This is a genomic window from Streptomyces sp. NPDC017448 (assembly GCF_044330565.1).
Classification (GTDB): Bacteria; Actinomycetota; Actinomycetes; order Streptomycetales; family Streptomycetaceae; genus Streptomyces.
On the sequence record NZ_JBIRLM010000013.1, the window covers coordinates 57,551 to 172,893 of the forward strand.

Annotated in this window: 91 protein-coding genes, 2 pseudogenes and 1 riboswitch (2 of these 94 running past the window's edge); of the genes and pseudogenes, 42 read left to right on the forward strand and 51 right to left on the reverse strand. The window is 72.1% G+C overall.

Annotated elements, in window-relative coordinates:
* On the forward strand, positions 1–59 hold the final stretch of the coding sequence (locus ACH4K1_RS21580; RefSeq protein WP_398090887.1) for an exonuclease SbcCD subunit D. 1,111 nt of this gene lie to the left of the window's left edge; 59 of the gene's 1,170 nt are visible here — the last part of the coding sequence; the start codon falls outside the window, past its left edge; the stop codon is at positions 57–59.
* The gene (locus ACH4K1_RS21585) at positions 56–3,094 is read left to right on the forward strand and encodes an AAA family ATPase (RefSeq protein WP_398090888.1); all 3,039 of its coding nucleotides are present in this window, start codon (positions 56–58) and stop codon (positions 3,092–3,094) included. Before ACH4K1_RS21580 ends, ACH4K1_RS21585 begins: the two co-directional genes overlap by 4 nt.
* Positions 3,095–3,317: 223 nt before the next feature.
* Here ACH4K1_RS21585 and ACH4K1_RS21590 read toward each other — a convergent pair whose 3' ends face one another.
* The 3 genes from ACH4K1_RS21590 to ACH4K1_RS21600 all read right to left on the reverse strand — a co-directional run bounded on the left by ACH4K1_RS21590 (position 3,318) and on the right by ACH4K1_RS21600 (position 6,577).
* Positions 3,318–4,199, reverse strand: coding sequence for an ATP-grasp domain-containing protein (locus tag ACH4K1_RS21590; protein WP_398090889.1), 882 nt, complete (start codon positions 4,197–4,199; stop codon positions 3,318–3,320).
* A gap of 72 nt (positions 4,200–4,271) precedes the next feature.
* The gene (locus tag ACH4K1_RS21595) at positions 4,272–5,960 is read right to left on the reverse strand and encodes a DUF885 domain-containing protein (protein ID WP_398090890.1); all 1,689 of its coding nucleotides are present in this window, start codon (positions 5,958–5,960) and stop codon (positions 4,272–4,274) included.
* Positions 5,961–6,097: 137 nt separating this feature from the next.
* The gene (locus ACH4K1_RS21600) at positions 6,098–6,577 is read right to left on the reverse strand and encodes an Lrp/AsnC family transcriptional regulator (RefSeq protein WP_398090891.1); all 480 of its coding nucleotides are present in this window, start codon (positions 6,575–6,577) and stop codon (positions 6,098–6,100) included.
* Between the two features lie 59 nt (positions 6,578–6,636).
* Between ACH4K1_RS21600 and ACH4K1_RS21605 the strand changes: the two genes are divergently transcribed.
* Positions 6,637–7,851, forward strand: a complete 1,215-nt coding sequence (locus ACH4K1_RS21605; protein ID WP_398090892.1) for a trans-sulfuration enzyme family protein — start codon at positions 6,637–6,639, stop codon at positions 7,849–7,851.
* Here ACH4K1_RS21605 and ACH4K1_RS21610 read toward each other — a convergent pair.
* From ACH4K1_RS21610 to ACH4K1_RS21620, 3 genes are all read right to left on the reverse strand, one after another.
* A complete protein-coding gene (locus tag ACH4K1_RS21610) occupies positions 7,784–9,202 on the reverse strand; it encodes a GNAT family N-acetyltransferase (RefSeq protein WP_398090992.1) in 1,419 nt (472 codons plus the stop codon). The genes ACH4K1_RS21605 and ACH4K1_RS21610 overlap by 68 nt on opposite strands.
* A gap of 148 nt (positions 9,203–9,350) precedes the next feature.
* Positions 9,351–10,952 carry an alkaline phosphatase D family protein gene (locus ACH4K1_RS21615; protein WP_398090893.1) on the reverse strand — a complete coding sequence of 534 codons (1,602 nt, stop codon included), beginning with the start codon at positions 10,950–10,952 and terminating at the stop codon, positions 9,351–9,353.
* Between the two features lie 145 nt (positions 10,953–11,097).
* A complete protein-coding gene (locus ACH4K1_RS21620; RefSeq protein ID WP_398090894.1) occupies positions 11,098–12,555 on the reverse strand; it encodes a PLP-dependent aminotransferase family protein in 1,458 nt (485 codons plus the stop codon).
* A gap of 47 nt (positions 12,556–12,602) precedes the next feature.
* On the opposite strand from ACH4K1_RS21620, the pseudogene ACH4K1_RS21625 reads away from it, so the two are divergent.
* Positions 12,603–13,445: pseudogene (locus ACH4K1_RS21625) on the forward strand (EamA family transporter); the annotation flags it as partial.
* Between the two features lie 108 nt (positions 13,446–13,553).
* Here the strand turns inward: ACH4K1_RS21625 and ACH4K1_RS21630 are convergent.
* Positions 13,554–14,384 (reverse strand): alpha/beta fold hydrolase, encoded by an 831-nt coding sequence (locus tag ACH4K1_RS21630; RefSeq protein ID WP_398090895.1) that lies wholly within the window; start codon positions 14,382–14,384, stop codon positions 13,554–13,556.
* 123 nt (positions 14,385–14,507) lie between these two features.
* On the opposite strand from ACH4K1_RS21630, the gene sigJ reads away from it, so the two are divergent.
* Positions 14,508–15,392 carry an RNA polymerase sigma factor SigJ gene (gene sigJ / locus ACH4K1_RS21635; protein ID WP_398090896.1) on the forward strand — a complete coding sequence of 295 codons (885 nt, stop codon included), beginning with the start codon at positions 14,508–14,510 and terminating at the stop codon, positions 15,390–15,392.
* Between the two features lie 276 nt (positions 15,393–15,668).
* On the forward strand, positions 15,669–16,439 hold the full coding sequence (locus tag ACH4K1_RS21640) for a GntR family transcriptional regulator (RefSeq protein ID WP_398090897.1): 771 nt from the start codon (positions 15,669–15,671) through the stop codon (positions 16,437–16,439).
* Positions 16,440–16,563: 124 nt separating this feature from the next.
* On the opposite strand, the gene ACH4K1_RS21645 is transcribed toward ACH4K1_RS21640, so the two are convergent.
* The 8 genes from ACH4K1_RS21645 to ACH4K1_RS21680 form a co-directional block, all read right to left on the reverse strand.
* Entirely contained in the window at positions 16,564–17,721 is a 1,158-nt protein-coding gene (locus ACH4K1_RS21645) for an ROK family protein (RefSeq protein ID WP_398090898.1), read from the reverse strand.
* Positions 17,722–17,876: 155 nt separating this feature from the next.
* Positions 17,877–18,473, reverse strand: coding sequence for a G/U mismatch-specific DNA glycosylase (gene mug, locus ACH4K1_RS21650; protein ID WP_398090899.1), 597 nt, complete (start codon positions 18,471–18,473; stop codon positions 17,877–17,879).
* Positions 18,474–18,509: 36 nt separating this feature from the next.
* Positions 18,510–19,952, reverse strand: a complete 1,443-nt coding sequence (gene purB / locus ACH4K1_RS21655; protein ID WP_398090900.1) for an adenylosuccinate lyase — start codon at positions 19,950–19,952, stop codon at positions 18,510–18,512.
* 120 nt (positions 19,953–20,072) lie between these two features.
* Positions 20,073–20,942: an SGNH/GDSL hydrolase family protein gene (locus ACH4K1_RS21660; RefSeq protein ID WP_398090901.1), complete on the reverse strand. Its 870-nt coding sequence runs from the start codon at positions 20,940–20,942 to the stop codon at positions 20,073–20,075.
* A gap of 78 nt (positions 20,943–21,020) precedes the next feature.
* Positions 21,021–22,040 carry a hemolysin family protein gene (locus ACH4K1_RS21665; protein WP_398090902.1) on the reverse strand — a complete coding sequence of 340 codons (1,020 nt, stop codon included), beginning with the start codon at positions 22,038–22,040 and terminating at the stop codon, positions 21,021–21,023.
* A complete protein-coding gene (locus ACH4K1_RS21670) occupies positions 22,037–23,380 on the reverse strand; it encodes a hemolysin family protein (RefSeq protein WP_398090903.1) in 1,344 nt (447 codons plus the stop codon). Before ACH4K1_RS21670 ends, ACH4K1_RS21665 begins: the two co-directional genes overlap by 4 nt.
* Before the next feature lie 230 nt (positions 23,381–23,610).
* Positions 23,611–24,081 (reverse strand): GNAT family N-acetyltransferase, encoded by a 471-nt coding sequence (locus tag ACH4K1_RS21675; RefSeq protein ID WP_398090904.1) that lies wholly within the window; start codon positions 24,079–24,081, stop codon positions 23,611–23,613.
* A gap of 125 nt (positions 24,082–24,206) precedes the next feature.
* On the reverse strand, positions 24,207–25,088 hold the full coding sequence (locus ACH4K1_RS21680; RefSeq protein WP_398090905.1) for an LLM class F420-dependent oxidoreductase: 882 nt from the start codon (positions 25,086–25,088) through the stop codon (positions 24,207–24,209).
* Between the two features lie 142 nt (positions 25,089–25,230).
* Between ACH4K1_RS21680 and ACH4K1_RS21685 the strand changes: the two genes are divergently transcribed.
* Positions 25,231–25,458: an antitoxin gene (locus tag ACH4K1_RS21685; RefSeq protein ID WP_398090906.1), complete on the forward strand. Its 228-nt coding sequence runs from the start codon at positions 25,231–25,233 to the stop codon at positions 25,456–25,458.
* Positions 25,455–25,826: a fic family toxin-antitoxin system, toxin component gene (locus ACH4K1_RS21690; RefSeq protein WP_398090907.1), complete on the forward strand. Its 372-nt coding sequence runs from the start codon at positions 25,455–25,457 to the stop codon at positions 25,824–25,826. Before ACH4K1_RS21685 ends, ACH4K1_RS21690 begins: the two co-directional genes overlap by 4 nt.
* A 69-nt stretch (positions 25,827–25,895) precedes the next feature.
* On the opposite strand, the gene ACH4K1_RS21695 is transcribed toward ACH4K1_RS21690, so the two are convergent.
* The 4 genes from ACH4K1_RS21695 to bioB all read right to left on the reverse strand — a co-directional run bounded on the left by ACH4K1_RS21695 (position 25,896) and on the right by bioB (position 30,054).
* The gene (locus ACH4K1_RS21695) at positions 25,896–26,573 is read right to left on the reverse strand and encodes a class I SAM-dependent methyltransferase (RefSeq protein ID WP_398090908.1); all 678 of its coding nucleotides are present in this window, start codon (positions 26,571–26,573) and stop codon (positions 25,896–25,898) included.
* 159 nt (positions 26,574–26,732) lie between these two features.
* Complete coding sequence (bioD, locus tag ACH4K1_RS21700) at positions 26,733–27,431, reverse strand: dethiobiotin synthase (protein ID WP_398090909.1); 699 nt, start codon at positions 27,429–27,431, stop codon at positions 26,733–26,735.
* Between the two features lie 6 nt (positions 27,432–27,437).
* Positions 27,438–28,781 carry an adenosylmethionine--8-amino-7-oxononanoate transaminase gene (locus ACH4K1_RS21705; protein ID WP_398090910.1) on the reverse strand — a complete coding sequence of 448 codons (1,344 nt, stop codon included), beginning with the start codon at positions 28,779–28,781 and terminating at the stop codon, positions 27,438–27,440.
* Positions 28,774–30,054 (reverse strand): biotin synthase BioB, encoded by a 1,281-nt coding sequence (gene bioB, locus ACH4K1_RS21710; RefSeq protein ID WP_398090911.1) that lies wholly within the window; start codon positions 30,052–30,054, stop codon positions 28,774–28,776. The genes ACH4K1_RS21705 and bioB overlap by 8 nt, the downstream gene beginning before the upstream one ends.
* Before the next feature lie 313 nt (positions 30,055–30,367).
* On the opposite strand from bioB, the gene ACH4K1_RS21715 reads away from it, so the two are divergent.
* Positions 30,368–31,528, forward strand: coding sequence for an 8-amino-7-oxononanoate synthase (locus ACH4K1_RS21715; RefSeq protein ID WP_398090912.1), 1,161 nt, complete (start codon positions 30,368–30,370; stop codon positions 31,526–31,528).
* On the opposite strand, the gene ACH4K1_RS21720 is transcribed toward ACH4K1_RS21715, so the two are convergent.
* The gene (locus tag ACH4K1_RS21720; RefSeq protein WP_398090913.1) at positions 31,521–31,778 is read right to left on the reverse strand and encodes a DUF397 domain-containing protein; all 258 of its coding nucleotides are present in this window, start codon (positions 31,776–31,778) and stop codon (positions 31,521–31,523) included. The two genes, ACH4K1_RS21715 and ACH4K1_RS21720, sit on opposite strands and share 8 nt — an antisense overlap.
* Before the next feature lie 9 nt (positions 31,779–31,787).
* Complete coding sequence (locus ACH4K1_RS21725; RefSeq protein ID WP_398090914.1) at positions 31,788–32,642, reverse strand: helix-turn-helix domain-containing protein; 855 nt, start codon at positions 32,640–32,642, stop codon at positions 31,788–31,790.
* Positions 32,643–32,876: 234 nt separating this feature from the next.
* On the opposite strand from ACH4K1_RS21725, the gene ACH4K1_RS21730 reads away from it, so the two are divergent.
* Positions 32,877–33,317 (forward strand): ATP-binding protein, encoded by a 441-nt coding sequence (locus tag ACH4K1_RS21730; protein WP_398090915.1) that lies wholly within the window; start codon positions 32,877–32,879, stop codon positions 33,315–33,317.
* A gap of 3 nt (positions 33,318–33,320) precedes the next feature.
* On the opposite strand, the gene ACH4K1_RS21735 is transcribed toward ACH4K1_RS21730, so the two are convergent.
* Positions 33,321–34,244: a LysR family transcriptional regulator gene (locus tag ACH4K1_RS21735; protein ID WP_398090916.1), complete on the reverse strand. Its 924-nt coding sequence runs from the start codon at positions 34,242–34,244 to the stop codon at positions 33,321–33,323.
* Between the two features lie 73 nt (positions 34,245–34,317).
* Here ACH4K1_RS21735 and ACH4K1_RS21740 point away from each other — a divergent pair, with 73 nt between their 5' ends.
* A complete protein-coding gene (locus tag ACH4K1_RS21740) occupies positions 34,318–34,962 on the forward strand; it encodes a LysE family translocator (protein ID WP_398090917.1) in 645 nt (214 codons plus the stop codon).
* 121 nt (positions 34,963–35,083) lie between these two features.
* Here the strand turns inward: ACH4K1_RS21740 and ACH4K1_RS21745 are convergent, their stop codons facing one another.
* The 3 genes from ACH4K1_RS21745 to ACH4K1_RS21755 form a co-directional block, all read right to left on the reverse strand.
* A complete protein-coding gene (locus ACH4K1_RS21745; protein ID WP_398090918.1) occupies positions 35,084–35,554 on the reverse strand; it encodes a C40 family peptidase in 471 nt (156 codons plus the stop codon).
* 3 nt (positions 35,555–35,557) lie between these two features.
* Positions 35,558–35,724, reverse strand: a riboswitch (cyclic di-AMP (ydaO/yuaA leader).
* 441 nt (positions 35,725–36,165) lie between these two features.
* On the reverse strand, positions 36,166–36,471 hold the full coding sequence (locus ACH4K1_RS21750) for a hypothetical protein (protein WP_228992334.1): 306 nt from the start codon (positions 36,469–36,471) through the stop codon (positions 36,166–36,168).
* A gap of 37 nt (positions 36,472–36,508) precedes the next feature.
* The gene (locus tag ACH4K1_RS21755; RefSeq protein WP_398090919.1) at positions 36,509–37,132 is read right to left on the reverse strand and encodes an ATP-dependent Clp protease proteolytic subunit; all 624 of its coding nucleotides are present in this window, start codon (positions 37,130–37,132) and stop codon (positions 36,509–36,511) included.
* A gap of 112 nt (positions 37,133–37,244) precedes the next feature.
* Between ACH4K1_RS21755 and ACH4K1_RS21760 the strand changes: the two genes are divergently transcribed.
* A complete protein-coding gene (locus ACH4K1_RS21760) occupies positions 37,245–37,532 on the forward strand; it encodes a type II toxin-antitoxin system Phd/YefM family antitoxin (RefSeq protein ID WP_398090920.1) in 288 nt (95 codons plus the stop codon).
* A gap of 101 nt (positions 37,533–37,633) precedes the next feature.
* Here the strand turns inward: ACH4K1_RS21760 and ACH4K1_RS21765 are convergent, their stop codons facing one another.
* Positions 37,634–38,632, reverse strand: a complete 999-nt coding sequence (locus tag ACH4K1_RS21765) for an ABC transporter permease (RefSeq protein WP_398090921.1) — start codon at positions 38,630–38,632, stop codon at positions 37,634–37,636.
* Positions 38,633–38,840: 208 nt separating this feature from the next.
* Here ACH4K1_RS21765 and ACH4K1_RS21770 point away from each other — a divergent pair, with 208 nt between their 5' ends.
* The 8 genes from ACH4K1_RS21770 to ACH4K1_RS21805 all read left to right on the forward strand — a co-directional run bounded on the left by ACH4K1_RS21770 (position 38,841) and on the right by ACH4K1_RS21805 (position 45,873).
* Positions 38,841–39,461 (forward strand): TetR/AcrR family transcriptional regulator, encoded by a 621-nt coding sequence (locus ACH4K1_RS21770; RefSeq protein ID WP_398090922.1) that lies wholly within the window; start codon positions 38,841–38,843, stop codon positions 39,459–39,461.
* Positions 39,462–39,598: 137 nt separating this feature from the next.
* Entirely contained in the window at positions 39,599–39,901 is a 303-nt protein-coding gene (locus ACH4K1_RS21775) for an urease subunit gamma (RefSeq protein ID WP_398090923.1), read from the forward strand.
* Positions 39,902–39,915: 14 nt separating this feature from the next.
* A complete protein-coding gene (locus ACH4K1_RS21780) occupies positions 39,916–40,227 on the forward strand; it encodes an urease subunit beta (RefSeq protein ID WP_398090924.1) in 312 nt (103 codons plus the stop codon).
* Complete coding sequence (locus tag ACH4K1_RS21785) at positions 40,220–41,941, forward strand: urease subunit alpha (RefSeq protein WP_398090925.1); 1,722 nt, start codon at positions 40,220–40,222, stop codon at positions 41,939–41,941. The genes ACH4K1_RS21780 and ACH4K1_RS21785 overlap by 8 nt, the downstream gene beginning before the upstream one ends.
* Positions 41,942–41,953: 12 nt before the next feature.
* Positions 41,954–42,616 (forward strand): urease accessory protein UreF, encoded by a 663-nt coding sequence (locus ACH4K1_RS21790; protein WP_398090926.1) that lies wholly within the window; start codon positions 41,954–41,956, stop codon positions 42,614–42,616.
* Positions 42,617–42,674: 58 nt separating this feature from the next.
* Positions 42,675–43,352: an urease accessory protein UreG gene (gene ureG / locus ACH4K1_RS21795; protein WP_398090927.1), complete on the forward strand. Its 678-nt coding sequence runs from the start codon at positions 42,675–42,677 to the stop codon at positions 43,350–43,352.
* Positions 43,349–44,134, forward strand: a complete 786-nt coding sequence (locus tag ACH4K1_RS21800; protein ID WP_398090928.1) for an urease accessory protein UreD — start codon at positions 43,349–43,351, stop codon at positions 44,132–44,134. Before ureG ends, ACH4K1_RS21800 begins: the two co-directional genes overlap by 4 nt.
* A 155-nt stretch (positions 44,135–44,289) precedes the next feature.
* Entirely contained in the window at positions 44,290–45,873 is a 1,584-nt protein-coding gene (locus ACH4K1_RS21805; protein ID WP_398090929.1) for an alpha/beta hydrolase, read from the forward strand.
* 31 nt (positions 45,874–45,904) lie between these two features.
* Here ACH4K1_RS21805 and ACH4K1_RS21810 read toward each other — a convergent pair whose 3' ends face one another.
* The 7 genes from ACH4K1_RS21810 to ACH4K1_RS21840 form a co-directional block, all read right to left on the reverse strand.
* Positions 45,905–46,936 (reverse strand): NAD-dependent epimerase/dehydratase family protein, encoded by a 1,032-nt coding sequence (locus ACH4K1_RS21810; RefSeq protein ID WP_398090993.1) that lies wholly within the window; start codon positions 46,934–46,936, stop codon positions 45,905–45,907.
* A gap of 85 nt (positions 46,937–47,021) precedes the next feature.
* Positions 47,022–47,738 (reverse strand): lysophospholipid acyltransferase family protein, encoded by a 717-nt coding sequence (locus ACH4K1_RS21815; RefSeq protein ID WP_398090930.1) that lies wholly within the window; start codon positions 47,736–47,738, stop codon positions 47,022–47,024.
* A 175-nt stretch (positions 47,739–47,913) separates the two neighbouring features.
* A complete protein-coding gene (locus tag ACH4K1_RS21820) occupies positions 47,914–48,072 on the reverse strand; it encodes a hypothetical protein (protein ID WP_228992339.1) in 159 nt (52 codons plus the stop codon).
* 66 nt (positions 48,073–48,138) lie between these two features.
* Positions 48,139–49,089 carry a cytochrome c oxidase assembly protein gene (locus ACH4K1_RS21825; protein ID WP_398090931.1) on the reverse strand — a complete coding sequence of 317 codons (951 nt, stop codon included), beginning with the start codon at positions 49,087–49,089 and terminating at the stop codon, positions 48,139–48,141.
* A gap of 137 nt (positions 49,090–49,226) precedes the next feature.
* Positions 49,227–50,252: a 6-phosphofructokinase gene (locus ACH4K1_RS21830; protein WP_398090932.1), complete on the reverse strand. Its 1,026-nt coding sequence runs from the start codon at positions 50,250–50,252 to the stop codon at positions 49,227–49,229.
* Between the two features lie 178 nt (positions 50,253–50,430).
* Positions 50,431–51,159, reverse strand: a complete 729-nt coding sequence (locus ACH4K1_RS21835; RefSeq protein ID WP_398090933.1) for a type 1 glutamine amidotransferase — start codon at positions 51,157–51,159, stop codon at positions 50,431–50,433.
* Positions 51,160–51,193: 34 nt separating this feature from the next.
* Positions 51,194–52,432, reverse strand: coding sequence for a MurT ligase domain-containing protein (locus ACH4K1_RS21840; RefSeq protein WP_228992343.1), 1,239 nt, complete (start codon positions 52,430–52,432; stop codon positions 51,194–51,196).
* A 114-nt stretch (positions 52,433–52,546) separates the two neighbouring features.
* On the opposite strand from ACH4K1_RS21840, the gene def reads away from it, so the two are divergent.
* Positions 52,547–53,092: a peptide deformylase gene (def, locus tag ACH4K1_RS21845; RefSeq protein ID WP_398090934.1), complete on the forward strand. Its 546-nt coding sequence runs from the start codon at positions 52,547–52,549 to the stop codon at positions 53,090–53,092.
* Positions 53,093–53,153: 61 nt separating this feature from the next.
* On the opposite strand, the gene ACH4K1_RS21850 is transcribed toward def, so the two are convergent.
* Positions 53,154–53,822 (reverse strand): TetR family transcriptional regulator, encoded by a 669-nt coding sequence (locus ACH4K1_RS21850; RefSeq protein ID WP_398090935.1) that lies wholly within the window; start codon positions 53,820–53,822, stop codon positions 53,154–53,156.
* A gap of 190 nt (positions 53,823–54,012) precedes the next feature.
* On the opposite strand from ACH4K1_RS21850, the gene ACH4K1_RS21855 reads away from it, so the two are divergent.
* Positions 54,013–55,239 (forward strand): acyl-CoA dehydrogenase family protein, encoded by a 1,227-nt coding sequence (locus ACH4K1_RS21855; protein ID WP_118900888.1) that lies wholly within the window; start codon positions 54,013–54,015, stop codon positions 55,237–55,239.
* A gap of 90 nt (positions 55,240–55,329) precedes the next feature.
* Here ACH4K1_RS21855 and ACH4K1_RS21860 read toward each other — a convergent pair whose 3' ends face one another.
* Genes ACH4K1_RS21860 through ACH4K1_RS21870 form a run of 3 tightly spaced genes read right to left on the reverse strand, consistent with a single transcriptional unit; the run spans position 55,330 to position 57,787 of the window.
* Positions 55,330–55,818, reverse strand: a complete 489-nt coding sequence (locus ACH4K1_RS21860; protein ID WP_398090936.1) for a glutathione peroxidase — start codon at positions 55,816–55,818, stop codon at positions 55,330–55,332.
* Between the two features lie 49 nt (positions 55,819–55,867).
* A complete protein-coding gene (locus tag ACH4K1_RS21865; protein WP_398090937.1) occupies positions 55,868–56,392 on the reverse strand; it encodes a GNAT family N-acetyltransferase in 525 nt (174 codons plus the stop codon).
* Positions 56,393–56,449: 57 nt separating this feature from the next.
* On the reverse strand, positions 56,450–57,787 hold the full coding sequence (locus ACH4K1_RS21870) for a chloride channel protein (RefSeq protein ID WP_398090938.1): 1,338 nt from the start codon (positions 57,785–57,787) through the stop codon (positions 56,450–56,452).
* A gap of 300 nt (positions 57,788–58,087) precedes the next feature.
* Here ACH4K1_RS21870 and ACH4K1_RS21875 point away from each other — a divergent pair, with 300 nt between their 5' ends.
* The 3 genes from ACH4K1_RS21875 (at position 58,088) to ACH4K1_RS21885 (ending at position 59,730) form a co-directional block, all read left to right on the forward strand.
* On the forward strand, positions 58,088–58,339 hold the full coding sequence (locus ACH4K1_RS21875) for a DUF6011 domain-containing protein (protein ID WP_398090939.1): 252 nt from the start codon (positions 58,088–58,090) through the stop codon (positions 58,337–58,339).
* A gap of 318 nt (positions 58,340–58,657) precedes the next feature.
* On the forward strand, positions 58,658–59,176 hold the full coding sequence (locus ACH4K1_RS21880) for a DUF4396 domain-containing protein (RefSeq protein ID WP_398090940.1): 519 nt from the start codon (positions 58,658–58,660) through the stop codon (positions 59,174–59,176).
* 143 nt (positions 59,177–59,319) lie between these two features.
* Entirely contained in the window at positions 59,320–59,730 is a 411-nt protein-coding gene (locus tag ACH4K1_RS21885; protein WP_398090941.1) for a four-helix bundle copper-binding protein, read from the forward strand.
* A 306-nt stretch (positions 59,731–60,036) separates the two neighbouring features.
* On the opposite strand, the gene ACH4K1_RS21890 is transcribed toward ACH4K1_RS21885, so the two are convergent.
* On the reverse strand, positions 60,037–60,912 hold the full coding sequence (locus tag ACH4K1_RS21890) for an acyl-CoA thioesterase (protein ID WP_398090942.1): 876 nt from the start codon (positions 60,910–60,912) through the stop codon (positions 60,037–60,039).
* 47 nt (positions 60,913–60,959) lie between these two features.
* Positions 60,960–63,533, reverse strand: a complete 2,574-nt coding sequence (locus ACH4K1_RS21895; protein ID WP_228992353.1) for an RNA helicase — start codon at positions 63,531–63,533, stop codon at positions 60,960–60,962.
* A gap of 79 nt (positions 63,534–63,612) precedes the next feature.
* Between ACH4K1_RS21895 and ACH4K1_RS21900 the strand changes: the two genes are divergently transcribed.
* A complete protein-coding gene (locus ACH4K1_RS21900; protein WP_398090943.1) occupies positions 63,613–64,404 on the forward strand; it encodes a metal-dependent hydrolase in 792 nt (263 codons plus the stop codon).
* A 155-nt stretch (positions 64,405–64,559) separates the two neighbouring features.
* Positions 64,560–66,095 (forward strand): ATP-dependent DNA ligase, encoded by a 1,536-nt coding sequence (locus ACH4K1_RS21905; protein WP_398090944.1) that lies wholly within the window; start codon positions 64,560–64,562, stop codon positions 66,093–66,095.
* A gap of 45 nt (positions 66,096–66,140) precedes the next feature.
* Here the strand turns inward: ACH4K1_RS21905 and ACH4K1_RS21910 are convergent, their stop codons facing one another.
* Positions 66,141–67,502, reverse strand: a complete 1,362-nt coding sequence (locus ACH4K1_RS21910; protein ID WP_398090945.1) for an NAD(P)/FAD-dependent oxidoreductase — start codon at positions 67,500–67,502, stop codon at positions 66,141–66,143.
* 281 nt (positions 67,503–67,783) lie between these two features.
* On the opposite strand from ACH4K1_RS21910, the gene ACH4K1_RS21915 reads away from it, so the two are divergent.
* Entirely contained in the window at positions 67,784–69,346 is a 1,563-nt protein-coding gene (locus tag ACH4K1_RS21915) for a fused MFS/spermidine synthase (protein WP_398090946.1), read from the forward strand.
* Positions 69,347–69,439: 93 nt separating this feature from the next.
* On the opposite strand, the gene ACH4K1_RS21920 is transcribed toward ACH4K1_RS21915, so the two are convergent.
* The 5 genes from ACH4K1_RS21920 to ACH4K1_RS21940 form a co-directional block, all read right to left on the reverse strand.
* On the reverse strand, positions 69,440–71,221 hold the full coding sequence (locus ACH4K1_RS21920) for an ABC transporter ATP-binding protein (RefSeq protein ID WP_398090947.1): 1,782 nt from the start codon (positions 71,219–71,221) through the stop codon (positions 69,440–69,442).
* Positions 71,218–73,110: an ABC transporter transmembrane domain-containing protein gene (locus ACH4K1_RS21925; protein WP_398090948.1), complete on the reverse strand. Its 1,893-nt coding sequence runs from the start codon at positions 73,108–73,110 to the stop codon at positions 71,218–71,220. The genes ACH4K1_RS21920 and ACH4K1_RS21925 overlap by 4 nt, the downstream gene beginning before the upstream one ends.
* 157 nt (positions 73,111–73,267) lie before the next feature.
* Entirely contained in the window at positions 73,268–74,752 is a 1,485-nt protein-coding gene (locus ACH4K1_RS21930) for a Gfo/Idh/MocA family protein (RefSeq protein ID WP_398090949.1), read from the reverse strand.
* Positions 74,753–75,013: 261 nt separating this feature from the next.
* On the reverse strand, positions 75,014–77,968 hold the full coding sequence (locus ACH4K1_RS21935) for an FAD-binding and (Fe-S)-binding domain-containing protein (protein ID WP_398090950.1): 2,955 nt from the start codon (positions 77,966–77,968) through the stop codon (positions 75,014–75,016).
* 90 nt (positions 77,969–78,058) lie between these two features.
* Positions 78,059–78,589: a MarR family winged helix-turn-helix transcriptional regulator gene (locus ACH4K1_RS21940; protein WP_398090951.1), complete on the reverse strand. Its 531-nt coding sequence runs from the start codon at positions 78,587–78,589 to the stop codon at positions 78,059–78,061.
* Between the two features lie 169 nt (positions 78,590–78,758).
* On the opposite strand from ACH4K1_RS21940, the gene ACH4K1_RS21945 reads away from it, so the two are divergent.
* From ACH4K1_RS21945 to mltG, 3 genes are all read left to right on the forward strand, one after another.
* Positions 78,759–80,576 (forward strand): ABC transporter ATP-binding protein, encoded by a 1,818-nt coding sequence (locus ACH4K1_RS21945; protein WP_398090952.1) that lies wholly within the window; start codon positions 78,759–78,761, stop codon positions 80,574–80,576.
* A gap of 92 nt (positions 80,577–80,668) precedes the next feature.
* Positions 80,669–81,280, forward strand: coding sequence for a hypothetical protein (locus ACH4K1_RS21950; protein WP_398090953.1), 612 nt, complete (start codon positions 80,669–80,671; stop codon positions 81,278–81,280).
* A gap of 443 nt (positions 81,281–81,723) precedes the next feature.
* Positions 81,724–82,581 carry an endolytic transglycosylase MltG gene (gene mltG, locus ACH4K1_RS21955; RefSeq protein ID WP_398090954.1) on the forward strand — a complete coding sequence of 286 codons (858 nt, stop codon included), beginning with the start codon at positions 81,724–81,726 and terminating at the stop codon, positions 82,579–82,581.
* 54 nt (positions 82,582–82,635) lie between these two features.
* Here mltG and ACH4K1_RS21960 read toward each other — a convergent pair whose 3' ends face one another.
* The gene (locus ACH4K1_RS21960) at positions 82,636–83,757 is read right to left on the reverse strand and encodes an NAD(P)-binding domain-containing protein (protein ID WP_398090955.1); all 1,122 of its coding nucleotides are present in this window, start codon (positions 83,755–83,757) and stop codon (positions 82,636–82,638) included.
* A 180-nt stretch (positions 83,758–83,937) separates the two neighbouring features.
* Between ACH4K1_RS21960 and ACH4K1_RS21965 the strand changes: the two genes are divergently transcribed.
* From ACH4K1_RS21965 to ACH4K1_RS21995, 7 genes and pseudogenes are all read left to right on the forward strand, one after another.
* On the forward strand, positions 83,938–84,360 hold the full coding sequence (locus ACH4K1_RS21965) for a secondary thiamine-phosphate synthase enzyme YjbQ (RefSeq protein ID WP_398090956.1): 423 nt from the start codon (positions 83,938–83,940) through the stop codon (positions 84,358–84,360).
* A gap of 68 nt (positions 84,361–84,428) precedes the next feature.
* Positions 84,429–85,973, forward strand: a complete 1,545-nt coding sequence (locus ACH4K1_RS21970) for a recombinase family protein (protein ID WP_398090957.1) — start codon at positions 84,429–84,431, stop codon at positions 85,971–85,973.
* A gap of 43 nt (positions 85,974–86,016) precedes the next feature.
* Positions 86,017–86,790, forward strand: coding sequence for a transposase (locus ACH4K1_RS21975; protein ID WP_398090958.1), 774 nt, complete (start codon positions 86,017–86,019; stop codon positions 86,788–86,790).
* 197 nt (positions 86,791–86,987) lie between these two features.
* Positions 86,988–88,444 (forward strand): annotated as a pseudogene (locus tag ACH4K1_RS21980) (NF041680 family putative transposase).
* A gap of 438 nt (positions 88,445–88,882) precedes the next feature.
* Positions 88,883–90,328 (forward strand): IS66 family transposase, encoded by a 1,446-nt coding sequence (gene tnpC / locus ACH4K1_RS21985; protein WP_398090959.1) that lies wholly within the window; start codon positions 88,883–88,885, stop codon positions 90,326–90,328.
* Between the two features lie 79 nt (positions 90,329–90,407).
* Positions 90,408–91,481, forward strand: coding sequence for an IS701 family transposase (locus ACH4K1_RS21990; RefSeq protein WP_398090960.1), 1,074 nt, complete (start codon positions 90,408–90,410; stop codon positions 91,479–91,481).
* Positions 91,482–91,502: 21 nt separating this feature from the next.
* Positions 91,503–91,769 carry a hypothetical protein gene (locus tag ACH4K1_RS21995; protein WP_398090961.1) on the forward strand — a complete coding sequence of 89 codons (267 nt, stop codon included), beginning with the start codon at positions 91,503–91,505 and terminating at the stop codon, positions 91,767–91,769.
* 98 nt (positions 91,770–91,867) lie between these two features.
* On the opposite strand, the gene ACH4K1_RS22000 is transcribed toward ACH4K1_RS21995, so the two are convergent.
* Positions 91,868–92,455 (reverse strand): hypothetical protein, encoded by a 588-nt coding sequence (locus ACH4K1_RS22000; protein WP_398090962.1) that lies wholly within the window; start codon positions 92,453–92,455, stop codon positions 91,868–91,870.
* A 36-nt stretch (positions 92,456–92,491) separates the two neighbouring features.
* On the reverse strand, positions 92,492–103,072 hold the full coding sequence (locus tag ACH4K1_RS22005; RefSeq protein ID WP_398090963.1) for a LamG-like jellyroll fold domain-containing protein: 10,581 nt from the start codon (positions 103,070–103,072) through the stop codon (positions 92,492–92,494).
* An 864-nt stretch (positions 103,073–103,936) separates the two neighbouring features.
* Here ACH4K1_RS22005 and ACH4K1_RS22010 point away from each other — a divergent pair.
* The 4 genes from ACH4K1_RS22010 to ACH4K1_RS22025 are packed head-to-tail and all read left to right on the forward strand — an operon-like array spanning position 103,937 to position 110,938.
* Complete coding sequence (locus ACH4K1_RS22010; RefSeq protein WP_367509089.1) at positions 103,937–104,341, forward strand: CU044_2847 family protein; 405 nt, start codon at positions 103,937–103,939, stop codon at positions 104,339–104,341.
* Positions 104,342–104,344: 3 nt separating this feature from the next.
* Entirely contained in the window at positions 104,345–106,540 is a 2,196-nt protein-coding gene (locus ACH4K1_RS22015; protein WP_398090964.1) for a hypothetical protein, read from the forward strand.
* Between the two features lie 49 nt (positions 106,541–106,589).
* On the forward strand, positions 106,590–107,627 hold the full coding sequence (locus ACH4K1_RS22020) for an AAA family ATPase (protein WP_398090994.1): 1,038 nt from the start codon (positions 106,590–106,592) through the stop codon (positions 107,625–107,627).
* 23 nt (positions 107,628–107,650) lie between these two features.
* Positions 107,651–110,938, forward strand: coding sequence for an SAV_2336 N-terminal domain-related protein (locus tag ACH4K1_RS22025; RefSeq protein WP_398090965.1), 3,288 nt, complete (start codon positions 107,651–107,653; stop codon positions 110,936–110,938).
* 609 nt (positions 110,939–111,547) lie between these two features.
* On the opposite strand, the gene ACH4K1_RS22030 is transcribed toward ACH4K1_RS22025, so the two are convergent.
* The 3 genes in view from ACH4K1_RS22030 to ACH4K1_RS22040 are tightly spaced (each overlapping or abutting the next) and all read right to left on the reverse strand, a layout consistent with a single transcriptional unit that may run on beyond the window.
* Positions 111,548–112,891 (reverse strand): AAA family ATPase, encoded by a 1,344-nt coding sequence (locus ACH4K1_RS22030; RefSeq protein WP_398090966.1) that lies wholly within the window; start codon positions 112,889–112,891, stop codon positions 111,548–111,550.
* Positions 112,888–114,399 (reverse strand): hypothetical protein, encoded by a 1,512-nt coding sequence (locus ACH4K1_RS22035; protein ID WP_398090967.1) that lies wholly within the window; start codon positions 114,397–114,399, stop codon positions 112,888–112,890. The genes ACH4K1_RS22030 and ACH4K1_RS22035 overlap by 4 nt, the downstream gene beginning before the upstream one ends.
* Positions 114,396–115,343: the 3' portion of a hypothetical protein gene (locus tag ACH4K1_RS22040; protein ID WP_398090968.1), read on the reverse strand. It continues 177 nt past the right edge of the window; 948 of the gene's 1,125 nt are visible here — the last part of the coding sequence; its start codon lies off the right edge, out of view — the gene reads right to left on this strand; it ends in the stop codon at positions 114,396–114,398. The genes ACH4K1_RS22035 and ACH4K1_RS22040 overlap by 4 nt, the downstream gene beginning before the upstream one ends.

A 115,343-nucleotide genomic window follows, 5' to 3' on the forward strand; every position in this document is an offset into this window, starting at 1 on the left:
TGCGCGCCGCGTTCGACGACGTCCGGGTGGACGGGGCCGTGCGCGAGGTGACCCGGTGAGACTGCACCGCCTGAGCATCACCGCCTTCGGCCCGTTCGGCGCCACCCAGGAGGTCGACTTCGACGCCCTCTCCTCCGCCGGCCTCTTCCTCCTCCACGGCCCCACCGGCGCGGGCAAGACCTCCGTGCTGGACGCCGTCTGCTTCGCCCTGTACGGAGCCGTTCCCGGCGCCCGGCAGAGCCCCGGCGCCTCCCTGCGCAGCGACCACGCGCCCGTGGACCTGCCCACCGAGGTCCAGCTGGAGCTGACCGTCGGCGGCCGCCGCCTGGAGGTCACCCGCCGCCCCGCCCAGCCCCGCCCCAAGAAGCGCGGCGAGGGCTTCACCATGGAGAAGGCCCGGAGCCGGCTGCGCGGTCACGCCCCCGACCGCGGCTGGCACGCCCTCAGCACGTCGCACCAGGAGATCGGCGAGGAGCTGACGCGGCTCATCGGTATGAGCCGCGACCAGTTCTGCCAGGTCGTGCTGTTGCCGCAGGGCGACTTCGCCCGCTTCCTGCGCGCGGACGCCGAGGCGCGCGGCAAGCTCCTCGGCCGCCTCTTCGACACCCGCCGCTTCGCCGCCGTCGAGGAGCGCCTCGCCGAACTGCGCCGGACCGCCGAGGCCCAGGTCACCGCCGCCGACGAGCGGATCCTCGCCCTCGCCCAGCGCACCGCCCAGGCGGCCGGGCCCGCCGGGTCCGAGGCCGCCCCGGTCACGGCCCGCCCCGGTGAACCGGGACTCGCCGAAGCCGTGCTGGAGTGGGCCGCGATCGCCCGCTCCACCGCCCGCGAACGGCTCGACATCGCCCACCGCGCCGTCGCCGCCGCCGAGGACCGGCAGCGCGTGGCGCGCCGTGCCCTGGACGCCGAACGCGAACTCGCCCGCCTCCAGGCGAGGTTCGAGGAGACCAGGACGCGGCTCGCGGCGCTGGAGGAGGGGCGGGAGGAGCACGACCGCTGCCGGGAGCGGTTGGAACGCGCCCGGAAGGCCGACCGGGTCGCCCCCGCACTGGAGCTGCGCGACGAGGCCGAGCGGGCCCACCGCCGCGCGTCCGCCGCGCTCGACCGGGCCAGGGCGCAGCTGCCCCCCGACCTCGACGACGCGGGGCCGGACCGGCTCGCCGAGCTGGAACGCCGGTTCCGGCAGGAGCTGGGCGGCCTGGAGTCGGCCCGCCGGGCCGAGGCCCGCAGCCTCGCGATCGACGAGGAACGGGAGGAGCTGGAACGGGAGTCCCGGGCCGACGAGGCGACCGTACGCGACGCCGACGCCTGGCTGGCGGACTGGGACGCCGTCCACGCCGGACTCCGCGAGCGCATCGCGACCGCGCAGGAGGCCGCCACCCGGGCCGAACAGCTCGCCGGGCTCCTCGCACCGGCCCGCCGCCGACTGGAGGCCGCCCGCCGCCGCGACCTCCTGGCCGCCGAGGCCGAGACCGCCCGGCGGGAGCTCGCGGAGGCCCGGGAACGCGCGTTGGACGCCCAGGAGACCTGGCTCGGGCTGCGGGAGCGGCGGCTGCGGGACATCGCCGCGGAGCTGGCCGCCGGACTCGTCGCCGGTACGCCCTGCGCCGTCTGCGGATCCGCCGAGCACCCGGCCCCCGCGAGCGAGGGCGACGGCCACGTCGACCGGGCCGCCGAGGAGGCCGCCCTCGCCGCCCACCGCACCGCCGAGGAGAGCCGCGCCCGCGCGGAACAGGCCCTCGGACTCGTCCGTGAACGCCATGCCGCCGCCCGCGCGGAGGCCCGCGACGCGGACCCGGGGGCGGGCGCCGACGCCGGGGCCGACGAGGACCCCGGCCCGTCCGTCGACGAACTCCGCTCCACCGTCGAACGGCTGACCGCCGAGCACGCCGAGGCCCACCGCACCGCCGCCGGCACGCACGCCGCCCGCGAAGCCCTCGACGCCGCGGAGCGCGAGCACCGCGAACGCCTGGGCCTTCGCCAGGAGGCCGAACGCCGGGCCGCCGCCCGCACCTCCCGGCGTGAGGCCCTCGACCGCGAGCAGACGGTGCTGCGCGGCGACCTCGACGCCGTACGCGGTGAGTTCGGGTCCGTCGCCGCATACGCGGAACGCCTCACCCGCCGGGTGGCGCTGCTTGAAGAGGCCGCCGAGGCCGTACGTGCCGAACAGGACGCGGCCCGGCGGCGCAAGGAGGCCGACGGCCGGCTCTCCGACGCGGCCTTCCGGGCCGGCTTCGACACCCCGGAGGCCGCCGCCTCGGCGCTCCTGGACGCGGCGGCCCAACGCGACCTCCAGCACCGCGTCGACGCCTGGCAGGCCGAGGCCGCCGCGGTCGCCGACCGCCGTGCCGAACGCGACGCCCGCCAGGCCGCCGAACAGCCCCCGGCCCGGCCGTCGGCGGCGCAGGAGGGGTTCGAGGCGGCGGAACGGCTGGTGCGCGAGGCGTCCGCCGTCCGCGCCGCCGCCGAGCAGCGCTGTGCCGAGCTGGCCCGGCTCTCCCGGCAGGCCGCCGACGAGGTGCGCGAACTGGGTCCGGTGCGCCGGCAGTACGAGCGGATCGCCCGGCTCGCGGGCCTGGCGGCGGGCACCTCCGCCGACAACGAACGCAAGATGCGGCTGGAGTCGTACGTCCTGGCCGCCCGCCTGGAGCAGGTGGCCGCCGCCGCCACCGCGCGGCTGCGGCGGATGTCCTCCGGCCGTTACACGCTGGTCCACTCCGACGCCCGCACCGGCGGCCGCCGGGCCGGGCTCGGACTGCATGTGGTCGACGCCTGGACCGGCAGCGAACGCGACACCGCGACGCTCTCCGGCGGAGAGACGTTCTTCGTCTCGCTCGCCCTCGCGCTGGGCCTCGCCGACGTGGTGACCGAGGAGGCCGGCGGCGTACGCCTGGACACCCTCTTCATCGACGAGGGGTTCGGCAGCCTGGACGACCAGACCCTGGACGACGTGCTCGACGTACTGGACTCCCTGCGGGAGCGGGATCGCAGCGTGGGCATCGTCAGCCACGTGGCCGACCTGCGCCGCCGGATCCCCGCCCGGCTCGAAGTGGTGAAGGAGCGGCAGGGGTCGTCCGTACGCCACCGCCTGTGACCGGGCCGCGCGGCCCGTCCACCGCCCGGCCGAAGGCGCGCCCTGCCCGCACTCCGCCGCCGGGGCCCGCCCGACCGGACCGGCGCGGGCGCGCCGGGGCGAGGACCGGCGGGCCCAGCCGTTCGGCGTCGGCCACCGGCGCGGCGGTCTGCTCCGGCAGGTCGCTCGTCTTCCCCGCCGGTCGCCGCCGACCGCGGCTGCCGGGACGGGGGCCCGCCTCCGGTCAGGGCGCTCCGGCGGCGACCAGCGCGGCGAACAGACCCCCGGCGTCCGCTCCGGCGGGGAGCCCGCTGACCTGACCGTCGCCCACCTCCACCACCCGCCACGCGCCGTCCTCGCGCAACGCCAGGTCGGTGGTGATCCAGCGCAGCCCGAGACGGCCCACCGCCTCCCGCACGGCGGGGAGCCCGGGGGCCGGGGCCCGGCCGGGGGTGTCCGGATGGGCGGTGGTGAGCACCGCCCTGCCGTCCACCCACCACACCCGCGCCTCGCCGCCCGCGACGAACGGCTCGAAGGACCGCAGCACCGGGCCGCCCGTGAGGAAATCGCCCTGCAGTTCGACGAAACGGCCCACCACGGCCGCCAACTGCTCCCGGTCGGTCAACTCCGGTACGTAGCACGCCTCGTGCCATTCGTGCTTGCGGGATTTCACGTAGTCCTTCACGATGCCGGGCCCCGGCCCCAGGGGCGCCGCGAGCCCGGCCAGCGCGTCGGCGGAGGGCGGCGGAGCCCCCCGGGCGGTGGGGAGCCAGACGCTGCGCGGGGTGAGGTGGGCGAACTCCTCGTACCACCCGGGGAGTTCGTGGGCGCGCCGGTAGCCGGCGGCGCCGGTGCGCAGGGTGCAGCCCCGCGCGCCGAGCGCCGCCTCCAGCTCCGCGTACCGGTCGGAGGGGATCATCCACCCCCGGTACCAGTACGGTCCGGAGCCCCGCGCGACCCGGGCCACCGCTCCGGCCGCGTCCCCGGCGAGCAGCGCGTCATGGTCGACCAGCGCGGTCCGGCCGCCGGCCGCACGTACCGCCGCGACCTCGTCGGCGAACTGCGGATCGGGGCGTGCCGGCCTCAACGGGTCGGCGCAGAACAGGAATCCGCTCCGTTCGTCCACGACGGTCTTCTTCCCTCGTTTCCCGCGCTCCCCGGGCGGGGGTCGCGGCTCGTGCGCACCGTTCCAACGGGATCAGAGCCGGGACAGCTCGTCCACCAGATCGTCCAGGCCCAGCGAGCCCTGGGAGAGCGCCGCCATGTGCCAGGACTTGAGGTCGAACGCGTCGCCGTGCGCGGCGCGCGCGTTCTCCCGGCCGAGCAGCCAGGCGCGCTCCCCGAGCTTGTAGCCGATGGCCTGGCCCGGCATCGACAGGTAGCGGGTCAGCTCGCTCTCCACGAAATCGGCGGGACGGCCGCTGTGGTTGCCGAAGAACTCCTGCGCCAGCGCGGGCGTCCAGCGCTCGCCCGGGTGGAAGGGGGAGTCCGCCGGGATCTCCAGCTCCAGGTGCATGCCGATGTCGACGATCACCCGGCAGGCGCGCATCATCTGGGCGTCCAGGTAGCCGAGCCGCCGCTCCGGGTCGGGCAGGAAGCCCAACTCGTCCATCAGCCGCTCCGCGTACAGCGCCCAGCCCTCGGCGTTGGCGCTGACCATGCCGATCGACGCCTGGTAGCGGGAGAGGCTGTCGGCCACGTGCGCCCACTGGGCGATCTGCAGGTGGTGGCCGGGCACCCCCTCGTGGTACCAGGTGGAGACCAGGTCGTACACCGGGAAGCGGGTCTCGCCCATGGTGGGCAGCCAGGTGCGGCCGGGGCGGGAGAAGTCCTCGGACGGGCCGGTGTAGTAGGGCGCGGCGGCCCCGCCGGGCGGCGCGATACGGGACTCCACCTTCCGTACCCGCTCGGCCAGGTCGAAGTGCGTGCCGTCCAGCGCCTCGATCGCCTCGTCCATCAGGCCCTGCAGCCACGCGCGGACCTCTTCCACGCCCTCGATGTGCTCACCGTGCACATCGAGGTGGGCGAGCGCCTCCCAGGGCCCGGATCCGGGCAGCACCTTCTCGGCCTCGGTCTTCATCTCGGCCAGCAGCCGGTGGTACTCCGACCAGCCGTACGCGTACGCCTCGTCGAGGTCCAGGTCGGTGCCGTTGTACAGCCGCGACCAGCGGGCGTAGCGCTCCCGGCCGACCGGGTCCGGGGCCCCCTCGACCGCCGGGGCGTACACGTCGCGCATCCAGTCCCGCAGCGCCAGCACCGAGGCCGTCGCCTGCCCGGCGGCCTCGTCCAGCTCGGCCCGCAGGGACGCGGGTCCCGGCGCCACGAACTCGGTGAAGAACCCCGCGCCCCCGCCTTCCCCGCCCCACTCCGTGAGCTGCCCGACGAAGGTGGCGGTCGCGCGCGGACCGCCGTACAGCTTGCGCTCCAGACCGAGCGCGAGCGAGGCGCGGTACCCCTCGTACGCGGCGGGCACCGCGCGAAGGCGCTCCACGACCGCCGCCCAGTCCTCGTCCGTCGCGGTGGGCGTGAGCGTGAAGACCTCGGTGATGCTGTGGGCGGGCGACGACAGGTTGGATACGGCCCGCAGCCCCTCCTCGGCCTCGTGCACGGCGAGTTCCGCCGTCAGCCGCTCCCGCAGGAGACGTCCGCAGCGCCGCTCGGCATCGCTGTCCGCACCGGGGCGCCGCTCGGCGGCGTCCAGCTCGCGCAGCGTGGCACGGATGAGGTCGGCGGTCGCGGCCTGTCCCGCCGGGGAGAAGTCGGGCAGCCGGCGCGAGCTTTCGGGGACACCCAGGTGGGTGCCGGTGATGGGATCGAGTTCGATGATCGCGTCGACGTAGGCGTCGGCGACCTGACGGGGCAGCGCGCTGCTCGAAGTGTCTGACATGCGGACATCCTTCTACGGAGGCGGCCCTCCCGTCACCACCGGGGCCGCCCGGTGTCCGAACTCCGCCGGCCGGCCGGCGTCCGGGGCCGGACGGCCCGCCCGGTACGCGGCCCGCCCCGGTGCGTGGGCCCCGCCGGTCAGTTCGCGGCGGGCGGCAGCAGCGGGCCGCACTCCCACTGCTGGAAGATCAGCCGGGTGTCCACCCGGGCCACCTCCCGGCGCGCGGTGAACTCGTCCAGGACCAGCCGTTGCAGATCGGCCGCGTCCGCCACCGCCACCTGCACCAGGTAGTCGTCGGGGCCGGTGAGGTGGAACAAGGCCCGCGCCTCCGGCAGCGACCTGATCCGTTCGACGAACGGCCCGATCAACTCCCGGCGGTGCGGCCGGACCTGGACCAGGAGCAACGCCTGGAGCCCCCGGCCGAGCTTCGCCGGATCGAGGCGCAGCTGATCGCCGAGGATCACCCCGCTGCGGCGCAGCCGGGCCACCCGGTCCAGACACGTCGAGGCCGCCACGCCGACCTCGGCCGCGAGCTCGCGGTACGTGGTCCGCGCATCGTTCTGCAGCAGCCGCAGGATGTGCAGGTCCACCGGATCGAGAGCGACGGAATCGGACATACGGCGAACGTAGCACGGTGATTCACCCCTACGGTCCGGTAGCTGTTCAGAGTGACGGCATGGACGACGAAGTCTCGACGACGCCCCCTGCCGCCACCCCGCCCAGGGCCCTCGCCACCGAAGCCGTGCACGCCGGACGCGACGACCTCGCCTCCCTCGGCCTGCACGCCCCGCCGATCGACCTGTCCACCACCTACCCCTCCTACGACTCGCGTGCCGAGGCGATGCGGATCGACGCCTTCGCCGCCACCGGGGCCCGTCCGGACGGGCCGCCGGTCTACGCCCGGCTGGACAACCCCACCACGGGCCGCTTCGAGACGGCGCTCGCCCGGCTGGAGGGCGCCGAGAGCGCCGTCGCCTTCGCCAGCGGGATGGCCGCGCTGTCGGCGGTGCTGCTCGCCCGCGCCGGCCAGGGGCTGCGCCATGTCGTCGCGGTCCGGCCGCTCTACGGCTGCAGCGACCACCTGCTCGGCGCCGGACTGCTGGGCACCGAGGTGACCTGGACCGACCCCGCGGGCATCGCCGACGCCATCCGCCCCGACACCGGGCTGGTGATGATCGAGACCCCGGCCAACCCGACGCTGGCCGAGATCGACATCCGGGCCGTCGCCCACGCCTGCGGGACCGTGCCGCTGCTGGTGGACAACACCTTCGCCACCCCCGTCCTGCAGCGGCCCCTGGAGGAGGGGGCCCGGATCGTCCTGCACAGCGCCACCAAGTACCTCGGCGGCCACGGCGACGTCATGGGCGGCGTGGTCGCCTGCGACGAGGAGTTCGCCGCCGTGCTGCGGCAGGTGCGGTTCGCCACCGGCGGAGTGCTGCACCCGCTGGCCGGTTATCTGCTGCTGCGCGGCCTGTCCACGCTTCCGGTACGCGTCCGGGCGGCCTCGGCGAGCGCGGCCGAACTGGTCCGCAGGCTCACCGCCGACCCGCGGGTCGCCCGCGTGCACTACCCGCGGATCGGCGGCGCGATGGTCTCCTTCGAGGTGTACGGAGATCCGCACCGGGTGATCGCCGGGGTACGGCTCATCACCCCCGCGGTCAGCCTCGGCAGCGTCGACTCGCTGATCCAGCACCCGGCCTCCATCAGCCACCGCATCGTGGAGGAGGGGGACCGGCGGGCGTCCGGCGTCGGCGACCGGCTGCTGCGGATGTCGGTCGGTCTGGAGGACGTCGAGGACCTGTGGGCCGATCTGTGCCAGGCGCTCAGTGACGGGCCCGTTCCGCCGGCGCGGAAGGCCGACCAGCCTGTTCGGGCGTCAGCCGGGCGGTGATGACGAGCGTGCCCTCCTCGATCTGGTAGTCGAGGGGCAGCTCCAGTCCCCGCATCGCCGCCACCATGCCGGTGTTGCGGGACTGCGTCACCGCGTACACGCTGTGGCAGCCCGCCTCCCCGGCCATCGCCACCAGCCGGGCGAGCAGCCCGGAGCCGATGCCGCGGCGCTGCCACTCGTCCTCCACGAGGAGGGCGACCTCGGTCTCGTCCCCGTCCCACAGGAGGTGGCCCAGCGCCACCACCTTGCCGGAAGCCGTCCGCACCGCCAGGGTGCGGCCGAAGCGGGGGTTGAGCAGGTGGTCGAGGTAGCGGTCGGCGTCCTTGACGGGGCCGTGGTAGCGCAGCCCCAGGGTGCGCGGCGAGCAGCGGTCGTGCAGGGCGCGGGCGGCGGCGAGATCGCCGCGGTCCGCGCGCCGCACGGTGATCTCCTCGCCCTCGGGCAGCGTGAGGACGTCCGTGCCGCGCGGCACCCGGGGACCGAGCCGGGCGTCCAGCTCGACCAGGGCGCGGGCCCGCGCGAACTCGGTGGGCGTGAACGGCAGGTAGGGCCGCTCGACGGAGATGACACCGCCGGACGGGTCGCGCAGACGCATCACCGTCTCCTCCAGCACGCCCTCGACCGGGGCGCTCTGCCCGGTCTCCCGGCCGGTGACGGAGACGGCGGGCAGCGAGTGGATCGTGCACCGGCCGAGCAACTGGCGAAGGGCCAGCGGAAGTTCGGCCGAGTCCAGCGCCGTCCGGGTGGCCAGGGACAGCACCCGGGCCGGGGTGTCGACCAGGTCGTGGGCGTCCGCCCGCTCGATCCAGGTGGACGTGCCGCCCGCGGCCGCGACCTCCCGGGACAGCTCCTGCGCCGGGAGCGGCGCCGGGGCCCGGAGCAGGAACTCGTCGACGGCCCCCCGCGCCAGCGGGTGCGTCTGGAGGGTGAGGATGTCCACCCGCAGTCCGGCGAGGGCCAGGCACAGGGCGGCCAGACTGCCCGGGGCGTCGTGCACCGTCGTCCGGAGCCGCCACAGCACGGTCTCCTCCGAGCCGGTGAGCCCGTCGGCACGGCCGCTCCCCGCCTCGCTCCGGGCCCCGGTCCCGGCGTCCGCTTCTCCGCCGCCGGGACCGGAGCCCGCCGGATCCGGCGGCGGAGCGTGACCGTGGCGCCGGGCCCACCACGTGTGGAACGCGGCAGTGGCCACCAGCGCCACCGCCGACGCCATGAGCAGGAAAGGCCCGTCCGGCTGGTGCCCGATCAGGTTGGCGATCGCGTCGGCCACGGCCACGGCGGTGAACAGGGCGGCCAGTTCGATCAGGTCCCGCCGCCAGTGGTGCGGACGGCGGGCGCTCTTCGCGGAGGTCACATCAGTCATGTCCTCACTGTGAAGGACCGGTGTTGCCTGATCACGAACGCCTTGTGACCGATGGGTTACGGGTCGATCCGTTCGCCTATCGTCGCTTTCGGCCGGGTTCGGCTGCGGTCAGACCCTGATGCGGTCCCCCCGCCGCCGTTCACTGGCCGACGCGGCCCGGCCGGAGCACCTTGGTGAACAGCACCGAGCCGCCCTCGGCCCGCAGGCGCACGGTCAGCTCCGCGCTTTCGCCGTCGATCTCCACCTCCCCGAAGTACTGCGGCGACTCCATCGGCGAGACGTTCGCCCGCTCGGGGGCCCGCACGAAGACCCGGTCCGGGCCGAAGGTTCCGTCCAGCGCGTTGGCCGGGAACCCGCCCGCCGCCAGCGGGCCCGAGACGAACTCCCAGAACGGGGCGAAGTCCTTGAAGGCCGCCCGCTCCGGCGCGTAGTGCTGCGCCGAGGTGTAGTGCACATCCGCCGTCAGCCACACGGTGCCGGTGATCCTGCGGTGGTTGATGAACCGGAGCAGTTCGGCGATCTGGAGCTCCCGCCCCAGCGGCGCCCCGGGGTCGCCCTGCGCCACCGCCTCGAAGTCGACCGCCCCGTCCGGGACCACGAGCCCGAGCGGCATGTCGGCGGCGATCACCTTCCACTCCGCCCGGGAGGCGGCGAGCGCCCGCTTCAGCCACCGCGCCTGCTCGGCCCCGAGGATGCCCGTCGTGTCGTCGGCCTGCCGCCCGGGGGAGTTGGCGTTGCGGTACGAGCGCATGTCGAGCACGAACACGTCGAGCAGCGGGCCGTGGTGGACCACCCGGTACATGCGCGAGCGCCGCCCGGAACCGTACGAGGGCGCGAGCGGCACGTACTCGTGGAAGGCGCGCACCGAACGCGCCGCGAGGATGTCCACGTTCTTCTCGGTGTAGCGGGCGTCGTCCAGGATCTGGCCCGGGTACCAGTTGTTGCGCACTTCGTGGTCGTCCCACTGCACCACGGAGGGCACCTGGGCGTTGAAGCGGCGGACGTTGTGGTCGAGCAGGTTGTAGCGGAAGTTGCCCCGGTACTCGTCCAGCGTCTCGGCGACCTTGGCCTTCTCCTCGGTCACCACGTTGCGCCAGACCCTGCCGTCCGGCAGCGTGACGCTCTCCTCCAACGGGCCGTCCGCGTAGACGCTGTCGCCGCTGCACAGGAAGAAGTCCGGGTCCAGCCGGCGCATCTCCTCGTACACCCGGTAGCCGCCGGTCTCCGGGTTGATGCCCCAGCCCTGCCCCGCGATATCGCCCGACCACAGGAACCGCACCCCGGAGCGGCGCCGGGCCGGAGCGGTGCGGAACGTCCCGTAGACCGGTTTTCCGGTACGGCGCGGATCGGCCGGATCGACGAGCGTCACGCGGTAGTGCACCTGCTCGCCCGGGGGGAGCCCGTACAGCGGGGTGGTGCCGGTGAAGTCCGTTCCGGGGCCGATCGACGGTCCGTACCACCGGCGCGCCCGCCGGAACGACTCGGTCGCCGAGGTCTCCACCAGCATCCGGGCGGGCCGGTCCGAGCGCACCCACACCAGCGCCGACGACGAGGTGACGCCGCCCACCTGCACACCCCAGGACGCCTCGGGGCGCCCCGCCAGGTGCAGCGCGGGGGCCGCCGAGGAGGCCGCGGGCGTGAGGGCGACCGCCGCCGGGGCGATCAGCGAGCCGCGCAGGACGGCGCGGCGGCCGGGCGAGGGGAGACGGGGGCGGAGCGGACGGAGCGGACGGTAGGACACGAAGCGCCTCCGGGGCGGTGGTCGGGCGGTGCGCCGTTCGCGGGAGGACCGCGGACCGGCGCCGGTCTCGGCCCATGCCTAGCGCCCCGCGGAGGCCGGAGCCCCAACCCCGGATGAACGGCGCCCGTCCTCCGGGGCCGGCCGGTCAGCCGGGGGCGGGCCGGCCGGAACGCACCGCCGCCGCCAACGCCGCGACGCCCCGGGCGATGTCGGCGGGGGCGAGGTGCGCGTACCCCAGGACGAGCGGCAGGGCGCCGTCCCCGGAGCCGGCCGTTCCGCAGTCGCGCAGCGGCCGCAGCGCGATGCCCGCCGAGGCCGCCCGCTCCAGGAAGAGGTCTTCGGGGCCGTACCGGGCGGGCAGCCGGGCGATGACGTGCAGCCCCGCCGCGATGCCGCTGACCGCCGAGCCGGGGAAGTGCTCGTCGAGGGCGGCCACCATCGCGTCCCGCCGCTCCCGGTAGGCCCGTTGGCAGCGCCGCAACTGCCGGTCGTAGCCGCCGCGCACGATGAAGTCGGCCAGGGTCGCCTGGTCGAGCACCGGGTTGCCGAGGTCCATGGTCCGCTTGCGGGCGACGACCCGCTCGGTGAGCGCGGCGGGGGCGACCAGCCAGCCGAGCCGCAGGCCGGGAGCGAGCGACTTGCTCACGGACCCGGTGTAGACGACCCGCTCGGGGTCCAGCCCCTGCAGGGCGCCCACCGGCTCCCGGTCGTAGCGGAAGTCCCCGTCGTAGTCGTCCTCCATGATCACGGCGTCCGCTCTCCGCGCCCAGTCCAGCAACGCGCCGCGGCGCCGCGCGGAGTACCCGATGCCGGTGGGGAACTGGTGCGCGGGGGTGGTCACCACCGCGCGCACGCCGGAGCGCTCCAGGGGCGCGAGGGCGAGGCCGTCGTCGTCGAGGGGGAGCGGGACCGTGTCCAGACCGGTCGCCGCGAACAGCGTCGCGTGCTCCGGGCTGCCCGGGTCCTCCACCCCGACCGAGGCCACGCCCTCGTCCCGGAGCACGAAGCCGAGCAGGGTCGTCGCCTGCGCCACCCCCGAGCAGACCACCAGACGCTCCGGATCGGCCACCACGCCCCGGCGCCGGGCCAGCAGCCCGGCCAGCGCCTCGCGCAGCTCCGGCAGCCCGCGCGGGTCGGGGTAGCCCAGTGCGCGGTGCGGCAGCCGGCCGGACACCGTCCGCTGGGCGGCGCTCCACGCGCTGCGCGGGAAGAGGGACAGGTCGGGGGTGCCGGGCCGGAAGTCGTACCGCGCGCCCGCCGCACGCGGCGCACGGTCGCGCACGGGATGCTCCGCCGCGCGTACGCCGTCGCTCACCCAGGTGCCCGCGCCCCGCCCGCTCCGCAGATACCCCTCGGCGGTGAGCTGCTCGTACGCCTCGGTGACCAGCCCGCGCGACACCCCCAGATCGGCGGCGAGCTCCCGGCTGGCAGGCAGCCGGGTGCCGGCCGCGAGGCGGCCCGAGCGCACCGCCTCACGGAGCGCGGACCGGAGCGCGCGCCCCCGCCCGCGCGCCGGAGCGGCAGCGGCGGGCAGCAGCAACTCCCAGGCCGGAGAGAGGGGTTCCGCCGAGGAGCGGCGCGCATTGGTCCCCGAAGACGTCATGGAAGTGGACCTTAAACCGGACCGGCGGCGACCCTAGCGTCGCCCCCATGAACACAACCTCTCTGCGCGGAGCCCTTCTCGCGGCCTTCGCGTGTGTGCTGGTGGGGGCGTCCTTCACCGCCAACAGCGTGCTCGGCGACTATCCGTTCGCGGGCGGCCAGGCCCTCCGCTACGCGCTCGCCGCGCTCCTGCTCGTCCCCTTCCTGCGGGGCGGCCCCGACTCCGTCACCGAACGGCTCCGGCGCCTGACCCGCCGCCAGTGGGGGCGGATCGCGCTGCTCGCCGCCGTGGGCATGGTCGGGTTCAACCTGGCCGTCCTGGCGGCCGAGCAGTCGGCGGAGCCAGCCGTTCCGGGGGTCCTCGTCGGCTGTGCGCCCATCGTGGTCGGGGTGCTCGTCCCGCTGCTGGAGCGCCGTCGCCCGACCCGCCTCACGCTGTACGCGGCCGGACTCGTCGCCGTCGGGGCGTTCACCGTCCAGGGCTGGGGGCGAACCGACCTGGCGGGCGTGCTGTTCTCGGTCGGCGCGCTCGGCGGAGAGGTCGGCTTCGCGGTCCTCGCCGTCCCCGTGCTGCGGCCGCTCGGCGCGAAGCTGCTCTCCGCGACGGTGTGCGGCGTCGCCGCCGCCGAGGCGGCGCTGCTCGGTGTGCTGATGGACGGCGGTTCGTTCCTGCGGGTTCCGACCGGCGGCGAGGCGGCGGCGCTGCTGTGGCAGGCCGCCGTCGTCACCGTGGTCGGGTTCGTCTGCTGGTACAGCGGGATCCAGCGCATCGGGGCCGAACGGGCCACCCTCTTCTCCGGGTTGATCCCGGTCTCCGCCGCCCTCACCGCACCCCTGGCCGGGGCCGGGACGTACGGCCTCGCCCAGGGCGCGGGGAGCCTCCTGGTCGGGGCCGGTGTGGCGTACGGTTCCGGCGTCCTCGGCCGCCGCCCCGCCGCCGCGAGCCGCCGTCCCGCCGCCGCGACCCGGCGCACCGGCCGACCGGTCCGGCGGCCGGGGTCAGCGGCTGGTGTCCAGGATGACGCGGGACACCAGGGCGGGATCGTCGTTCATCGGGACGTGCCCGCAGCCGGGCAGCCGGACGAGCCGGGCCTCCGGGAGCGCCCGCTTGGCGCGGATCCCCTGCCTGCGCAGCAGTATCCGGTCGCCGGTGCCCCAGGCGACGGTGACGGGGACGCCCTTCACGTTCAGGTCGAAGGGCGCGCCGCGGCCGGCCGCCATCGTGGCGTGAAAGCCGGTCGCCTCGCGCAGGGCGAGCGTCTCGGCGACGACGGCCTGCGGTGAACGCCTGCCGGGCCGGGCGTAGATGGTGCTGGTGAGAGCCGCCCGGCCGGCCGCGCTGCGCGACAGGCGTTCGATCAGCGGCACCGGCATCGCCAGCGCGGCCCGGCGCATCGCCCGCAGCGTGCCGAAGGCGTACCGGCGTTCGGGCTCGTTCCAGAAGCCCGCCGGGGAGAGCGCGGTCACCGACCGCACCAGGCCGGTGCGGCCGAGCTCCAGCGCGAGCAGGCCGCCCAGGGAGTTCCCCGCCACGTGGGGGCGGTCCAGGCCGAGTTCGGCGCAGAACGCCCCGAGCACCGCGCCGACGGTCGGGAGATCGTAGGGGACTCCGTCCGGCAGCGCGGGCGAGGCGCCGAAGCCGGGCAGGTCCACGGCTATCACCTCGCGCTCGGCGGCCAGGATGCGGGACACCGGATCCCATGCCCGCAGGTGGTGCCCGATCCCGTGCAGGAGCAGCACCGGTTCACCCGAGCCGGTCCGTTCGTAGGCGACCGCGACCCGGCGGGGGCCTGCGGTCGTCGCGACGGTGAAGGAGGCCGTGGTCGTCATGGTGCTGCTCCCTGGGGTGGGTAGACATCTCGTCAACAACAATTACCGCCGGGTAGCTTGTAGTTCAAGGGGCAGGGGCGTTTCCCGCTGGACGGCGGCTGGGCCGTGGGCTGGAATGGAGCGATGACCACCGACGCCGCGACCGACCTCTTCGAAGAACACCGACCCGTTCTCATCGGCGTCGCCTACCGCATGCTCGGCCGGGTGGCCGATGCCGAGGACGTGGTCCAGGAGGCGTGGCTGAGGTGGTCGGCGGCGGACCGCGAGGACGTCCGCGAGCCGCGGGCGTACCTGGTGCGGATCACCACCCGGCTGGCCATCGACCGGCTCCGCCACCTCCGCTCCCGTCAGGAGGCGTACCCGGGGCCGTGGCTGCCGGAGCCGCTGGTCACGGACTTCGGCCCCGCCGTGCCCGACACCGCGGAACGCGCCGTCCTCGCCGACTCCGTCTCCCTCGCCGTCCTGGTCGTCCTCGAATCGCTCTCGCCGCTGGAGCGCGCGGTGTTCGTGCTCCGGGAGGCGTTCGGCTTCCCGTACGCCGAGATCGCTCGCGCCCTGGACCGTACCGAGGCGGCCGTCCGGCAGCTCGGCGGCCGGGCCCGGCGGCACGTGGAGGAGCGCAAGCCCCGCTACGACGTGGACCCGGCCGAGCGGCGCGACCTCACCGAACGCTTCCTGGCCGCCGCCTCCGGGGACGGCATCGAACCCCTGCTCGAACTCCTGGCCCCGGGCGTCCGGCTCGTCAGCGACAGCGGCGGCAAGGCGAAGGCTCCGCGGCGGATCATCGAGACCGCCGACAAGGTCGGCCGCTTCCTCTTCGCGGTGGCGGGGGAGTTCGGCCCCGACGGGGAGGTCCGCATCGTGGAGCTCAACGGCGCCCCCGCCGCGGTCTTCTTCGTCGGAGGGAAGCCCGACACCGTCTTTCAGATCGAAGTCGGCCAAGGTGTCATTCAATGCGCCTATATCATTCGCAACCCGGACAAGCTCGCCGGATTGTCCTTCGCGTAGTCGCGGACCCCGCCGCCCCCGCCGGCCGCGCGGATCCGCCGAGCCCCTGGTCGAAGCCCTGCCGCCCCCCGTGGCGGCGGGGCTTCGTGCTGCGCGCACCTCACGGCGGCGCGAACGTCGCGTGAACGCTCTGCGCCAGAGTTCCGTTTCGTTCCGTTACGGAATAAGTATTGGTCTTGACCAAGGGGGTATGCCGTCCTAGGGTCTCCACTTAAGGCAGGAACCTTTAATAAATAACGTCGCGGAACAGACGCTGGGCGATTGCGGAGGATCAGGGTGGGGACCACGCAGCTGGAATCGGTGCAGGAGCCGAAGTACTGGCACCTCAAGACCGTGCTCAGTGAGGCACTCGACTCGGACTTTGCGGTGGGGGAGATCCTGCCGAACGAGCGGGACCTCGCGGCACGGTTCGGTGTCGCCCGCGCCACGCTCCGGCAGGCCCTGGAGCAGCTCGAGCTGGAAGGCCGGCTGCAGCGCCGCCGCGGCGTCGGCACGACCGTCGCCCCGCCGCGCATGGGCGTCGCCGTCTCCACCGCCCAGCGCGAGTGGGCGGGCGACGTGGGCGGCGAGGCGTGGCAGCCGGTCGACAGCACCATGGCCCAGGCCCCCGCACCGGTCGCCGCGATGCTGGGAACGGACCCCGCCGAACCGGTGCACGTGGTGCGCCGCATCCGTGACACCCAGGGCCAGGTGGTGGCGGCGGAGCTGCTCTACATCCCCGCCTCCTCCGTGCCCGACCTCTCCGCCATCGAGGCGCCGTCCGGCCCGGTGCGGGCCCGCGGCGTCCTGCGCGAGCTGCACCGGATCGGCCTGCAGGGCCAGGACCGCTCCGTGGAGCTCGGCTCCGCGCGGGCGGACGACGCCAAGGAGCTGGACCGGCTCCCCGGCGCCCCCGTCCTCGTCGTCACCACCCGCTACCTCACCGCGGACGGGACGGCGGCCGTCTCCGTCGCCACCTACCGCGCGGACACCTGCCGGCTCACCTTCGGGGACTCCGGCGCGCTGGAGATCAGCCACGACGGGCAGCCCGAGCGCCAGGCGTCCTGACGCCCCCGGCCCGCCCGGCCCCCGCCCGCCGCTTCCGACGGTTCCGCCGCCGAGGAGCGGCGGGCGCGCGCGTCGCGCCCCGGAGCCCGTGCTCAGCGGTGGGCGACGAGAGCCCCGCCCGTGCTCAACGCCGGGCGGTCACCGCCCCCTCGACGGCGAACAGCTCCTCCTCGACATGGTCGAGGGCGAGCCGCAGCGCACCCGTCGCGACGGCGGCCTCCCCGAGCAGGGACAGCGTCACCCGGGGCGGGCGCAGGCAGTAGCGGGCCAGCTCCCTGCGGAGGGGCTCCAGCACCCCGTCCAGTCCGGCGGCCCAGCCGCCGACCACGACCAGCTCCGGGTCGAGCGCCAGCACCAGCGCCGCCACATCGTGCACCAGCCGCTGGAGGAACCGGTCGACCGCAGCCCGGGCCCTCGCGTCGCCCTGCCGGGCCTTGGCGAACACCGCGGCCACCGCCTGCTCGTCCAGCGGATCCAGCGGGGTGTCCGTCGTCGACAGCAGGTGCTCCGGAGTCACCTCCCGGCCCAGCAGGTGCAGGGCGCCGATCTCCCCGGCGGCCCCGCCGAACCCCCGGTGCAGCCGCCCCCCGATCAGGGATCCCGCGCCCGGGCTCAGCCCCGCCAGCACGAAGACGACGTCATCGGTCCCCATGGCGGCGCCCTTCCAGTGCTCCGCCACGGCGGCGGCGTTGGCGTCGTTCTCCACGAGCACCGGGCAGCGGAACGAACGGCGCAGCCGCTCCCCGAGCGCGAGGCCGGTCCAGTCCGGCAGCGCCGTGCCCAGCCGTACGGTGCCGTCGGCCTCCACGATGCCGGGGCTGCCCACACCGACCGCGCGCAGAGTGCTCCGGGCCACCCCGGTGCGGCGCAGCACGTCCGCGATGACGGCCCGGACCTGGTCGAGCCGGTCGTCCGCGCCGGCCGTCTCCGACACCGTCCGGGAGCCGGCCCCGACGATCCGCCCGTCGAGCCCCGAGATGAGCGCCGACACCCGGTGCGGGCCGATCTCCACCCCGAGGAGATGCCCCGCCTCCGCCCGGAAGCGGAACCTCCGCGCGGGGCGTCCCTGACGCCGTGCCTCGCTCTCGTCGGGCGCGGCCTCGACCACGAGACCGGCGTCGAACAACCCCTCGACGACCCCTTCGACCGTGGGCCGGGAGAGCCCGGTGAGCTGCGTGAGGTCGGTCAGCGTCAGCGCGCCGGCCCCTCTCAGGGCGTGCAGCACCACCGCTGAATTGATCCGCCGCAACAGGGACGGGTCCCCACCGGTCAGCCGACCCACGGTATGTCCTCCCAGCTCGTGCGCATGTCTGCCGGATCGTACTCGCTGGTCGTGTGCCCTGCGAGCAGCCGGAAAAGCCGGTATCGAGCCGCAACCTGGGGCGGCCCCGAACAGGGGGCTCCGGCGCGCGGGAGCCCGGGGGACCGGCCGGACGCTCAGCCGGGGCGGTGCGGCCCGGCGGCGGGCCGGCCGCCCGGGGACGGGGTGGACGCGGCGTCCTCGGACACGGCGTTCCGGAGGCGGCCGTACTCCTCGGCCATGGTCGCCACCGTCCAGTGGGCGTTGAGGCCGCTGGGGTTGGGGAGCGCCCACACGCGGGCGCCGCCGACCGTGCGGTCCTGGGGGCCGATGCGGGCCCGGGGCTCCCCGAACGCCGTGCGGTAGGCGGTGATGCCCACCACCGCGAGCCACCGCGGCGCGAGCCGTTCGACCTTCGCCTCCAGGGCGGCCCCGCCCCGGCGGAACTCCTCCGCCTCCAGCTCGTCGGCGCGGGCCGTGGCCCGCGCCACCACGTTGGTGATGCCGAGTCCCAGCCCGAGCAACTCGGCCTGCTCCGAGGGGTGCAGCTGCCGGGGCGTGAACCCCGAGCGGTGCAGGACCGGCCAGAACCTGTTCCCCGGGTGGGCGAAGTGGTGGCCCGTCACCGCGGCCGTCAGGCTGGGGTTGATGCCGCAGAAGAGCACGCGCAGACCGTCCGCGACCACATCGGGGACGATGCGGCCGCGGGCGGCGTTCAGCTCTTCGGGGGTCATACGGCCTCGGAGGTCAGGCGACGGGGGCGGTCCCGGTCACAGGATCGAGCCGGGGGTGTACCCCGCGGCCTCGGGGTACCGCTCGGCGATCTCCTCGATCCGGGCGACCACCGAGGCCACCTGGTCGCCGGCCGCGCCCGTGAACGAGAGCTTGTCGGCCATCAGCTCGTCCAACTGCGCCCGGTCCAGTGGAATCCGCTCGTCCGCGGCGAGCTTGTCCAGCAGCTCGTTGCGCTCGGCGCCCTGCTCCCGCATGGCGAGGGCGGAGGCGACCGCGTTCTCCTTGATCGCCTCGTGCGCCACCTCGCGGCCCACCCCGGCCCGTACGGCGCCCATCAGGACCTTGGTGGTCGCGAGGAACGGAAGGTAGCGGTCCAGTTCGCGCGCCACGACCGCGGGGAACGCGCCGAACTCGTCCAGCACCGTCAGGAAGGTCTCCAGCAGGCCGTCGAGGGCGAAGAACGCGTCCGGGAGGGCCACCCGGCGGACGACGGAGCAGGACACGTCGCCCTCGTTCCACTGGTCGCCCGCCAGCTCGCCGGTCATCGAGGCGTAGCCGCGCAGGATCACCATCAGGCCGTTCACCCGCTCGCAGGAGCGCGTGTTCATCTTGTGCGGCATCGCGGACGAGCCGACCTGGCCGGGCTTGAAGCCCTCGGTCACCAGCTCGTGGCCGGCCATCAGCCGGACGGTCTTGGCCACCGAGGAGGGCGCCGCGGCGAGCTGCACCAGGGCGGTGACCACGTCGTAGTCGAGGGAGCGGGGGTAGACCTGGCCGACCGAGGTGAAGGCCTCGGTGAAGCCCAGGTGCGCGGCGATGCGCTGCTCCAGCTCGGCGAGCTTGCCCGCGTCGCCGCCGAGCAGGTCCAGCATGTCCTGCGCCGTGCCGACCGGGCCCTTGATCCCGCGCAGCGGGTAGCGGGAGAGCAGGTCCTCCAAGCGGCCGTGGGCGACCAGCAGCTCGTCGGCCGCGGTCGCGAAGCGCTTGCCCAGCGTCGTCGCCTGGGCGGCGACGTTGTGCGAACGTCCGGCGATCACCAGCTCGCGGTACTCCGCCGCGAGCTTGCCGAGCCGGGCGAGCACGGCGACCGAGCGGTCGCGCACCAGCTCCAGCGAGAGCCGGATCTGCAACTGCTCGACGTTCTCCGTCAGGTCCCGGGAGGTCATGCCCTTGTGGACCTGCTCATGGCCGGCGAGGGCGTTGAACTCCTCGATCCGGGCCTTCACATCGTGCCGGGTGACCTTCTCGCGCTCGGCGATCGAGACGAGGTCCACCTGGTCGAGCACGCGCTCGTAGTCGGCCAGCGCCGCGTCGGGCACCTCGATCCCGAGGTCCTTCTGAGCGCGCAGCACCGCCAGCCACAGCCGGCGTTCCAGCTTCACCTTCTGCTCGGGGGACCAGAGGACGGCCAGCTCCGCGGAGGCGTAGCGGCCGGCCAGGACGTTGGGGATGCGAGGCTTCGCAGAGACGGCGTTCACGTGGACGGATTCTACTGGCGGTTCGTGCAGGCCGACGCCGCGCCCCGGGTTGTGGCTTGCTACGAAGGCGCGGGACGAGGAGCGGTGGGGGCGGCGAGGGGCGGCGGACCGGCGCCCGGCTCAGCCCGCCTCCCCGGCGCCCACCTCGGCGCCGGGGGAGACGGCACGCCGCCATCCCGTCACCGGGCCCGGGTTCTCCGGGTCCGCGGGCGTGATCCAGAAGGCCCGGCCCGTCGCGGCGTCGACCTGCGCGCCCCGGCGCCCGTCGCCGGAGGAGCGGCCGGTGAGCCGCCGCCCGATCCAGGGAGCCAGGTGCTGACGGGCGAAGCGGATGTCCTCGGTGCGCCGGGACGCCCAGCGCGGCGGTGCGCCGGCGGGCATCGGCGTACGCCAGTCCAGCTCGGCCGGCAGCCCCAGGGCCTGCCAGACGGCCTCGGCGACGCGCCGGTGCCCTTCGGCGGTGAGGTGCAGCCGGTCGACGTCCCACATCCGGGGGTCGGCGAGCGAGGGCGCGGAGTAGAGGTCCACCACGACCGCCCCGTGCTGCCCGGCCAGATCGTCGATCAGGGCGAACAACGCCTCCATCCGGGGTCGGAACCGGTCGAACACCGGCCCGCTGCGCCCGGGGCTGCGCATCAGCACCAGCTGCTCGCAGGAGGGCGCGAGCCGCTCCACGGCTTCTTCGAGCCGCCCCCTGACCATGGCCATGTCGCACTTCGGGCGCAGCGTGTCGTTGAGCCCGCCGACGAGCGTGACCACATCGGGCCGGAGCGCGGCCGCCGTCTCCACCTGCTCGTCCACGATCTGGCCGATGAGCTTTCCGCGTACGGCGAGGTTCGCGTACCGGAAACCGGGGGAACGGGCCGCCAGCCGGGAGGCGAGGACGTCGGCCCAGCCCCGGTACGTGCCGTCGGGGAGCAGGTCCGACATGCCCTCGGTGAAGGAGTCGCCGACCGCGACGAAACTGGTGTAGGAGGCATTCGGTTCCATGGCCCGGAGATCCTACCTCTCGCCCCTCCGGCCCGCCCGGCGAGAGCCGGAACGGGCCGGAGGGGCCGGGGGAGGGGGTCAGCGGGAGCCGGGCCGCCCGACGAGTTCGCGCAGCACGTCCTCCATGGTGACCATGCCGGCCAGCCGCCCGTCGTCGTCGAGCACGGCCGCCAGATGGGTCCGGCTGCGGCGCAGCGCGGTCAGTACGTCGTCCAGCGGGGTCGACGCCCGGACGCGGGCGATCGGCCGCAGCGCCGACACCGGGAAGGGGACGTCGCGGGGGGCCGCGTCCAGGGCGTCCTTCACGTGGAGGTAGCCGAGGATGCGCTGCTCGCGGTCCATCACCGGGAAGCGGGAGAACCCGGACTCGGACGACAGCCGCTCCAGCTCCTCCGGAGTGGTGCCGACCTTGGCGTACAGCACCCGGTCGACCGGCATCACCACGTCCCGCACCGGTCGGCGGCCCAGCTCCAGGGCGTGGCGGAGGCGCTGCGCCGAGCGGTCGTCGACCAGCCCGGCGGCCCCGGCGTCCTGCACCATCCTGGCCAGCTCGTCGTCCGAGAAGGTCGCGGACACCTCGTCCTTCGTCTCCACCCGCAACAGCTTGAGCAGGGCGTTGGCGAACGCGTTGATGGTGAAGATCACGGGCCGCAGGGCACGGGCCATCGCCACCAGGGGCGGGCCCAGCAGCAGGGCGCTGCGCGCGGGTTCCGCCAGGGCGATGTTCTTGGGGACCATCTCGCCCAGCAGCATGTGCAGATAGGTCGCCACGCCCAGCGCGATGACGAACGACAGCGGATGCACCAGCCCGTGCGGTACGCCGACCGCGTCGAAGACCGGCTCCAGCAGATGCGCGATGGCCGGCTCTGCGACGATGCCCAGCACCAGGGTGCAGAGCGTGATGCCGAGCTGGGCGGCGGCGAGCAGCGCGGAGACGTGCTCCAGGCCCCAGATGACACTGCGGGCCCGCCGGTCCCCGGCCTCCGCCCCCGGCTCGATCTGGCTGCGGCGCACCGAGATCAGGGCGAACTCCGCCCCGACGAAGAACGCGTTGGCGACCAGCGTGAGCAGGCCGATGAAGAGCTGGAGAGCGATCACCGCCCGTCCTCCGTTCCGTCCTCGGGTCCCGGTCCCGGCACCGGGGCGTGCAGCAGCGCCCGCGCCGCCCGGCGGCCCGAGGCGTCCACCACGTCGATCCGCCACCCCTCCAGCTCGACGCTGTCGTCGGCCGTGGGAATCCGGCCCAGCTCCGCGGCGACCAGCCCCGCGAGGGTCTCGTAGGGCCCGTCCGGCACCCGCAGCCCGATCCGGCGGAGCTGGTCGGTGCGCGCCGCTCCGTCGGCCGACCACAGGGCGCGGCCGTCCGCGTCCTCGCCGGCGGCGGCGAGGTCGGGCGTCTCGTGCGGATCGTGCTCGTCGCGGACCTCGCCGACGACTTCCTCCACGATGTCCTCCAGCGTCACGACCCCGGCCGTACCGCCGTACTCGTCGATCACCACGGCCATGGCGAGCTTGCCGGACAACCGGTCCAGCAGCTTGTCCACGGTCAGCGTCTCCGGCACGAGCAGGGGCTCGCGCAGCAGCTCCGAGACGCGGGTGCGGGGGCGGCGGTCGGCGGGGACCGCCAGGACGTCCTTGATGTGGGCCACCCCGACCACGGTGTCCAGACCGTCCCGGTAGACGGGGAAGCGGGACAGGCCGGTCGCCCGGGTGGCGTTGGCGACGTCCTCGGCCGTGGCGTGCACGTCGAGCGCGGTCACCTGGACGCGCGGTGTCATCACGTTCTCCGCGGTCAGCTCCGAGAGGTTCAGCGTACGGACGAACAGTTCGGCCGTGTCCGCCTCCAGCGCCCCCTCCTTCGCCGAGTGCCGGGCCAGCGCCACCAGCTCCTGCGGGCTGCGGGCGGAGGCCAGCTCCTCGGTCGGCTCCAGGCCGAAGCGGCGCACGATCCGGTTGGCGGTGTTGTTGAGATGGCCGATGAAGGGCCGGAACACCGCGGTGAACACCCGCTGAGGGGTGGCCACCGCCTTGGCCACGGCCAGCGGGGAGGAGATCGCCCAGTTCTTCGGGACCAGCTCGCCGACGACCATCAGGACCACCGTGGACAGCCCCGTGCCGATGACGAGCGCCAGGGTGGACGCCGCGGCGGGAGGCAGCCCCGCCGCCTCGACGGGGCCGCGGATCAGCGCGGCGATGGACGGTTCGGAGAGCATGCCGATCACCAGGTTGGTGACGGTGATGCCGAGCTGGGCCCCGGAGAGCTGGAAGGTGAGGCCGCGGACGGCCTTGAGCGCGCTCGAAGCGCCCCGGTCGCCCTGTTCGACGGCCCGTTCGAGTTCGCTGCGCTCCACCGTGGTCAGCGAGAACTCCGCCGCGACGAACGCGCCGCAGGCGACGCAGAGCAGCAGGGCGATGAGCAGCAGAAGCACTTCGGTCATCGGTTCACCTCCGTCCCATGATCGGGCAGAGGGACGGGGGCCGCGCGGTGTCGGCGGCGCCGGGGGAATCGGCTGCTGGGAGGCTCGCCCATGGGCGGACGGTCACACCTTTCGGCAGGGAAGGGGCGGAGGGGCATGTCATCGTAGGGCGTCTGCCCGGCCAAGCCCCGTCCTACCGCGTCCGCGCGGGGGCAACCGCCGTCACCGCCCCGGCGCGGGCGCGACCGTCGTCACCGCCTCCGCGCCGAGGGCGCCCCTCCCCGGTTCGCCAGGGGCTTCACCCAGCGGCTCCACTGCGGCTCGGGCCCGTAGCCCGCCGCGAGCCAGGCGTGGTGGGCCGACGTGTTGCGGTCGAGGACCATGGCGTCGGCACGCCGCCCGCCCAGCGCGGTGAACCGTTCCTCGGCTGCCGCCAGGAGGGCGCTGCCCACGCCCTTCCGCCGTCGGTCGGGGTGGACGGCGAACCGGTAGAGGTGGCACCGCCAGCCGTCGAAACCCGCGATGACCGTCCCCACCAGCACCCCGTCCCGCTCGGCGAGCAGCAACGCCTCCGGATCCCGTTCCACCAAGCGGGCGATCCCGTCGCCGTCGTCGCTGATGCCGGTGCCTTCGGCGGCCGTCTTCCAGAACGCCAGGACCTCGTCCAGGTCGGCCGCGGTCGCGCATCGTACGGTTATCGAAAGATCGTTCATGGCGGTCATCCCACCACCTGCCCCGGCACGGCATCGACCGCATTCCACGATGCGGTCGCCCCGGAGCCGGGCCGGGCCGGGCAGCCCTGGCCCAGGACCCGGACGGGGTTCCGGGGCGGGCGGGCCCGGTCCCGTCAGGTGCCCGCCAGTTCCTCCAGCACCGGTGCGAAGGCCTCCATCGCCGGTTCCAGGACGGTCAGGTACGAGAACCCGAACCGCTCGCGCTGCTCCCGCAGTTGCTCGGCGATCCGGCGCACGGTGCCGACCGCGACGATCGGCAGCTCCAGCACCTCGTCCTCGCTCAGATGGGGCATCTGCTCCAGGAGCGGCCGGGCGGCCGACCTCCGGTCGGGGGCGACCGCGACCAGCTGGAGCAGCAGGTTCAGCTCCGCCGGGCTCTCCCGCCGTGCGGCGAACCCCCGGTAGGCGTCGACCCGCGCTTCGAGCTGGTCGGCGGTCAGGACCGAGAGGGCCCCGTCCCTGCCGCCCGCCGCGCCCGTGAAGGCCACGGTGTCGGCGTACTCGGCGGCCAGCCGCAGCACCCGGTCCCCGTTGCCGCCGATGACCAGCGGGACGCGGGGCCGCTGCACGGGCGCGGGCAGGTACGCCTCGTCGCGCAGTGCCCGGTCCAGCTCCTCCACCGTGCGCCGCAGGTGGTCCACGCGTCCGCCGGGCGTCAGGAACGGGATGCCCGCCCGCTCGTGTTCCGCGCGGACGTATCCGGCGCCGATGCCCAGCTCCAGACGGCCCGAGGTGAGCGCGTCCGTGCCGGCCGTCTCGCGGGCGAGGAGCGTCGGGTTCCAGAACCCCGCGTTCAGGACGAAGGTGCCGACGCGGGGCCGTTCCGTGGCCTCGGCCGCGGCGACCAGGGAGGGGAAGGGGGCGGGCATGTCCAGGTGGTCCGGGACCAGGATCACGTCGTAGCCGAGTTGCTCCGCCCGGCGGCAGCGGGCTCGCCACCCCGCCCCGTCGGTGGGGGCCATCAGGTTGACGCCGAAGCGGAACGGCCTGGTCATGGGTGCCTCCGTGGGAGAAGAACGGGGTAAGTGCTACCGCCACCCACTCTGCCGAGAAGGTGGTCCGTTGTCCGGCGAACACGTGTCTTGGTCCCCCTCCGCCCCCTTGCCGGTGCTAGCGCGCCCGCGCTAGCGTGGGAGAGTGCCCAAGACTCAGCTGAACGTTCGAGTGGACGAGGCCACCGCCGAGGCGGCGCGCCGGCGCGCGCTGCAGAGGGGGGTGAGCGTGAACCGCTACATAGAGGAGCTCGTCCAGCAGGACGCGGGCGAGGTGGGCCACACGTTCGTCGAGGCCGCGGCCGATTTCATGAAGCAGTACGAGTCGGTGTTCGCCGAGGAGCTCGGCCCGGAGCGCGAAGGCGCCCGTTGAACCTCCGGATCGACCTCTCCTGGCTGCTGATGGTGGCCGAGCACAAGACGCCCGGGGATCCGCAGGTTCTCGACTGGGGCGCGCTCGTCGCCGCCGTGGCCCGGCACGACGCGGAGATCTTCGGCAGCGCCGTCTACGCCGACCCGCACGCGCGGGCGGCCGCCCTGTTGCAGTTGCTGCTGCATGTGCCCGCCCTCGAACACTCCAACGCGATGTTCGCGTCGGCCGTCGCGTACGGCTATCTCGTGGCCTCCGGGCTCAAGGTCGTCACCTCGCCCGAGCAGGTCCGCGATCTGGCGCTGCTGGTCAAGCAGGGCAAGGCCGACGTCCGGGCCATCGCCGACGAGCTGCGGCAGTGGAGCGTCTGAGACGGCGCGCGCCGGTCCGGTGACGGCGGGGGCCCGGGCCGTACCCGGCGCGAAAACCCCGGGCCCGGATCACCTCTCGGTGAACGGCTTCCGGGCCACCCCCAGGACGCACGGCGACGACGGCGTCCGCGGGCCCTTCTCCGGAATCCGCAGCCTGCGGTACGTGCCCGGTTCGAAGCCCGCCGCCTCGATCGCGGCCAGCGGGTCGCGCGCCGTGTGGCAGCCGCCGAAGAGCACCGGCCACAGCGTCCGGTCGGCCGCCCGTTGCACCGTGGCCAACGCCCGGCCGGGGGCCACCCCGTGCTCGAAGAACCGCAGTTCGCCACCGGGCCGCAGGACGCGCCGGATCTCGGCGAGCGCCCGGGGCAGATCCCGCACGGTGCACAGCACCAGGGACGCGACGGCGGCGTCGAAACCCTCGTTCTTCGTCGGGATCGCCTCCGCCGCGCCCGGCACCACGTCCACTGGCACCTCGGCCCGCAGGGCGGCGCGGACGGCGAGCTGCCGCAGCGAGCGTTCCGGCTCCAGCGCCACGACCTCGGAGACGGCGCCGGGGTAGTGGGCGAAGTTCAGCCCGTTCCCCGCGCCGATCTCGATGGCCCGGCCGGAAAGTCCCGACAGCAACTCCTCGCGGTACGCGGCGACGCCGCCCTTCCGGTCGGCGGCCACGCTGAACCGGGCGTAGAACCGGGCGAAGAGCGGATGGTGCACGGCGTCCCGGGGAAGCTTCCCGTTGCGCAGCTGCATGGCGGACCTCCGTGAGGAGTGGACGTGCTGCCCTTCGACGATTCTCCTTCCCCCCGCGGCTTCCCGGTAGCCCTCGCGGGCCCGGTACGGAGGCGTACGCCCGGGTACGGAAGCGCAACCCCTCTACGGAAGCGCGGGGCCGGTACGGGGACCGGGCGCTCAGTACCGGGCCGGCGCCCAGCTCCCGCCCAGCGCCGGAGCGAGCCACCCCGGCGCACGCGCCGCGAACGCGGCGCCCGGCAGCGCGCCCGCCCCCGCCGGCACCGCGCCCAGCAGGGGTGCGCCCGCCGCCACCGGCAGGTCCTCGACGTTGCACCGGGCAGCGAGGTCCGGCTCCGCCGGCATGCTGCCGATGACGACGCCCCGGCACTCCAGCCCCCGGGCCCGCAGCGCCTCGGCCGTCAGCGCGGTGGCGTTCAGCGTGCCCAGGCCGGCGGGGGCCACCACCAGCACCGGCGCGGACAGCAGCCGGGCCGCGTCCGCGAGGGTGCCGCCCTCGTCGTCGAACCGTACGAGCAGCCCGCCCGCGCCCTCCACCAGCACGAGATCGTGCTCGGTGGCCAGCTTCCGGGCCGCCTCGGCCACCTCGACCGGCCGCACCGGCGGCAGCCCCGCCCGGCGGGCGGCCGTGGCCGGGGCCAACGGCTCCGGGAAACGGGCCAGTTCGACCGCCGTCACCCGGCTTCCCGCCAGGCGCGCGACCTCGGCCGCGTCGCCCGGCTCCCCGGGAGCGAGCCCGGTCTGCGCGGGTTTGAGGACCGCGACCCGGCGGCTCCCCGCCGCGGCCGCCACAGCGGCGGTCACCACGGTCTTGCCGATCTCCGTGCCGGTGCCGGAGACCACCAGAATCATCGACATACCGCTTCAGCCCTCCCGTGCCGCGGCGCCCACGGCCCGGCAGATCCGCGCCACGTCCTCGTCGCCCGTGACGTACGGCGGCATCGTGTAGACGAGGTCGCGGAACGGCCGCAGCCACACGCCCTCGCGCACGGCCGCGCGGGTCGCCGCCGCCATGTCCACCTCGTGGTCGAGCTGGACGACCCCGATCGCCCCCAGGACGCGGACGTCCACCACACCGGCGGTCTCCGCGACGGGCGCGAGCCCGGCGCGCAGGCCCGCCCCGATCCGGGCCACCTCGCCCTCCCAGTCCTGCCCGAGCAGCAGGTCCACGGAGGCCGAGGCCACCGAGGCGGCCAGGGGGTTGCCCATGAACGTCGGGCCGTGCGCCAGCACCGGCACCGCGCCGCTGGAGATGCCCTCCGCCACCCGCGTGGTGCACAGGGTCGCCGCCATCGTGAGGTAACCGCCGGTCAGCGCCTTGCCCACACACATGACGTCGGGTGCGATCCCGGCGTGCCCGGAGGCGAACAGCTTGCCGGTACGGCCGAAACCGGTCGCGATCTCGTCGAGCACCAGCAGGACGCCGTGCTCGTCGCACGCCTCGCGCAGCACCCGCAGATAGCCGGGGGAGTGGAACCGCATCCCTCCGGCCCCCTGCACCACCGGCTCCACGACGACCGCCGCCAGCTCATCGGCGTGCGCGGCGACCAACCCCCGCAGATGGGCCGTGTACGCGGGGTCCGGTTCCGCCTCGAAGCCGTCCGGCGGGGCGTCCGCGAAGACCTGCCGGGGCAGGGAGCCCGACCACAGCTCGTGCATCCCGCCCTCCGGGTCGCAGACCGACATCGGCTGCCAGGTGTCCCCGTGGTAGCCCCCGCGCCAGGTCAGCAGCCGCTGCTTGGCCGGACGACCGGCCGAACGCCAGTACTGCAGGCACATCTTGACCGCGACCTCGACGGAGACGGAGCCCGAGTCGGCGAGGAAGACGTGCTGGAGCGGTTCGGGGGTGATCTCCACCAGCCGGGCCGCCAGCCGGACGGCGGGCTCATGGGTGAGCCCGCCGAACATCACATGGCTCATCCGGTCCAGCTGGCCGCGTGCGGCCTCGTTGAGGACCGGGTGGTTGTAACCGTGCACCGCCGACCACCAGGAGGACATGCCGTCCACCAACTCGCGCCGCCCCTCGACGGGTTCGGCGAGCCGGAGCCGTACCCCGGAGGCCGACTCCACGATCAGCGGCTCCTGGCGGCCCGGCATCGGGCCGTACGGGTGCCACACATGGGCGCGGTCCAGCGCCCGCAGCTCGTCGGGGGCGTACGGCTTCGGGGCGGCGGGCCGGGGGAGCGCGGGGGCGTACGGCTCAGGCATTGGGGGCGAGATCCGTCCCCGCACCGCGCCGACGCACCGCCACCAGATCCGTACGCGCCGCGCCGTTGCCCTCGCCGCGCGTCGCGCCGTCCGCACCCGCCCCGGGCGCGGCCTCGGCGGCCTCTGCGGTCACCGGTTCCCGGTCCCCGTGGCCGCCGCAGGGTCCGCAGCCCCCGGCGGCTCCGGAGTCCGCGTGCGAGCCGCAGCCCGCGGGCTCCGTACCGCAGCCGCCCGGCTCCGCCGACGTGCCGCACCCGGCCGGGGCGCCGGTCCGGTGGCGCGGCAGCGTCGTCGTGCCCGCTCCCTCCACCTCGAAACCGGCGTCCGCGATCATGTCCAGGTCGGCCTGGCCGGCCTGGCCCTCGCTCGTGAGGTAGTCGCCCAGGAAGATGGAGTTGACGAGGTGGAGCGCCAGCGGCTGCATCGAGCGCAGGTGCACCTCCCGGCCGCCCGCGAGCCGCACCTCGACATCGGGGCAGACGAAGCGGACCATCGCCAGGATGCGCAGGCAGCGCTGCGGGGTGAGGTTCCACTCCTTGGCGAGCGGGGTGCCCTCGAACGGGATCAGGAAGTTGACCGGCACCGAGTCCGGGTCCAGGTCGCGCAGCGCGTACACGACGTCGACCAGGTCCTCGTCGCTCTCGCCCATCCCGGCGATAAGCCCGGAACACGCCGAGAGCCCGGCGCCCTGGGCCTGCCGCACGGTCTCCACCCGGTCCGCGTAGGTGTGCGTGGTGGTGATCGCCCCGTACGTCCCCTCGGACGTGTTGAGGTTGTGGTTGTACGCGTCGGCGCCCGCCGAACGCAGCCGGTCGGCCTGTCCGTCCGCGAGCAGACCGAGGCAGGCGCACACCTCGACCCCCTCGTTCTCCTCCTTGATCGCCTCGATGGTCCTGGTGACCCGGTCCACGTCCCGGTCGGTGGGGCCGCGCCCGCTCGCCACCAGGCAGACACGCTTCGCACCGCCCGCCACCCCGGCGGCGGCGGCCCTGGACGCCTCCTCCGGCTTCAGCCAGGTGTACTTGAGGATTCCGGCCTTCGAACCGAGCCGCTGCGAGCAGTACGAGCAGTCCTCGGGGCAGAGCCCGGACTTGAGGTTGACCAGGTAGTTGAGTTTGACGCGTCGTCCGAACCACTGACGGCGCACCTTCCCGGCGGCGGCCACCACGTCGAGCAGTTCGTCGTCGGAGGTCGCCAGCACGGCGAGCGCTTCTCCACGGGTCGGCAGTTCGCGCCGCAGTCCCTTGTCCACCAGCGTGTTCAGCAGGTCCATGGAAGCTGATCCTGACGTACGGCACCGCCTCCAGCCAAGGAGGAACCGGACAGGAGAGCCGGGCGAGGGTGTGTGGATGGCCACACCCTGACCTGCTGTGCGCCCGGTTAGGGTCTGTGGGCTGCCTACAAACGGACCGTTCGCACCGGACCCTCCGCACCGGGCCCGGCCCCGCGGGGCCGCCCGTGGCGGGGCCGTGCGCACCGGCCCGTGCGCACGGGCTGCGCACACCGGGCCGCGCGCACGGCCGTGCCCACCGGGCCGACCGCTCGGAGCCGCCCCGCCCAGGCCCGCCTACCCGAGGGACCGCCCCATGTCCTACGCCCCGTTCGACTGGATCGACGCCGAGGCCCGAGGCCGGGCCGCCGCCGGACTCGTCCGCACCCTGCGACCGCGCGGCGCGGAGCCGGAGCTGCTGGACCTCGCGAGCAACGACTACCTGGGCCTCGCCCGGCGCCCGGAGGTCACCGGGGCGGCGGCCGAAGCCGCCCGCCGCTGGGGGGCGGGGGCCACCGGATCCCGGCTGGTCACCGGCTCCACCGCCCTGCACGCCGAACTCGAACACGGACTCGCCGCGTTCTGCGGCTTCGAGGCGGCCCTCGTGCTCTCCTCCGGGTACGCGGCCAACCTCGCCGCGTTGACCGCGCTGGCCGGGCGCGGCTCGCTCATCGTCTCCGACGCGGGCAACCACGCCTCCATCGTGGACGGTTGCCGGCTCTCTCGCGCCGAGACCGCCGTCGTCCCCCACGCCGACCCGGACGCGGTCGCCAAGGCGCTCGGGGCGCACGACGGGCGGGCGCTCGCCGTCACCGACTCGGTCTTCTCCGTCGACGGAGACGCGGCGCCCCTCTCCGCGCTGGCCGAGGTCTGCCGCGCCGCGAACGCCGCCCTGCTGATCGACGACGCCCACGGGCTCGGCGTCCTGGGCGACGGCGGGCGCGGCGCGCCCGCCGCGACCGGACTGGCCGGCGGCGACGGGGTCGTGGCCACGCTCACCCTCTCCAAGTCCCTGGGCAGCCAGGGCGGCGCGGTCCTGGGACCGGCCCGGGTCATCGACCACCTGGTCAACACCGCCCGCCCGTTCATCTTCGACACCGGGCTCGCCCCGGCGGCGGCCGGCGGCGCGCTCGGCGCGCTCGGCGTGCTGCGCCGGGAGCCCGAACGGGCCGGCCGCGCCCGGGCGGTGGCCGCCGCACTGTACTCGCGGCTCGCCGCCGCCGGGCTGCGGGCGGTCCGGCCCGACGCGGCCGTCGTCGCCGTCCGGGCCCCCTCGGCGGAGGCGGCGGTGCGCTGGGCGGCCGACTGCCGCGCGGCCGGGACGGCGGTGGGCTGCTTCCGCCCCCCGTCGGTCCCGGACGGCGTCTCCCGCCTGCGGCTCACCGCCCGCGCCGACCTGACCGAGGAACAGATCACGGCCGCGGTGGCCACGATCGTCGCCACCGCTCCCCGGCAGGCGGACGCTCCGGTCAGCTGAAGCGCCGCGGCCCGGCTCCGTGCGGGCCGAGGCCGTCCACGAACGTGCTCCAGGCCACCGTCGAGAAGCGCAGCGGCGGCCGGTCCACGTCCTTGGAATCGCGCACGGCGAGGGCCGCGCCGCCCAGCAGGGCGGTCTCCACGCAGTTGTTCATCCCGGTCGAGCGGCTGCTGCGCCGCCAGTGCGGGGCGGCCGTCACGGTGGACGGCGGTGACGGTGACGCGGTGGACGGTGCGAGACGGTCTGGCATGGCGGCCCCTTAGCTGCGTCCGATCCCGGTGATGAGGTCCAGCGAGCGTTCCGGCGACAGCGCGTGCGCCTGCAAGGTGCGGAAGGCCGAGCTGTACGCGTCGAGGTCTTCTTTCCGCTCCAGATAGAGGCTACTCGTCAAGTGGTCAAGAACGACCACGTCCAGATCAGAAATGTTCGGAAAGGAGAAGATGACGAAAGGCCCGGTGAGCCCGATGTACCCCCCGGCCGAGAACGGCAGCAACTGCAGGTGGATATGCGGGAGTCGGGAAACGCGGGCGAGGTGCCGCACCTGGTCCCGCATCACCTCCGGCCCTCCCACCTCGCGGTGGAGCACCGCCTCGTCCAGCACCGCGGTGAACCGCAGCGGAGGGTTCGTACGCAACACCCGCTGCCGGGTCAGCCGCACCTCGACCAGGGAGTCGAGGTGCTCCTCCGGTAAACCGCCCACCGAGGCGCGGGTCACCGCCCGCGCGTACCCGGCGGTCTGGAGCAGCCCCGGGACGACCGACGTCTCCAGCGTCCGGACCGTACTGGCCTGCGACTCCAGGCTGATGAAGTCGCGGTACTGCGGCGGGATCAGCCCCCGGTAGGCGTGCCACCAGCCCGAACCCCCGCCCCCCGCCGACCCCGCGAGGACTTCCAGCAGCGAACGCAGCCGGGTGTCGCGCACGGCGTAGGCGTCCAGCAGCCGCGATACGTCGAAGGGCGTCACGCCGCTCGCACCCGTCTCGATGCGGCTCACCTTCGACTGGTGCCAGCCGAGCAGCCGCGCCGCCTCCCGGCTGGTCAGCCCGGCGGCGTGACGCAGACTCCGCAGCTCCTCGCCGAGCTTGCGCCGCCGGACGGCGGGGCCGTGCAGCATGCCGGTCTCCTTCTCTGTCGGAAAGGGCCGGCCCGTCGCCGGACCCTGCCTGCGGAGACGCCAGTGTGCCGCCCGCCACCACCGCACCGGTCCCGAATTCACCGCTTCGAGCGACAGATATATGCATATCTTGGTCGAACGCCGTTACAGGGAGCTTCATCGATGGCAGTCTGACGCGAAGCACCATCCCGGTCGGCCGTCGGTCGCCCGGAGCGGGAAAGGGACGGCGTCGCCATGGCAGACCATCAGGAAGCAACCGTCACGCTGCCGAGCGATCCGGCCTCGGTCTCGTCCGCCCGCAGACATGTGGCCAGGACCTTGACCGAATGGGGCCTGCCGGACGACGCCGAGTTCGCCGACACCGTCCGCCTGATCGTCTCGGAGCTGGCCACCAACGCGGTCCAGCACACCTTCGGCCAGTCACCCACCTTCACCGTGGACCTGCGCCTCGTACGCGACGAGGAGCTGTACGTCGGCGTCACGGACAGTCACCCCCGATGGCCCCAGCGCCTGCCCGCCGCCGTACGGCAGGACAACGGCCGGGGCCTGGCCATCATCCGGTCGCTGGCCAAGGAGTGCGGCGGGCGGCTCCGGGTGACCCCGACCGCCGAGGGCGGCAAGACGGTCTGGCTGGCCCTCCCCTGGGCCGTTCCGCTCCAGGGCGCGCCCCGCTGACGCTCAGCCCGCGGGGGCCGTGCCCCCGCGGCCGAAACCACTGCGCAGCAGCGCGAGCAGCGTGGCCGCCGCGGCACTCGACCTCTCGCCCCGGTGCACGACCGAGATGGTCCGGCGGAACGACGCGGGCTCCAGCCGCCGTACCGACAGCGGGGCCGGAGCCATCGAGGCGACCATCTCCGGCACCACCGCCACCCCGAGCCCCGCGCTGACCAGCGCGCACACCAGGGCGTACCCCGGCGATTCGCAGACCACCGCCGGGGTCGCCCCGGCCTCGGCGAGCGCGTTCTCCACCCCCCGCCGAGGCGGATGCGTGGGCGCGCTGCTGATCAGCGGCCGCCCCGCCAGCTCCGCGACCGGCAGCCGCCCGGCGCCCTCCGCGAGCCGGTGGCCCGCCGAGGTGACCAGCACCAGCTCCTCGACCAGCAGGGGCTCGACGACCACACCCGCCGGGGGAGGGGCGACGCCCCCGGGTTCGTAGGCATGGGTCAGGGCGAGGTCCACGTCGCCCGCGGCCACCGCGGAGATCCCGCCGGGCGGTTCGTGGTCGGCGACCGCCAGCTCCACCTCCGGATGGGCGCGCCGGAACGCGCTCAGGACCGGGGGCAGCAGATGGATGCCGGCCGTCGTGAACGTCCCCACCCGCAGCCGGCCGCCCGAGAGCCCGGCCAGCCGCGCCAGCTCGTGGCGCGCCTGGTCCAGTTCGTCCAGAACCCGCCGGGCCCGGCCCGCCAGCAGTTCGCCCGCGGCCGTCAGCCGGGCGCCGCGGTGGTGGCGTACCAGCAGGGCGGCCCCGGCCTCCCGCTCCAGCTTGGCCAGCTGCTGGGAGAGCGCGGGCGCGGTGTAGCCCAGGCGGGCGGCGGCCCGGGTGATCGATCCGGCCTCCGCGACCGCCACGAGCGCGGCGAGGCGCGTCGGATCGTACATGAAGCGTTCCTTTAGGCAGACCCAGGAGATTGCAAGTACACGCTAAAGGCTTCGCAGGTCCAAGGTGGTCCCCATGGACGCACAACTGATCGCCTTCACGGGGGTCGCCGCCGGTATGGTCGCGCTGCCCGGCGCCGATTTCACCGTGGTCGTACGCAATGCCCTGGCCTCCCGCGCCGCCGGCCTGGCCACCGCGCTCGGCGTCGCCGGCGGGCTGCTGGTGCACACCGCCCTCGCGGTCGCGGGGCTCGCCGCCGTGCTGGTGGCCGTGCCGGCCCTCTTCCGCACCGTCCAACTGCTCGGCGGGGCGTACGTGCTCCACCTCGGGATCAGCGCGTTGTACGCGACGCTCCGGCGGAGCGGTGCGGAGCAGGAGGCGGTGGAGGACGGACCGCGGCGGCCCGCGCCCCGGGGGTTCGGACGCGCGCTGCGCCAGGGGTTCCTGACCAACGCGCTCAACCCGAAGGCCCCGGTCCTCTTCCTCAGCCTGCTGCCCCAGTTCGTGCCCCCCGGGCAGCCGCCGCTGCCCCGGACCCTGCTTCTGGCGGCCGTCGTGGTGGTGCTGGCGCTGATCTGGTTCCCGGCCGTCGCCCTGCTCGTGGACCGGCTGGGCCGATGGCTGCGCCGACCGCGTACCGCCCGCGCCATCGAGGGCGGCAGCGGAGTGGCGCTCACCGGACTGGGGCTGGTCCTGGTGACCGGCCCGCTGCTGCGCTGAGGTGCCGTCCCCGCCCAGGAGGGGGCGGTCCGGGCGGCCCGCGGCCGTGCGGGGGCCGCCCGTGACGTCCGTGAGGGGGCGCTCGTGCGGCCCCGCAAGGAGAGAGCGTCCGGCCGGTGGGTCAGCGGACCCGTCCGTACCAGACGCTCTTGGACCAGATTTTCGCCAGTCGCACCACGTCTCCCGATTTGGGGGAGTGCCAGATCTTGCCGGCTCCGGCGTAGATGCCCACGTGGTAGACGCTGCGCCCCGAATGGAAGAAGACGAGGTCGCCGCGTTTGCGCTGCGACTTCGTGATATGGCGGGTCTTGTTGTACTGCTGCTGTGCCGTGCGGGGAAGCTTCTTCCCCGCCTTCTTGAACGAGTAGACCGTCAGCCCCGAGCAGTCGAAGCGGTGGGGACCGGCCGCGCCGTACTTGTAGGGGGACCCCTTCTTCGACGCGGCGACCTTCAGGGCCTTCGTCGAGTGGGTGGCCGCTTCGGCGTCGCTCACCAGGCCGGGCGCCAGCATCGTGGACGTCACGGCCAGGGTGAGTGCCGAGGCCGTGCCGACCCGGGCGAACAGAGACGGGACATGAACCTGCGCGGGCATGCGCAACCCTTCGTCAGCCGCCTGTGAAGGATGACCTGTCGGGTTCGGGCTGGCGAAGTTGCCCGGCCGCGTCGCGGCTTCACCCCGAGGGCTTCCCGGTCTCCCGGTCGGCCCGTTGTGCTCGGGTCCTCCACTCCTGCCGATCCACTTTCTGTCGACCAGTCATCCGGGCGGCGGCAGGACTCGGCGTCCGCCCGGACCGCCCCGCCGCGGTGGCGGGGGCTTGTCGTCCCAGGGATCTTGACGCACTCCGTGCCGGATTTCCGAGCGGAAACGGTGATTTGTGAGTCTCCTCACCCCTGATCCATTCGAGTGGGCAGGCCGGATTCACCCCCGCCGACGGGCCCCGCGCACACCCGCGCACCAGCGGCGAAAGGGCATATTTCGAGTACAGCCCGCGGGCGGAACGCAAGTTGAGCCATCGCTCACACGAGTGATCGTCTACGCCGAACGAGCGAGGAAAATGGAGTGCCGGATCGGGCGTGTCGTGCGGCGCGCCGACCGGTCCGCTGCCGTAAGGCGCTTCCCCCGTTTCCGTACCGCGCGGCCGGTTCCGCTCCCGTACCGCCCCCCGGCCGCTCGGGTACCCCGAACCCGGCCTGCGGTGCCGGTCAGTTCGCGGGCGGCGGCATCGCGACCCGGCCTGCCCGGCGCTCCCCGTCCAGGACGCGCAGGGCCCGGGCCAGCGTGGCCGCGTGCAGGCGCGACTCGCCGCGCTCGTGCATCAGCGCCAGGGCGTCGCGCAGCGCGGCCGCCCCGGAGGCCAGGGCCTGGGCGGCGCGCAGTGCGCCGTAGGTGTCGCCGCCGTGGGCCGGGTTGATCCGCCCCACCTGGTCCAGCACGGCCAGATAGCAGTCGACGAACTCGCCCTCGGCGCGGGTCAGGGCGGGCAAGGGCGGGAACGCGGGTGGCTCCATCGGCGGTTCACCTCGTGGCGTGGGGCGGGCGGGGGCGTCAGCGGTTCTCCACGACGTGGTCGACCAGCCCGTAGGCGAGGGCGGCCTGTGCGTCGAGGATGGTGTCGCGCTCGATGTCGGCGGTGATCCGCTCCGGAGTCCGGCCCGTGTGCCGGACCAGCATGGCGGCGAACATCTCGCGGGTGCGCATCAGTTCGCGCGCGTGGATCTCCAGGTCGGACGGCTGGCCCCGCATCGGCTCCTCCAGTGCGGGCTGCTGGATGACTACCCGCGCACCGGGCAGCGCATGTCGGCGGCCCGGCGCTCCGGCCGCCAGCAGGGCGGCGGCGTAGGAGCCCGCCTGGCCGAGGCAGAAGGTCTCGACCTCGCAGGCCAGGAACCGCATCGTGTCGTAGACCGCGGCCATGGCGCCGAACGTGCCGCCGGGGGAGTTGATGTAGAGCGAGACGGGCCGGTCCGGATCGGCGTGCTCCAGATACATGAGCTGGGCGATGAGGTCGCTCGCGGCGGTGTCGTCCACCGGGGTTCCGAGGAAGACGATCCGCTCGGACAGCAGCTTGGAGTAGGGGTCCAGCGTGCGGGTCCCGGTCGCGGTGCGCTCGGTGAACTCCGGCAGTACGTAACGGGCCGCGGGGGCGTAACGGGCGGTGGAGCGGATCATGGCGGTGCCTTTCTCCTGAGTGCGCACGAGGGCGTGACGGCCCCGGGCCGGATCACCTGTCGGTCCGTCCGTAAAAAATGTACAGGACGTACAGAAGGTTATGATGGGAACTATGGCCTACGAGATTCCGGTGACGCAAGCACGGGCAGAGCTAGCCGAACTGATCAACCGCGTCGTCTACGGCGGTGAGCGCGTCGTCGTGACGCGGCACGGCAAGCCGCTCGTCGCGCTGGTGTCCGCCGCTGACCTGCAACGACTTGAGGAGGAGGAGGCCGCGGCCGAGGAGCAGGTGATCAGCTCGGTCTCCTCGATCGCTTCCGCGCGCTCTGCTCAGGGCGAACGGCGCAGCTTCGGCATCGCTGCCGAGCACCGCCCCCGGGGCGACGACCGCGACACCTGACGACCCGACTCCGCCTCCGTCCCGACCGCCCCGCGACGGCACGCGGCCGGGCGCCCCTCCTGGAGGAGGGGCGCCCGGCCGCGATGGTGGACGTCCGGGACTCAGCCGGTCAGAGCCGGCTCCCGGGCGGGGGCGACAGGACGGGAATCGTCCGGTCCGGTGGCGCCGGGCGCCCGCCGGACGGCCAGTACGGCCGCCAGCCCGAGGGTCGACCAGAGCGACAGCGTGAGTACGGCGCCGCCCGCCGCGCCGCCGTCGAAGAAGGCGACCGAGCGCAGCAGTGAGCCGCCCGCGCCCGGCGGGAGCCATTGGCCGATCGTCCCCACGGGCTCCGGCAGCAGCTCGGGCGCGCTGGTGACGCCGGAGAAGGAGTTCCCCAGCAGGACCATCAGCAGCGCGCCCACGCCGATGCCGCGCGGCCCGAGCAGGGCGGCGAGCCCGGCCACCGCCGAACCGATGGCCAGCACGGTCAGCGCGACCGCGCCCGCCTCGGCCCACCAGTCGCCCGCGAGCGCCCCGAGCCAGCTGTGCGCCACGCCCGTCACCGCGAGACCCGCCGACGCGGCCGAGCCGATCAGGGCGGCCGCGGCCCGTGCCCCGCGCAGTCCCGTCAGGGTGACCGCGGCGCCGGCCGCCATTCCCGCCAGGGCCAGGGGCAGCATGCTCGCGCCGAGCACGCCCCCGCGGGGGTCGCCGGAGGGCGCGGCCACCACATCGGTGACCCGGACCGCGGCGCCCTCGGGGGCGGAGGCGGTCACGGCCTCGCGCAGCAGCTGGGAGACGGCGGGGCTCGCGGCCGACGCGGTGAGCAGGTGCGGGCCCCGCGGGCCGGCGACGACGGCGCCGTAGACGACCCGGTCCTCCACGGCGGTGCGGGCGGCGGCCTCGTCGGCGAAGCGATGCACCTCGAAGGCGCCCTCCCGCCGATCGAGGCGCTGTTCCCACTGCTCGGCGGCCGGCGCCGGGCCCGCCACCCCGACCGGGAGGTCGCGCGGCGCGATCCGTGCGGCGGGCCAGGCGAACGCCCAGAGGGCGAGGGTCACCACCAGGGGGACCAGCAGGACCACCGCCATCGCGCGGCGGTTGGGTGCGGGGGGCATGCGAGGGCCTCGTTTCGTGGAGGGGAGGGGCTCGGCGGAGCGCCGCAGGGCCCGGGGGCGTCCGAAGGGGCTCGGGGAAGCGCCACAGGGCCCGGGGGAGCGTCCGGAGGGGAAGTCAAAAAGAAGGATCGTTCGTTTTACGTTTGGCCCCACTCTCGGCACTCTTCCTCCGATTGTCAAGAAGGAACGTTCGTTTTAAGTTGAGGGCATGGCTCGCGTATCCCAGGAACACCTCGACGCCCGCCGCCGTCAGATCCTCGACGGTGCGGCGCGCTGCTTCGCCCGCAACGGCTTCCACGGCACGTCCATGCAGGACGTCCTCAAGGAGGCGGGGCTGTCCGCCGGGGCGGTCTACCGCTACTTCCCCGGCAAGGAGGACATCATCGCGGCCATCACCGAGGGGACCTTCGACACCATCCGCGGGGCCTTCGAGGAGGCCGCCCGTACGACTCCGCCGCCCACCCCGGACGCGCTGCTCCGCCAGGTCCTCGGCGGGCTCCTCGCGGGCGGGGTGTGGGGCCTGGAGCGCCGCGCGTTCGCCGCGCTCGTCGTCCAGCTCTGGTCCGAGACGCTGCGTGACGAGCGGCTCGCCGCACTGCTGGACGAGGGGTACACCGCCATGCGCGGACTCTGGGCGGAGCTGGTGGACGCCTACCGGGCCGTCGGAACCCTGGCGGGCGACGTCCCGAGCGACCATGTGGCGCGCACGATGATCGCGACGGCACAGGGGTTCATCCTGCAGGAGGCGCTCTTCGGGGACGTGCGGCCGGATGTGCTGGAGGGCGGGTTGCGCGGGCTGATGGCCATGAAGACGCAAAAGACCGGTTAACACGCCGGAAAAACTTCCGCCCTAACGTGCAATGCCTGGGCCCGGGCGGCCACTTCGCCTTCAACGAATTGTTGAACGGGGGTAGGTTTCCGCTGCGTCCGGAGCCGGTGCCGGACGGAGGACGATGAGGTGGAAGCGTGCAACTGACCCCGCACGAGCAGGAACGCCTGCTCATCCATGTGGCCGCCGACGTGGCCGAGAAGCGCCGCGCACGCGGGCTGCGGCTCAACCACCCCGAGGCCGTCGCGCTCATCACCGCCCATCTGCTGGAAGGCGCCCGGGACGGCCGCACCGTCACCGAACTCATGGTTTCGGGGCGGACGTTGCTCACCCGCGACGACGTCATGGAGGGCATCCCCGAGATGCTCCACGACGTCCAGGTCGAGGCCACCTTCCCGGACGGCACGAAACTCGTCACCGTCCACGACCCGATCGTCTGACGGGGACGGCGCCGATGATTCCCGGAGAGATCCTGTACGGAGAAGGGGAGGTCCCCCTCAACGAGGGGCGCCCCGTCACCCGCCTCACCGTCCTCAACACCGCCGACCGCCCCGTCCAGGTCGGCTCCCACTACCACTTCGCCGAGGCCAACCCCGGGCTGCGCTTCGACCGCGCCGCCGCCCGCGGCCTGCGGCTCGGCATCGCGGCCGGCACCGCCGCCCGCTTCGAACCCGGCGTCCCCGTCGACGTCGAACTCGTCCCCCTCGCCGGCCGCCGCACCGTCCCCGGCCTGCGCGGCGAAACCGGAGGAGCCCTCGATGCCTGATCTCGACAGAGCCGTCTACGCCGACCTGTTCGGGCCCACCACGGGCGACCGCGTCCGGCTCGCCGACACCGACCTCTTCGTCGAGATCGAGGAGGACCGCTCGGGCGGCCCCGGCAACGCGGGCGACGAAGCGGTGTTCGGCGGTGGCAAGGTGATCCGCGAATCGATGGGCCAGGCCCGCACCACCCGGGCCGAGGGCGCGCCCGACACGGTCGTCACCGGGGTCGTCGTCATCGACCACTGGGGCATCGTCAAGGCCGACGTCGGCATCCGGGACGGACGGATCACCGGCATCGGCAAGGCCGGGAACCCCGACACCATGGACGGCGTCCACCCCGACCTGGTGATCGGGCCCGAGACCGAGATCATCGCCGGCAACGGCAAGCTGCTCACCGCCGGAGGGGTCGACGCCCACGTCCACTTCATCTCCCCCACCCTCGTCGACCAGGCGCTCGCCGCCGGCATCACCACCCTCGTCGGGGGCGGCACCGGGCCCGCCGAGGGCAGCAAGGCCACCACCGTCACCCCCGGCCCCTGGCACCTCGCCCGCATGTTCGAGGCGCTGGACGCCCTCCCCGTCAACATCGGGCTGCTCGGCAAGGGCAGCACGATGTCCCACGACGCCCTGTACTCCCAACTGCGCGGCGGAGCGCTGGGATTCAAGATCCACGAGGACTGGGGCGCCACGCCCGCCGTCATCGACGCCTGCCTCACCGTCTGCGAGCGGACGGGTGCGCAGCTCGCCCTCCACACGGACACCCTCAACGAGGCCGGGTTCGTCGCCGACACCCTCGCCGCCGTCGCCGGACGCACGATCCACGCGTACCACACCGAAGGCGCGGGCGGCGGGCACGCGCCCGACATCATCACCGTGGTCTCCGAGCCGTACGTCCTGCCCAGCTCGACCAACCCCACCCGGCCGCACACCGTCAACACCGTCGAGGAGCACCTCGACATGCTGATGGTCTGCCACCACCTCAACCCCGCCGTCCCCGAGGACCTGGCGTTCGCCGAATCCCGGATCCGGCCCTCCACCATCGCGGCCGAGGACATCCTGCACGACCTCGGAGCCATCTCGATCATCTCCTCCGACTCCCAGGCCATGGGGCGCATCGGCGAGGTGATCCTGCGGACCTGGCAGACCGCCCACGTGATGAAGAAGCGGCGCGGAGCGCTGCCCGGCGACGGCCGGGCCGACAACCACCGGGTCCGTCGCTATGTCGCCAAATACACCATCAACCCGGCGGTCGCCCAGGGGATGGGCGGTGAGATCGGTTCCGTGGAGACCGGCAAGCTCGCCGACCTCGTGCTCTGGGAACCGGCGTTCTTCGGCGTCAAGCCGCAGACCGTCATCAAGGGCGGCCAGATCGCGTACGCGCAGATGGGCGACGCCAACGCCTCCATCCCGACACCCCAGCCGGTCCTGCCCCGGCCGATGTTCGGCGCGTTGGGCCGGGCGGCGTCCCGGAGCTCGTTCACCTTCGTCTCCGCCGCCGCGATCGAGGACGGGCTGCCCGAACGGCTCGCCCTGGAGAAGCGGTTCGTGCCGATCGCCAGCACCCGGGGGGTCACCAAGGCGGACATGCGGGAGAACGACGCCGTGCCCCGCGTCGAGGTCGACCCCGACAGCTTCGCCGTCACCATCGACGGCGACCCGGTCGAGCCCGCACCGGTGGCGGAACTGCCCATGGCCCAGCGCTACTTCCTCTTCTGAGAGGCCCGCACCGTGTCCCGCGCCGCACTCCTCGTCCTCTCCGACGGCCGGTTCCCCGCCGGAGGCCACGCCCACTCCGGCGGCGCCGAACCGGCCGTCGCCGAGGGCCGCGTCCACGACGCCGACTCCCTCGCCGACTTCTGCCGGGGCCGGCTGCACACCGCGGGCCTCACCGCCGCCGCGCTCGCTGCGGCGGCGGCCCACGGACTCGACCCGCTCGTCCTCGACGGGGCCGCCGACGCCCGTACGCCCTCACCCGCCCTGCGGGCCACCGCCCGCAAGCTGGGCCGCCAGATGATGCGGGCCGCCCGCGCCACCTGGCCGAGCCCCGAACTGGACGCGCTCGCCCGGGCCCGGCCGCGCGGCGCCCACCAGCCCGTCGTCCTCGGACTCACCGCCCGGTCGGCGGGCCTGGGCCCCGAGGACGCCGCCCACTGGACCGCGTACGACACCGTGAGCGGCCCCGCCACCGCCGTCGTCCGCCTCCTCTCGCTCGACCCCTTCCACGCCACCGCCGTACTGGCCCGGCTCGCCCCCGAGGTGGACCGGGTCGCCGCGCAGGCCGCCGAGGCCGCCCGGCAGGGCATCGAGGCCCTGCCCGCCGCCTCGGCCCCGCTCCTCGACATCACCGCCGAGGCGCACGCCGCCTGGCCGGTCCGCCTCTTCGCCTCGTAGCGGCGGTTCCCGCAACCGCCTTCGCGACCCACGCCCTTCGAACACCACCGGAGCCCCCATGCACCTCGGACACGCCCACGGCGGCCCCGCCGCCGTCAGCGCCGACGCCACCCGCCCCGACGGCGCCCGCCGCGCGTTGCGCATCGGGCTCGGCGGCCCGGTCGGCTCCGGCAAGACCGCCACCGTCGCCGCCCTCTGCCGGGAGCTGCGCGACCGGCTCTCGATCGCCGTCGTGACCAACGACATCTACACCCGCGAGGACGCCGACTTCCTGCTCCGCCAAGCGGTCCTGCCGCCCGAGCGCATCCGGGCCGTCGAGACCGGCGCCTGCCCGCACACCGCGATCCGCGACGACATCTCCGCCAACCTCGAAGCCGTCGAGGAGCTGGAGGAGACGACCGGCCCCCTCGACCTGATCCTCGTGGAGTCCGGCGGGGACAACCTCACCGCCACCTTCTCCAAAGGCCTGGTCGACGCCCAGATCTTCGTCATCGACGTGGCCGGCGGCGACGACATCCCCCGCAAGGGCGGCCCCGGCGTCACCACCGCCGACCTCCTCGTCGTCAACAAGACCGACCTCGCCCCCCACGTCGGCTCCGACCTGGAACGGATGGCCCAGGACGCCGAGAAGCAGCGCGGCGGACTCCCCGTCGCCTTCACCTCGTTGACCTCGGCCGAAGGCGTCGGGCCGGTCGCCGACTGGGTGCGGGCACAGCTCGCCGCCTGGACCGCGTGAGCGTCCACGCGCGGGCCCGGCTCCGCGCCGAGCCGGACGGGCGGGGCGGGAGCGCCCTGCCCGTCCTGGTGAGCGACGGCCCGCTCGCCCTGCGCCGCACCCGCGCCCCGCGGCCCACGTACGCCCGGGTCACCGTCGTCGGCGCCATGAGCGCCCCGCTCAACGGCGACCGGCTGGCGATCGAGGCCGAGATCGCGGACGGCGCACGCCTCACCGTCGACGCGGCCGCGGCCACCATCGCCCTCCCCGGGCCCCGGGCGGAGACGGGGCCGTCCACGTACACGGTGGACCTGCGCGTGGGGGAGGGGGCCGTCCTGCGCTGGCTGCCCGAACAACTCGTCTCCGCCCGAGGCAGCGACCTGCACCAGACCACCCGGGTCGAACTCGCCTCCACCGCCCGCCTGCTGCTGCGCGAGGAGCAGATCCTCGGCCGCCACGACGAACCCGCCGGCGCGCTCACCACCCGCCTCACCGTCCACCGCGCGGGCCACCCCCTCCTCGACCAGCAACTGGCGTACGGCCCCGGCGCGCCCGCCGGCTGGAACGGCCCCGCCGTCCTCGCCGGCCACCGGGCGGCCGGCCAACTCCTCCTCGCCGACCCGGCCTTCGAGGAGGCCCCGCCCCCGGCGCGCCTCCTCGGCCCCACCGCCGCCCTCACCCCGCTGGCCGGCCCCGCCGTCCTGGTGACCGCCCTGGCCCCCGACGCCCGGCTGCTGCGCGGAATCCTGGACGATGCGGTGCGCGGGCTGCTGGACGGGCTGAAGGAGGGCTTTGGCGGCTGAGTCCGCTCAGCGAACGCCCTTCACCGGTTATGGGTTCGGTAAAGAAACAGGTGTACGCCCTGGCCCCGGGCGCCCCGCAGGCGCGAGGATCCCCGCTACGTACCGATGACCTCGCCGTCCCTCGGCGGGGGATCGGATGAAGGGGGAGGTTCCACGTGAGACGTACCACGGTGCTCGGCTCGGCCGGGGCTCTCGTCGCGGGCACGCTCATAGCGGGGGCGATGGCCGCACCCGCCGCGAGCGCCGACGGCCGCCGTCACGGGCGGGGCGACGCGGAGGCGCGCGGGGTCGCGGTCGCGGCGCACCGGGCGGCGCAGACCGGGATCGACTGGAAGGACTGCCCGGCGGACTGGGGGCTGGCCGCCCCCATCCAGTGCGGCTGGGTGACCGTGCCGCTCGACTACGCCGAGCCGTACGGCAAGAAGATCAAGCTCGCCGTCGACCGGCACGTCAGCACCGGCACGGAGCGCGAACGCCAGGGCGCGCTGCTCTACAACCCGGGCGGCCCCGGCGGCTCGGGCATGCGCTTTCCCACCCGGATCACCAACAAGAACCCGCTGTGGGCGAAGACCGCGAAGGCGTACGACTTCGTCGGCTTCGACCCGCGCGGCGTCGGCCGCTCGGCCCCGATCTCCTGCGTGGACCCGCAGGAGTTCGTCAAGGCCCCCAAGGCCGACCCGGTCCCCGACGGCGAGGCCGACAAGCGGGCCCAGCGCAAGCTGGCCCGCGAGTACGCCGAGGGGTGCGGCGAGCGCAGCGGCGCGATGCTGCCGCACATGACCACGCCGAACACGGCACGCGACCTGGACGTCATCCGGGCCGCGCTCGGGGAGGAGAAGCTCAACTTCCTCGGCGTCTCCTACGGCACCTACCTGGGCGCCGTCTACGGCACGCTCTTCCCGGACCACGTGCGGCGCATGGTCGTCGACAGCGTGGTCGACCCGTCGCGGAAGAACATCTGGTACCGGGCGAACCTGAACCAGGACATCGCCTTCCAGACGCGCTGGGACGACTGGAAGGCGTGGGTCGCGCAGCACGACGCCGTCTACGGCATCGGCGACACCCCGCAGAAGGTCGAGCAGGCGTGGCTGGAGCTGCGGGCCGCCGCCAAGAAGAAGCCCATCGGGGGCGTCGTCGGACCCGCCGAGCTCATCGGCTTCTTCCAGAGCGCGCCGTACTACGACTCCGCCTGGGCCCCCACCGCCAAGACCTGGAGCGCCTACCGGGCCGGTGACACCCAGGCGTTGGTCGACGCCGCCGCCCCCGACATGAGCGACCTCGCGGGCAACGCCGCCGCCGAGAACGGCAACGCGGTCTACAGCGCCGTCGAGTGCGCCGACGCCCCGTGGCCCACCGACTGGCGCACCTGGGACCGGGACAACACCCGGCTGCACGAGAAGTACCCGTTCATGACGTGGGCCAACGCCTGGATGAACCTGCCCTGCGCCACCTGGCCGTCCCAGCAGCACACACCGCTGGACGTGAAGACCCGCAAGGGCCTGCCGCCGGTCCTCATCGTGCAGTCCACCCGCGACGCCGCCACCCCGTACGCGGGCGCGGTCGAGCTGCACAAGCGGTTCAAGGGCTCCCGGCTCATCACCGAGAAGGACGCCGGATCCCACGGCGTCACCGGACTGGTCAACCCCTGCGTCAACGAGCGGGTGGACGCCTACCTGCTCACCGGGGAGACCGGTCGGCACGACGTGACGTGCGCCCCGCACGCCACGCCGAAGCCGTAGACCACGCGCAAGGCGTACGACCGGGGACCGCTCAGCGCCGCCCCCGGTCGTACGCCTCCAGCCAGGCGTCCTCCGCCGCGTAGTCGAACAGGGCCTCGCCGTAGTTCCTGTGCATCTTCGGGAACGCCTCGCGCCAGTCGCGCCCCGCCAGCTCCCCGGCGATCCACTCGACCGTCTCCGGCAGCGACTGCGCGTACCCGGTCACCGGCCGGTAGCCGAGCTGTTCCTCGGCGGCCCTCATGTCGTAGACCACCGGGTGGGCACCGCTCCACGGCGTCTCCCCGACCCCTCCCTCGGGCGGCGGGCCGTCGAGCGGCACCGTCTCCGTCTCCCGGCCGAACACCGCGTCGATCGCCGACGCGATCTCCGCGACCGTGGGGGCCTCGGGGTCGCCCGCGTTCAGCAGCCGGGAGGCCGGCCGGGCGGCGGCGAGCCGGACCAGCTCCGCAGCGTTGGACACATGGACCGGGTGGAAGCGGCTCTCGCCCCCGTACGCGAGCACCCGTCGCCTCCGGCCGTCCAGCAGCCGCTTCACGAAGTACAGCTCGCGCGGGGTGCGGCAGTACGGGCCGTGGACCGCGCCCGCCCGCAGCAGCGTCACCGGCAGCGCGTCGCCCGCCGCCAGCAGCTCCCGCTCCAGCAGGACCTTGCGCGTCCCGTACGTGGTCCCACCCGGCGCCACCGTGGCCTGCGTCTCCGCCAGCGGCACCGGGAAGCGGGGGAAGCCGTCCGGTTCGGCCTGGGTGTCGAAGCTGCGGCCCCGATCGTCCTCGTACACCGCGCCGCTGGAGATCACCACGGCGGACCCGACCCGGCCGGCCAGCCCCGTCAGCTGCCGGGCGTGCGCCCCGTCGAACGCCACCATGTCGACCAGGACGTCACAGCCGTCGCCCAGCGCCTTCTCCAGCGCCCCCTCCTCGTCCCGGTCGACCGCCACCGCGCGCACCCCGGCGTCCCACGTCCCGTCCCGGTCCCCGCCGCGCGAGGCCGCGGTGACCTCCCAGCCGTCCGCGGCCAGCGCCCGCACAGCGGCCCGCCCGATCTGACCCGTCGCTCCCAGCACCCATGCGTGTCCTCTGCTCATGGAGGCGACGCTAGGGGAGGGCGCCCGCTCGGGCGAGGCTGCTCTGCCGGTGGCGTATTCGCGCTCAGCGTCGCAGCTTCGGGAACTTCCTCGGCGGTACGGCGTCCTGCTCGGCCGCCTTCACCTTGGCCGCGTACTCGTCCACGTACTCCTGACCGGAGAGTTCGAGGATCGCGTACATGATCTCGTCCGTCACGGCCCGGATCGCGGCCTTCTGGCTCTCCATGCCCGCGTACCGGGAGAAGTCCAACGGCTCGCCGAACCGGATCGCGACCCGCTTGATCTTCGGCACGACCTGGCCGGGCGGCTGGATCTCGAAGGTGCCGACCATGGCGCAGGGGACCACCGGCACGCCCGCGGTGATCGCCATCACCGCGACCCCGACCTTGCCCTTGTAGAGCCGGCCGTCGTGCGAGCGGGTGCCCTCCGGGTAGATCCCCAGCAGCTCGCCCTTGCCCAGCACGCCGAGCCCCTCGCGGATGGCGGCCCGCCCCGCGTCCTTCCCGGACCGGTCCACCGGGATCTGGCCCGCGCTGCGGAAGAAGGCGGCGGTGAGCCGGCCCTTGATCCCGGGGCCCGTGAAGTACTCGGCCTTCGCCAGGAAGGTGATGCGGCGCTTGAGGATCGCCGGCATCAGGAAATGGTCGGAGAAGGAGAGGTGGTTGCCCGCGACGATCGCCGCGCCGTCCTCCGGGATGTTCTCCAGACCCTCGATGCGAGGACGGAACAGCAGCCTCAGCACAGGTCCCAGCACGATGTGTTTCAGGACGTAATAGAACACGTTGAGGGCGCACCTCGCTCTGCCGGGCCGACTCGGGACCGCTCGCTCACCCCGACGCGGTGGTGCCGGGGAGCCACAGCGTAGGCCCCGGCGCCCCGTGCGACCGGGATGAACCGGTTCCTCGACTCGTACCCGCCACGGGGCCCGTCAGGCGTGGTCACCCCGTCCGCGGCGCTCAGGTGTCCTGGGTGGCCAGCATGCCGAGGGCGCACAGCCCCAGCACCACCCAGCCGAACCAGAGCCAGCCGCTGCTTCCCAGCGCCACCGTGTACGCGGTCACCGCGACCAGCGCCCCGACGGTCAGGTATCCCATGGTCTTCGTCGATCCGGACATGCGCGCACGCTCCTCGTCGGCCGCGCGGCCGTTCCCACCATGGTCGCCCCGAACGCGCCCTCCGCGCTACTGTCCGCGCGCCTGCAAAGAGGCGAGATAGGCGTTGTACGCCTCCAGCTCCTTGTCGCCGTCGCGGTCGGCGGCCCGGTCCGTGCGTCGGGCGACGCGCTGCTCGGAGTTGTACCACTGGTAGACCAGCGCGATCAGCACCAGCACGGAGGGGATCTCGCTGAACGCCCAGGCGATGCCCCCCGCCCAGTTCTGGTCGCTCAGGGCGTCGATGCCCAGCGAGGCCGGCGGGTTCCGGTACGTCTCCACCATCGGCGTCGACGCCATCATGAGCGCGATCCCGAAGAAGGCGTGGAACGGCATCCCGGCGAACAGCTCCAGCATCCGCATCAGGTAGCCGGGCCGGTGCGGCCCCGGGTCCACGCCCATGATCGGCCAGAAGAAGACCAGGCCGACCGCGAGGAAGTGCACCATCATCCCGAGGTGGCCCGGCTTGGAACCCATCAGGAAATCGAAGACCGGGGTGAAGTACAGCGCGTAGAGGCTCGCGATGAACAGCGGGATCGTGAACACCGGATGCGTGATGATCTTCATGTATCGGCTGTGCAGCAGCTTCAGCAGCAGCTCGCGCGGTCCGGTCCGCCCCCGGCCGGCCGGCGGCAGCGCGCGCAGCGCCAGCGTCACCGGGGCGCCCAGCAGCAGGAGGATCGGCGACAGCATGCTGATCACCATGTGCTGCACCATGTGCACGCTGAACATGACCATGCCGTAGTCGTTGAGCTTGGTGCACATCACCAGCGCGATGCTCAGCACGCCCACGGTGAAGAACACGATCCGGTTCACCGGCCAGCCGTCCCCGCGCCGACGCAGCCGCACCACGCCGTACCCGTACAGGGCGAGCGCCAGGAGGCAGCCGGTCAGGAAGAACGGCTCGACGGAGAGCTCCAGCCCCCGCCCCAGCGTGAACGGCGGCAGATCCATGTTCATGCCGTGCCCGCTGTGATCCATCAGTTCGCTCCCGATGGGGACGCGTCCCCGTTTCGTGCCGGTTGTCCGGTCCAGAGTAGAACTGCCCCCGGCCGCGGATGCGGCCGGGGGCAGTTCTGGGCGGGTGTGTCCCTCTCTCCGGAGGACGCACTCCCTCCCTAGAGCACGCACTCCGCCTCGGCGTACCGCTCGGCCGGGACCGTCTTCAGCGTCTCGACCGCCTCCGCCAGCGGGACCATCACGATGTCGGTGCCGCGCAGCGCGGTCAGCATCCCGAATTCGCTCCGGTGCGCCGCCTCCACCGCGTGCCAGCCGAACCGGGTCGCCAGGACCCGGTCGTACGCGGTCGGCGTGCCGCCGCGCTGGACGTGGCCGAGTATGACCGGGCGGGCCTCCTTGCCGAGCCGCTGCTCCAGCTCGCCGGAGAGCTGGGTCGCCACCCCGGCGAACCGCTCGTGGCCGTAGACGTCCTTGACGCCCTGCTCGAACTGCATGGAGCCCTCACGGGGCTTGGCGCCTTCGGCGACCACCACGATGGCGAACTTCTTGCCGGCCGAGAAACGCTTGCCGACCAGCTCGGTCAGCTCCTCGATGTCGAAGGGGCGCTCGGGCACCACGATGGCGTGGGCCCCGGCGGCCATCCCGGAGTGCAGCGCGATCCAGCCGGTGTGACGCCCCATGACCTCGACGATCAGCACCCGCTGGTGCGACTCGGCGGTGGTCTTCAGACGGTCCAGCGCCTCGGTGGCGACGCCGACGGCGGTGTCGAAGCCGAAGGTGACGTCGGTGGAGGCGATGTCGTTGTCGATGGTCTTGGGGACGCCGACGATCGGGAGCCCGGCCTCGGAGAGGAGGTGGGCGGCCTTCAGGGTGCCCTCGCCGCCGATCGGGATGACGGCGTCGAGACCGAGGTCCGCGACATGGCCGCGGGCGCGCTCGACCCCGTCACGCAGATGCGCGGGCTGGACACGGGAGGAGCCGAGGATCGTGCCGCCGCGGGCCAGGATGCCGCCCACCGCGTCGAGATCGAGCTTGCGGTAGTCGCACTCCAGCAGGCCCTTCCAGCCGTCGTGGAATCCGATGACCTCGTCGCCGTGGTCCACCACCGCGCGATGGACCACGGAACGGATGACGGCGTTGAGGCCGGGGCAGTCGCCGCCGGAGGTGAGTACACCAATGCGCATGGCCCGAGAACCTTTGCAACGTTTAGTCGACGACCGGACCACGTCGTCCGGTTGGATCCCCGCCACCCTACCGGCGCAGGGTGGCGGGACCGAACCGGCCGTCCGCCTGCTGGACTCCGCTCGATCGAGCGGGAAACCCCTCAGGCGGACGCCGCTCAAGCGAGCGGAAAACGCCTCATCAGGCGGGCTGTGTGGCCGCCGCGATCCGCTCCGCGCGCAGCGCCTCGTACCAGCGGTCGTCGGTGGGCGGCAGCGCGTTCACGTCCAGGGCCAGCTTCAGCAGCAGATCGGCGATCTGCGGGTTGCGCGCCAGCACCGGACCGTGCATGTACGTCCCGAAGACCGTGTCGTTGAACGCGCCCTCCGTGCCGTCCCCGGTGCCGTTGCCGTTGCCGAACCGCACCCGGGCGAACGGCCGCGCCGTGGGTCCCAGGTGGGTGACGCCCTGGTGGTTCTCGAACCCGGTCAGCGGTTCCAGCCCGAGCTGGGGGTCGATGTCCCCCAGGACGTCGCCGACGCACCGCGCGCCCTCGCCGCGGGTGGAGACCACGTCGAGCAGACCGAGGCCCTGCTCGCGCTCGCCGAGGTCGTTGACGAACTCGTGGCCGAGGATCTGGTAGCCCGCGCAGACCGAGAAGATGATCGCGCCGTTGGAGGCGGCCCGGCTGAGCCCCCCGTCCCGCCGAAGCCGCTCGGCCGCGAGCCGCTGCGGCCGGTCCTCGCCGCCGCCGATCAGATAGATGTCGCCGGACGTCGGCACCGGCTGGTCGCTGCGCACGTCCACGCGCTGCACGTCCAGACCGCGCTGCCGGGCCCGCCGCTCCACGACCAGCGCGTTGCCCTGGTCGCCGTAGGTGCTGAGGAGGTCGGGGTAGACCCAGACCAGACGCAGACCGTTGTTGCTCATGCTTCGTCCTCTCCGGAGGTGGCCGGGGCCGGGGTCAGTTGCCGACACGACGGCGCAGATCCTGGAAGGCGGTGTAGTTGGCGATGACCTCGATGCGGCCGGGCGGGGCGTACTGCACGGCCTCGTCGAGCGTCTCGCAGACCCGGAAGTCGAGACCGGCCACTTCGAGGCGGACCGCGAGGTCCAGTTTCCGGTCGCCGAGCACGAAGATCGGGTGGCCCGCCAGCTGGGTGTAGTCCACGTCCCACAGCCAGGAGGTGTCGGTGCCGTCCGCGCCGCGGGCGTTGACCGAGAGGATCACCGGCGTGGGCGGCGGGTCGATCAGTGAGAACGTCTCCAGCCACCCGGCCGGGTTCTTCGCCAGCAGCAGGCGCAGCTCGCGGTTCTGGAAGGTGACGACGTCGTAGCGCCCGGCCACCGCCTGCACCTGGTACATCCGCTCCAGGGCGACCTGCGGGGGCACCCCGAAGACGGCGGCCACGGCGGCCGACGTCGCGGCGTTCGCCTTGTTCGCCCGGCCCGGCAGCTGGAGGTGGATCGGCCATGCCGAACCGTGCGGGTCCAGGACGTAGTCGCCGTTGAGCGCCCAGCTCGGGGCGGGGCGGCGGAAGCCGCACTGCCCGCAGAACCAGTCGTCGCCGGGCCGCTGCATCACACCGCCGCAGGACGGGCAGGACCAGGCGTCGTCCTTCCACGCCTGGCCGGCCGCCACCCACACCACGTTCGGCGAGGAGGAGGCCGCCCAGACGACCAGCGGGTCGTCCGCGTTGGCGATGACCACGGCCTTCGAGCCGGACAGGCCCTCGCGCCAGTGCTCGGCCATCATCCGGGTCTCGGCCGCGCGGTCCAGCTGGTCGCGCGAGAGGTTGAGCAGGGCGATCGCCTTGGGCGTGGTGTCGCGGGCGACCCCCGCCAGGTACTTCTCGTCCACCTCGATCACGCCGAACTTCGCGTCCGAGCCGCCGGCCAGCGCCGAGGTGATGCCCGCGGGCATGTTGGCGCCGAGCGCGTTCGACACGACGGGCCCGGCGGCCCGCAGCGCCTCGGCGATCAGCCGAGTGGTGGTCGTCTTGCCGTTCGTCGCCGACACGAGGATCACGTCCAGGTGCTGCGCCAGCCGCCCCAGCAGGTCGGGGTCGAGCTTGAGCGCCACCCGGCCGCCGATCACCGATCCGCTGCCCCGCCCCGCGGCGCGTGACACCGCCGCCGCGGCCTTGCCCGCCGTCACGGCCAGCTTGGCCCGCGGCGACAACGGCTCCGTGTTGCCTGCCATCGTCCTAGATCCTCCTTGCATCGGTCCGCGCCCAGCCTATCGATGTCCCGCGCCACGGCCGCACCGCGGCACCGGGGGAACGCCCCGGTCCCGGCGGAACGTACGCTTGCCGCCATGCGAAACCGCCCGATCCCCGGCAGTTCCGGACTCGTCCGTGAGATGAGTCTGTTCGGCGACCCGTTGCTCCATCGCGGCTGCGAGGACGTCACGGACTTCGGCCCGTCGCTGGCCCGGCTGGTCGAGGACATGTTCGCCACGATGTACGCCGCACGGGGTGTCGGGCTCGCCGCCAACCAGATCGGCGTCCCGCTCAAGGTGTTCGTCTACGACTGCCCGGACGACGACGATGTCCGCCATCTGGGACACGTGGTCAATCCCGAGCTGGTCGAGGCGGACGGACTCACCGTACGCGGACCGGAGGGCTGTCTGTCACTTCCGGGGCTGGAAGCGGGCACGGAACGCTTCGACCACGCGGTCGTCGAGGGGCTGACGATGACCGGCGAACCGGTCCGGATCGCCGGAACGGGATGGTTCGCCCGGTGCCTCCAGCACGAGTGCGACCACTTGGCGGGCACCGTCTACACCGACCGGCTGACCGGGCTGCGGCGCGCCAGGGCGCTGCGGGCGGCGCGCAGGGCCCCCTGGGCGCGAAGAGGCTGAGTCCCGGTTCGCGAGGCTGAGTCCCGGTCCGGACGGCTGCCGGGGCCGTCCGGAGCTCCGCTCAGAAACCCGGGCCGTCCTGGAGGTCGCCCGCCTCCGCGAGCCTTCCCCACAGCAGATCGGCCAGGGCTCGGACCAGGTGTTCGCGGGAGCAGGGCCGGTCGCCGAGCCACCAGTCGCCCGCCGCGTGCATCATGCCGACGATCCCGTGGCCCCAGATGCGGGCGGTCCGCTCGCTGTCGGGGCCCAGGTCGACCCGCTCGGCGATCACCTGGCCCAGCTCCTCGCCGAGGCGGCGCAGCAGCGGGACGGAGTGCCGGCCGACGTCGAAGCCCTGCTCGGAGGAGGCGTCGGCGGGGGAGGCGTCGGCCGGCCCGTCGGCGGGGTGCATCAGGAAGCGGTAGACCTGGGGGCGGGCCTCGATCGCGGCGAGATAGGTCTCCAGCGTGGCCTCCACCCGCCGGCGCCGGTCGGCCGGCGCGTCCAGGGCGGCCCGCAGGGCGCTGAGCAGTGCGTCGGTGTGGCGGGTGGCCAGCGCGCGGTAGAGGCCGCCCTTGTCCCCGAAGTGGCGGTAGAGGATGGGCTTGGTGATCCCGGCCTCGGCGGCGATGGCGTTCATCGAGGCGTGCGGTCCGTCCCTGAGCACCACCCGGTCCGCCGCTTCCAGCAACTCGCGCCTACGGCTCTCGGCCGCGGTCCGCTGCCGCTCGGCGTTTCGTGCGGTCTCCATGTCGTCTTCTTCTCCCACCCCTGGCCACGCGATGCGTCGCATCGCTCCTGCACGCCCGCGCAACGTAACACTCCGCGCCGACGGCTCCGGATCGGCTCCGGGGCGGTTGACAGTGGCTACTTGCCGGTAACAGACTGTTGTTACCGCAAGTAACGCGCGCTTTTCCGCAGCAGTGCCTGGAGGGGAAAACATGGCCGAGTTCACGCTTGAGCTCAACGACGACCAGAAGCAGGTCAAGGAGTGGCTCCACGGCTTCGCGGCGGACGTCATCCGCCCCGCCGCCGCGGAGTGGGACGAGCGTGAGGAGACGCCCTGGCCCGTCATCCAGGAAGCGGCCAAGGTCGGCATCTACTCCCTCGACTTCTACGCCCAGCAGTTCTTCGACCCTACGGGTCTCGGCATCCCCATGGCCATGGAGGAGCTGTTCTGGGGCGACGCGGGCATCGCCCTGTCGATCGTCGGTACGGGCCTGGCGGCCGTCGGCGTCCTCGCCAACGGCACCGAGGAGCAGATCGGCACCTGGATCCCGCAGATGTACGGCGACGCCGACGACGTGAAGGTCGCCGCCTTCTGCTCCTCCGAGCCCGACGCCGGCTCGGACGTCGCCTCGATGCGCACCCGCGCCGTCTACGACGAGGCCAAGGACGAGTGGGTCCTCAACGGCACCAAGACCTGGGCGACCAACGGCGGGATAGCCAACGTCCACGTCGTCGTCGCCGTCGTCGACCCCGACATCGGCTCCAAGGGCCACGCCTCCTTCATCGTGCCGCCGAACACCCCGGGCCTCTCCCAGGGGCAGAAGTTCAAGAAGCACGGCATCCGCGCCTCCCACACCGCCGAGGTGGTCCTGGAGGACGTCCGCGTCCCCGGCCACTGCCTCCTCGGCGGCAAGGAGAAGCTCGACGAGCGCCTCGCCCGCGCCCGGGAGCGCGCCAAGTCCGGCGGCGAACGCGTCAAGAACGCGGCGATGGCCACCTTCGAGGCGTCCCGCCCGGCCGTCGGCGCGATGGCCGTGGGCACCGCCCGCGCCGCCTACGAGGTCGCCCTCGACTACGCGAAGACCCGCAGCCAGTTCGGCCGCCCGATCATCGACAACCAGGGCATCGCCTTCCAGCTCGCCGACATGCGCACCCGCATCGACGCGGCCCGGCTGCTGGTCTGGCGCGCCTCCTGGATGGCCACCACGGGGAAGCCGTTCACCTCGGCCGAGGGCTCCATGTCCAAGCTGTACGCGAGCGAGACCGCCCGGGACGTCACCGCGCAGGCCATCCAGATCCTCGGCGGCAACGGCTTCACCCGCGAGTACCCCGTCGAGCGCATGCACCGCGACGCGGCGATCTACACCATCTTCGAGGGGACCAGCGAGATCCAGCGCCTGGTGATCGCCCGCACGCTCTCCGGCATGCCGATCCGCTAGCGGAGCAGCGGAACGGCCGCGCCGACGGAGCCGGCGGGGGCGGCCGGGGACCTCGCCGTCCCCGGCCGCCCCGTGTTCCAGCCCCGTGCCTCAGCCCGGCAGCTGCGCCTCGATCGCCGAGACGACCGCGGCGGACTCCGGCTCCGTACCCGGCCGGAACCGGGCCACCGGCTCACCCGCCGGCGAGACCACGAACTTCTCGAAGTTCCACTGGACGTCCCCGGCCTCCCCGTCCGCGTCCGCCACCTTCGTCAGCTCCGCGTACAGCGGATGCCGCCCCTCGCCGTTGACGTCGGTCTTCTCCAGCAGCGGGAAGGTGACCCCGTACGTCGCCGAGCAGAACGTCCGGATCTCCTCCGCGCTCCCCGGCTCCTGCCCGGCGAACTGGTTGCACGGCACGCCGAGCACCGTCAGCCCCCGGTCCCCGTACGTCTGCTGCAGCCGCTCCAGGCCCTCGTACTGCGGGGTGAGCCCGCACCGGGAGGCCACGTTGACCACCAGGACGGTCCGGCCGCCGTACGCGCCCAGCGTGGTCGGCTCGCCCACGAGGGTGCGCAGCGGAATGTCGTGCAGCGTCATGAAACTCTCCCTGGTCATCGCGTGTGGTGCGGATGGCGCCGTCCGCCGCTCACGGAGCGGCGAGCTCCTTGTAGTAGAAAGTGGTCGGCTTCAGGCTGCCCGCCGGATCCGCCGCGTATCCCGGCACGCTCCCCACCTCCGTCCACCCCGCCTTGCAGTAGACCTGCTCGGCCAGACTGCCGCTCTCGGTGTCCAGGATCAGCAGCGTGATGCCCTCGGCCGCCGCGTACGCCTCGACGGCGGCCAGCAGCGCCCCGCCGAGGCCCCGGCCGCGGGCGGAGGGCCGGACCATCAGCTTGGCGACCTCCGCGCGGTGCCGGGCGTTCGGCAGCGGCGCCCGCACCAGGGCGATGGTCCCGGAGACCCGGCCGCCGTCCCGTGCGATCCAGATGTCGATGCTGCCGGCCTTCACGGCGGCGGCCCGCTCCCGCCACCAGACCGCGGCGGCCTCCCGGTCCAACGGCGCCAGGAAGCCCACCGAGGACCCCTCCTCGACGGTCTCGACCAGCAGGCCGGCCAACTCGTCGGCGTAGGTGACCAGCTCGGGGGCGGAGACGTGGACGATCTCGGTCATGAGGAGGGTCCTTTCGCGAAGCGGGAGCAGGGGCCGGGAGGAAACCCACGGGGACGATCACACCGCTTCCGGCCCGCGCCTGTCCACCGGGACAGGCGTCAGCCGAAGAGTGACCACGTACGCCACCACCACGGACACGATCACCAGGGGCATCACGGTGAGCCCCTCCTTCCCCAGCAGGAGCGTGGCAAGCAGCACCGAGGTCATCGGCAGCCGCAGCATCGCCACGCACATCGCGCCGACGCCCATGGCGAAACCGGCGGTCGGGTGCAGCCCCGGCAGGTGGGACAGGGCGATGCCGCCCACCGCGCCCACGAACATCGCGGGGAAGACGGGACCGCCCCGGAAGCAGCTCAACGAGGCGCAGTAGGCCAGCGACTTGCAGACGATCAGCAGCAGCAGGGCCCCCACCGAGTACGCCGCGCTCCCCGACAGGAGACCGCCCAGCGCGTGCTCGCCCGAGTACAGCACCTCGGAGCCCTCCCTCCCCGACGTCTCGGCGTACACCAGCGCGAGCGCGCCGACGGCCAGCCCCAGCACCGCCGTGGCCGCCACGGTCCGCCGCTCCACCCGCTTCTGGAGGGCCAGCGACAACCGCCGGACACCGACGCCCGCGAAGGCCGCGGCGACGCCGAGGACCAGCGCCCAGCCGAACTCCGCGACGTCCGGGTCCGCCGCCCGCGGCACCTCGCCCAGGTTCAGGGAGTAGGTTCCCAGCCCCGTCCAGGAGCCCAGCCCCGTGAAGATCAGCGCGCCGACCCCCGCGGAGAGCAGCCCCGGCACCAGCACCACGCCCAGCATCGGCCCGGCCAGCCCCGCCGCCTCCATCAGCAGGAACGCACCCAGCAACGGCGACCCCAGCAGGGCGCTCACCGCCGCGAAGCTCCCCGACGCCCCGACCAGCGCCCGCGCCTCCGGAGCCAGGCCGGGCCGCAGGCGGTTCGCCGCCCAGACCGCCAGTCCGCCGCCCAGTGCGATCAGCGGCGCCTCCGGCCCGAGCACGGCGCCCGCCCCCAGCGAGACGAGCGCGGCGAGCACGATGCCCGGCAGGTCCGCCGGAGCCGGGGCGCCGGTGGACACCAGTCCCTCCGCCGGCCGGTGCCCGCCCCCGCCGGGCAGCCGCCGGACGACGAGGCCGACGAGGAGGCCGGCGACGCCCAGCAGGGGGAGGGGCCACCACGACGGCGTCCCCTCGAAGCCCAGCGCCTTCGGAAGCTCCGTGTACGTCAGCGACTGGAGCTCCGCGACCAGGGCCAGGAAACCGAACGCGATCGCGGAGACCGGGACGCCGAGGACCGCCGCCATCACCAGCAGCCCCGCGTACCCTCGCGTGCGGACCGGCGCGTACGGGTCCTTCCGTACGGGGGAGGGAGGGACGGGAGGCTCAGGCGGCATGGTCTCGGCTCCTCGGCGTGACGGCCCCCGGCGAGGGGACGCGCCCCGCGGGTTCACGACGGAGTACCACGCGGCAGGGGAACGGACCGTGCCGCGCTGCCCGGGACACGCCTTCCGGCGCGCAAGGTCAGCCGCTCGGCCCCGGCGGGCCGGCCGGGCCCCGGGCCGAACCGCCCGCCGGAGGCAGCCCGGCGGCCACCGTGTCCGCCCGCGCCCGGTGATCCGACCCGTCGCGGTCCGCCGTACCGGACCCGGCGGCCCCCATGGGCGGCCCCCCGCCCGAACTGGGAGGATCAGCGCGTGGACACACCCGATGCCTTCCCCGAACCGCTGCCCGGGGCCGACGCGGCGGTCCGCGACGCGACGGCCGACGCCGAGGCGCCCGAACGCCGCCCCCTCGTCCGCTGCCGCCTCTGCGGCCGGCCGCTCACCGGGGCCGGCTCCCGCCGCAGCGGCCTCGGCCCGACCTGCGACGCCAAGCTGCACCCCGCGCCGCCGGACATCCGCACCCGCCGCCACGAGGTGGAACAGGACCCGCTGCCGGGCACGTGAGGAACTCCCGGCGGGAATCTCCCGGACAAGGTGTCCGGCCCCGCCTCGACGCGGCTCGCGATCAGCGGCACGAGGGCGCGGCGGGAAGGCGGAGAGGGCGGGAGGCCCGGCCCCCACTTCGCAGACCTCCGGGATCGACCGGAGGAACGCCCTGCTCGGCCGGGCTGAACCACTCGGACCGGGCGGGCGCCGGAGCTTCGGCCCCCGAGCGCCCGCCGTTCGCCGAATTCCCCCTGCGGAATACCCCTAGGGGGTATATGGTTCCGTAGTGCGGGGCCAATGGAGCGGCCCCGCACGGGACGAGACGGGAGGACGGTCATGGAACACGGCACACACGACACCGGCGCCGCTCACGACCACGGGGCCCACGGGGCCGGCGGCCACGACGCACACGCGCCCGGGGGTGCTTCCTGGGGGGCGGCGGCGAAGGCGACGCTGCACTGCCTGACCGGATGTGCGATCGGTGAGATCCTCGGCATGGTCATCGGCACCGCCCTGCTGTGGGGCAACGTTCAGACGATGATCCTGGCGATCGCCCTGGCGTTCGTGTTCGGCTACTCCTTCACGCTGTTCTCGGTCCGCCGGGGCGGCCTGGACTGGAAGAGCGCGATCAAGGTCGCGTTGGCCGCCGACACCGTCTCGATCGCGGTGATGGAGCTCGTCGACAACGGCATCATCGCCCTGACCCCCGGCGCGATGGACGCCCACCTGTCGGACGCGCTGTTCTGGACGGCGCTGCTGGGCGGCCTGGCCGTGGCCTTCGTGGTCACCACGCCGGTCAACAAGTGGATGATCGGCCGCGGCAAGGGCCATGCCGTCGTCCACGCCCACCACTGACTGCGGCCCCCTCCGCCGCGGCCGACCGTACCCGGCGTCCGAACGGGCGGGGTCGCGTCAGAGGGCGTTACCTGGAAGGTGCCGGGGGCTTCGACGGCGGACGCACCGGTCCGCCGGCCCCGCGGAGAACGGAGGCACCGACGATGACCAGCACCGTCAAGGACATGCTCGCCACCTACCCGGCCGACCTCGGCGGCATCGACCGGGCCAAGCTCATCGCCTGCATCGAGGAGTGCGTCGCCTGTGCGCAGGTGTGCACCGCGTGCGCGGACGCCTGCCTGTCCGAGAGCCGGGTGGGCGAACTCGCCACGTGCATCCGCACCGACATGGACTGCGCCGACATCTGCACCGCCACCGCGGCGGTGCTCTCGCGGCACACCGGCTACGACGCCAACGTCACCGCGGCGATCCTCAGGGCGTGCGCCGTGGTCTGCACCTCGTGCGCCGACGAATGCGGACGGCACGCGGAGATGCACGAGCACTGCCGCATCTGTGCGGAAGCCTGCCGCTCCTGCGCGCGGGCGTGCGACGAGCTCCTCGGCGCCCTCGGCTGAACGCGCGCTCCCGGCCGAACGCGTGCGTTCGGCTGTCCCACGGAGAAGCCGGCGGCCCGGCGCGCGGGGGCGGGGCCACGGGCCCGCCCCCGCAAGGGAAAGCCCGGCCCCGGGAGGGTCGTATCCGCAGTTCGGACCGACGGAGCCCCGGGATGCGCCGCGGGTCCGGCCGCGCCGGACCCGCGCAAGACGTCCCCGGAACCGGCTGTCGTCATCGCCCAGGAGGTTCCGGACTCGCGGAGCGGAGCCGATCCGGGGCCGGCGGGCGAGCCCGCCCACCCGGCGGGAAGCACCGCCAGAGCGCCCCTACGGCCGGTCCAGCCGGCGGAACAGCCCCTCCTGCACCACCGACACCAGCAACTGCCCCGACCGGTCGTAGATCCGGCCGCGCGCCAGCCCCCGCCCGCCCGTGGCGATCGGCGACTCCTGGTCGTACAGGAACCACTCGTCCGCCCGGAACGGCCGGTGGAACCACATCGCGTGGTCCAGGGACGCCATGTCGAAGCCGCGCGGCCCCCACAGCGGCTCCACGGGGATGCGGACCGCGTCCAGCAGCGTCATGTCGCTCGCGTACGTCAGCGCGCAGGTGTGCACCAGCGGATCGTCGCCCAGCGGCCCCACCGCCCGCATCCACACCGCGCTCCGCGGGTCGGCGTCCTCGACCTCCTCCGGCGTCCAGCGCAGCCGGTCCACGTAACGGATGTCGAACGGCTGCCGCCGGGCCATCCGCTCCAGCGCGTCCGGCAGCGTACCCAGGTGCTCGCGCACCTCCTCCGCGACCGTCGGCAGCTCCTCCGGGTCCGGGACGATCCTGGCCGGCGGCAGTTGGTGCTCGAACCCCGCCTCCTCGGGCCGGTGGAAGGACGCCGTCAGATTGAAGATCGTCCGGCCCTCCTGGACGGCCGTGACCCGCCGGGTGGTGAAGGACCGCCCGTCCCGCACCCGCTCCACCTGGTACACGATCGGCACCCCGGGCCGCCCCGGCCGCAGGAAGTAGGCGTGCAGCGAGTGCACCGGCCGGTCCCCGTCGGTGGTCCGGCCCGCCGCCACCAGCGCCTGGCCGGCGACCTGCCCGCCGAAGACCCGTTGCAGGGACTCCTCGGGGCTGCGGCCCCGGAAGATGTCGACCTCGATCCGCTCCAGGTCGAGGAGGTCCACCAGGCGCTCGGCCGGATTCGTCATACCGTCGCTCTCCACTTCTTCCACTCGTTCCGCTCCGGGGGCCCCGCTCACAGCTGGCCGACCTCGGTGACCCGGACGACCGCCCGGCCCTCCTCGTCGGACGCGGCGAGGTCCACCTCGGCCCGGATGCCCCAGTCGTGGTCGCCCGCCGGGTCGGCGAACGCCTGCCAGACCCGCCACAGCCCGTGCGCCGGGTCCTCCTCGATCTTCAGCAGCTTCGGGCCGCGCGCGTCCGGTCCGGTGCCGATCTCCTCGTGCGCGTCCCAGTACGCGTCCAGGGCCTCGCCCCACGCGTCCTCGTCCCACCCGGAGTCGCCGTCCAGCTCGCCCAGCGCGCCCGCCCGGTCCAGCGCGGCCAGCTCCACCCGCCGGAACATCGCGTTGCGCACCAGCACCCGGAAGGCGCGCGGGTTGGCCGTGACCGGCTTGACCTCGTCCGCCTTCTCCTGGGCCTGCTCGGCGGTCTCCACCTCGGGGTTGGCCAACTGCTCCCACTCGTCCAGCAGACTGGAGTCCACCTGGCGCACCATCTCGCCGAGCCAGGAGATCAGGTCCTGGAGGTCCTCCGACTTCACGTCGTCCGGGATCGTGTGCTCCAGCGCCTTGTACGCGCTCGCCAGATACCGCAGCACGATGCCCTCGGTCCGGGCCAGCTCGTAGTGCGAGGTGAACTCCGTGAACGTCATGGCCCGCTCGTACATGTCGCGGATCACCGACTTCGGCGACACCGGGTGGTCGTTCACCCACGGGTGGCTCGTGCGGTACACGTCGTACGCGTGCCACAGCAGCTCGCTCAGCGGCTTCGGATACGTGACCTCCTGGAGCAGCTCCATCCGCTCCTCGTACTCGACGCCGTCCGCCTTCATCTGCCCCACGGCCTCGCCGCGCGCCTTGTTCTGCTGCGCGGCCAGGATCTGCCGGGGATCGTCCAGCGTCGACTCCACGACCGAGACCATGTCCAGCGCGTACGAGGGCGATTCGGCGTCCAGCAGGTCGAACGCGGCCAGCGCGAAGGTGGACAGCGGCTGGTTCAGCGCGAAGTCCTGCTGGAGGTCGACCGTCAGCCGCACGATCCGGCCCTCGGCGTCCGGCGTCTCCAACTGCTCCACCACCCCGCCGTCCAGCAGCGAACGGTAGATGGCGATGGCCCGCCGGATGTGCCGCAGCTGCGCCCGGCGCGGCTCGTGGTTGTCCTCCAGCAGGTGCCGCATCGCCTGGAACGCGTTGCCCGGCCGGGCGATCACCGCGAGCAGCATGGTGTGCGTGACCCGGAAGCGGGAGGTCAACGGCTCCGGCTCGGACTGGATCAGCTTGTCGAAGGTGGTCTCCGACCAGGCGACGAAGCCCTCCGGAGCCTTCTTGCGGACCACCTTGCGCTTCTTCTTCGGGTCGTCGCCCGCCTTCTTGACGGCCTTCTCGTTCTCGATGACGTGCTCGGGGGCCTGCGCCACGACGAAGCCCGCCGTGTCGAACCCGGCCCGCCCGGCCCGGCCCGCGATCTGGTGGAACTCCCGCGCGCGCAGCGTCCGCACCCGGGTGCCGTCGTACTTGGTGAGCGCCGTGAACAGCACCGTGCGGATGGGGACGTTGACGCCGACGCCGAGCGTGTCCGTCCCGCAGATCACCTTCAACAGCCCCGCCTGGGCCAGCTTCTCCACCAGCCGGCGGTACTTGGGCAGCATCCCCGCGTGGTGCACCCCGATGCCGTGGCGTACGTAACGGGAGAGGTTCTGGCCGAACTTGGTGGTGAAGCGGAAGCTGCCGATCAGATCGGCGATCTTCTCCTTCTCCTCCTTGGTGCACATGTTGATGCTCATCAGCGACTGCGCCCGCTCGACCGCCGCCGCCTGCGTGAAGTGCACGATGTAGACCGGCGACTGCCGGGTGTCCAGGAGCTCGGTCAGCGTCTCGGTGATCGGCGTGAAGCGGTACTCGTAGCTGAGCGGCACCGGACGGGTCGCCGAGCGCACCACGGAGGTGGGGCGGCCGGTGCGCCGGGTCAGGTCCTCCTCGAACATCGAGACGTCGCCGAGCGTCGCCGACATCAGCACGAACTGCGCCTGCGGCAGCTCCAGCAGCGGGATCTGCCAGGCCCAGCCCCGGTCCGGCTCGGCGTAGAAGTGGAACTCGTCCATCACGACCTGGCCGATGTCGGCGTACTTCCCGTCGCGCAGCGCGATGGAGGCCAGCACCTCGGCCGTACAGCAGATCACCGGGGCGTCCGCGTTGACGGAGGCGTCGCCGGTGAGCATGCCGACGTTCTCGGTGCCGAACAGCTTGCACAGGTCGAAGAACTTCTCCGAGACCAGCGCCTTGATCGGGGCCGTGTAGAAGGTGACCTTGTCCTGGGCCAGCGCCGTGAAGTGCGCGCCCGCCGCCACCAGGCTCTTGCCCGAGCCGGTCGGGGTGGAAAGGATCACGTTCGCCCCGGACACCACCTCGATCAGCGCCTCCTCCTGAGCCGGGTACATCGTGATGCCCTGGCTCTCGGTCCATGAGGAGAAGGCCTCGAAGAGGGCGTCCGGGTCGGCGGTCTGGGGAAGCTGGTCGATGAGGGTCACGCCCCCATCTTGCCTGTCTTCCGCCCGGATGAGGGAACCGGCCGACGCGACCAAGATCATGGGCGATACGCTGCGGTCTTCGACCTGCCCGCTCCGTACCGGTGACGGGCGCACGCGACACCGGGGGCGGGAAAAGACCATGATGGGACCGGCACACTCCCTGTCCGGGGCGGCGGCCTGGCTGGGGGTGGGCGCGGCGGCCACCGCCGCGGGGTACGCGATGCCCTGGCCCGTGCTCGTCGTCGGGGCCCTGATCTGCGCGGGAGCCGCGCTGGCCCCCGACCTCGACCACAAGTCCGCGACCATCTCGCGCGCCTTCGGCCCGGTCTCCAAGACCCTCTGCGAGATCGTCGACAAGCTCTCCTACGCCGTCTACAAGGCCACCAAGGGCGCCGGCGACCCCCGCCGCACCGGCGGCCACCGCACCCTGACCCACACCTGGGTGTGGGCCGTCCTGGTCGGCGGCGGATGTTCCGCGGCCGCCGTCACCGGCGGTCGCTGGGCGGTCCTCGCGATCCTCTTCGTCCACCTCGTCCTCGCCGTCGAGGGGCTGCTGTGGCGGGCCGCCCGCGTCTCCAGCGACATCCTGGTGTGGCTGCTCGGCGCGACCAGCGCCTGGATCCTCGCGGGCGTCCTGGACAAGCCCGGCCACGGCGCCGACTGGCTGTTCGACGCTCCCGGCCAGGAGTACATGTGGCTGGGCCTGCCCATCGTGCTGGGCGCGCTCGTCCACGACATCGGCGACGCCCTGACCGTCTCGGGCTGCCCGATCCTGTGGCCCATCCCGATCGGCCGCAAGCGCTGGTACCCGCTCGGACCGCCGAAGGCCATGCGCTTCCGGGCCGGCAGCTGGGTGGAGATGAAGGTGCTGATGCCCGTCTTCATGATCCTCGGAGGCCTCGGCGGAGCCGCCGCCCTCAACGTCATATGACGCCCCGCCGCACCTTCCCCTGACGCCCCCTCGCCCCCGCCGCACCTTCCGCTGACACCCCGCTGACTCCCCGCCGCCCCGCGCCGTTCCGGCGGGCGGCGCGCCCGGCGCCGTCCGGGTGGTCGACGGGCCCCGCCCCGTAGCACCATGGGCGCATGCTGCTCGCCGAGCTCGCCCAGGTCTCCCTGGAGGTCGCCGCCGCCTCCGCCCGGTCCAGGAAGGTGGCGCTCCTCGCCGGTCTCTTCCGGGACGCCGGCCCCGAGGACGTCCCCGTCGTCATCCCCTACCTCGCCGGACGGCTGCCCCAGGGCCGGATCGGGGTGGGGTGGCGGAGCCTCGGCGACCCCGTCGAACCCGCCGCGGAGCCCACCCTCACCGTCACCGGCGTCGACGCCGCGCTGACCGCCCTCGCGGCCGTCTCCGGCCCCGGCTCCCAGGCCCGGCGCAAGGAGCACCTGCGCGCCCTGTTCGCCGCCGCCACCGAGGACGAACAGCGCTTCCTGCGGGCCCTGCTCACCGGCGAGGTGCGCCAGGGGGCCCTGGACGCCGTCGCCGCCGACGCCCTGGCCCACGCCGCCGAAGCCCCGCCCGCCGGCGTCCGGCGCGCCGTGATGCTCGCCGGATCGCTCCAGGAGGTCGCCCGCCTCCTCCTCGCGGAAGGCCCCGACGCGCTGGCGGGGTTCCGGCTCACCGTCGGGCGGCCCGTCCACCCGATGCTCGCCCACACCGCCGCCTCGGTCGAGGAGGCCCTGGACCGGCTGGGCCCCTGCGCCGTCGAGGAGAAGCTCGACGGCATCCGCGTCCAGGTCCACCGCGACGGCGACCGCATCCGCGCCTACACCCGCACCCTCGACGACATCACCGACCGGCTGCCCGAACTCGTCACCGCCGTCGCAGCCCTCCCGGCCGACCGCTTCATCCTGGACGGCGAGGTGATCGCCCTGGGCGAGGACGGCCGTCCCCGCCCCTTCCAGGAGACCGCCTCCCGGGTGGGCTCCCGGCGGGACGTGGCCGGGGCGGCGGCGCACATGCCCGTCGTCCCGGTCTTCTTCGACGCGCTCCTCGTCCACGACGAGGAGCTGCTCGACCGGCCCTTCGCCGAACGCCACGCCGCCCTGGACCGGCTCGTCCCCGAAGGCCTGCGCGTCCGCCGCGCCCCGGTGGCCGACCCGGACGACCCGGAGACCCGCGCGGCGGCCGAGGCGTTCGCCGCCGCCACCCTGGAACGCGGCCACGAGGGCGTCGTCGTCAAGGACCTCACCGCCGCCTACAGCGCGGGCCGCCGGGGCGCCTCCTGGCTGAAGGTGAAACCGGTGCACACCCTGGACCTGGTCGTGCTGGCCGTGGAGTGGGGCAGCGGCCGCCGTACCGGCAAGCTCTCCAACCTCCACCTGGGGGCCCGCAGGCCCGACGGCACGTTCGCGATGCTCGGCAAGACCTTCAAGGGGCTCACCGACGCCCTGCTGGACTGGCAGACCGAGAAGCTGGGCGAGCTGGCCACCGGGGACGACGGCCACATCGTCACCGTACGCCCGGAGCTCGTCGTCGAGATCGCCTACGACGGACTCCAGCGCTCCACCCGCTACCCCGCCGGGGTCGCCCTCCGCTTCGCCCGGGTCCTGCGCTACCGGGAGGACAAGACCGCACAGGAGGCCGACACCGTGGAGACGGTCCTGTCCCGGCAGCCGTGAGCGCGCCCCGGGGAGCCGGGACGCGCTCGACGGGCTCCCGGCGGCTCAGTGGCCGATGACCGTCGCCGCCGCGTGCTCCTTGACCTGCTCCGGCGTCAGGTAGGCGTCCGTGTACTCGAAGTCCCGCAGCCTCGCGGGCTTGCGGGACTGGAACCCGGTCCGTACGAAGTCGTCGCCGGCGACCGCGTTCAGCATCCAGTTCGTCATGACCCGGGTCTTCGCCACGTTCGTCCGCAGCGCCGACCAGTGGTAGCCCCGCGCCACCGCCTGCGCGGGCAGCCCGCGCAGCTCGATGCCCAGCGGCTTGGACACGGCGTCCTTGCCGCCCAGGTCCACGACGAGCCCCAGGTCCTTGTGCACGTAGTCCTCCAGCGGCTGACCGCGCAGCGAGGCGATCAGGTTGTCCGCCAGGGCCTTGCCCTGCCGCATCGCGTGCTGGGCGGTGGGCGGGCAGATCGCCCCGTCGCCCTGGGCCAGGTCGGGGACGGCGGCCGCGTCACCGGCCGCGAACACCCCGTCGGAACCGGGCAGCGAGAACTGCGGGGTGACGGCGAGCCGGCCGCGTACCGTCTCCGCGCCCAGCGTCCCGATCAGCGGACTGGCGGCCACTCCGGCGGTCCAGATCAGCGTCCGGCAGGGCAGCACCCGGCCGTCCGTGAACGTGACCTCCTCCGGCCCCGCCTTGTCGATCGAGACGCCGAGCGACACCTCGATGTTCCGCTTGCGGAGCACGTCCAGGGCGGCCGACCCCAGCTTGTCGCCCAGCTCCGGCATCAGCTTGGGCGCGATGTCGATCAGATGCCACTTGATCAGGCGGGGGTCCAGCCGCGGATAGTGCTTCACCGCGTTGGTGGTGAGCCGCTGGAGGCAGGCCGCCGTCTCCGTACCGGCGTAACCGCCGCCGACCACCACGAACTGGAGCCGGGACGCCCGTTCGGCCTCGTCCTGGCTGGCGTCCGCCAGATCGAGCTGGGCGATGACGTGGTCCCGGACGTAGGCGGCCTCGGCCAGGGTCTTCATCCCCCGGGCGTTGTCCAGCAGCCCGGGGATGTCGAAGGTCCGGGTGACGCTGCCGGCCGCCAGCACGATGTAGTCGTACGGCTCGTTCACGATCTCGTCCGTGATCTTCCGGATCACACAGACCTTCGCCTGCGGGTCCACGCCGATCGCCCCGCCCGGCACGATCCTGGTCCGGTGGCGGCGGCTGCGGCGCAACGACACCGCGACGGACTGGGGCGTGAGCACCCCGGAGGCCACCTGCGGGAGCAGCGGCAGGTACAGCTGGTAGGAGAACGGTGTGACGAGCGTGATCCGGGCCTCTCCCGGAGCGAGCCTGCGCTCCAGGCGGCGTACGCACTCGACGCCTGCGAATCCGGCGCCGACGACAAGAATCCTGGGTGGTGCCACGGTCTGCGTCCCTTCTCGGGCTTGCGTGGTTCTGCGCTCGCCTGCCCCGTTTACCGGGTGATTCACTTCTCATCCTCACCGGGCGTCCCGGCATCCGCCTCCTGACGGGGGTGAAACGGGGGCCGGTCCCAGGGGCGGGGCCACCGCGAGCCCCCTCAGCCAGTGCGCGCCCTCGTCGCCCCGGCGCGCTTTCCGGAGCGCGGGGCCGCCCGGTGCTCCGGCGTGCTCCGCCCCTGGGAGAACCGGAGTTCGGCCGCCCGGCCCTGTGCGAGGATGCCGGGGTGACCACCCAGCCCCCCTCGCCCGTGGCCGACGTCCCGCCCCCGGCCGGCGGCCCGCCCCGCGACCCCGGGCCGGGGCCCCGTGCGGCGGCGGCCCTCGTCTTCGGGGCGTCGGCCGCGGTCCTGGTGGTCGAGATCGTCGCCCTGCGGTTGCTGGCCCCGTACCTGGGTCTCACGCTGGAGACCAGCACGATGGTGATCGGCATCGCCCTCACCGCCATCGCGCTGGGCTCCTGGCTGGGCGGGCGCGTCGCGGACCAGGTCGACCCCCGCCCGCTCATCGCCCCGGCGCTCGGGGTGTCGGGGGTGGTCGTCGCGCTCACCCCGCTCCTGCTGCGCACCACCGCCCAGTGGTCACCGGCGCTGCTCCTGCTGGTCGCGTCGGCCACCCTGCTGGTTCCCGGCGCGCTGCTCTCCGCGGTGACCCCGTTCGTGACGAAGCTGCGGCTCACCACCCTCGCCGAGACCGGGACGGTGGTGGGCCGGCTGTCGGGCGTGGGCACCCTCGGAGCCATCGTCGGCACCGTCCTCACCGGATTCGTGCTGGTCTCCCGGCTGCCCGTCAGCACCATCCTGATCGGCCTCGGAACGCTGCTGGTCCTCGCCGCCGCCCTGGCCGGACGGTGGGCCCGCCGCTCCCGCCGCGCGGTGGCCGCGGCGCTCGCGACCGTCGTCGCGGGTGCGCTCGCCACCGGGTTCGCGCCCGGCGGCTGCGACGCGGAGACCCGGTACCACTGCGCCCGCGTCGTCGCCGACCCCGACCGCGCCACCGGCCGCACGCTGATCCTGGACGGCCTGCGCCACTCCTACGTCGACACCGAGGACCCGACCCACCTGGAGTTCGCCTACGTACGGGCCATCGCCTCCGTGGTGGACACCGCCTTCCCCGAGGGCGAGCCGCTGACCGCCCACCACATCGGGGGCGGCGGCCTCACCCTCCCCCGCTACCTCGCCGCCGTACGCCCCGGCACCCGCAGCCTCGTCTCCGAGATCGACGCCGGAGTCGTCCGTGCCGACCGGGAGCTGCTCGGCCTGGGCCCCGCGGCCGGCTCCGGCATCGACGTGCGCGTGGAGGACGGCCGGCTGGGTCTGCGGCGGCTGGAGGCGGACAGCCACGACCTGGTGGTCGGCGACGCGTTCGGGGGCGTCAGCGTGCCGTGGCACCTCACGACCTCCCAGGCGCTCGGGGACGTACGCCGGGTGCTCGACGCGGACGGCCTGTACGTCGCCAACCTCATCGACCACGGCGCCCTCGCCTTCGCCCGCGCCGAGGTCGCCACCCTCGCCGCCACCTTCCCCCACGTCGCGCTGGTCGGGAGGGCGGCGGACATCGGCCTGGACCCGACCGCGTCCACCGTGGGCGGCAACCTGGTGGTGGTCGCCTCGCGGCGGCCGATCGACGTCCCCGCCGTCCAGCGGGCCCTGGACGCCCGGGGCGTGGGGTGGCGGATCGCCACCGGAGCGGCCCTCACCGCCTGGACGGGGAACGCCCGGGTCCTCACCGACGACCACGCGCCCGTCGACCAGCTCCTCCAGCCCGGCCGCACCCCGACGGCCCGGTGAGCCCGGACGGCTCCCCACGGCCCCGGTGGACCCGGGCGGCGCCGGTGGTCCCGGGCGCCCCGGGGCGGACCCCCGGGGCGCCCGTCCGGTCCCTCACCCGTGCCAGGACCGCCACAGGGACGCGTACGCGCCGTCCGCCGCCACCAGCTCGTCATGGCTGCCCAGCTCGCTGATCCGGCCGTCCTCCACCACCGCGATCACATCCGCGTCATGCGCGGTGTGCAGGCGGTGCGCGATGGCCACGACCGTCCGTCCCTCCAGCACCCGGGCCAGCGAACGCTCCAGGTGACGGGCGGCCCGCGGGTCCAGCAGCGAGGTCGCCTCGTCCAGCACCAGCGTGTGCGGATCGGCCAGCACCAGGCGGGCCAGCGCGATCTGCTGGGCCTGCGCCGGGGTCAGCGCGAACCCGCCCGACCCGACCTCCGTGTCCAGCTCCTTCTCCAGGGCCCTCGCCCAGCCGTCCGCGTCGACCGCCGCCAGCGACGCCCACAGCTCCGCGTCCCCGGCGTCGTTCCGGGCCAGCAGCAGGTTGTCCCGCAGGGTGCCGACGAAGACGTGGTGCTCCTGGTTGACCAGCGCCACATGCTTCCGGACCCGCTCGGCCCGCATGCGCGACAACTCCGCCCCGCCGAGCGTCACCTCGCCGGTGCGTGGGGCGTAGATCCCCGCCAGCAGCCGTCCCAGGGTGGACTTGCCCGCGCCGGAGGGGCCCACCAGGGCGAGCCGGGTGCCCGGGGCGACGTCGAGGGAGACCCGGTGCAGGACGTCGACGCCCTCCCGGTACCCGAAGCGGACCCCGTCCGCCCGTACGTCCCGGCCGTCCGGGGCGGTCCCGGCGTCGCCCGCGTCCGGCTCGATCTCCCGGACGCCGACCAACCGGGCCAACGACACCTGGGCGACCTGGAGCTCGTCGTACCAGCGCAGGATCAGACCGATCGGGTCGACCATCATCTGGGCCAGCAGCGCCCCCGTCGTCAGCTGCCCGACCGTGATCCACCCCTCCAGTACGAACCAGCCGCCGAGCAGCAGGACCGCGCCGAGGATCGTCACGTACGTCGCGTTGATGACGGGGAAGAGCACCGAGCGCAGGTACAGCGTGTACCGTTCCCACGCCGTCCACTCCGTGATCCGCCGGTCCGACAGCGCCACGCGGCGACCGCCCAGGCGGTGCGCCTCCACAGTCCGCCCGGCGTCCACGGTCTCCGCCAGCACCGCGGCGACGGCGGCGTAACCGGCGGCCTCCGAGCGGTACGCCGAGGGGGCCCGGCGGAAGTACCAGCGGCAGCCCGCGATCAGCACCGGCAGCGCGATCAGCACCGCCAGCGCCAGCGGGGGAGCGGTCACCGTCAGCGCGCCCAGCAGCAGACCGGCCCAGACGACACCGATCGCCAGCTGCGGCACGGCCTCGCGCATCGCGTTCGCCAACCGGTCGATGTCCGTGGTGATCCGGGAGAGCAGATCGCCCGTCCCGGCCCGCTCCAGGACTCCGGGCGGCAGCCCCACGGACCGTACGAGGAAGTCCTCGCGCAGGTCCGCCAGCATCTCCTCGCCCAGCATCGCGCCGCGCACCCGCATGGAGCGGGTGAACACGACCTGGACGACCAGCGCGAGGGCGAAGATCGCCGCCGTACGCTCCAGACGCAGGTCGGCGACTCCGTCCGAGAGGCCTTCCACCAGCCCGCCCAGCAGATACGGGCCGGTGATCGAGGCGATCACCGCCACCGCGTTGACCGCGATCAGGATCGCGAACGCCTTGCGGTGGCGGCGCAGCAGACTCCGTACGTAGCTCCGCACGGTCGTCGGCGTGCCCACGGGCAGCGTCGTCGCCGACTCCGGGGCCGCGGGGTCGTACGCCGGGGGTGCGACGCCGATCATGCCCTCTCCTCGATTTCCTGGATGCTCTTCATGGCGGGGACCTCGACGGCGTCGTCCACCGCGTTCGCGACGGCCGCCTCCTCGTCGGTCTCCCGGGTGACGACCGCCCGGTAGCGCGGCTCGGTGCGCAGCAGGTCGCGGTGGTCGCCCACGGCCACCACGGTCCCCTCGTGGACGAGGACCACCCGGTCGGCGGCGTCGAGCAGCAGCGGCGACGAGGCGAACGCCACCGTCGTACGCCCCCGGCGCAGCGTCGCGATCCCGGCGGCCACCCGCGCCTCGGTGTGCGAGTCGACCGCCGAGGTCGGCTCGTCCAGCACCAGCGCCTCCGGGTCGGCGACCAGCGACCGAGCCAGCGCCAGGCGTTGGCGCTGGCCGCCGGAGAGGGACCGGCCGCGCTCGGTGATCCGGGTCCGCATCGGGTCGCCGTCGTTGTCCGGCGACGCCTGCGCCAAGGCGCTCAGCACATCACCGCACTGGGCCGCCTCCAGCGCCGCGTCCGCGGTGACCAGTCCGGAGGAGGGCACGTCCAGCAGCTCCCGGAGCGTGCCGGACAGCAGCACCGGGTCCTTGTCCTGGACCAGTACGGCGGCCCGCGCGGCGTCCAGCGGGAGTTCGTCCAGGGCGACCGCCCCGAGCAGCACGGACGGGAGGTCCGCCGCGTCCTTCTTCGGGTGCGCGGCCCCGTCCTCGGCGTCCTCGGTCCCGGTGGTCTTCGCCTGCGCGTCCTCGCCGGGCTCGGCGTGCCCGCCCAGCCGTTCGGCCAGCCGCCCCGCCTCGTCCGGGTCGCCGCAGACGACGGCGGTGAACTGTCCTCGGGGGGCCATCAGGCCGGTCACCGGGTCGTAGAGGTCGCCCGCCGGGACCACCCCCTCGACGGTGGCCTCCCGGTCGCTGCGGCGCAGCGACAGCACCCGCACCGCGCGCTGGGCGGACGGCCGCGAGAAGGAGTACGCCATGGCGATCTCCTCGAAGTGGCGCAGCGGGAACAGCATCAGGGTGGCAGCGCTGTAGACGGTGACGAGCTGGCCGACGCCGATGCGGCCGTCCTGGGCGAGCGTCGCCCCGTACCAGACCAGGGAGATCAGCAGAACGCCCGGCAGCAGTACCTGCACCGCCGAGATCAGCGCCCACATCCTGGCACTGCGCACGGCCGCCCTGCGGACCTCCTGGGAGGCGCGGCGGTAGCGGCCGAGGAACAGCTCCTCGCCGCCGATCCCGCGCAGCACGCGCAGCCCGGCGACCGTGTCCGAAGCCAGCTCGGTGGCCTTGCCCGCCTTCTCGCGCTGCTCGTCGGCGCGCCGGGTGGCGGGCGGCAGCAGCGGCAGTACGGCCAGGGCGAGCACCGGCATGGCGAGCGCCACCAGCAGGCCGAGGGAGGGGAGGTAGAGGACCAGCCCGACGCAGATCACCACGAGGGCGGTGGCCGCCGCCGCGAAGCGCGACAGCGCCTCGACGAACCAGCCGATCTTCTCCACGTCGCCGGTCGAGACGGCGACGACCTCGCCGGCGGCGACCCGCCGGGTCAGCGCCGAACCCAGCTCGGCGGTCTTGCGGGCGAGGAGCTGCTGGACACGGGCGGCGGCGGTGATCCAGTTGGTCACGGCGGTGCGGTGGAGCATGGTGTCGCCGAGGGCGATCAGCAGGCCGAGGACGACGATGAGGCCGCCGGCCAGGGCGAGCCGCCCCCCGGAGCGGTCGACGACGGCCTGCACGGCGAGGCCCACGGTGACCGGGAGACCGGCGATGCCCAACTGGTGCAGCAGCCCCCAGCCGAGGGCCTTCAGCTGGCCTCCGAGCTGGTTGCGCCCGAGCCAGTAGAGGAAGCGGGGGCCTGAACGGACATCGGGGTCGCCGGGATCCGAATACGGAAGGTCGCGAATCTGCATGACGTCCCAGGGCTCGTGAAGCGGAGATCCTGGCGGACCTCGAAGAACGGGGTGACGTGCAAGGTTCTCTGTCCGTCCCGGCCCGGGGCAACCGGTTTTCCGGCCCTCTCCGCCTCCTGCGGGGCCCCGCGCCCGCCCGGCGCGGGGCCCCGGGACCTCACTCCCCGGGCTTCTCCGAGTCCACCCCGGAGCGGGCCTTCCTCCACTCGCCCCGGGTGAAGTCCGGGATCGGCAGCGGTGCGCCCTTGGCCTTGATGGAGAGGTGGCTCAGCGGCACGGGGGCCGTCCAGGTCGCCGCGTCGTACACGTCGAAGTCGGGGACCAGGCCGAGTTGCATGCACTGCATCAGCCGGAAGATCATCAGGTAGTCCATGCCGCCGTGGCCGCCGGGCGGGTTCGCGTGCTCCTTCCAGAGCCAGTGGTCCCACTCGGCGTACTTCTTGAAGTCGTCCCACTGGTGGTTGGTGTTGGCGGGCTCCAGGTAGATCCGGGCGGGGTAGTCCTCGAACACGCCCCGGGTACCGCCGAGGCTGTTGATACGGGAGTAGGGGTGCGGGGTGGACACGTCGTGCTCCAGCCGGATCACCCGGCCCTTGGCCGTCTGGACCAGGCTGATCGTCCGGTCGGCCCCGATGTACGACTCCTTCCAGCTCGGGTCGCCGGGCGGCATGTGCTCCTTGCGGTACTCGGCGAGCCCCAGGGCGGGTGTGCCGATGCTGGTGATGCTCACGGCCCGGTCGCCCCGGTTGACGTCCATGTAGTTGGCGACCGGCCCGAACCCGTGGTTGGGGTAGAGGTCACCGCGCAGCCGGGTGTGCCACAGCCGCCGCCAGGGCCCCTCGTAGTAGTCGGGATCGAACATCAGCTCGCGCAGGTCGTGGTTGTACGCCCCCGCGCCGTGCAGCAGATCGCCGAAGAGACCGGCGTGCGCCATGCGCAGCACCCGCATCTCGTTCTTGCCGTAGCAGCAGTTCTCCAGCTGCATGCAGTGCCGGCGGGTGCGCTCGGAGAGGTCCACCAGCTCCCAGAGCTCGTCCAGGCGCATCGCGATCGGGCACTCGACGCCGACGTGCTTGCCGTTCAGCATCGCCGCCTTCGCCATCGGGAAGTGCAGCTCCCACGGGGTCGCCACATAGACGAAGTCGAGGTCCCCGCGCTTGCAGAGGTTCTCGTAGTCGTCCTCGCCCTTGGCGTAGACGGCGGGCGCGGGCTGCCCGGCGGCCGTCACCTTCGCGGCGGCCCTCTCCGCCTTGTCCCGGACCGGGTCGCAGACCGCCTTCACCTGGACGCCCGGAAGGGCGAGGAACAGGTCGATCATGCTGCCGCCCCGGTTGCCGAGGCCCACGATGCCGACCCGGACCGTGGACCGCTTCTCGAAGCGGACGCCCGCCATCGTGCGGCCCTTCCGGGCGGGAGCGGCGGCGGCCGCCGCCGCGACGGACGCGGGCTCCGAGGCGGCCGTCCCCGCCGCCGACGCGGTGCCCGTGCCCAGTGCGCCGAGGCCGAGCCCGGCCCCGGCCACGCCCGCCGTGGTCCACAGCACCGAACGGCGGCTGGGGTCCTGCCGCTTCACCTCGTCGGCCGAGCCGCTGTGCGGGGGCATGTCCTGCGGTTCCGGTGCGGGCCGGGCGTCGTCGTTCATCGAGCCTCCAGGTGGGGTTGGGGGTTCAGACGTGCGCGAGCGCGTCCGGTCCCCCGTACGCCGGAAGCGGGGGGACCGGGTCTCGGTAAGGACCTTGGGGGCTGAGGCTGATGGTGCGCAAGGGAGGAATTTGGACTCTCGTCCTCAAACCTTGGACTTTCCTCGCCGCATGGCGAAAACCCCGACCGGTTCAACCAGTCGGGGTCCTTGGGCGCTCATCTGGGCACGTCGGCGGGGGTGCCGACGGCTGCGGTCAGGGGGTCACCGGACGGTCGGCCGGGTGGCGTGCTCCAGCTCGATCAGCGCCGAGCGGTAGGGGTGGCCGGTGGCCCGCTCCATGCCGATCTCGCACATCCGGTTCGCCGACAGGTAGGCCCCGTAGGGGCGGCGGTCCACCTCGGCCGCCTCATCGGCGGTCGCCGAGTCGGTCAACTCCTTGTGGAGCATGCCCCGGTCACCCGCGAAGGCGCAGCACCCGGCCCCGTCCGGCACCACTACCTCGTCGGCGCACGCCTCCGTCACCGCACGCAACTGCCCCACGTCGCCCAGGTGTTCCATCGAGCACGTCGGGTGCACGACCGCCGACGCGACGGTACGGAACACCGTCAGCTCCGGCAGCAGCTCCTCGGCAGCCCACTCCAGCGAGTCCACGACGGTCAGTTCGCGGTGCAGGGCCCGGTTGGCCTCGGTGAGGTAGGGCACCACCTCGTCGGCGATGCCGAGCGTGCAGGAGGACGCGTCCACGACCAGCGGCAGCCTCCCGCCGGCCGTCCACCCCCAGGCGGCCTCCACGATGCGGTTCGCCATGATCCTGTTGCCGGCGTCGTACCCCTTGGAGTGCCAGATGGTCGCACAGCACGTCCCCGCCACGTCCTCGGGGATCCACACCGGCTTCCCGGCCCGCGCGGAGACGGCGACCACCGCCTCGGCCAGGGAGAGCCGGGCGCCGCCGTCACCGCCGTCCAGACCGGCGAAGATGCGGTTGACGCAGGCCGGGTAGTAGACCGCGCTCGCCCCGGCCCGGGAGGTGGGCGGCAGCCGGCGGGCCGCCGCCCCCGGGATCTGCGGCAGCCACTCCGGTACGAGGTCGGGGCGGACGGCCTTGCGGACGAGCCGCGTCACCGCTTGGAGCGGGGCGTCGCCGACCCGCTTCCCCAGCGTGCCGGCGACGGCGACGGCGAGCCGCGCGGACGCCTCCACCGCGCGGAAGTTCCGTGCCGTCAGCGCGGCGACATGCTCCTCGCGCGGTGTGTGCCTGCGGTGCCGGAAGCCCTTCATCATCGCCCCGGTGTCGATGCCGACCGGGCAGGCGAGTCTGCAGGTGGAGTCCCCGGCGCAGGTGTCCACGGCGTCGTAGCCGTACGCGTCCAGGAGACCGGACTCCACCGGCGACCCGTCGGCCTGGCGCATCATCTCCCGGCGCAGCACGATCCGTTGGCGCGGAGTGGTCGTCAGGTCCTTGCTGGGGCAGGTCGGTTCGCAGAAACCGCACTCGATGCACGGGTCGGCGACCGCCTCCACCTTCGGAATGGTCTTGAGCCCCCGTAGATGGGCGCGCGGGTCGCGGTCCAGGACGATGCGCGGTGCGAGCACCCCGGCCGGATCGAGGATCTGCTTCGTCCGCCACATCAGTTCGGTGGCGCGCGGCCCCCACTCCCGCTCCAGGAACGGCGCGATGTTGCGGCCGGTGGCGTGCTCCGCCTTGAGCGACCCGTCGAACCGGTCCACCACCAGGGCGCAGAACTCCTGCATGAACGCGTCGTACCGCGCCACGTCGTCCGGCTTCGCGGCGTCGAACGCCAGCAGGAAGTGGAGGTTGCCGTGCGCGGCGTGACCGGCCACGGCGGCGTCGAAGCCGTGGCGCGACTGGAGCTCCAGCAGCGCCTCGCAGGCGTCCGCCAGCCGCGCGGGCGGTACCGCGAAGTCCTCCGTGATCAGGGTGGTGCCCGAGAGGCGGGAGCCGCCGACCGCCGTGACGAACGCCTTGCGGGCCTTCCAGTACCCGGCGATCGTCCCGGCGTCGCGGGTGAACGCGTTGGTCACCGACGCGGCCGGGCGGACCAGGTCCAGCCCGGCCACGACCACGTCGGCGGCTCGCTCGTGCGCCTCCTGGGCCGCCTCGTCGGCCGCCCGGAACTCCACCAGCAGCGCGGTCGTCTCCCGGGGCAGGGCCGCCCAGTCCGCCGGAACGCCCGGCACGCTGACGGAGGCGCGCAGGGTGTTGCCGTCCATCAGCTCCACCGCGATGGCCCCCGCCTCGTTGAACCGGGGCACGGCGGTCGCGGCGGCGGTGAGGGAGGGGAAGAAGAGCAGGGCGCTGGAGACCCGCCGTTCCAGCGGCAGGGTGTCGAAGACGGTCTCGGCGATGAAGCCGAAGGTGCCCTCGGAGCCGACCATCAGCCCCCGCAGGATCTGCACCGGGGTCGCCCCGTCGAGGAAGGCGTCCAGGCGGTAGCCGTTGGTGTTCTTGATCGTGTACTTGGCGCGGATCCGGGCGGCCAGCTCCGCGTCCGCCTCGATCTCCGCCTTCACCTCCATCAGCGCCGCGCACAGCTCCGGCTCGGCGCGGGCCAGCTCCGCGTCGGCGGCCGGGTCGGCGGTGTCGACGACCGTGCCGCTCGGCAGGACGAAGGTGAGCGAGGCGAGCGTCCGGTAGGAGTTGCGGGTGGTGCCGGCCGTCATGCCGGAGGCGTTGTTGGCGACGACGCCCCCGACGGTGCAGGCGATGGCGCTGGCGGGGTCGGGGCCCAGCAGCCTGCCGTACCGGGCGAGGGCGGTGTTGGCCCGCAGCACCGTCGTCCCCGGTCGGATGCGGGCCCGCGCCCCGCCGTCCAGCACCTCGACCCCGCTCCAGTGGCGGCGTACGTCGACGAGGATGTCCTCTCCCTGAGCCTGGCCGTTGAGGCTGGTGCCCGCCGCCCGGAAGACCACGGCGCGGCCCTTGCCGTGGGCGTACGACAGGATGGCGGAGACGTCGTCGAGGTCCTCGGGGAGCAGCACGACCCTGGGGAGGAAGCGGTACGGGCTGGCGTCCGAGGCGTACCGCACGAGGTCGGAGATCTTCCAGAGCACCTTCTCCGCGCCGAGCAGCGCCGTCAGCTCGCTCCGCAACGGCTCCGGGGTGCCGCCGGCGCTGCCGTCGGCGACCCGGTCGGGGGCGGGCTCCCGGGGCGTTCCCGGCCGCAGGGCTTCCGGATCGGGCTCCAGCAGCGGCATGTGATCGCCTTCCCTCGGTGCGGTGCGGTGCGGTGCGGTGCGGTGCGGTGCGGTGCGGTGCTCGGCGGTGGCGGCGGCCCGGCACGGCGCTCAGCAGTGGCGCTCCGGCATCCCGTCCACCAGCGCGGACAGCAGGCCGCCGAGCACCTCGCGCTGATCGGCGGACAGCGGAGCCAGGATCTCCTCTGCGGCGGCCCGGCGCGCGCTGCGCAGCGACCGCAGGGTGGCGCGCCCCTCGTCCGTGATCTCGACGCGGACGACCCGGCGGCTGGCGGGGTCCGGGGCGCGGCGCACCCGGCCGCTCGCCTCCAGGGCGTCCACCAGCGTCGTCACGGCGCGCGGTACGACGTCCAGCCGCCGGGCGAGATCGGCCATCCGGGGGGCCGCGTCGTAACTCGCCACCGTCCGCAACAGCCGGAACTGGGCCGGGGTGATGTCGATCGGCTCCAGCTGGCGGCTCTGGATGCGGTGCAGCCGACGGGTCAGGCGCAGCAACTGCTCGGCGAGCATCCCGTCGGTGTCCGGGGAGCCGGAGTCGCCGCCGTCGCCGGGGCCGCCGGGGGAGCGATCCGGCCCGGGGGCGGGTGAGCCGGGCGGACCGGAGGAATCTGGGGCGTCCATACGGGAACCATAGCAGGACTTCGTTCATTGTGAGTACAGGTAACAATGAGCTAGACTCTCGATGCGGGGGCCGACCCCGGTCCGTTCGGCCTCCGGCCCCCCGGGCGGTCGCTCCGGCTGTTCCGGCCTGGGTCCGCCAGGCCCCGCCCCACGCCCCACGAAGGAGCCCATGAAACCCGACACCCCCTCCTGGACGCCCCCGCCCGACGCCCGCGCCGTCGCCGACCGGAAGCCGGGCGAGGTGCGCCGCATCCTGCGCCTCTTCCACCCCTACCGGGGCCGCCTGGCCCTCGTCGGCCTGCTGGTCGGCGCGTCCTCCCTGGTCTCGGTCGCCTCCCCCTTCCTGCTGCGCGAGATCCTGGACACCGCCATCCCGCAGGGGCGCACGGGGCTGCTGACGCTGCTCGCGCTCGGCATGATCCTCACCGCCGTGATGACCAGCGTCTTCGGTGTGCTCCAGACCCTGATCTCGACCACCGTCGGCCAGCGCGTCATGCACGACCTGCGCACCGCCGTCTACGACCGGCTCCAGCGGATGTCGCTCGCCTTCTTCACCCGCACCCGCACGGGCGAGGTCCAGTCCCGCATCGCCAACGACATCGGCGGCATGCAGGCGACGGTCACCTCCACCGCGACCTCGCTGGTCTCCAACCTCACGGCCGTCGTCGCCACCGTCGTCGCCATGCTCGCCCTCGACTGGCGGCTCACGGTCGTCTCGCTGCTCCTGTTGCCGGTCTTCGTCGCGATCAGCCGCCGGGTCGGCCGGGAGCGCAAGAAGATCACCACCCAGCGCCAGAAGCAGATGGCCGCCATGGCCGCCACGGTCACCGAGTCCCTCTCGGTCAGCGGCATCCTCCTCGGCCGCACCATGGGCCGCTCCGACTCCCTCACCCGGGGCTTCGCCGAGGAGTCCGAGCGCCTGGTCGACCTGGAAGTGCGCTCCAACATGGCCGGCCGCTGGCGGATGTCCACGATCGGCATCGTCATGGCCGCCATGCCCGCCGTCATCTACTGGGCGGCCGGGCTCACCTTCGCCTCCGGGGCCGCCACCGTCTCCATCGGCACCCTGGTCGCCTTCGTCACCCTTCAGCAGGGGCTGTTCCGACCGGCGGTCAGCCTCCTCTCCACCGGCGTGCAGATGCAGACCTCCCTCGCCCTCTTCCAGCGCATCTTCGAATACCTCGACCTCCCGGTGGACATCACCGAGCCGGAACACCCGGTCCGCCTGGAGAAGATCCGCGGCGAGGTCGCCTTCGAGGGCGTCGACTTCAGCTACGACGAGAAGAACGGTCCGACGCTGACCGGCATCGACCTGGCCGTCCCCGCGGGCAGCGGTCTCGCGGTCGTCGGCTCGACCGGCTCCGGCAAGTCCACCCTGAGCCACCTCGTGCCCCGGCTGTACGACGTCACCGGCGGCCGTGTCACGCTCGACGGGGTCGACGTCCGCGACCTGGACTTCGACACCCTGGCCCGGGCGGTCGGCGTCGTCTCCCAGGAGACCTACCTTTTCCACGCCTCGGTCGCCGACAACCTCCGCTTCGCGAAGCCCGACGCCACCGCCGAGGAGATCGAGACCGCGGCCCGAGCCGCGCAGATCCACGACCACATCGCCTCCCTGCCCGACGGCTACGACACGCTGGTCGGTGAGAGGGGTCACCGCTTCTCCGGCGGAGAGAAGCAGCGCCTCGCCATCGCCCGCACCATCCTGCGCGACCCCCCGGTGCTGATCCTCGACGAGGCCACCAGCGCGCTCGACACCCGTACGGAACAGGCCGTGCAGGAGGCGATCGACGCCCTGTCCGCCGGACGGACCACGCTCACCATCGCGCACCGCCTGTCCACCGTCCGCGACGCGGACCAGATCGTCGTCCTGGAGGACGGCCGGATCGCCGAACGCGGTACGCACGAGGAGTTGCTCGCCCGCGGGGGCCGCTACGCCGCGCTGATCCGCCGCGACTCCCGCCCCGCCCCGGCTCCGGCCCCCTGACGGCTCCCGGCGGGGGCCCGCGACCCCCGGCCCGAAGGTGTGAACGCCCCCCGGGCAGGGGGCAAGGCGCGACTACGGCATGATCGCCGCGCATGAGAGCTCTTCTCGGGGTGGAACTCCCCGGCTACCGGACCGTGGACGCCGACGCCTGGCTGAACGACCACGGCGACGTCCTGTCGCTGCACTTCTTCGACCTGCCGCCGGACCTGCCGGCCGCTCTGGACGACGGCCCCGCCCTGCGCCACCGGCTCACCCACTTCACCGCGCGGGCCGGCGGGGGCCTCGTCGAGGCGTCGGTGAAGCCCCTGGACGGGCTGCCCGCCCTGCGCCAGATACTCAAACTGCCGCTGCCCGACCGGGCCGGTGGACAGGTGTTCATCGGCAGTTTCACCGTGCCCCGCGCCGGATGCAGCACCGTGGTGAAGATCCAGGCCGCGGAGCGGGGGACGACCGGTGCGCGGGAAGCCGTGGTGATGGCCAAGCTCGGCCCCGGCCGGTACTTCCGCCCGCACCCCTACGCCCCCGAGGTCCAGGGCGGGCTGCCCTTCCACGCGGCGGACCACGCCCGGTGGGACGCGGACTTCCCGGACCACCCGCTCACCCGGGTCCGCCGGACGCTCGACACCCTCGCGGCGGCCGTGACGGTCGCCCCCGGGTTCGCCGCTCTGCCGCCCTTCACCGGCCCGGCCGCACCCCCCGGCTGACCCGGCCGGGCCCGCGGGCGTCCGGCACGCGCCCCCCGTCCCGCCCGCCCGCACACACGGCGGCGCCGCCGCTCCCGGGGACGGGGAGCGGCGGCGCCGGGTGGAGCAATGGTCAGACGAGCCAACCCACGAAGTGGACGACGCCGGCCAGCAGGTTGGTCAGGAAGTTCATCTGGTTCTTTCTCCTTGTGCGTGGTGCATCTGTGGGACTGCGCAGTAGCGGTCTGCAGCCCGTTGACTGCGCTCTGCAATCATCACGCCCCGGACGGGTGACGGGCAATGAATCCGCTGACGATCACGCGTTCCAGCGAACACTCGATCCCTTGTTCGCATGTTCCGGTGTTCGTGTGTTCCGGAGGGGTCGCTACGGCGTTCGTGTCGCCCGGCCCGACGCCGTGGCCGGGCTACCGGTGACGGCTCCCGCCCCGGGTTAACGTGCCCGCATGGTGAACGAGTCCCCGGACGCCCGCCCCCGCCGCCGACTCCGCCCGACCCGCCGCGGGAAGATCGTCCTGGCCGTCGGCGTGCTCCTCCTCGTGTCGGCCGCCGTACTGATCCCGCTGGCCCTGCTCGGACCGGACGAGCACCGCAAGGAGAAGGACCAGCCGCACAAGACCCTGCTGATTCCCGAGGGCCGCCGCGCATCGGAGGTGTACGCGTCCGTCGACCGGGCGCTCGGCCTCACGTCCGGCACCACCCGGAAGGCCGCCTCCACGGTGGATCTGAAGCTGCCGCCCCAGGCCGAGGGCAACCCCGAGGGCTACCTCTTCCCGGCCACGTATCCGCTCGACGACGGGGCCGAGCCCGCCGGCCTGCTGCGCTACATGGCCGACACCGCCCGCAACCACTTCGGGGCGAGCCATGTCACGGCCGGGGCCCGGCGCAACAACGTCTCCGTCTACGACACGGTCACCATCGCCAGCATCGTCCAGGCCGAGGCCGATACCGCCTCCGACATGGGCAAGGTGGCCCGGGTCGTCTACAACCGGCTGCTCAAGGACATGCCGTTGCAGATGGACTCCACCATCAACTACGCCCTGAAGCGCTCCACCCTGGACACGACGACCGCCGACACCCGGCTGGACAGCCCGTACAACAGCTACCGGGTCAAGGGCCTGCCGCCGACCCCCATCGGCAATCCGGGGGAGGAGGCGCTGCGCGCGGCGGTCAGCCCCACGCCCGGACCGTGGCTGTACTTCGTCACGGTCCGCCCCGGAGACACCCGGTTCACCGACGACTACGCCGAACAGCAGAGGAACGTGGAGGAGTTCAACCGCGGTCGGGCCGGCGCCCAGAGCTGACGGGCTCCAGAGCGGGATCGGCCCAGTGCCGCGCCCTTCCCCGGGCGGCGAAGCTCAGCCTCCCGGCGCCGCGGCCGCTCCCGCCATCCGCTCCGTCCGTCCACCGCCGGCCTCCGCGAGCAGCCGCGTCACGGACCGGACGGCCGTGCGGCCCGCGCGGTTGGCACCGATGGTGCTGGCGGAGGGGCCGTACCCGACGAGGTGGACGCGCCGGTCGCGTACGGCACGGGTCTCCTCGACCCGGATACCGCCCCCCGGCTCGCGCAACTTGAGCGGCGCGAGGTGGTCCACGGCGGGCCGGAAGCCGGTCGCCCACAGGATCACGTCCGCCTCCACGGTCCGGCCGTCGTCCCAGACCGCACCGGTCGGCGTGATCCGGTCGAACATCGGCATCCGGTCCAGCACCCCCTGCTCCCCGGCCCGGCGCACCGCCTCGGTCACCGGCAGCCCGGTCACGCTGACCACGCTCCGCGGCGGCAGCCCCTTGCGCACCCGCTCCTCCACCATCGCCACGGCCTGCCGCCCCCACTCCTCGGTGAACGGCCCCTCGCGGAAGACGGGTTCGCTGCGGGTCACCCAGAAGGTGGCGGCCGCCAACCCGGCGATCTCCATCAGATGCTGCGTACCGGACGCGCCGCCCCCGACCACGATGACGCGCCGTCCCGCGAACTCCTCCGGCCCCGGATAGTCCACCGTGTGCAACTGCCGCCCCCGGAACGTCTCCTGGCCGGGGTAGCGCGGCCAGAACGGCCGGTCCCAGGTGCCGGTCGCGTTGATCAGGGCACGCGGGGCGTACACCCCCTCCGAGGTCTCCACCAGCAGCCGTCCGCCGCTGCCCTCCCGTACGGCGCCGACCTCCACGGGCCGGTGGACCCGCAGGTCGAAGCGCTCCTCGTACGCGGCGAAGTACGCGCCGATCACCTCCGAGGAGGGCCGTTCGGGGTCGGCCCCGGTCAGCTCCATGCCGGGCAGCGCGTGCATCCCGTGGACCTTGCCGTACGTCAGCGAGGGCCAGCGGAACTGCCACGCGCCGCCCGGCCGGGGGGCGTGGTCCAGTACGACGAAATCGGCGTCCGGTTCCAGCCCGGCGCGGCGCAGGTGATAGGCGGCGGACAGCCCCGCCTGACCCGCGCCGACCACGGCCACGTCCAGCTCGCGCACCCCAGAAACGTTCACGTTTCTACTAACTCGCCGGGCGGCCGGGATCTTCCCCCACCGCCCGACGAGCGGTACCGCGCGGAGGGAGCAGAGCTGATCGGAAGGCGGCGCTGAACGCGGTCATCCGGTCACGACACGGTCGGCGGTCTCGCGGAACGTGGACGCGTCATGCCACGTGCGAGGGGTGAGGATGGAGGCATGTCCGATTCCTTCAGCACCACGATCCTGACCCTCACCACGGGGACCAGCGAGAGCGTCACCGACCTGACCCGCGCCTGCGAGGAGTTCCTGACCCGCATCGCACCGGGCCGCGACGGCCTCCTCAACGTCTTCGTCCCCCATGCCACGGCCGGCGTCGCCATCCTGGAGACCGGCGCGGGAAGCGACGAGGACCTCCTGTCCGCCCTCCACCACCTGCTCCCCGCCGACGACCGCTGGCAACACCGCCACGGAAGCCCCGGCCACGGCCGGGACCACGTACTCCCCGCCCTGGTACCGCCCCACGCCACCCTGCCGGTCATCGCCGGCCGGTTGGAACTGGGGACCTGGCAGTCGGTCTGCCTGGTGGACACGAACATCTCTAAAGACAACCGTCAGGTTCGTCTGAGCTTCCTCAGCTGACCAAGATCGTTCAGCGGGGGCGTGGCCGCCGATTCTCCGTACGATGCGCGCTCGAACGGAGAGAAGAAATGCGCGGTACGGACCTCAACACGCTCGAACGACCCTACGACGGATGCGGCAAGTGCCTGCTTGGAGTGCGGCGGCTGTCGCGCGTGAAGCTGGCGACGTCTTCACCTGAGCGCCAGCGCGAGAACGTGCTCACGGCAGCCGCCGCTGTCGGGGCCCACATCATCGGCTGGGCGGACGACTGGGAGGTTTCCGGCGCCACGGATCCCGTGACGCGTCCCAGTCTGGGCCCATGGCTCCGTGATGAGAGGGGCCCGTACGACGGCTTGGTCGCGGCAGCGGTGGACCGGCTCGGCCGCAACGTCGTCGACTGCTTGAACACCGGCTACAAGATGCGGGACGAGAAGAAGATGCTCGTCACGTACGGGCACGACGGTGCCTGGAACCTCGACGACCCCGCCGACGAGAACCGCTTCACTATGGAAGCCTGGGGCGCGCAGATGGAACTGCGCGCCATCCAGCGCAGGAACCGTGATACCACCGTCAAGACCCGCGCCGCCGGCCGCCCGAAAGGCAAGCCGTCGTACGGCTTCCAGTACGTCCGGAAGGTGATGGGAGGGAAGATCGACCAGGTCGAACTGCATCCGCATGCCTCGGATGTACTGCGGAACGTCGCCCGCCGCATCCTGGCCGATCCTGACAACGTCACCTGCAGTAGCGAGGCCGCACGTCTCAATCGTGCCGGGGAACTCTCACCTGCGGATCACCTGGCCGTGATGTACGGCAAGCCGGCAGGGGGCCGACCGTGGTCTCCCCAGAGCCTGAAGAACATCCTTCTGTCCGAAGCCACCCTCGGGTACCTGATGCACCGCAACAAGCCCGTCCTCGGCAGGGGGGACGGTCACCCCGTACGGCTCTGCGAGGGGCTGTGGGACCGGGCCACACACGAGGCGCTCAGGAGCGCCATTCTGTCCCGAAAGGCTCCCTGGACCCGCCGATCCAACCGCGAATACCTGTTGACCACGGTCGCCCTGTGCGGGCAGTGCCATACGCGTCTCTACACCCAGACGTCGAAAGACGCCCCCCCGCGCTACACGTGTACGGCGCGGAACAAGGGCTGGCTTCAGGCGCAGCACTGCCGCCCCGCACCGCTCATCAACGCTCATCTTCTTGACGCCTACGTCGAGGAGTGGTTCCTCCGAGAGCTGGGTGACGGCATGATCTACGAGACGGTGTACGACCCGGGCAACGGCATCGCCGAGCGCGTGGCGGAGAACCGGGCCAGCCGTGAGCGGCTGCGAGCCGACCGTGAAGCCGGGCTGTACGACGCCCCGGACGACGCCGTGTGGTTCCGGGACCGGTATGCCGCGCTGGGGCGGGAGCTGGCCGCTCTGGAGGCTGAGCCATGGCGGGCACCTGGCATGGTCCGGCGGCCGACCGGCGAGACGGTCGCCGACCGTTGGTTCCGTGCTGCGGATGTACAGGCTCGAAAGGAAATCCTGATCGACTTCGGCGTACGGGTGACGCTCTTCCCGGCCAGTGCTCCCGTTCGCTGGGTGCCCGGTTTCCTTCACGGTCCCGAACAGGACCCGATGGCCCTGCTTTAGAGGTTGTCCCGTATCTGCTGGCCAGGAGTGAGATGATCTTGCCGTGGCTGGTGTGATCATGGCGTCGGAGCCCTCGTGGATAGGCCCGTTCACCGGGCTGAGCCCTCGGCAGTTCAACAAGCTGATCGCCGCGCTGCGGCGTGAGGGGGCCGATCCGGTCCGCAAGGGCCGACCGTGGTCGTTGCCGTTGGAGGACCGGGTGCTGCTGGTGGCCGCGTACTGGCGCACCAACCTCACCCTGCGTCAACTCGCCCCGCTGTTCGGCGTCTCGAAGTCGGCGGCCGACCGGATCGTCGACCACCTCGGGCCGGCTCTCACCCTCCAGCCCCGGCGGCGGTTCCGCAAGGAGGCCGTGCTCATCGTGGACGGCACGCTGGTCCCCACCCGCGACCGGACCGTGGCCGCCTCCAGCAAGAACTACCGCTACTCCACCAACCACCAGGTCGTCATCGACGCCGACACCCGCCTCGTGGTGGCCGTCGGCAAGCCGCTGCCCGGCAACCGCAACGACTGCCGGGCCTGGCAGGACTCCGGCGCGAAGGCCGCCGTCGGCACCGCCCCCACGGTGATCGCCGACGGCGGCTACCGGGGCACCGGGCTGACCATCCCGCACTACCGTCGGCACAAGGACGAGGAACTACCGGCCCGGAAGGAGGAGCACAACGCCTCCCACCGCAAGGTGCGAGCCCGCGTCGAGCACACCTTCGCCCGCATGAAGAGCTGGAAAATCCTCCGCGACTGCCGCCTCAAGGACGACGGCGTCCACCACGCGATGCTCGGCATCGCCCGCCTCCACAACCTCACCCTCACCGGATGAGAGGCAAACAAGCAGGTCATCCTGCATGCCTCAGATCATTTACGGGACAAACTCTAGCTTGATCTTTAACCTCGGAGTCCGAACGAGTCCTCGTACTTGATCACTCGGATTGGTAACTGCCGTGCGTGCGGGCGGCCTTCGGCTGAGCATGTGATCCGACCAAGGAACACACAACGCTCAGCACGAAGGCCGTGGGGATGAGTCTGTCGCATCATGTTGTCCGGCAGGATCCGTTTGCGGGACTGTCACGCTTCCGGAGTGAGTTCTACTCCTGTCTGACCCGGCGTGCGGACGCGCTGTTCGAACTCGCGGACGCGGTGTTGTGCGCGGACGGGCCGGTCCGGTCGCTGGTGGAGCTGTCGCTGGTCGGTGAACACCGGCGCGGGCACGGCGGGCTCTACGACGCTCTGGCCGCGGGCCGGGTCGATGTGGCCCGGCTGCGGCGGGCCCTGGCCGCGGTGCCGCTGCCGCGGGCGGCGGACGGCCGGCTGGTCCTGGCCGCCGACCTCACCTGCTGGCTGCGGCCCAACGCTCACACCTCGCCGCAGCGGGTCCTGTGCCACACCTACGGCCGGGGCAAGGACCAGCACATTCCCGCGCCAGGCTGGCCCTACTCGGTGATCTGCGCACTGGAGACGGGCCGCAGTTCCTGGACCGCGCCGCTGGACGCGCTGCGTCTGGCACCGGGTGACGATGCCGCCACCGTCACGGCCCGGCAGATGCGCGAGCTCATCGAGCGGCTGATCGAGGCCGGGCAGTGGAAGGACGGAGTCCAGAGATCCTGATCGTGGTGGATGCCGGCTACGACGTGCCCCGCCTGGCCTTCCTTCTGCAAGATCTGCCGGTGCAGGTACTGGGACGGATACGCTCGGACCGGGTCCTGCGCCGCGCGGCACCGCCCCGGGAGCCCGGAGTTCGAGGCCGGCCACCCCGCCACGGAGGGGAGTTCGTCTTCGGTGACCCGGACACCTGGAACCCTCCCGACGCGCAGACGGTGACCGCAACCCGTCTCTACGGCACCGCCACCGCCCGCTCCTGGGACCGGCTCCATCCAAGGCTGACCCACCGCTCGGCCTGGACCGCCCAGTCGGGCGCCCTGCCGGTCATCGAAGGCACCGTGATCCGCCTGCAAGTCGAGCACCTGCTCAGCGGCGCCACACCGAAGCCGGTCTGGCTGTGGTGGTCGGGCACCGACGCCACCACAGCCGACGTCGACCGTCTGTGGCAGGCGTTCCTGCGGCGCTTCGACATCGAGCACACCTTCCGCCTGTTCAAGCAGACGCTCGGCTGGACCTGCCCAAAGATCCGCAGCCCCGAGGCCGCAGACCGCTGGACCTGGCTGATCGTCGCCGTCTTCACCCAGCTCCGGCTCGCCCGCCCCCTGGCGGCAGACCTCCGGCGGCCGTGGGAGAAACCGTCCCCGCCCCACAGGCTCACCCCCGCACGAGTCCGCCGCGACTTTCGGCACCTCCGCCCGAAGGCCGCCTGCCCAGCCGAAGTACCCAAATCTTCCCGCCCCGGCCCCGGGCGGCCACTCGGAAGCAAGAACACCCGACCCACCCCACGCCACGACGTGCACACAGTCGGCAAACCAGGCTCCGCGAAACAACGAACCAAGAAGTCAACAACTCCTCGCCCCCGCCGCACAGGTTAAAGATCAAGTTAAGGTAAGGTGTGTTTATTTCCTCGTATTCAGCCACAAGGTTGCGCAGATCGATGCCCGACCCTTTTGCTGCGGCAGGAATGAGGTGCCCATTCGCAGGCACATGCTCGTTGCTGCGAATTTCGTTCATGCCAGGCGGCTGCGTTGAACCATTAGTGTTGGTTCCGGGTGCCTTTCTTCCCTTGTTGTAGTCGGTGATATCCAACAAACCGTAGACTCCTGTGGCTCTACACTGATAGCTACCCTCGAATGAGTCGTAGTAGCGTTCACGCGGCAGATACACGGCGTGCCCTGTCGGACTGACTCCAGGGCCATCGTCACACTTCTTGTTATTTCGGTCACGCCCCCCATTCTGTAACTGTTTAGGGCCGCTCGCGAGCTGCGGTGATGTGGTGCGTCTCGGTCACCGTGGTCCGGTAGGTTGATCTTGTGTCCTCTGCCCCGCCACCCACGTACGAGGAGTTGGCCGCGCTGGTGGTGGAGTTGAGGCTGCTGGTGGCCGCTCAGGCGGAGACGATCGCGGCTCAGGCAGCGACAATCGCTCAGCAGGCGGAGCGGATCTCGGAGTTGGAGCGGCAGGCCGCGACGGACTCGCACAACTCCTCCAAGCCTCCCTCCAGCGATGGGCTGGGCAAGAAGCCGGTGCCGAAGTCGCTGCGCCGACGCACGGGCCGCAAGCCGGGCCGGGCCAAGGGGGATCCGGGCGGACGACTGGAACAGGTCGCCGACCCGGATGTGATCATCGATCATCATCCGGTCGCGTGTGGCGGCTGCGGGGCCGGACTCGGCGGTGGGCCAAGTGCGGGCTATCGGGCCCGGCAGGTCTTCGACCTGCCCGAGATCGCACCTGAGGTGACCGAGCACCGGCTGCACCAGGCGGTGTGCGGCTGCGGGCACACCACGACCGCGACGGCTCCCGAGCAGGTCAACGCGCCTGCCGTGTACGGGGCCGGGGTGCGGGCGGCGATCTGCTACCTGTCGGCCTACCAGCACCTGCCGGCCAAGCGGCCGGCCGAGGCGATGGGCACCCTGTTCGGCCTGGCGATTTCCACCGGAACCGTCGTCTCCGTCCTGGACCGCGCGCACGACGGCCTGGCCGACTTCGAGACCCAGGTCAAGGAGCATCTGACCGCCGCCCCCGTCGCGCACGCCGATGAGTCCGGGGTGCGGGTGGCCGGTCGCCTGCACTGGCTGCACGTGATGTGCACCCACCTGGTCACCTTCTACGGCATCCACACAGCACGCGGCCGGGCGGCCATGGACGACTTCGCGATCCTGCCCGCCTTCACCGGCACCCTGGTCACCGACGCCCTGGCCTCCTACACGGTCTACGGCGACGACCGGGCCCTGTGCGGCGCGCACGTCCTGCGCGAACTGATCGCGGCCACCGAGGACACCCGACGCGAGCAGACCTGGGCCCAGGCGATGATCGACGTGCTGATCGAGGCGAAGGGCGCGGTCGCCGACGCCGTGGCCGCCGGACAGAGCACCCTCGCCCCCGAGAGACTCGCCGTTTTCCAGGACCGCTACCGGCAGGTGGCGTTGTGCGGCATCGCCGCCAACCCGTACTCCGGCACGGGTCCGAAGCCGAAGGCCCGGGCACTGGCGGAACGGCTACGGGACCGCACCGCCGAGTACCAGCGGTACATGACCGACCCCGCGGTCCCGTTCGACAACAACACCGCCGAGCGCGACCTGCGGATGGTCAAGGCGCAACAGAAGATCTCCGGCTCCTGGCGGACCCTGACCGGCGCGAGGCGCTTCGCCCGGATCCGCTCCTACATCTCCACCGTGCGCAAACACGGCATCAACCCGCTGACCGCCCTACGCGACCTCTTCGCCGGACGGCCATGGACGCTGCCCGCAACCAGCTGAAAGCCCTAAACAATTACGTTCAGCGGCTTGAGGGGGGTGGCTGCGGGTATGAGGACGGCCGCCTTGGTCATGATGTGGTGTGACGCAACATCAGAACGAGGCGGCCGCTTCGGCCACGGTAGACCACGAAGGCCATGACATCGCGTTCGGGGGCCTGTTGGCTTCGGTGGCCGACTGCTCCGCCCGCTCCGAGACCCGCCAGACGTTCGCGCGGATGACCCGGGGCATGCTGATGGAGTTGGAGGACGTCAACTGCTGGAGCCTGGCCGAAGCGATCGGTGAACGGGGCCCGCACCGCCTGCACCATCTGCTCTCCCGTGCGGTGTGGGACGAGGAGGCGGTGCTTCAGCGGACTGCGGCCTGGGCCGTGGGCCTGCTCGACGACGGCGACGGGATCCTGATCGCGGATGAGACGGGGGATGCGAAATCCTCGACCGACGCGGTGGCCGCGGCACGCCAGTACTCCGGCTCGGTCGGCGGTGTGGATCTGTGCCAGGTCGCGGTGCACCTGACCTTCGCCTCGTCCGCCGGGCACTGCCTGGTCGGCCGGCGCCTGTACTTCACCCAGGAGTGGGCCGCCGACGAGGAACGCCGTGAGCTGTCCGGTGTCCCCGACGAGCTGTGCTTCGCGACCAAGCCACAGCTCGCGGCGGACATGCTTCGCGCCGCCGGCCGGCAGGGCATATCCGCCTCGTTCTTCCTGGGGGACGAGGTCCACGGAGGGCGGGAGTTGCGTAGCGCCTGCCGTGAGCTGGGCCTGGGCTACGTCGTGGGCGTGCGCTCCAACCACCAGGTCACGACCGGCCCCGTGAAGCTGAGCGTGGCCAGGGCCGCCGCCCGGCTGCCGCAACGGGCCTGGCAGCGCATGCGGACCGGTGCGGGGCAGAAGGGCATACGCGACTACGACTGGGCGATGATCGAGGTCACCACCGACGACACCCCCGACGGACACGACCGCGACACGGGGACCTCGGTGCTGCTGGTCCGCCGGCACCGCTACACCCGCACCGTGTCCTACTACCGCTGCTTCGCCGCCGGGCCGGTGTCACTGGCGCGACTGGTGTCACTGGTGTGTCTGAGGTGGCGGGTGGAGGACGACTTCCAGGACGCGAAGGAGATCTGCCACCTCGACAAAGGCCAGGTCACCTGCTGAAACTCCTGGCACCGCTGGAGCGTGATCACCCTGGTCGCCCACGCATTCCTGGCCACCGCAGCCGCCCTCGAACGCACCGCACAGGCCACCCGCAACGATCCCTGCGAGGCCGACCTCGTCCCCCTCAGCAGCCACGAACTCCTCCGTCCGCTCCGGGCATTGACCCTTCCGCCGCCCCGACGAGACCGCGAGCACCTGCTGTGGTGGTCCACCTGGCGCCGCCGCCACCAACACCGCGCCCGCCTCTGCCACCGCCGATGGCACGCGTATGCCGACACCACACCATGATCAAAACCCCGGCAGCAGCTATCTACAGCTGCCGTATCTGTGGAAGAACGCCTGATGGTCCACCGACTCCGCCAGCGGACCATCACAAAAGATCGAGGTTAATCCTGAGGATTCTCGGCTTCACGCACCCGTCGGCGCTCCGCCGAACTAGCGTAAGCGGGATGAGGTTGCCCCCACAGCGGAGAGTCATCCATCACCTCAACTCCCGGCCGCGCTTCCAGCACTCGGCACAAGAATTCCGCGATACCGAAATCTAGCCGAGTCCAGACGTCGTCACCATGACTGAAGACCAACACTGGCCACTCGGCCGGTTTACCACGAGCGAGCCAGCAGAAAAGGTCGGCGCTGCTTGCCGCCCCCCACGTCACCAGCTCCTCCGACTTGACATCGACACCGACAGGCGCTGTATCGACCCAGATATCACGAGCGTCTGCCGTGATGAATCCCATGCCACCGAGCGGAGCACCTGGCTCGTCGCATGTGTCTGGTGTGAATACGCCGGGGGCGAGCACCTCCAGGTATTCCCCTAGAAGCACATCACCATACCGAGTAATGATCTCCTTGTAATCGTGGGGAAATTCCGTACCCCAGGCTTCCTCGATCGTAGGCCAGTCCACGTCGAGACCGGCTCCTGGCCTAGGAGGCAACAGGCCTTCCAGCGTCCTGAGACTATCGCTTGCGGTCATGATCGCAGTCCATTCCTGGTCGCCGTCGGCACGTGATCACTTGATCGGGGCGGGCTTGCCATGCTTGTCGTTTTGCAAACCGAGATTCTTGCCGCCCAGCTTATTTTGAACCACACCATTACTGAAGAGTTGATACTGCTTCCCCTGAACATCCCAGGCCGTCGCGTTGAAAGTCCAAGAACTGGCCACGACTCGATTACCCGTGTAGTTGGGCGTCACCGAGTACTGAACAACATGGTTCTGCCCCGTCGCCTTTCGAACGGCCGTCTCGTAGTAGCGGAAATTCTTGTCTATTCGGTCGGTGCCGCGCACCCAGGCGTTCGACGGACGCGTACAACTGGACAGGTTCGCAGAATTACGCCCTGTACCGGAGAGCTCTCTGGAAAGCAGGTGACACGCGTTGACCCAGTACGAATCGTTAGCGTATCCCCAGTCGTTCACCGTGTCTTTGGCCCACTGGTACCCGGCCGCCTTGTCACCCACAGCCGCTGATCCCGTGTGCGAGCCCAGGTACACCTTGTCGAGGCAACTGTTCATAGTAGTGGCTCGGTTGCCGTGCGCAGTGTCAAGCTTGCCATAGTCCACCCACCCAGCACCTGCTCGGCGGCAGTCCTGCGAGTTGTCACGCCCACTGCCTGCCCCGGGGCCTGTACCGGGTGCCGGATGCGAGGTAGGCGCCTGGTCCGGCATGTACTGGTCATTGCCGGCCAGGTTCAGCATGTTTAGTGCGCCGACGACCATTTTCCAGCCATCGCCGGGCGTCCAGCCGCCGTTCTTGGGGTCCCAGTCGGGCTTGGGCGCTGGCCGAGTCGGCGCCGGCTTGGCGTTTGGCCCGCGATTGGGGTTCTGAGGAGGGCGTGGGGCGGGCGGGCGGGTGGTCACGGTTCCTTGGGGTGCCCAGTTCGTGGTCCCGGTGCGGGCGGAGCAGTTGTATGTGCAGCGGCCTCCGTTGCCCGGGCGCGTGGTGTTGGCAACCGGCCTGGTGCGTATCGGGCCCCGCGCGGTCGGTCGTACGGGTCGGCTGGTGGGCTTGGAGGGTCTGGCCGGGCGGGCCCGGCCGGCGCCGCACCGACTGCTGTTGCAGAGGTCCGCGCGGGGGTCGCGGTAGGAGGTTCTGGGTCGTGTCTTGGACTTCGACTTGGACTTGGGCCGTGTGGCTTTGCTGCCGCCTCCGCCGCCCCTGGACCCGCCGCTGCGGAGGAAGACGCTTCCGCCGCCGCAGGCGCATGCCCGGTTGTGGCCGGTGGGGTCGGTGCCGTTGACAGGGTCTGAGTTGGCGTACACGTGGCGGTTGGCCTGGGCTGCCGGGCTCGGGTCGAGGAGCCAGGTGTCCCTTGAGGCGAAGGCTCCGCTTCCCGGCTGGTACCAGCGGGCCGCCATGTTGACGTCCCCGTTGCCGGGGTCGGTCCAGCCGGACTGATAGCCGAGTGCCGGAGTGGTTCCGTTGGTCGCTGTCTTCTGGCCGAAGGGGTCGTAGGTGGTGGAACTCGTGACGGTTGTGCCGTCCGCGGAGAGGCCGGCTACCAGGTCCGTGTGCCGGTCGGTGATGGAGAACTGTGGTGTGCCGCCCTGGCTGCTGGCGAGAAGCGCGCCGTCGGGGGTTCGGGCGTAGTGGGATGTGCCGTCACTGATCAGTTGGTTGGAGCCGCCGTCGTAGGTGAACGACGTGGTGCCGCTGGTGGTGGTGCGGTCGAGCGAGTCGTAGGCATAGCTGGTCGATCCGTCGGTGATTTTCCGCTCGAACGCGTCGAAGGCGAGGGTGCGGGTGCCTCCCGTGGCTGCGGAGACAGAGGCCAGGGTGGAGCGCGGGGTGTAGGAGTACGTGGAGGCGTCGCCCGTCAGCAGGCGGTTGCGTGCGTCATAGGTCGCCTTCCGGGTTCCAGCCTTCACGCGGTTACCGGCTTCGTCCCACTCGTATGACGTGGTCGTGGAGCCGTTCGTCCAGGAGGAGAGGCGTCCCGCGTCGTCGTATGCGTAGGAGTGTGTTCCCGCGCCTGCCACCCCGGTGGTGGTCTTGCTGGTCAGCCGATCATCGAGGTCGTAGCCGTAGGTGAGGGAAGTGACTGTCTTGCCGGTGTCGGTCGCGGTCACGGCGTCGCTGGTCTGGCGCCCCAGGCTGTCGTATTCGTATGCGCGTTGGGCTCCGACCTTCCAGGACCCGTCGGTGAGTGGTTCGGCGTACTGTGCCAGCCGCGGTCGCCCGGCCTCGTCGAAATCGACCCAGGTCTGACGTCCGGTGAGGGAGTCGCTGGTCCAGTCCAAACGGCCGACTGCGTCGTAGCCGAAGGAGGTTTGAACGTCCTGGTGCCACCGGTTGGTCATGCTTCCGTCGCCGTCGTACTCGTAGCTCACGTCACCGCCGGGGCCCTTGGCCGACAGGAGAAGGCCGCGATCGTTGTAGGTGTAGGTGTTCTTCTCCAGCAGGCTCGCGGTTCCTGCGGAGACGAGTCGGCCTGCTGGATCGTAGCCGAGGGTACGGGTGACAGTGGCGGCCTCGGCTCCTGTTCCGGTCTCCTGTACGAGTCGGCCCATGCCGTCATAGACACGGTCTCTGCGGACTCCACCCGGCAGACGCTCCGTTGTGGCTTGGCCGGCCCTGTCGTAGACGGTGGTCCAGGTGCGGTCGCCCTCCGATGGGTGGGCGGCGGTGGCCGGCTCGATGGTTGACTCAGGCAGGCCCCACGAGTTGTGGGTGTAGAGAGTGATGTTGCCTCGGCCATCAGTGAGGCGGGTGCGGTTGCCGGTCGCGTCGTACCCGAAAGAGAGAGTTGTCGACTTTGTCGCCGTGGCTTTCTCGGTCTGACCGGTGATATGTCCGAGTGCGTTGAAGGTGCGCTCGGTGTGTGCCCCTTCAGGGGAACTTGTTGTCGTGTTGTTGCCGTCGAGGTCGAATGTCGCAGCCCACGACCTCAGGGGCGTAGCGCCCTTGCCGTAGTCGACGATCGCGGTCACGTTGTCCATGGAGTCGTAGGTCGTCCGGGACATGCGGCCGGTGGCGTCGGTGGTTTCGGTCGGCCGCCCCAGACGGTCGTAGGCGAAACGAGTGGTTCCGTAGGCGTCGCTGACGGTCGTGGTGTCGCCGGCGGCGTTGTAGGTGGCTGTGGTCGTGTGGCCGACGGCTGTGGTGTGGGTGGTCTGGTTGTCGGCGTCGTCCCACGTGTACCGGCTGGTGAGATTCTGCAGTGCTGGGTACCGCTCGATGGCCGTGGTGGTGAGCTCGCGGCCGAGTTCGTCGTATGTCGCCTCGGTTCTGGCGCCGGTCGGGTCGGTGACCGACAGTTGGAGGCCGGTCGGCGTCCAGGCGTAGCGTGTCGTGCCACCGTTGGGGCCCAGGTCTGTGGGCTCACCCAGGGTGACGGGCGGGTCGAGGGAAGGTGTCGTCGCAGGGGGGTCGGTCCGGCTGACGAGGTTGTCGAACTGGTCGTAGCCGTAGCGAGTTGTGCGGTCGAGCGGGTCGGACGTCGTCGCGATCCGACCTGCTGCGTCGTACGTGGTCCGGCTGGTCGCGTCGGTGATGACGGTGCCGCCGGGCGGGGTGTACGACGGCATGGTGACCGCGGTGGCCCGGCCGAGTTTGTCGAACTGCGTCCGTGTGATCGCGCCCCGTGCGTCTCTGGTCTCCGTGGGTTCGCCGAAGGCGTTGTAACCGGTGACGGTCTGCGGCCTCAAGGTAGCCGGCAGAACGTTCTTGGCCTCGACCCTGACGGGCGGACTGGTGGACGTCACGAGCCTGCCGAGAGCGTCGTACTGGTAGGACGTCGTGTAGTCCGACTTGGCAACGCCTCCCGCGTTACCACGGGGATTGACTTCTGCCTGAAGCAGACCGCGTTGGTCGAAGGACCGTGTGGTGACGTGTGTGGAGGTCCCGTCGCTGAGTGTGTCCCTCTCCGGGTTTCCGCTCGCGTCGAATTCTGTGGTGATGGTCAGCTTCTTGCCGCTGGAGTCGATCGTCGACGCCTGCTCGCTGACACGGTCGTCCTTGTCGTACTCGTACGTGGTGACGCGGTTGAGCCCGGAGGGGTCCAGGGTCTCGCGTGTCGTCCGGCTGCTGGCGTCGACCTGCCATTCGATGGTGGTCTTGCCTCCGCCAGTGGTCTGCCGGGTCAGGTTGCCCGCTCCGTCGTAGGTGTTGGACACCTGGACGATGTCACGACGCGTTCCATCGGGTTGTGAGACTGCCTTCGCGGTCTCGGTGGCCGGCAGCCCGTCATCGAAGTAGGTGTAGGCGGTGGTGGATCCCATCGCGTCAGTAGCGGTGGCAAGCTGTCCGGCCGGGTCGTAGGCGTAGGAGGCCACCACCAGGTCGCGGACCCCGCCCTCGGGGTGACCGGACCAGTCCTGGAGCACGGTCTGCGCATGCTGGCCGCGTGATGTGTAGGAGTGGCGGTAGGTACGTCCTGCCGGGTCCGTCTCGGCTACCACCCGGCCGAAGGCGTCGTGGGAGAAGGACGTCGTACGGTTCTCCGCATCGGTCACCGTGTCGTTGAGACCGTGGGCGTTGTAGTGGTAGGTAGTGCTGCGGACGGTGTCGCCGCCTGTCGTGTCCTCGGTCTTCTCGGTCAGAAGATTGCCGTCCGCGTCGAAGGTGCTGCTGACCTTTGTGGTGTGAGTTCGCCCGGTGATCTCGTTCTTCACACCCGGGCCGCTCTCCGTCACGATCCGGGACTGCTGATCGTAGGTGAACGAGGTGGTGACCCCCGCGGGGAAGGTGTCGGCAATCTGGGTTTCGCTGGTCTTTCGACCCAGTCCGTCGTAGGTGTACTTGACGACGAGGCCGGACGGAGACTTGGACTCGCTCAGATCGCCGTTGGCGAAGTAGGAGTGGACGGTCACCGCACCGGCAGGCGTGGTCTCGGACGCCACCAGGCCGGCCGGGACGGTTCCGCCGCCCACAGCCGGCTCGGTGCCGACCGTGTACGCGAGCTTCGCCGTGCGGCCGTCCGGCAGGGTGGTGCTGTCGGGGAGCCCCTGAGGCGTGTAGGTCTGAGCGGTCAGATAGCGCGAATCCCGGGGTCCGGTGGAGCGGGCGTCCCTCATCTCCACCGGTCGGTCATTGCGGGGGTCCAGCTCATCGGCCTTGTTCTCGTAGTACTCGGTGAACGAGGTCCAGCATGAATTCGCGTCTCTGCAGGTCGTCGTGGTGACTGTGTTGCCGCGCTCGTCCTGACCTGTGATGGTGGCATGGCCGTTCGGATCGGTCACGGTGTGCAGAAAGCCACCACTGTCGTACCGATACGTGGTCGTTCCACCATCAGCATCGGTCACCGAGGTCGGCCGCATACCTCTCAGAGAGTCATAAGGGGTGCTCACGAGCTTTCCCGCGGGGTCGGTAACGCTGACCGTGGAGGTGAGCGCCGAAAGGGCCGAGCGCTCACGGGTCGCGAAGTGGTCCGCCACCTGGTCAGCCGTCAGTGCATGTGTGTAGAGGGCTGCTTCGTCGATCTGGCCGGTGAAGTGGTAGGTGCCGCTGGGCACGCCCATCCAACCGGAACTGGCGAAGCCCGCTCCGAGGTGTGCGTAGGCCAATCCCTGTTCAGAGATGGTTCCCGGCAAGGTTCCGATCAGCTCGCCGTCCAGGTAGAGGGATTGCGTGGTGCGAGCGCCGGTGAGAACCGCGTGGTGCCATTTCCCGTCGGTGACGGTTCTAGAGGAGGTGATGGGGTTGGCTCCGGGGCTTCCCGTCAGGTACCACTGCCCTCGAAGTTTTCCGGCGGCGTCGACGTTGAGGGCCGGCCTCCATGACGTGGGTGTGTCACCGAGCTTGGTGTTCTGGAAGCCGAGCAGCACACCGGACTTGGTTGTTCTGAACCAGAGCTCTGCGGTGAGGTCGGTGGTACCGGCTATGACTCTGCCGGGGATCGAGACAGCGCCGTTGCCCGAGAGCTGCACGGCCTGTCCGTCTCCTGTGCCGAAGATTCCCGTCGCGCCGGATGCGGCATTCACGTAGGTGCCGTTCCCATCCGATGCGGCAGCCCGGCTGACAGCGGTGGACGCTCCGCTGTCCTCGTCCAGGGGCCAGTACGCCGCGGGGGAGTCGCCCACGACTTCCCCGCGGTAGTGCGCGCTGTCGCCCGAGATGAGTGCGGTGCGTGCGGCGAAGTGCTTCTTCACCGTATCCATCGACATGGTGTGCTCATACAGCGCCACCTCGTCGATCTGGCCGGTGAAGTGGTAGGTGCCGCTGGGCACGCCCATCCAGCCGGAACTGGCGTATCCGGCGCCCAGGTAGGCGTAGGGGCGTCCCTGATCGGAAATGGTTCCCGTCTTCGAACCGACGAGGGCCCCGTCCAGGTAGAGGAACTGCTTGTTGCCGGCTCCGGTGAGTACGACGTGGTGCCACTGGTTGTCGGTCACCGACTGGGTTGAGGTGATCGGATCGGCGCCGAGGTTTCCGGACAGGTACCACTCGCCTCGGAGCTTGCCGTTCCCATCGATGTTCAGCACCGGCCGCCAGGATGTGGGGACCTCTCCGAGTTCGGCATTCTGCAGCCCGAGGAGGACGCCCTGCTTGGCGGTCTTGAACCACATTTCCACGGTGGGTGTGGTGGGGCTGGTGGGCAAGTCGTTGGGGAGCTGAACGAAAGAATCGGAGCTTCCGTCCAGGGAGATGGCGGTGTCATCGGCCTCGGCGAAAACCCCGGGATCGCCGAGGCGCGCCCCGTCCCCGTAGGAGGCTTCGGAGGCATCACCGGCGGCACTGGTCGCCCTCGACCCTGAACGTTCTCCGAGCCGCCAGTAGCCCTCGGGAGCGTCCGCTCTGACCTCGTCGGCATACGCGGCCGATCCAGCGGAGTAGGTGGGCGCCGAGACCTTCCAGGTCCCACCGTTCTGGTCGGTGTGTTCGGTGAGACGGCCGCTGACGTTGTCGTAGCTCGCCTCGGCGTGGGTTCTCCCGGATGGCAGCGTCACCTTGGTGATGCGGCCGCTGGTCGCGCGAGCTGTGTAGTGATCGTTGACCGTGGCGGCATCCAAGGGACGGCTGTAGATGGCGGCCTCGTCCAGGCTGCCCTTGAAGTGATGGGTGGCAGCTGCTGTGCCCATCCATCCTTCGTTGCCCCAGCCCGCCCCGAGAAAGGCTCGCTGGTCCTCGCGCATGCTGACCGTACCGGTCAGAGTCCCAACTCTGGAGCCATCCAGGTAGAGAGTCTGCTTGGTTCCCTCACTGGTGAGAACGGCATGGTGCCATGCGTTATCGGTGACGATCGCGGACGACGTGATAGGCCGAGTTCCAGCATGTTCGACCGTGTAGAACTGGCCACGCAACTTCCCCGCGTTGTCCACACTGAGAAACGGACTGTACCGGGTGGGCTTCTCACCGATCTCAGCATCCTGAAGGGTGCCAAGTACGCCGGGCGTCGTGGTTTTGAACCAGAGTTCGACAGAGAGAACGTCGCTCGATTCCAGTGCACCGACAGGCAACTCGACCACGGAATCCGTGCCGTCGAAGGAGCCGGCCGTGTCCGTAGTACCGGACAACGCGGGTCCGGCTCCCAGAGTGACATCTCGGTAGAGCGCGTCATGCAGACCGGACCGAGAAGGCGAATGGCTGTGGGCCGTTGAACCTTCTTGCTCACCGAGAGGCCAGTACGAGACAGGGCCGGCGTCCAGAACCATGCTGCGGTACAGCGAGCCCTCTTCGTAGTCGTAGACCGTGCACTCAGTGGAGGTGGCTGGTGGGCATACCTTCGTCAGGCGGTCGCCGGAATAGCTGTACGTCCAGGTCAAGCCAGGTGTCGCGGGGCCCACTGCATGAGTGGACACCGAGCTGACATGCCCATTGCTCCAAGTGAAGTTCAGCGTCCGGCCGGAGAGCCTGTCGGTGACCGTAGTCAGGTGCTGCGTGCCTGTGCCCGCATAGGCCAGAGTCTGTGTGCGGCCTGCTCCATCGGTGATTGAGGAGAGCAACCCGGAGGTGTTAAACCGATAGGCCGTGCCGGACCGTTGCCGGAGCGTCCAGCCCGAGGCATCGGCTCTGAGGTCCATGGTGGTACCGGTAGGGCCCGTAAGGCTCCCGTTCGGGTTACGGCCGAAACGCACCTGTGAGCCGTCCGCCATGGTGATGAGGACAGTGTTGCTCAAGGGTTCCTGGACCAATCGCGCGTCCCAGCGTGTTGCCCAGCCTGCTCCGAAGGCGTTGGTTCTGCGAGGGTCGAGGGAGTTGTAGGTCCGGGTCACCGACAGTTCCGGCCCCACGGTGGGGATGGCGGCGTCGGTGGAGGCTGTCACGTAGTTCCCGGACCGTGAACCGATTTCTCCCGTGCCATCGGCTCCGCCGAGATGGCTCGTGACTGCCGGCTGGGGCACTGCGGTGCTGAGAAACGCAGGGCGTGGTTCAGGGGACGTCGCGCTTCCGTCGTAGACATAGGCGTACCACGCGTAGTTCTTCCCCCACGCAAGCCAGCCCTCTGGAACGGTCCATTGCTGTCTCTCGCTCCGAGGGCCTTTACGGCAGTTCTTACGCGCGTTGTCGCCCTCAACCTCGCAGATTTCGAACGTGTAGCCCAGCGCGGCTCTCGGGTACCGGTCCACGTCTTTCCCCTGTGCCCAGAGCGCTGGGGTAAGCGAGTCCACCTGCGTGCCGCTCGGAGGAGACTCAGCAGTGAGAACGGGCGGTATGTTCACAGCAGAGAGCTGGACGGCGGCTCCTGGAACACCGGCCGAGGTGAAGCGGCTGACGCCGAGGTCGGTCATGGTCCATTCGACGGTGTACGAGGCGGGAGTCAGCGGAGCGATCTTGGCGTCCACCGTGACGCTCGCCCCGGGCGCGACCGCGCTCGGCATCTCCGTGTACGCGATCTTCGCGCTGTCGGTGATCTCGGTGCCCGCTGCGTTGTACAGGTTGTAGCGCAGTTTGTAGTTGCCGCCCTTGGGCCAGGTCGCCTGTCCCCGGTTGGTGAGCGTGATCTTCATCGAGCCCTGGGTGGTGGCGGTGACGGGAGCGGTGAAGTCCCCGAGTCCGTAGGTAGCCCCGTAGGGCGTCCAGGTGACGTCCAGGCTCGGCTTGCCGTTGGGGTAGTCATCCGATCCGAACTGCTTCCAGCCCTTGGAGTCGGACGTCGACGCCTTCACGGCCAGTCCGTAGTTCTTCTTCCGGCCGTGCGTCCAGTCGTCCACCAGCTTGCGTCCGGCCGAACCCAGTTTGATCGACTCCCACTTGGCGCCGCCGCAGGGATAGGCGGTCTGACCCGCCGGCCGCCAGCCGTGCGCGAAGCTCTTGGAAGCAAGAGCCGAACCCGTGGACGGCCCGGGGTACTTCGTCGTGGTCGACTCGGCCCAGTTCGAGGTGATGGGGTGGACCGTCACCGGACGGGCGGTGCAGGAGTAGGAGTAGGTGTTGTAGAGGGCCAGCCCGGCGTTGACCACCCAGGCATTCTTGAGCGTGGACTCCAGTCCGGAGAATCGCAGGAACGCGGCAGCCTTGTGCCCGCCACCATCGTAGGTGCCGGCCTTGAGGACCGTGTCACTGGAGAAGTTCTGGTTGTACGGGGACTGCACGTAGGTACCGGAGGTCGCCGCGACGGACTTCAGCGAGGGGTCCACCCGGACCGGGAACACCCGGTCGGGAGCATGGAGCCACTCCTCGTCCAGATCGACCACCAGAACCTGGCCGCCGGCCTCCTCCACGAGGCTGAACCGCACCCCTGAGGAGATCTCTCCCTGACCGGAGTTGTCCTCGCGCCGGGAGTCCTCCATCCAGCCGCCGGGCATCCACGCCTGTTCGACGCCCTCGTCGTCGGTGAACGACACCCCGCCGTGGCCGGCGATGCTCGCGGTGAGCCCCTGGACGTGGAGCGGGAAACGCCAGCGCGACGGCGCGTCCTTGCTCCGCAGGACCATCGTCTCCTTGAGCGACCCGCTCCCCGCGACGAACTCCAGGTCGGCGTCCTCCTGCACCTCCGAATAGGTGATGACACTGCCGGACACCTGCCCGCCGGACGGCCGGGCGTTCTCGACGCCGTAGCCCACCGACAACTGGTCGTCCAGGTCCATCCGCACCACGGGGCCGGCCGCCGCGTCCGGGGCGAAGGTCAGCGGCGCCTCGGTGGACCTGGTCTGCCAGCCCGCGTCCTCGTCACTGCCGCTCATGGTCCGCGGCCCGGTGCCCTCGGCGGGCACGAGAGAGGAGTCGGTCTTCTGCCAGGTGCCTTTTTCGGTGAGGAAGTTGACTGGCTCGTTGTAGAAGCGGGTGGTGTAAGTCCCGTCCTCGTTGCGGAAGGTGGACTCGCGCTCCTTGCGCGCGTTCTCCACCTCGACGCTGCGTTCCGCATTGAATCCAGGAGGGGTGGCGGGGCGGGGGCTTTCGATCTCTTCGGCACGCCCTGGCGCTGGGAGCTCTGTTTGTGGATTCAGCTGCTCTACGGACGAGGCACTTTCGGCGGGCAGCTCTCCGGGCAGGGCCACCGCCCCGCCGCGACCTCCGGTGGCGGTTGCGTCAGTAGCACTGCTGGGTGCGCGATGACTCATGCCCGCGGCGGATCCCCATGCCTGGTCCGGCCTGTCTCCGGGCCCCGCCTGTGCGGCACCTGCAAGGTCGAAGGCCCTCGCCGCCTGCTCCGTGCCGATGAGCGATGTCATCGTGAGGGCAGCAGCAAACGCCAGCGAACGCACAGCACGCACAGAAAACTCCCACAAGTGTGATGAAGGTATGGAGAGATTTACGAGAGCTGAATGCGAAGTCGCAAGAGGCCTCTGGGATCTGTGATGATCTTGTGACGGAGGATCTGGTGCGACCGTAGTGCGCTTGCGAATGACCTATGTCGCAGTGTGCGGTGAATAGTGCGGCGGCCGGGTAGCTCCGGGGCCTTCGCTGTATGACGAGGAGGCGGATGAGCGCCGCAGATGTGTCGGAGAGTCAGGCGTCTGGTCGTGCGAGAGCGGGCACTGTCAGGTGACGGTCAAGTCTGGCTGAGCTTGGGCAGGGGTCGTGACCGGCTGAGCTTTTGCTGCGCTGTTGTCGGCTCTGAGTGGCCGCGCGCTGCCTTCGTCTGGGCGGGGGATCAGGGCAACTTCGTGCCGTGCGTTCAAGGTTAGGGGGCTGACGAGGGCAATGAGGCCACCCGCCCCTGCGCGCGCCGCCCAGGGCTCCTATCGCCGAAGCCGAGGCGAGGGCTATCCTCGGGGTTGCCTTAACGGAGTTTCGTGGAGTCGAGGGCAAGCAACCTAGACAACTGTGGGGCATGCTTCCCGGCACCTCCGATGGCCTCTTCGACCTGCACGTCGTGTCCGAACTGGCGGAGCGGGATCCTGCCTTTTATCGGCCACCCTGGAGCACATGCGGGCTGCCGGCCGACAGCACCCCCTCGGGGGCGATCATGCGGTGAAACCGCTGCTGAATCGGTACGTACAGAAATGAGGAACAGCCGGGTCCGGCGTTCTGACGGAGATCGTCATGTACGTCCGTGTGGCATCGTTCTGACGGGCTGCGGACGGATTCCGGGGGGAAGGTCGGCACGGCCGCGCCGCTCGTGCAGAATGTGGCACATGCCCGACCACCTCGAACTCGAACTCGCCGGTGCCGCGGTCCGCGTGGAACTCGCTGGCGTCGGAGAACCGGCCCCCGCACTCGCGCCAGCCGCCTCCTCCGAAGGCGCCGCAGACCTGCCGGAAGGCTTCGGCGCTGTCATCCCCGTGGCCCGCGGCCGACGGGCCGCCGTGCTCGCCCAGGACGTGCTCCAGTCCGCCTTGCGGCCGCTCGGCCCGTTGCTCGAAGAGGTCCACACCGCGGTCACCGCTACCGCGCACCCGCCCCAGGAGCTGACGGTCGAGTTCGGTATCCAGATCGGCCAGGACCTCAAGCTCGGGATCGTCGGCGCCAACGGCCAGGCGACCATGACCGTCAGCGCCACCTGGCAGAACCAGGGCACCGGCGACGCCTCCCCGGCGTAGCCGATGGGTTGGTTCAGCCGTCCGGCAGCGCCGAGCTCCTACGCCGCGCTGCTTCGCGAGGGCGACAGAAAGGCGGCCGGAGCTGCCGCGCTCCTCTCGCCGAACTACCTGCTGACCTGCGCACACGTTGTCAATGACGCGGTGGGGCGGGACCTGCTCTGCGCCGAACGCCCCACCGGCGAGGAATTCCTGAGAATCGCCTTCCACGGCTCTGGCGGGACCTCTCAGTACGGCTGGGCCCGGCTGTCGGTCTGGGTGGGGCCCGAGCCACGGTCGGGCGACGTCGTGTGGGACGGCGATCTGGCAGTGCTCGAGCTGAAGGAGACGGCCCCCGAGTGGGCCACCCCCGTGGTCTGGCGGGACATGACCGAGGGGCTGGAACTCCGCGCCTGGCACGGCGGCGGTGTCGGCATCACCTACGCCGACACCGTGGTTGGCTTCCGGGACGGCCCCGGCTGCTATCTCGACGGCTCCCTGACCGGCGCCGCCATCGGTCCCGGCTACAGCGGAGGCCCACTGCGGGTGAAGTCCGACCGAACCGTTGCCGGGCTCGTCATCGCCCAGGTGATGCCAGGCCAGGACCCGTTGCGGGCGCAGGAGACCGTCCGGCGCAGCTGGGCCGTGCCCTGGCAGACGGTACGGGAGCGCCTAGCCCGCGCGGGCGCACACGACATCCTCGCCGGATGCGAGGTCGTCGCACCGGATCGCATCGCTCGTACGGGACCGACCGAGGACTCCGTACACCAGATAGTCCCGCTGCTGCGGGCCCTCCTGGACGACACGGCGCGCCGCGCCGACCACTGCAGGCACCTCGCCGCTGGCCTCGGCCTGGAGACGCCCTTCGGCGGCGAGCAGCCGGCGCCCACCCTGGACGAGCTGGCCAGGCTGCTGCTCACCGAGGAACGTGCACTGGCCACCCTTACGGAGTCGCTGACTCCCGTGGTCGGCGGCGACCGCACAACGCTGAACGGCCTGCTGGCACTCGGCCGCGTCGAACCTGCCGTCCGGCTGCTCTCCGTCACCGAACACGAGCAGCTGCACACCGCCCTGCTCAGGGTCGCCCGGGACGAGCCGGAGCTGATCCCGCGCGCGGCGCAGGAGGCCCTGCGGCTCCTGGAGCTCCCGGAAGCGCTGACGCGCTCTCCTCGCCTGGCGGTGAAGGACGTCGACGCCGTCGTACAGGCGCTGGAGGAGTACCCGGACGGGCGCGGCACCACGACCGGCTCCCTGCCTGTCCCCGCGCTGCTCCGCCTCGCTGAGTTCGTGGCTTCCGCCGCCACCGACCCGGATCGACGGTGGCGGCTGCGAGCCTGGTGCGAACGTGTCGCCGGACGCCTGGGCATCAGCGTTGCCGCGCTCGCGGAACGCCGCGCGGATGCCGAGGCCTGGGCCGCCCGCACCCCCGCGCCCGTTACGCAGGTCATCGTGCGGCTGCACCGGGCGGGAACCGCCGAACCGGACCGCTTCCTGTGCGAGATCTGGCTCGGCCATAAGGACGGCGGGCGCACGGCGGTGGCCACCCCGGAAGACCCGATGGAGCCGGGGGAGATCGGGCGGCTGATACGTCAGACGGCGGACGGCAGCGAGACGGCGAACGGCCACGCTCCGACGCGCATCGACGTGGTGGTGAAGGCCGACGGACTGAACATCCCCGTCGACGAGTGGGATGCGGGCAGCATACTGGGGGATCTCTTCCCCGACCTCGCCGAACCGAGCACGCCGCTGGGCGGCCGCTACCAGGTCACGCTGCGCTGCCCAGCCTTGACCGGCAGTGTCCCCACGGCGGCGAGCGAGATGCGCAGGCGTTGGGCCGTCGGGGGCGACGGGACACTCGTCGTCGACGAGTCGTCCCACGACATCATGAGCCTGCACAAACTCTTGGACAAACCCCACCGCGACACGGCGCGGGTCGTCCTCCACGGGCCGCCGGAGCGACGGCAGCAACTCCTCCACGTGTGTCTGGCCATGGGAGTGCCTGTCGTGCTGTGGGACCGAAATGCCGGGTCGCACGAGGACGCGCCCCGGATGGACATCCTCGACCCCACCGGCCCCCTTGACAAGCTCCCGCTACGACTTCAGGAATTCCGAATGTCGCAGTACGCCGCCTCGACCTCGGACGAGGCTGCGCGACCGGCCCTCATCTGGGAGGAAGGCGAACTAGCGCTGCCAGGACCGCTGAAGCTGGCCGACCCGTCATGACGCACCACACCCACCGAACTCCCGCACCATGAAGAAGGACGGACACCTGATGACGGCCCACGAACCCCACGGGCAGCAGGACACGGCCGAGGACGGGCAGGACGCCGACTGGCGGCTGTTCAAGGGCGACGGCCGCGCGAAGACCATCACCTTCCCCGAGGCCCCGCCCTGGCGGCGGTTCGGCGGCGACGCGGACAGGGAGACCGACACCTCCCACCGCAACCGGCCTTATCTGATCGGTGCCCAGGAAGCGGACGTCGTCAACGCCGCACTGCTGCTCCGCCGACCGCTCCTTGTCACCGGACACCCCGGGACAGGCAAGTCGTCCCTGGCGTACGCCGTGGCCCACGAGCTATCCCTCGGTTCCGTCCTCCACTGGCCGGTCAACAGCCGCACCACACTCCAGGAAGCGCTGTACCGCTACGACGCCATCGGCAGGCTCCGCGAGACCAACATGAGCCGCGAACCCCACGGTGGTGACAGGTCCACGCCGCTGGACCCGGGCATCGGCTCGTACTTGCGGCTCGGCCCGCTCGGCACCGCCCTGGTGGCATCGGAGTTGCCGCGCGTGCTCCTCGTCGACGAACTCGACAAGGGCGACATCGACCTGCCGAACGACCTCCTGAATGTCTTCGAGGAAGGTGAGTTCGAGATCCCCGAGCTCGCCCGGCTCCGTGAGGAACAGTCCTCGGTACGCGTGATGACCGCCGACTCCGGCCAGTGGACCGAGGTTGTCCGTGGCCGCGTCCGCTGCTCCGAGTTCCCCGTTGTCATCATCACCAGCAACGGCGAACGGGACTTCCCGCCCGCCTTCCTGCGCCGCTGCGTCCGCCTCGACCTCCCAGAACCGGACGAAAACCGACTGCGCGCCATCATCTCCGCCCACCTCGACCCGCAGGGCGGCTCCGAAGTCCACGGCACGCCCAAGATCGACGACCTGATGCGTGCCTTCCTCGCCCGCAGGGCGCGCGGTGAGCTCGCGACGGACCAGCTCCTCAACGCCGCGTTCCTCCGGCGCGGAGGCGTCGAACTCGACGCGGACGGACTGCTGGACGCCGTTCTGCACCGGCTCGCGCGCACCCTGTGACCGGGCGGCTCATGCTGCACCGGGTGCGCGACATCCTGTCCGGCGATGGCGAGCTCCTCGATGCCGAGGAGCTCCGCGACGCGCTGTGGCTTGCGGCCCGGTTGCCCCCGGCGGCGGCCACGGCGATGGCACGGCTGACCCAGGCCGCTGAGCCCGCCGCCGAGGCAACGACCCCGGTCGAGTCCGCTGCCGCGCCGTCGTTCGAGGGCTGGGACGAGCATCGGGACCCGCCCCCGAACGACCACCGGAACGAGACAACCCCCGGCGCCACGGCCCTCGGCGGCGCAGCGCGTACCTTGCAGGACGGGCTGCACGCAGCTCCCGTGCCGCCGAGTCAGGTCGTTGCCTCCGACCGATCCGCAGTGGCCGTACGCGCGCCGGGAATGAAGGCCCTTGACGGTACGGAGCTCCGGATCGGTCGAGCCCTGCGCCCCCTGCGACAGCCTCGTCCCGACGCGCTGCGCACTGAACTCGACATCGACGCGACGGTCTCCGCCATGGCCGAGACCGGCCTCCCCGACGCCGTGCTCCGCCCCGCACGGACCCGCTGGCTCGACCTGGCGGTCCTCGTCGACGACGGCGTCTCGATGCTCCTGTGGCAGCGGCTCGCGGGCGAGGTCCGTGCCCTGATGGAGCGGTGCGGTGCCTTCCGGGACGTACGCCTCCACGGCCTCGACAGCCGCACGCCCGGCGGTCCCCGGCTGACCGGCCGCCCGTACGGCGGGCGCGACCGGGCGCGTCCGATGTCCACGATCCTCGACCCCTCCGGCAACACCCTGCTTTTCGTCGTGAGCGACGGCGTCGGACGGGCCTGGCGGGACGGGACGATGCACCGAGAACTCGACCGCGCCGGGTCGACGGGACCCGTGGCTGTCCTCCACGCGCTCCCGCCGCGGCTCTGGGCGGGCTCGGGCATCGACGCGCGGCCCTGGCGCGTGACGACCCGCCGCAGGGGAGCGGCCAACCGGTCCTGGCACGTCGAGGACCCCGTCCTGCCGCCGGAACTGGCTCCCTACGACGGCGTCCCGGTCCCGGTGCTCTCCGCGGAGGGAAGTGACATCGGTACCTGGGCCCAGCTCATCGGCTCCCCCGGAGAGACCGTGGTGCTCCCGCTCCTGACCGGTCCGGACACGCTTGCCCCCGCCGTCGGCCCACGGGCGTTCACCCGGCCCGCCGGGTTCGTCGCGGCGGAGGAGGCCGTGCTGCGGTTCAAGGCCTCGGCATCCTCGGAGGCGTACCGCCTCGCGGCGCACCTGGCGGCCGTGGCACCGCTTCCCGTCCCGGCGATGCGGCTCGTCCAGCATGCCGTGCAGCCGTCCGTTGACACAGTCCACCTGGCGGAGGTCTTCCTCGGCGGCCTCATGCACGGCGTCGACGGCTCCGCCGACCTCCCCCACCAGAAGACCTTCGACTTCACCGAGGACATCCGCGCGGTTCTGCTGGGCACGGTGCCGCCCTCCGAACTGGTCAGGACGGCACAGGAGGTCACGGCCCATCTCAGCGGACTCCCGAACGCGTCGACGGGATTCCCGGCCTGGCTTCCCCACTCCGAGGGCCCGGAGAGGGTCAGATCCGGTAGCCGCAGGCCCTTCGGCTGGGTCGACGAGACCCTCCGGCGCAGGCTCGGTATCGCCCCACTCTCCCCACCGGAAACGGAATCCGCACCCGAACCGCTCAGCCCGCACGTCGAGCTCCGGGAGCTCCCGGACGGCTTCGTCTTCGACGAGGAGCTGACAGGATGGCGCCGGCTGGCCGTCGCCGACCGTCGCTTCGAAGGCCCGGACGGCCTACCGTACGAGGTGTTCGCCGAGCACCAAGGGGGCTGGTCGGACATCGGGCTGCTCCTGGCCCACGACGGCGAGGGCCGGGTGCTCGTCATCCGCACACCCGAGGTGCACAACCACCGGCACGCTGTCGACCTCGTGAGGACCGAGGTGACGGCGCTGCAGCGGCTCGACGGCTTCTTCGCGCCGCGACTCCTGGCCTGGGACGCCCACCGCCTCCGGCCCTGGCTCGCGGTCGAATGCGCGCTGGACGGAGCCTCGCTGGCACCGAACCTGCATGATTTCGTAGGGCAGGAGGGCACCCTGCACCGGGCGGGTCTGCTGGAGGTCGCTCGCCAGCTCGCGGCGAGCCTCGCCAACGCCCACGAGAACGGCCTCGTCCATGGCTCGCTCACCCGCCGCCGCGTGCTGGTGGCGGGGCGGAAGATGCGGATCACCGGGTGGATGACCGCTTCCGTGGATGGCATGTCCAGTCCGCACTGGGACGCGTACGCGCCACGCCCCCAGGACCGTGCCCCGGAGCTGGATTTGCCCGGCAGTGAACCGACCCGCGAGTCCGACGTGTATGCGCTCGGTGTCATCCTCCTGGACGCAGCGACGGGCGAGGGACGGGAGGAGCGTCTCCCCGAAGCCACGTTGGTGCTGCCCGCCGGCCTGGTCTCTGCCGACTGGACGGCGATCCTGGAGGCATGCACGCGGAGAGATCCCGCGCAGCGGCCGTCTGCGGCCAGGCTGCATCGTGCCCTCGACTCCCTCGCGCTTCAGAGGCCCGGGGGCAGCCAGCCCATGCGGGTCTCCCTCGGACTTGACCCCGGCCTGGAGCCGGTGGGGCTGGACCTGGAGAGCGAACACCGCGGTGGCCAGGGCCCCCACCTCCTGCTCTGTGGACTTCCGGCCACAATCCGCAGGAGCATTCTACGCCGCGTGCTGGACCAGCTGACGCGGCAGAACCCGACGGGTCTCGGGCTAGTCCGCGCTGACTACGACGGACGCAGCGGGCTCAACCGCTTCGAGGACGTTGTGCCGGGTGCTTCGTTCCTCCGCCTGCACGACCACCCGGCACACGCCCTCTCGTTCTGCAAGAAGCTCCGACAGGAAGTCACGAAGCGCTGGAACATGCTAGGGAGGAACAACGACGGTTTGGACTTCGGGGCTCTCGCAAATGACGCGGAAGAGTATGGCATCCCACACGTTCTGCGGCGCCTCATCGTCGTTGTGGAGGACTTCCAGAAGGTGCTGCTGCTGGCGCCAGAAGTGTTCACGGTGCTGAGACAGGTTGCAGTGGAAGGGCCACGGCTCGGCATGCATCTCATCGTCAGCACCGACGACACGGACGTAGGCATGATTGCGCGGGTATTCGAAAAGGGGAAGCTCGCACGCATCGATTTGCGGGACCAGCGGTGGCAAGGCAAGCAACTGGCGACACCCCCGACGGCGGAGGTAGCCCTGGAGCTTCCGTCTGCGGGCGGGTCGGTGTTTTTCCGCGCAGGAGTGGAGGACACCGACCTGCCCCTGCCAAGGACCTGACGAAGACAATCGATCAATGCGACACTCCGCAGTTCCACATGCGGCTTCCAGTCACCATCGTTCCGAGCCGTAGCAGGGGCATCGGTGCCGCGGTCCGCGCGCGTCTCGCGGTCGACGGCCGTGACATCGGCACGGGATTTCGCTCGCATGAGGCGGCCGCCGAAGAGGTCGCCACCGCTGTCATCGTCGCCGGGCACAGATGCCTGACCGTTCGTGTTGACACCGTCGGCGAGAACGATGTCGACAGGCGTTCGACGTGGCAGGGCAGGATAGCTTGGGGTTGTCTTAACGGAGTTTGGTGGAGTCGAGGGTCACCAACTTAGACAACTTCGGGTATGCCGGTTTCGGGCATGCACCCGCCCGCCGTTAGAGGAGCCTTCACTGAGGGCCGGAAACAGGGCGCGCTCGGCGACCCTGTTCACCAGCCCGGCGGTTCGGGCAGTTCCGCTACTCGACGCCCTTGCACTCGGACGCGTTCGGTAGTGCTGGCAGCTTGGTGCCACGTGGACGTTTAGCTGGTGTTGGCAGCGTAGACATCTCGTCCTGTCCACTGGCGTGCGTGATGCGCGCTGCGCCTACGCACAGGGTGAGCTGAAGGGCGGCCCACAGCTATGGACGAGCTTGTTTCTCCAGGTAGTTCATGACCACTTGGTGCGCCCGCCACCCGTCCGGGAACTTCGGTGGTACGTCGAGGTAGACCGGGCTGCTGCGGGGATGCCGGTCCAGGAGGTCGGTGATGCCGGCGCGGGCCACGACGATGCAGGCGAAGCGGTGGCGGGAGAGCAGGACGCACAGGCGACCCGTCTCCAGATGGAAGGCGGAGGCATCCTGACGGCCGGAGAGCGGGTGCCAGACCAGTGTGACGTCGAACTCGCGGCCCTGGAGACGGTTGGCGGTGTCCACGGTGATGTCCGTGAGACCCCGCTTCTCCAGTCGCGACCGTACCGAGTCCGCCTGGATCGTACGGGCGGCTCCGATCGCGATGCGGGACTCGATGAGCGGCTCTCCGTTCACCAGCGCCCCTCGCTCCAGCAACCGGGCCGCCGTTTCTGCCAGTGCTTCGGCCACCTCGGGGTCATCGTCGAGAGTGTGCCGGGCGGGAAGCTCCAGCAGACCCCAGCCCGACCCGGCCGCGCAGGCGAGGACGGCGTCCGACGGTGTTGCACGGTGAGGTGCGGTGCCGTAGGTGAGGACGCGGTCAGCCGCCTTGGTACCGGAGATGAAGGAGTAGAAGGGATAGAACGCCTTCTGCACGAGAGGGGCTGCCATCTCCGGCAGCCGCCAGGAGACCGGGAGCTTGTGTCGCAGCAGGTCCGAGTTGTGCGCCAGCGCCACGTCGACGGCGTTGCGCAGCGGGTCCCAGGTCAGTCCCTGCCAGCGGTCGGTGTCCACTGTGGCGAAGGGATCCAGCTGCCCGGGATCGCCGACGAAGAGGACTTGTGAGTCCTTTTCGGAGAACAGCGGTGCCGTCGCCAGCAGCGCGTCCGACCGCATCTGGTAGGCCTCGTCCACGATGGCCCAGCGCCATGGAGCACACTTCTCAGGTTTGACGTACGACCATTTTTTGGCAGTGGAGACCACGACCGCCAGCTCGCGGAGGGCGTCTGCCTCATTACTGCCCCGTACATTCGCGTGTCGGCTCACGCGCTCGGGAAGACGGAAGCCGTTCGCGTGCAGGCGCCCGAGGGGAAGAGCAGGGTACTCCCGGGCGATGTTGTCGACCAGGTCGTCGACCTGTTCGTTGGTCTGCGCGACGATCATCACCTGATGGCCGGCCGATGTCAGGTGGCCGGTGGCGCGCTTGACCAGCGTGGACTTTCCCGCGCCTGGTGGAGAGTCCACCACGATGCCGCGTCCGGTGGTCGAGTCCAGGCCGGACAGCACGTCGGCGACCGCCCGGTCGGCGAGGGCGCCGGGTGACGTGCCGCTGTCGGGTTCCGGAGTGGCTGTCATTCCCAGACCTCTTCCGCGTCCTCGTCGGTGGGTTCGTACGGCTGTGGCGGACCGCCGTGGGTCCAGGGGGTGTCCTCCTCAGCCGGGAGCGAGGACGGCATGTTCTTGGGATCGATCGACGTGAAGGTGATCGTCTCGCCGAGGTCGGCCATGGTCCCCTCAGGCGCGGGCGGCTTGCGCTTGTTGCCGAAGCCGCCGTTCAGCTGGATCAGCACGGCGGACCCGGCTCCGTCGGGAAGGACGTCTAGAATCTCGGTCCTCTGCCTCGGTCTTGCCGGGGACTTGACCGCCGTCCCCACCGCCATGGACACGGGAATTTCGCAGTGCACGGTGATCGTCGGGCGCCACAGCGGGGATCCGGGCCGCGCCCCGGGGATGGTGCGCTCTTCCTCCCGGGCCGTGACCACGCCCGTGAACGCCTCGCCCGTCAGTTCGTACTCCGCCATCACCAGCGGATCGTCATACGCGCGCTCGGCGTCGTACCGCTCCTGGGCCTCCTCCATACGGGCGAGGCGGCGGGCCGCCCCCACCGCGTGGTCGCGGCGGGCCTGTGGGCGCCCGTCGTCGTCCAGATAGGTCGCGTACTCGCCGAACAGACGCCGGTCGTATGCCCGCCGTTCGGCGACGTGGCCCCCGGCGGGAAGCTCGCGCAACAGGCGGACGCCGTGCCACATCAGCTGCCAGGTCGGCAGCATCTGGGCGTGCAGCTCGCGGTCGATGGTGCGAGCGGCGGCGTCCCGCCCCCGCTCTCCGGTTGCGCCGTCGTACTTCGTGATCAGTTCGTCGAGCGTGCGGTCGAAGACCGGGTCGGTCGCCGGCCCGGCGGGCGGCCACGCCGCGGGGTCTTCGCGCTCGCGGGCGGTCTCGGCCCCGGTGCGTCCGGCGGGGGGATCGATCCAGCCGAGCAGGGACGCCAGGTTCGCGTTCTCGGTGGGGCTCTGCCCGGTGGCCCAGTGGGCAGAGAGGGACCGCGTCATGGCCTGGAGCAGGGCGGAATCCGGGAACTCGGCCCGGTCGGCGAACCAGGTCAGCCACTTTCCGAGCAGGGGTACGGATGGGGAGACGGCATGCGGACCGTCTGTCACGCGCAGCCGGGTCAGACGGCCCAGCAGCCGGACGTACGTGATCCCCCCAGCGTTCGGGACGAGGAGCTGGGGTGCGCGCAGGGGTCGCTCCCGTTCCTCCTTGTCCTTGCCGCGCCCGACCGTGTACGGCTCTTTCGGCGCGGCGCGGCATTCCTCGAAGTAGGGCAGGAGGAGGTCCGCGAGGCTCTCGACGAAGCCGAAGCGCTCGGTTCGGTCGTGGGGGCGGCGAACCGTCAGAAGCACCGGGTGGTCGGGATCCGTCCCGGCGAGAGCTGCGAGTGGCGCGCAGGCCTCGCCGGCGAGGGTGAGCGGGATGAGGACGAACGGGGTGTCGTCCACATGCTCGTGGCGCACGGTCGTCAGCCGCTCGGCGTATTCCGACGTGGATGCCCGCAGGGCGGCCACCGTGGCGATGACGCTCACGCGGTCGCACCTCCACGCAGTCGACGGAGTCGTTCGGCGGCCCGCAGCCGGATGATGACCGCCTCCTCGGCGGGGCCCGGGGCGCTGGTGCCGTCGAGGAGGCGGAGGGCGGTCCGGGTGGAGTCGATGCCGGGAAGACTGTTGCGCACCACTCCACCCAGTCGGGCCGGGGAGGCGCAGTCAGTGGCCTCGTCCCGGCAGTAGCGGGACATCTCGCAGAACGAGAGGCAGTCGGGGGTGAAGCTGGCGTCCAGCTCCCGCATCGTGGCGTCGATCTCGGCCTTCGGCCGTTCGGTGTCGAGCGTCGCGTCGGGAGAGAGGGCCTGGGCCAGGTCTTCGGCCCGGCGCAGGCGCGATAACTGGAACCGCAGGGCGTCGAGTTCCTGGCGGAGGTCGATCAGCTTCCCGTAGGGCCGGTTGGAGAAGTCCTTCGGGCAGATGAGAAGGAACCTGTGGGCGATCGCCTTGGGATCGAGGCCGAGTTCGGTGAAGGTCTGCCGCAGGGCGAGGACGCTGACCGCCGCCTGTTTCGTGGTTTGGGCGACCGCCGAGGGGTTCGCCTGGCCGTCGATGGCCGGGAAGGAGCGGATCTCCACCACGTAGAACCGTCCGCCGGTGCGGTGGCTGAGGGCTTGCGGTATCACGTGGGCGGTCTGACCGGCGACCTCCAGAGTCAGGACGGGGCGGTCCAGGATCAGCCGCTCGTCGGCGCCGGCCGCCAGGCGGTTCAGAAGCCGCCGACTCTCGCCCGCCCGCACCGCGAGCGAAGCGTCGCCGCCCACCTCGGTCAGATCGGCTACCGCGGCTTCCTCGACGGGGACGTCGAGTTGCTCCCGGAGCAGGCGAATGAGCTCCGCGTAGCCGCCCCATTTGACCAGGGCCTCGAAGCTCTGCTCGCGCCGGATCGCGAAGGGGGACTGGCCGAAACGCGGCTCATGGCCCAG

Bases quoted from the DNA above. Each gene is read 5' to 3' on its own strand.
- ACH4K1_RS21595 (WP_398090890.1), bottom strand. From the start codon at position 5,960: ATGTCAGACACTTCGAGCAGCGCGCTGCCCCGTCAGGTCGCCGACGCC.
- ACH4K1_RS21600 (WP_398090891.1), bottom strand. From the start codon at position 6,577: ATGTCCGATTCCGTCGCTCTCGATCCGGTGGACCTGCACATCCTGCGG.
- ACH4K1_RS21605 (WP_398090892.1), top strand. From the start codon at position 6,637: ATGGACGACGAAGTCTCGACGACGCCCCCTGCCGCCACCCCGCCCAGG.
- ACH4K1_RS21620 (WP_398090894.1), bottom strand. From the start codon at position 12,555: ATGACGTCTTCGGGGACCAATGCGCGCCGCTCCTCGGCGGAACCCCTC.
- ACH4K1_RS21630 (WP_398090895.1), bottom strand. From the start codon at position 14,384: ATGACGACCACGGCCTCCTTCACCGTCGCGACGACCGCAGGCCCCCGC.
- sigJ (WP_398090896.1), top strand. From the start codon at position 14,508: ATGACCACCGACGCCGCGACCGACCTCTTCGAAGAACACCGACCCGTT.
- mug (WP_398090899.1), bottom strand. From the start codon at position 18,473: ATGACCCCCGAAGAGCTGAACGCCGCCCGCGGCCGCATCGTCCCCGAT.
- ACH4K1_RS21660 (WP_398090901.1), bottom strand. From the start codon at position 20,942: ATGGAACCGAATGCCTCCTACACCAGTTTCGTCGCGGTCGGCGACTCC.
- ACH4K1_RS21670 (WP_398090903.1), bottom strand. From the start codon at position 23,380: ATGACCGAAGTGCTTCTGCTGCTCATCGCCCTGCTGCTCTGCGTCGCC.
- ACH4K1_RS21675 (WP_398090904.1), bottom strand. From the start codon at position 24,081: ATGACCGCCATGAACGATCTTTCGATAACCGTACGATGCGCGACCGCG.
- ACH4K1_RS21680 (WP_398090905.1), bottom strand. From the start codon at position 25,088: ATGACCAGGCCGTTCCGCTTCGGCGTCAACCTGATGGCCCCCACCGAC.
- ACH4K1_RS21695 (WP_398090908.1), bottom strand. From the start codon at position 26,573: ATGCAGCTGCGCAACGGGAAGCTTCCCCGGGACGCCGTGCACCATCCG.
- bioD (WP_398090909.1), bottom strand. From the start codon at position 27,431: ATGTCGATGATTCTGGTGGTCTCCGGCACCGGCACGGAGATCGGCAAG.
- ACH4K1_RS21705 (WP_398090910.1), bottom strand. From the start codon at position 28,781: ATGCCTGAGCCGTACGCCCCCGCGCTCCCCCGGCCCGCCGCCCCGAAG.
- bioB (WP_398090911.1), bottom strand. From the start codon at position 30,054: ATGGACCTGCTGAACACGCTGGTGGACAAGGGACTGCGGCGCGAACTG.
- ACH4K1_RS21715 (WP_398090912.1), top strand. From the start codon at position 30,368: ATGTCCTACGCCCCGTTCGACTGGATCGACGCCGAGGCCCGAGGCCGG.
- ACH4K1_RS21720 (WP_398090913.1), bottom strand. From the start codon at position 31,778: ATGCCAGACCGTCTCGCACCGTCCACCGCGTCACCGTCACCGCCGTCC.
- ACH4K1_RS21725 (WP_398090914.1), bottom strand. From the start codon at position 32,642: ATGCTGCACGGCCCCGCCGTCCGGCGGCGCAAGCTCGGCGAGGAGCTG.
- ACH4K1_RS21730 (WP_398090915.1), top strand. From the start codon at position 32,877: ATGGCAGACCATCAGGAAGCAACCGTCACGCTGCCGAGCGATCCGGCC.
- ACH4K1_RS21735 (WP_398090916.1), bottom strand. From the start codon at position 34,244: ATGTACGATCCGACGCGCCTCGCCGCGCTCGTGGCGGTCGCGGAGGCC.
- ACH4K1_RS21740 (WP_398090917.1), top strand. From the start codon at position 34,318: ATGGACGCACAACTGATCGCCTTCACGGGGGTCGCCGCCGGTATGGTC.
- ACH4K1_RS21745 (WP_398090918.1), bottom strand. From the start codon at position 35,554: ATGCCCGCGCAGGTTCATGTCCCGTCTCTGTTCGCCCGGGTCGGCACG.
- ACH4K1_RS21750 (WP_228992334.1), bottom strand. From the start codon at position 36,471: ATGGAGCCACCCGCGTTCCCGCCCTTGCCCGCCCTGACCCGCGCCGAG.
- ACH4K1_RS21755 (WP_398090919.1), bottom strand. From the start codon at position 37,132: ATGATCCGCTCCACCGCCCGTTACGCCCCCGCGGCCCGTTACGTACTG.
- ACH4K1_RS21760 (WP_398090920.1), top strand. From the start codon at position 37,245: ATGGCCTACGAGATTCCGGTGACGCAAGCACGGGCAGAGCTAGCCGAA.
- ACH4K1_RS21765 (WP_398090921.1), bottom strand. From the start codon at position 38,632: ATGCCCCCCGCACCCAACCGCCGCGCGATGGCGGTGGTCCTGCTGGTC.
- ACH4K1_RS21770 (WP_398090922.1), top strand. From the start codon at position 38,841: ATGGCTCGCGTATCCCAGGAACACCTCGACGCCCGCCGCCGTCAGATC.
- ACH4K1_RS21780 (WP_398090924.1), top strand. From the start codon at position 39,916: ATGATTCCCGGAGAGATCCTGTACGGAGAAGGGGAGGTCCCCCTCAAC.
- ACH4K1_RS21785 (WP_398090925.1), top strand. From the start codon at position 40,220: ATGCCTGATCTCGACAGAGCCGTCTACGCCGACCTGTTCGGGCCCACC.
- ureG (WP_398090927.1), top strand. From the start codon at position 42,675: ATGCACCTCGGACACGCCCACGGCGGCCCCGCCGCCGTCAGCGCCGAC.
- ACH4K1_RS21820 (WP_228992339.1), bottom strand. From the start codon at position 48,072: ATGTCCGGATCGACGAAGACCATGGGATACCTGACCGTCGGGGCGCTG.
- ACH4K1_RS21825 (WP_398090931.1), bottom strand. From the start codon at position 49,089: ATGGATCACAGCGGGCACGGCATGAACATGGATCTGCCGCCGTTCACG.
- ACH4K1_RS21830 (WP_398090932.1), bottom strand. From the start codon at position 50,252: ATGCGCATTGGTGTACTCACCTCCGGCGGCGACTGCCCCGGCCTCAAC.
- ACH4K1_RS21835 (WP_398090933.1), bottom strand. From the start codon at position 51,159: ATGAGCAACAACGGTCTGCGTCTGGTCTGGGTCTACCCCGACCTCCTC.
- ACH4K1_RS21840 (WP_228992343.1), bottom strand. From the start codon at position 52,432: ATGGCAGGCAACACGGAGCCGTTGTCGCCGCGGGCCAAGCTGGCCGTG.
- def (WP_398090934.1), top strand. From the start codon at position 52,547: ATGCGAAACCGCCCGATCCCCGGCAGTTCCGGACTCGTCCGTGAGATG.
- ACH4K1_RS21850 (WP_398090935.1), bottom strand. From the start codon at position 53,822: ATGGAGACCGCACGAAACGCCGAGCGGCAGCGGACCGCGGCCGAGAGC.
- ACH4K1_RS21855 (WP_118900888.1), top strand. From the start codon at position 54,013: ATGGCCGAGTTCACGCTTGAGCTCAACGACGACCAGAAGCAGGTCAAG.
- ACH4K1_RS21860 (WP_398090936.1), bottom strand. From the start codon at position 55,818: ATGACGCTGCACGACATTCCGCTGCGCACCCTCGTGGGCGAGCCGACC.
- ACH4K1_RS21865 (WP_398090937.1), bottom strand. From the start codon at position 56,392: ATGACCGAGATCGTCCACGTCTCCGCCCCCGAGCTGGTCACCTACGCC.
- ACH4K1_RS21870 (WP_398090938.1), bottom strand. From the start codon at position 57,787: ATGCCGCCTGAGCCTCCCGTCCCTCCCTCCCCCGTACGGAAGGACCCG.
- ACH4K1_RS21880 (WP_398090940.1), top strand. From the start codon at position 58,658: ATGGAACACGGCACACACGACACCGGCGCCGCTCACGACCACGGGGCC.
- ACH4K1_RS21885 (WP_398090941.1), top strand. From the start codon at position 59,320: ATGACCAGCACCGTCAAGGACATGCTCGCCACCTACCCGGCCGACCTC.
- ACH4K1_RS21890 (WP_398090942.1), bottom strand. From the start codon at position 60,912: ATGACGAATCCGGCCGAGCGCCTGGTGGACCTCCTCGACCTGGAGCGG.
- ACH4K1_RS21895 (WP_228992353.1), bottom strand. From the start codon at position 63,533: ATGATCTTGGTCGCGTCGGCCGGTTCCCTCATCCGGGCGGAAGACAGG.
- ACH4K1_RS21900 (WP_398090943.1), top strand. From the start codon at position 63,613: ATGATGGGACCGGCACACTCCCTGTCCGGGGCGGCGGCCTGGCTGGGG.
- ACH4K1_RS21905 (WP_398090944.1), top strand. From the start codon at position 64,560: ATGCTGCTCGCCGAGCTCGCCCAGGTCTCCCTGGAGGTCGCCGCCGCC.
- ACH4K1_RS21920 (WP_398090947.1), bottom strand. From the start codon at position 71,221: ATGATCGGCGTCGCACCCCCGGCGTACGACCCCGCGGCCCCGGAGTCG.
- ACH4K1_RS21925 (WP_398090948.1), bottom strand. From the start codon at position 73,110: ATGCAGATTCGCGACCTTCCGTATTCGGATCCCGGCGACCCCGATGTC.
- ACH4K1_RS21930 (WP_398090949.1), bottom strand. From the start codon at position 74,752: ATGAACGACGACGCCCGGCCCGCACCGGAACCGCAGGACATGCCCCCG.
- ACH4K1_RS21935 (WP_398090950.1), bottom strand. From the start codon at position 77,968: ATGCCGCTGCTGGAGCCCGATCCGGAAGCCCTGCGGCCGGGAACGCCC.
- ACH4K1_RS21940 (WP_398090951.1), bottom strand. From the start codon at position 78,589: ATGGACGCCCCAGATTCCTCCGGTCCGCCCGGCTCACCCGCCCCCGGG.
- ACH4K1_RS21945 (WP_398090952.1), top strand. From the start codon at position 78,759: ATGAAACCCGACACCCCCTCCTGGACGCCCCCGCCCGACGCCCGCGCC.
- ACH4K1_RS21950 (WP_398090953.1), top strand. From the start codon at position 80,669: ATGAGAGCTCTTCTCGGGGTGGAACTCCCCGGCTACCGGACCGTGGAC.
- mltG (WP_398090954.1), top strand. From the start codon at position 81,724: ATGGTGAACGAGTCCCCGGACGCCCGCCCCCGCCGCCGACTCCGCCCG.
- ACH4K1_RS21965 (WP_398090956.1), top strand. From the start codon at position 83,938: ATGTCCGATTCCTTCAGCACCACGATCCTGACCCTCACCACGGGGACC.
- ACH4K1_RS21970 (WP_398090957.1), top strand. From the start codon at position 84,429: ATGCGCGGTACGGACCTCAACACGCTCGAACGACCCTACGACGGATGC.
- ACH4K1_RS22000 (WP_398090962.1), bottom strand. From the start codon at position 92,455: ATGACCGCAAGCGATAGTCTCAGGACGCTGGAAGGCCTGTTGCCTCCT.
- ACH4K1_RS22010 (WP_367509089.1), top strand. From the start codon at position 103,937: ATGCCCGACCACCTCGAACTCGAACTCGCCGGTGCCGCGGTCCGCGTG.
- ACH4K1_RS22015 (WP_398090964.1), top strand. From the start codon at position 104,345: ATGGGTTGGTTCAGCCGTCCGGCAGCGCCGAGCTCCTACGCCGCGCTG.
- ACH4K1_RS22020 (WP_398090994.1), top strand. From the start codon at position 106,590: ATGACGGCCCACGAACCCCACGGGCAGCAGGACACGGCCGAGGACGGG.
- ACH4K1_RS22030 (WP_398090966.1), bottom strand. From the start codon at position 112,891: ATGACAGCCACTCCGGAACCCGACAGCGGCACGTCACCCGGCGCCCTC.